Origin of the sequence: Mesorhizobium sp. M1227 (genome assembly GCF_040318315.1) — a bacterium.
In the GTDB taxonomy this organism is placed as follows: domain Bacteria; phylum Pseudomonadota; class Alphaproteobacteria; order Rhizobiales; family Rhizobiaceae; genus Mesorhizobium.
This window is the reverse complement of record NZ_JAMYLZ010000004.1, coordinates 55,699-171,041: the sequence shown is the minus strand read 5'-3', so window position 1 is coordinate 171,041 and position 115,343 is coordinate 55,699. Positions and strand designations below refer to the sequence as shown.

At 62.5% G+C, this 115,343-nt stretch carries 107 protein-coding genes (2 of these 107 only partly in view); 29 read left to right on the top strand and 78 right to left on the bottom strand.

The window, feature by feature from the left end:
• Positions 1 to 1,270, top strand: partial view of a sarcosine oxidase subunit alpha family protein gene (locus tag NKH28_RS08420; protein ID WP_352612526.1) — the 3' end only. The gene continues 1,685 nt to the left of window position 1, outside the view; the window shows 1,270 of its 2,955 coding nt (coding positions 1,686-2,955); its start codon lies beyond the left edge, outside the window; its stop codon occupies positions 1,268 to 1,270.
• The gene (locus NKH28_RS08415) at positions 1,263 to 1,766 is read left to right on the top strand and encodes a sarcosine oxidase subunit gamma (RefSeq protein WP_352612524.1); all 504 of its coding nucleotides are present in this window, start codon (positions 1,263 to 1,265) and stop codon (positions 1,764 to 1,766) included. The genes NKH28_RS08420 and NKH28_RS08415 overlap by 8 nt, the downstream gene beginning before the upstream one ends.
• Positions 1,767 to 1,831: 65 nt before the next feature.
• Here the strand turns inward: NKH28_RS08415 and NKH28_RS08410 are convergent, their stop codons facing one another.
• From NKH28_RS08410 to NKH28_RS08310, 21 genes are all read right to left on the bottom strand, one after another.
• Positions 1,832 to 2,296, bottom strand: coding sequence for a cupin domain-containing protein (locus NKH28_RS08410; RefSeq protein WP_352612522.1), 465 nt, complete (start codon positions 2,294 to 2,296; stop codon positions 1,832 to 1,834).
• A 203-nt stretch (positions 2,297 to 2,499) separates the two neighbouring features.
• A complete protein-coding gene (locus tag NKH28_RS08405; protein ID WP_352612520.1) occupies positions 2,500 to 3,375 on the bottom strand; it encodes an aldose 1-epimerase in 876 nt (291 codons plus the stop codon).
• Positions 3,376 to 3,380: 5 nt separating this feature from the next.
• Entirely contained in the window at positions 3,381 to 4,181 is an 801-nt protein-coding gene (locus NKH28_RS08400; RefSeq protein WP_352470576.1) for a FadR/GntR family transcriptional regulator, read from the bottom strand.
• Positions 4,182 to 4,183: 2 nt separating this feature from the next.
• Entirely contained in the window at positions 4,184 to 5,128 is a 945-nt protein-coding gene (locus NKH28_RS08395) for an ABC transporter permease (RefSeq protein WP_352612518.1), read from the bottom strand.
• Between the two features lie 53 nt (positions 5,129 to 5,181).
• Positions 5,182 to 6,705, bottom strand: a complete 1,524-nt coding sequence (locus tag NKH28_RS08390) for a sugar ABC transporter ATP-binding protein (protein WP_352612516.1) — start codon at positions 6,703 to 6,705, stop codon at positions 5,182 to 5,184.
• Between the two features lie 94 nt (positions 6,706 to 6,799).
• Entirely contained in the window at positions 6,800 to 7,783 is a 984-nt protein-coding gene (locus tag NKH28_RS08385) for a substrate-binding domain-containing protein (RefSeq protein WP_352612514.1), read from the bottom strand.
• 30 nt (positions 7,784 to 7,813) lie between these two features.
• Entirely contained in the window at positions 7,814 to 8,590 is a 777-nt protein-coding gene (locus NKH28_RS08380) for an SDR family oxidoreductase (protein ID WP_352470580.1), read from the bottom strand.
• Positions 8,591 to 8,595: 5 nt separating this feature from the next.
• Positions 8,596 to 9,768: a galactonate dehydratase gene (gene dgoD, locus NKH28_RS08375; protein WP_352470581.1), complete on the bottom strand. Its 1,173-nt coding sequence runs from the start codon at positions 9,766 to 9,768 to the stop codon at positions 8,596 to 8,598.
• A gap of 208 nt (positions 9,769 to 9,976) precedes the next feature.
• Positions 9,977 to 11,482 (bottom strand): aldehyde dehydrogenase family protein, encoded by a 1,506-nt coding sequence (locus NKH28_RS08370; protein WP_352612512.1) that lies wholly within the window; start codon positions 11,480 to 11,482, stop codon positions 9,977 to 9,979.
• Positions 11,479 to 11,967 (bottom strand): (2Fe-2S)-binding protein, encoded by a 489-nt coding sequence (locus tag NKH28_RS08365; RefSeq protein WP_352612510.1) that lies wholly within the window; start codon positions 11,965 to 11,967, stop codon positions 11,479 to 11,481. Before NKH28_RS08365 ends, NKH28_RS08370 begins: the two co-directional genes overlap by 4 nt.
• Complete coding sequence (locus tag NKH28_RS08360; protein WP_352870975.1) at positions 11,964 to 15,110, bottom strand: molybdopterin cofactor-binding domain-containing protein; 3,147 nt, start codon at positions 15,108 to 15,110, stop codon at positions 11,964 to 11,966. The genes NKH28_RS08365 and NKH28_RS08360 overlap by 4 nt, the downstream gene beginning before the upstream one ends.
• Complete coding sequence (locus NKH28_RS08355) at positions 15,107 to 15,973, bottom strand: aromatic ring-hydroxylating dioxygenase subunit alpha (protein ID WP_352612505.1); 867 nt, start codon at positions 15,971 to 15,973, stop codon at positions 15,107 to 15,109. The genes NKH28_RS08360 and NKH28_RS08355 overlap by 4 nt, the downstream gene beginning before the upstream one ends.
• Positions 15,974 to 15,987: 14 nt before the next feature.
• A complete protein-coding gene (locus NKH28_RS08350) occupies positions 15,988 to 17,361 on the bottom strand; it encodes an amidohydrolase family protein (RefSeq protein WP_352502552.1) in 1,374 nt (457 codons plus the stop codon).
• 39 nt (positions 17,362 to 17,400) lie between these two features.
• Positions 17,401 to 18,969: a GMC family oxidoreductase gene (locus NKH28_RS08345; protein WP_352612503.1), complete on the bottom strand. Its 1,569-nt coding sequence runs from the start codon at positions 18,967 to 18,969 to the stop codon at positions 17,401 to 17,403.
• Between the two features lie 7 nt (positions 18,970 to 18,976).
• Positions 18,977 to 19,585 carry a thiamine pyrophosphate-dependent enzyme gene (locus NKH28_RS08340; RefSeq protein ID WP_352612501.1) on the bottom strand — a complete coding sequence of 203 codons (609 nt, stop codon included), beginning with the start codon at positions 19,583 to 19,585 and terminating at the stop codon, positions 18,977 to 18,979.
• Complete coding sequence (locus NKH28_RS08335; RefSeq protein WP_352612499.1) at positions 19,582 to 20,082, bottom strand: thiamine pyrophosphate-binding protein; 501 nt, start codon at positions 20,080 to 20,082, stop codon at positions 19,582 to 19,584. Before NKH28_RS08335 ends, NKH28_RS08340 begins: the two co-directional genes overlap by 4 nt.
• Positions 20,083 to 20,172: 90 nt before the next feature.
• Entirely contained in the window at positions 20,173 to 21,093 is a 921-nt protein-coding gene (locus NKH28_RS08330; protein ID WP_352470590.1) for a LysR family transcriptional regulator, read from the bottom strand.
• Positions 21,094 to 22,896, bottom strand: a complete 1,803-nt coding sequence (locus NKH28_RS08325) for an adenine deaminase (RefSeq protein ID WP_352470591.1) — start codon at positions 22,894 to 22,896, stop codon at positions 21,094 to 21,096.
• Positions 22,897 to 22,932: 36 nt separating this feature from the next.
• Positions 22,933 to 23,568, bottom strand: a complete 636-nt coding sequence (locus NKH28_RS08320; protein WP_352612496.1) for a glutathione S-transferase family protein — start codon at positions 23,566 to 23,568, stop codon at positions 22,933 to 22,935.
• Positions 23,565 to 24,287: a Rieske 2Fe-2S domain-containing protein gene (locus NKH28_RS08315; protein ID WP_352470593.1), complete on the bottom strand. Its 723-nt coding sequence runs from the start codon at positions 24,285 to 24,287 to the stop codon at positions 23,565 to 23,567. Before NKH28_RS08315 ends, NKH28_RS08320 begins: the two co-directional genes overlap by 4 nt.
• Positions 24,284 to 24,610 carry a hypothetical protein gene (locus NKH28_RS08310; protein ID WP_352684650.1) on the bottom strand — a complete coding sequence of 109 codons (327 nt, stop codon included), beginning with the start codon at positions 24,608 to 24,610 and terminating at the stop codon, positions 24,284 to 24,286. The genes NKH28_RS08315 and NKH28_RS08310 overlap by 4 nt, the downstream gene beginning before the upstream one ends.
• A gap of 199 nt (positions 24,611 to 24,809) precedes the next feature.
• Between NKH28_RS08310 and add the strand changes: the two genes are divergently transcribed.
• From add to guaD, 8 genes are all read left to right on the top strand, one after another.
• Entirely contained in the window at positions 24,810 to 25,850 is a 1,041-nt protein-coding gene (add, locus tag NKH28_RS08305) for an adenosine deaminase (RefSeq protein WP_352612493.1), read from the top strand.
• 27 nt (positions 25,851 to 25,877) lie between these two features.
• Positions 25,878 to 26,999, top strand: a complete 1,122-nt coding sequence (locus NKH28_RS08300) for a BMP family ABC transporter substrate-binding protein (RefSeq protein ID WP_352612491.1) — start codon at positions 25,878 to 25,880, stop codon at positions 26,997 to 26,999.
• 115 nt (positions 27,000 to 27,114) lie between these two features.
• Positions 27,115 to 28,719, top strand: coding sequence for an ABC transporter ATP-binding protein (locus tag NKH28_RS08295; protein ID WP_352612729.1), 1,605 nt, complete (start codon positions 27,115 to 27,117; stop codon positions 28,717 to 28,719).
• 2 nt (positions 28,720 to 28,721) lie between these two features.
• Entirely contained in the window at positions 28,722 to 29,774 is a 1,053-nt protein-coding gene (locus NKH28_RS08290) for an ABC transporter permease (RefSeq protein WP_502906610.1), read from the top strand.
• 10 nt (positions 29,775 to 29,784) lie between these two features.
• A complete protein-coding gene (locus NKH28_RS08285) occupies positions 29,785 to 30,720 on the top strand; it encodes an ABC transporter permease (protein ID WP_352849850.1) in 936 nt (311 codons plus the stop codon).
• A gap of 7 nt (positions 30,721 to 30,727) precedes the next feature.
• Entirely contained in the window at positions 30,728 to 32,128 is a 1,401-nt protein-coding gene (locus NKH28_RS08280) for an 8-oxoguanine deaminase (RefSeq protein WP_352978454.1), read from the top strand.
• 23 nt (positions 32,129 to 32,151) lie between these two features.
• Positions 32,152 to 33,015, top strand: coding sequence for an aromatic ring-hydroxylating dioxygenase subunit alpha (locus NKH28_RS08275; RefSeq protein WP_352470599.1), 864 nt, complete (start codon positions 32,152 to 32,154; stop codon positions 33,013 to 33,015).
• Positions 33,016 to 33,115: 100 nt separating this feature from the next.
• Entirely contained in the window at positions 33,116 to 34,483 is a 1,368-nt protein-coding gene (gene guaD, locus NKH28_RS08270; RefSeq protein WP_352612484.1) for a guanine deaminase, read from the top strand.
• Between the two features lie 78 nt (positions 34,484 to 34,561).
• Here guaD and NKH28_RS08265 read toward each other — a convergent pair whose 3' ends face one another.
• The 4 genes from NKH28_RS08265 to NKH28_RS08250 all read right to left on the bottom strand — a co-directional run bounded on the left by NKH28_RS08265 (position 34,562) and on the right by NKH28_RS08250 (position 37,003).
• Positions 34,562 to 35,617 carry an alpha/beta fold hydrolase gene (locus NKH28_RS08265; protein ID WP_352612482.1) on the bottom strand — a complete coding sequence of 352 codons (1,056 nt, stop codon included), beginning with the start codon at positions 35,615 to 35,617 and terminating at the stop codon, positions 34,562 to 34,564.
• 345 nt (positions 35,618 to 35,962) lie between these two features.
• Complete coding sequence (locus tag NKH28_RS08260) at positions 35,963 to 36,223, bottom strand: glutathione S-transferase C-terminal domain-containing protein (protein WP_352612480.1); 261 nt, start codon at positions 36,221 to 36,223, stop codon at positions 35,963 to 35,965.
• Positions 36,224 to 36,245: 22 nt separating this feature from the next.
• Complete coding sequence (locus NKH28_RS08255; protein WP_352612478.1) at positions 36,246 to 36,539, bottom strand: glutathione S-transferase N-terminal domain-containing protein; 294 nt, start codon at positions 36,537 to 36,539, stop codon at positions 36,246 to 36,248.
• 335 nt (positions 36,540 to 36,874) lie between these two features.
• Positions 36,875 to 37,003, bottom strand: coding sequence for a hypothetical protein (locus tag NKH28_RS08250; protein WP_352978452.1), 129 nt, complete (start codon positions 37,001 to 37,003; stop codon positions 36,875 to 36,877).
• Between NKH28_RS08250 and petA the strand changes: the two genes are divergently transcribed.
• From petA to NKH28_RS08230, 4 genes are read left to right on the top strand one after another with little or no spacing between them, the layout of a single operon-like run.
• Positions 37,002 to 37,478, top strand: coding sequence for a ubiquinol-cytochrome c reductase iron-sulfur subunit (petA, locus tag NKH28_RS08245; RefSeq protein ID WP_352849854.1), 477 nt, complete (start codon positions 37,002 to 37,004; stop codon positions 37,476 to 37,478). The genes NKH28_RS08250 and petA overlap by 2 nt on opposite strands.
• A gap of 16 nt (positions 37,479 to 37,494) precedes the next feature.
• Positions 37,495 to 38,790, top strand: a complete 1,296-nt coding sequence (locus NKH28_RS08240) for a cytochrome b (protein ID WP_352612474.1) — start codon at positions 37,495 to 37,497, stop codon at positions 38,788 to 38,790.
• Positions 38,791 to 38,813: 23 nt separating this feature from the next.
• The gene (locus tag NKH28_RS08235) at positions 38,814 to 40,331 is read left to right on the top strand and encodes a mechanosensitive ion channel family protein (protein WP_352978450.1); all 1,518 of its coding nucleotides are present in this window, start codon (positions 38,814 to 38,816) and stop codon (positions 40,329 to 40,331) included.
• Positions 40,332 to 40,357: 26 nt separating this feature from the next.
• Complete coding sequence (locus NKH28_RS08230) at positions 40,358 to 41,269, top strand: pirin family protein (protein WP_352612471.1); 912 nt, start codon at positions 40,358 to 40,360, stop codon at positions 41,267 to 41,269.
• A 67-nt stretch (positions 41,270 to 41,336) separates the two neighbouring features.
• Here NKH28_RS08230 and NKH28_RS08225 read toward each other — a convergent pair whose 3' ends face one another.
• From NKH28_RS08225 to NKH28_RS08185, 9 genes are all read right to left on the bottom strand, one after another.
• Complete coding sequence (locus NKH28_RS08225; RefSeq protein ID WP_352612469.1) at positions 41,337 to 41,768, bottom strand: DUF1810 domain-containing protein; 432 nt, start codon at positions 41,766 to 41,768, stop codon at positions 41,337 to 41,339.
• Between the two features lie 42 nt (positions 41,769 to 41,810).
• Positions 41,811 to 42,092: a GNAT family N-acetyltransferase gene (locus NKH28_RS08220; protein ID WP_352449832.1), complete on the bottom strand. Its 282-nt coding sequence runs from the start codon at positions 42,090 to 42,092 to the stop codon at positions 41,811 to 41,813.
• Positions 42,093 to 42,146: 54 nt separating this feature from the next.
• A complete protein-coding gene (locus NKH28_RS08215; RefSeq protein ID WP_352612467.1) occupies positions 42,147 to 42,881 on the bottom strand; it encodes a sensor histidine kinase in 735 nt (244 codons plus the stop codon).
• 127 nt (positions 42,882 to 43,008) lie between these two features.
• Positions 43,009 to 43,446 (bottom strand): CBS domain-containing protein, encoded by a 438-nt coding sequence (locus NKH28_RS08210; protein WP_352612465.1) that lies wholly within the window; start codon positions 43,444 to 43,446, stop codon positions 43,009 to 43,011.
• Positions 43,447 to 43,583: 137 nt separating this feature from the next.
• A complete protein-coding gene (locus NKH28_RS08205) occupies positions 43,584 to 44,105 on the bottom strand; it encodes a carboxymuconolactone decarboxylase family protein (protein ID WP_352449835.1) in 522 nt (173 codons plus the stop codon).
• 266 nt (positions 44,106 to 44,371) lie between these two features.
• A complete protein-coding gene (locus NKH28_RS08200; RefSeq protein WP_352681194.1) occupies positions 44,372 to 45,019 on the bottom strand; it encodes an HD domain-containing protein in 648 nt (215 codons plus the stop codon).
• Positions 45,020 to 45,070: 51 nt separating this feature from the next.
• Positions 45,071 to 45,472, bottom strand: coding sequence for a cupin domain-containing protein (locus NKH28_RS08195; protein ID WP_352470610.1), 402 nt, complete (start codon positions 45,470 to 45,472; stop codon positions 45,071 to 45,073).
• A 46-nt stretch (positions 45,473 to 45,518) separates the two neighbouring features.
• The gene (locus NKH28_RS08190; protein WP_352470611.1) at positions 45,519 to 46,277 is read right to left on the bottom strand and encodes an SDR family oxidoreductase; all 759 of its coding nucleotides are present in this window, start codon (positions 46,275 to 46,277) and stop codon (positions 45,519 to 45,521) included.
• Between the two features lie 66 nt (positions 46,278 to 46,343).
• The gene (locus NKH28_RS08185; protein ID WP_352612461.1) at positions 46,344 to 47,135 is read right to left on the bottom strand and encodes an alpha/beta fold hydrolase; all 792 of its coding nucleotides are present in this window, start codon (positions 47,133 to 47,135) and stop codon (positions 46,344 to 46,346) included.
• A 370-nt stretch (positions 47,136 to 47,505) separates the two neighbouring features.
• Here NKH28_RS08185 and NKH28_RS08180 point away from each other — a divergent pair, with 370 nt between their 5' ends.
• On the top strand, positions 47,506 to 47,733 hold the full coding sequence (locus NKH28_RS08180) for a DUF680 domain-containing protein (protein WP_352612459.1): 228 nt from the start codon (positions 47,506 to 47,508) through the stop codon (positions 47,731 to 47,733).
• A 266-nt stretch (positions 47,734 to 47,999) separates the two neighbouring features.
• Here the strand turns inward: NKH28_RS08180 and NKH28_RS08175 are convergent, their stop codons facing one another.
• The 10 genes from NKH28_RS08175 to NKH28_RS08130 form a co-directional block, all read right to left on the bottom strand.
• Positions 48,000 to 48,749, bottom strand: coding sequence for a glucose 1-dehydrogenase (locus NKH28_RS08175; protein ID WP_352612457.1), 750 nt, complete (start codon positions 48,747 to 48,749; stop codon positions 48,000 to 48,002).
• A 113-nt stretch (positions 48,750 to 48,862) separates the two neighbouring features.
• Entirely contained in the window at positions 48,863 to 49,108 is a 246-nt protein-coding gene (locus NKH28_RS08170) for a hypothetical protein (RefSeq protein WP_352470615.1), read from the bottom strand.
• Positions 49,109 to 49,121: 13 nt separating this feature from the next.
• Positions 49,122 to 50,102: an alpha/beta fold hydrolase gene (locus NKH28_RS08165; RefSeq protein WP_502893737.1), complete on the bottom strand. Its 981-nt coding sequence runs from the start codon at positions 50,100 to 50,102 to the stop codon at positions 49,122 to 49,124.
• A 560-nt stretch (positions 50,103 to 50,662) separates the two neighbouring features.
• The gene (locus NKH28_RS08160; RefSeq protein ID WP_031211078.1) at positions 50,663 to 51,346 is read right to left on the bottom strand and encodes a response regulator transcription factor; all 684 of its coding nucleotides are present in this window, start codon (positions 51,344 to 51,346) and stop codon (positions 50,663 to 50,665) included.
• A complete protein-coding gene (locus tag NKH28_RS08155) occupies positions 51,336 to 51,725 on the bottom strand; it encodes a response regulator (protein WP_352470617.1) in 390 nt (129 codons plus the stop codon). Before NKH28_RS08155 ends, NKH28_RS08160 begins: the two co-directional genes overlap by 11 nt.
• A gap of 2 nt (positions 51,726 to 51,727) precedes the next feature.
• Positions 51,728 to 52,369 (bottom strand): response regulator transcription factor, encoded by a 642-nt coding sequence (locus NKH28_RS08150; protein ID WP_352470618.1) that lies wholly within the window; start codon positions 52,367 to 52,369, stop codon positions 51,728 to 51,730.
• Positions 52,366 to 55,203, bottom strand: coding sequence for a sensor histidine kinase (locus NKH28_RS08145; protein ID WP_352612726.1), 2,838 nt, complete (start codon positions 55,201 to 55,203; stop codon positions 52,366 to 52,368). Before NKH28_RS08145 ends, NKH28_RS08150 begins: the two co-directional genes overlap by 4 nt.
• Positions 55,204 to 55,575: 372 nt before the next feature.
• A complete protein-coding gene (locus NKH28_RS08140; protein WP_352612455.1) occupies positions 55,576 to 58,704 on the bottom strand; it encodes a PAS domain-containing protein in 3,129 nt (1,042 codons plus the stop codon).
• 403 nt (positions 58,705 to 59,107) lie between these two features.
• Positions 59,108 to 60,688: an MFS transporter gene (locus NKH28_RS08135; protein ID WP_352612454.1), complete on the bottom strand. Its 1,581-nt coding sequence runs from the start codon at positions 60,686 to 60,688 to the stop codon at positions 59,108 to 59,110.
• On the bottom strand, positions 60,685 to 61,779 hold the full coding sequence (locus NKH28_RS08130) for an HlyD family secretion protein (RefSeq protein ID WP_352470621.1): 1,095 nt from the start codon (positions 61,777 to 61,779) through the stop codon (positions 60,685 to 60,687). Before NKH28_RS08130 ends, NKH28_RS08135 begins: the two co-directional genes overlap by 4 nt.
• A 304-nt stretch (positions 61,780 to 62,083) precedes the next feature.
• Between NKH28_RS08130 and NKH28_RS08125 the strand changes: the two genes are divergently transcribed.
• Positions 62,084 to 62,479, top strand: coding sequence for a hypothetical protein (locus NKH28_RS08125; protein WP_352612452.1), 396 nt, complete (start codon positions 62,084 to 62,086; stop codon positions 62,477 to 62,479).
• Positions 62,480 to 62,617: 138 nt separating this feature from the next.
• Here the strand turns inward: NKH28_RS08125 and NKH28_RS08120 are convergent, their stop codons facing one another.
• The 13 genes from NKH28_RS08120 to NKH28_RS08060 all read right to left on the bottom strand — a co-directional run bounded on the left by NKH28_RS08120 (position 62,618) and on the right by NKH28_RS08060 (position 76,596).
• Positions 62,618 to 63,676, bottom strand: coding sequence for an ABC transporter ATP-binding protein (locus tag NKH28_RS08120; protein WP_352771655.1), 1,059 nt, complete (start codon positions 63,674 to 63,676; stop codon positions 62,618 to 62,620).
• A 40-nt stretch (positions 63,677 to 63,716) separates the two neighbouring features.
• On the bottom strand, positions 63,717 to 64,538 hold the full coding sequence (locus tag NKH28_RS08115; protein ID WP_023674179.1) for a carbohydrate ABC transporter permease: 822 nt from the start codon (positions 64,536 to 64,538) through the stop codon (positions 63,717 to 63,719).
• Positions 64,539 to 65,441, bottom strand: coding sequence for a carbohydrate ABC transporter permease (locus NKH28_RS08110; protein WP_352476784.1), 903 nt, complete (start codon positions 65,439 to 65,441; stop codon positions 64,539 to 64,541).
• A 35-nt stretch (positions 65,442 to 65,476) separates the two neighbouring features.
• Positions 65,477 to 66,814, bottom strand: coding sequence for an extracellular solute-binding protein (locus NKH28_RS08105; protein ID WP_352470624.1), 1,338 nt, complete (start codon positions 66,812 to 66,814; stop codon positions 65,477 to 65,479).
• Positions 66,815 to 66,875: 61 nt separating this feature from the next.
• Complete coding sequence (locus tag NKH28_RS08100; RefSeq protein ID WP_352470625.1) at positions 66,876 to 67,535, bottom strand: GntR family transcriptional regulator; 660 nt, start codon at positions 67,533 to 67,535, stop codon at positions 66,876 to 66,878.
• A gap of 39 nt (positions 67,536 to 67,574) precedes the next feature.
• Positions 67,575 to 68,459, bottom strand: a complete 885-nt coding sequence (locus NKH28_RS08095) for a dihydrodipicolinate synthase family protein (RefSeq protein ID WP_352612447.1) — start codon at positions 68,457 to 68,459, stop codon at positions 67,575 to 67,577.
• Positions 68,460 to 68,663: 204 nt separating this feature from the next.
• A complete protein-coding gene (locus tag NKH28_RS08090) occupies positions 68,664 to 70,460 on the bottom strand; it encodes an ABC transporter ATP-binding protein (protein WP_352978447.1) in 1,797 nt (598 codons plus the stop codon).
• On the bottom strand, positions 70,457 to 71,401 hold the full coding sequence (locus tag NKH28_RS08085) for an acetamidase/formamidase family protein (RefSeq protein ID WP_352978445.1): 945 nt from the start codon (positions 71,399 to 71,401) through the stop codon (positions 70,457 to 70,459). Before NKH28_RS08085 ends, NKH28_RS08090 begins: the two co-directional genes overlap by 4 nt.
• A complete protein-coding gene (locus tag NKH28_RS08080; RefSeq protein WP_352978443.1) occupies positions 71,391 to 73,034 on the bottom strand; it encodes an ABC transporter substrate-binding protein in 1,644 nt (547 codons plus the stop codon). Before NKH28_RS08080 ends, NKH28_RS08085 begins: the two co-directional genes overlap by 11 nt.
• Positions 73,035 to 73,066: 32 nt before the next feature.
• The gene (locus NKH28_RS08075; RefSeq protein WP_352470630.1) at positions 73,067 to 73,987 is read right to left on the bottom strand and encodes an ABC transporter permease; all 921 of its coding nucleotides are present in this window, start codon (positions 73,985 to 73,987) and stop codon (positions 73,067 to 73,069) included.
• Positions 73,984 to 74,850 carry an ABC transporter permease gene (locus NKH28_RS08070; RefSeq protein ID WP_352470704.1) on the bottom strand — a complete coding sequence of 289 codons (867 nt, stop codon included), beginning with the start codon at positions 74,848 to 74,850 and terminating at the stop codon, positions 73,984 to 73,986. The genes NKH28_RS08075 and NKH28_RS08070 overlap by 4 nt, the downstream gene beginning before the upstream one ends.
• Positions 74,851 to 74,869: 19 nt before the next feature.
• On the bottom strand, positions 74,870 to 75,472 hold the full coding sequence (locus NKH28_RS08065; protein WP_352455770.1) for an ANTAR domain-containing response regulator: 603 nt from the start codon (positions 75,470 to 75,472) through the stop codon (positions 74,870 to 74,872).
• Positions 75,469 to 76,596, bottom strand: a complete 1,128-nt coding sequence (locus tag NKH28_RS08060) for a transporter substrate-binding protein (protein WP_352470631.1) — start codon at positions 76,594 to 76,596, stop codon at positions 75,469 to 75,471. Before NKH28_RS08060 ends, NKH28_RS08065 begins: the two co-directional genes overlap by 4 nt.
• A 521-nt stretch (positions 76,597 to 77,117) precedes the next feature.
• Between NKH28_RS08060 and NKH28_RS08055 the strand changes: the two genes are divergently transcribed.
• The 3 genes from NKH28_RS08055 (at position 77,118) to NKH28_RS08045 (ending at position 82,256) form a co-directional block, all read left to right on the top strand.
• Positions 77,118 to 78,233 carry a hypothetical protein gene (locus NKH28_RS08055; protein ID WP_352612440.1) on the top strand — a complete coding sequence of 372 codons (1,116 nt, stop codon included), beginning with the start codon at positions 77,118 to 77,120 and terminating at the stop codon, positions 78,231 to 78,233.
• A gap of 378 nt (positions 78,234 to 78,611) precedes the next feature.
• Positions 78,612 to 79,706 (top strand): branched-chain amino acid ABC transporter substrate-binding protein, encoded by a 1,095-nt coding sequence (locus tag NKH28_RS08050; RefSeq protein ID WP_352470633.1) that lies wholly within the window; start codon positions 78,612 to 78,614, stop codon positions 79,704 to 79,706.
• 81 nt (positions 79,707 to 79,787) lie between these two features.
• Positions 79,788 to 82,256 (top strand): adenylate/guanylate cyclase domain-containing protein, encoded by a 2,469-nt coding sequence (locus tag NKH28_RS08045; RefSeq protein ID WP_352470705.1) that lies wholly within the window; start codon positions 79,788 to 79,790, stop codon positions 82,254 to 82,256.
• A 280-nt stretch (positions 82,257 to 82,536) separates the two neighbouring features.
• Here the strand turns inward: NKH28_RS08045 and nadE are convergent, their stop codons facing one another.
• The 8 genes from nadE to NKH28_RS08005 all read right to left on the bottom strand — a co-directional run bounded on the left by nadE (position 82,537) and on the right by NKH28_RS08005 (position 93,544).
• Complete coding sequence (nadE, locus tag NKH28_RS08040) at positions 82,537 to 83,544, bottom strand: NAD(+) synthase (protein ID WP_352470634.1); 1,008 nt, start codon at positions 83,542 to 83,544, stop codon at positions 82,537 to 82,539.
• Entirely contained in the window at positions 83,541 to 85,103 is a 1,563-nt protein-coding gene (locus tag NKH28_RS08035) for a class I adenylate-forming enzyme family protein (protein ID WP_352470635.1), read from the bottom strand. Before NKH28_RS08035 ends, nadE begins: the two co-directional genes overlap by 4 nt.
• Positions 85,104 to 85,125: 22 nt before the next feature.
• The gene (locus NKH28_RS08030) at positions 85,126 to 85,389 is read right to left on the bottom strand and encodes an acyl carrier protein (RefSeq protein WP_352470706.1); all 264 of its coding nucleotides are present in this window, start codon (positions 85,387 to 85,389) and stop codon (positions 85,126 to 85,128) included.
• Between the two features lie 19 nt (positions 85,390 to 85,408).
• On the bottom strand, positions 85,409 to 87,346 hold the full coding sequence (gene asnB, locus NKH28_RS08025) for an asparagine synthase (glutamine-hydrolyzing) (protein WP_352470636.1): 1,938 nt from the start codon (positions 87,344 to 87,346) through the stop codon (positions 85,409 to 85,411).
• Between the two features lie 185 nt (positions 87,347 to 87,531).
• Complete coding sequence (locus tag NKH28_RS08020; protein ID WP_352612436.1) at positions 87,532 to 88,503, bottom strand: NAD-dependent epimerase/dehydratase family protein; 972 nt, start codon at positions 88,501 to 88,503, stop codon at positions 87,532 to 87,534.
• Positions 88,504 to 88,612: 109 nt separating this feature from the next.
• Complete coding sequence (smc, locus tag NKH28_RS08015; RefSeq protein WP_352470638.1) at positions 88,613 to 92,071, bottom strand: chromosome segregation protein SMC; 3,459 nt, start codon at positions 92,069 to 92,071, stop codon at positions 88,613 to 88,615.
• Positions 92,072 to 92,188: 117 nt separating this feature from the next.
• The gene (locus NKH28_RS08010) at positions 92,189 to 92,914 is read right to left on the bottom strand and encodes a DsbA family protein (protein WP_023674158.1); all 726 of its coding nucleotides are present in this window, start codon (positions 92,912 to 92,914) and stop codon (positions 92,189 to 92,191) included.
• A 129-nt stretch (positions 92,915 to 93,043) separates the two neighbouring features.
• On the bottom strand, positions 93,044 to 93,544 hold the full coding sequence (locus NKH28_RS08005; RefSeq protein WP_352612433.1) for a DUF721 domain-containing protein: 501 nt from the start codon (positions 93,542 to 93,544) through the stop codon (positions 93,044 to 93,046).
• A gap of 49 nt (positions 93,545 to 93,593) precedes the next feature.
• Between NKH28_RS08005 and mutY the strand changes: the two genes are divergently transcribed.
• Entirely contained in the window at positions 93,594 to 94,706 is a 1,113-nt protein-coding gene (mutY, locus tag NKH28_RS08000) for an A/G-specific adenine glycosylase (RefSeq protein ID WP_352612431.1), read from the top strand.
• Positions 94,707 to 94,717: 11 nt separating this feature from the next.
• Positions 94,718 to 95,329, top strand: a complete 612-nt coding sequence (locus NKH28_RS07995; protein ID WP_352470642.1) for an HAD family hydrolase — start codon at positions 94,718 to 94,720, stop codon at positions 95,327 to 95,329.
• A 65-nt stretch (positions 95,330 to 95,394) separates the two neighbouring features.
• Here the strand turns inward: NKH28_RS07995 and NKH28_RS07990 are convergent, their stop codons facing one another.
• Positions 95,395 to 96,528 carry a site-specific DNA-methyltransferase gene (locus tag NKH28_RS07990; protein ID WP_352470643.1) on the bottom strand — a complete coding sequence of 378 codons (1,134 nt, stop codon included), beginning with the start codon at positions 96,526 to 96,528 and terminating at the stop codon, positions 95,395 to 95,397.
• Positions 96,529 to 96,708: 180 nt separating this feature from the next.
• On the opposite strand from NKH28_RS07990, the gene NKH28_RS07985 reads away from it, so the two are divergent.
• Entirely contained in the window at positions 96,709 to 97,398 is a 690-nt protein-coding gene (locus tag NKH28_RS07985; protein ID WP_023674153.1) for an HAD family hydrolase, read from the top strand.
• Positions 97,399 to 97,436: 38 nt separating this feature from the next.
• Here NKH28_RS07985 and NKH28_RS07980 read toward each other — a convergent pair whose 3' ends face one another.
• Positions 97,437 to 98,135 (bottom strand): hypothetical protein, encoded by a 699-nt coding sequence (locus NKH28_RS07980; RefSeq protein ID WP_352612429.1) that lies wholly within the window; start codon positions 98,133 to 98,135, stop codon positions 97,437 to 97,439.
• Positions 98,136 to 98,263: 128 nt separating this feature from the next.
• Here NKH28_RS07980 and thrC point away from each other — a divergent pair, with 128 nt between their 5' ends.
• Genes thrC through NKH28_RS07960 form a run of 4 tightly spaced genes read left to right on the top strand, consistent with a single transcriptional unit; the run spans position 98,264 to position 104,471 of the window.
• Positions 98,264 to 99,661 carry a threonine synthase gene (gene thrC, locus NKH28_RS07975; protein ID WP_352501950.1) on the top strand — a complete coding sequence of 466 codons (1,398 nt, stop codon included), beginning with the start codon at positions 98,264 to 98,266 and terminating at the stop codon, positions 99,659 to 99,661.
• A gap of 14 nt (positions 99,662 to 99,675) precedes the next feature.
• Positions 99,676 to 100,968, top strand: a complete 1,293-nt coding sequence (locus tag NKH28_RS07970; protein ID WP_352612426.1) for a M16 family metallopeptidase — start codon at positions 99,676 to 99,678, stop codon at positions 100,966 to 100,968.
• Positions 100,969 to 100,983: 15 nt separating this feature from the next.
• Complete coding sequence (locus tag NKH28_RS07965) at positions 100,984 to 101,580, top strand: GNAT family N-acetyltransferase (RefSeq protein WP_352470647.1); 597 nt, start codon at positions 100,984 to 100,986, stop codon at positions 101,578 to 101,580.
• Positions 101,581 to 101,582: 2 nt separating this feature from the next.
• Positions 101,583 to 104,471: an EAL domain-containing protein gene (locus NKH28_RS07960; RefSeq protein WP_352612424.1), complete on the top strand. Its 2,889-nt coding sequence runs from the start codon at positions 101,583 to 101,585 to the stop codon at positions 104,469 to 104,471.
• A 23-nt stretch (positions 104,472 to 104,494) separates the two neighbouring features.
• Here the strand turns inward: NKH28_RS07960 and NKH28_RS07955 are convergent, their stop codons facing one another.
• Complete coding sequence (locus NKH28_RS07955; RefSeq protein ID WP_031211061.1) at positions 104,495 to 105,103, bottom strand: YqgE/AlgH family protein; 609 nt, start codon at positions 105,101 to 105,103, stop codon at positions 104,495 to 104,497.
• Between the two features lie 147 nt (positions 105,104 to 105,250).
• On the opposite strand from NKH28_RS07955, the gene NKH28_RS07950 reads away from it, so the two are divergent.
• The 3 genes from NKH28_RS07950 (at position 105,251) to NKH28_RS07940 (ending at position 107,267) form a co-directional block, all read left to right on the top strand.
• Complete coding sequence (locus NKH28_RS07950; protein WP_352612422.1) at positions 105,251 to 106,057, top strand: protein-disulfide reductase DsbD domain-containing protein; 807 nt, start codon at positions 105,251 to 105,253, stop codon at positions 106,055 to 106,057.
• A gap of 82 nt (positions 106,058 to 106,139) precedes the next feature.
• Positions 106,140 to 106,640 carry a peroxiredoxin gene (locus NKH28_RS07945; RefSeq protein ID WP_352612420.1) on the top strand — a complete coding sequence of 167 codons (501 nt, stop codon included), beginning with the start codon at positions 106,140 to 106,142 and terminating at the stop codon, positions 106,638 to 106,640.
• A 147-nt stretch (positions 106,641 to 106,787) separates the two neighbouring features.
• Positions 106,788 to 107,267 (top strand): DUF2938 domain-containing protein, encoded by a 480-nt coding sequence (locus NKH28_RS07940; RefSeq protein ID WP_352612418.1) that lies wholly within the window; start codon positions 106,788 to 106,790, stop codon positions 107,265 to 107,267.
• Positions 107,268 to 107,285: 18 nt separating this feature from the next.
• On the opposite strand, the gene rnhA is transcribed toward NKH28_RS07940, so the two are convergent.
• From rnhA to ctaD, 10 genes are all read right to left on the bottom strand, one after another.
• A complete protein-coding gene (gene rnhA, locus NKH28_RS07935) occupies positions 107,286 to 107,825 on the bottom strand; it encodes a ribonuclease HI (protein WP_352501954.1) in 540 nt (179 codons plus the stop codon).
• Complete coding sequence (locus NKH28_RS07930; RefSeq protein WP_352612415.1) at positions 107,822 to 108,784, bottom strand: homoserine kinase; 963 nt, start codon at positions 108,782 to 108,784, stop codon at positions 107,822 to 107,824. The genes rnhA and NKH28_RS07930 overlap by 4 nt, the downstream gene beginning before the upstream one ends.
• Before the next feature lie 5 nt (positions 108,785 to 108,789).
• On the bottom strand, positions 108,790 to 109,794 hold the full coding sequence (gene ispH, locus NKH28_RS07925; RefSeq protein WP_254818458.1) for a 4-hydroxy-3-methylbut-2-enyl diphosphate reductase: 1,005 nt from the start codon (positions 109,792 to 109,794) through the stop codon (positions 108,790 to 108,792).
• A gap of 107 nt (positions 109,795 to 109,901) precedes the next feature.
• Entirely contained in the window at positions 109,902 to 110,657 is a 756-nt protein-coding gene (locus NKH28_RS07920; protein ID WP_352612413.1) for an SURF1 family protein, read from the bottom strand.
• The gene (locus tag NKH28_RS07915; RefSeq protein WP_352470653.1) at positions 110,654 to 111,040 is read right to left on the bottom strand and encodes a DUF983 domain-containing protein; all 387 of its coding nucleotides are present in this window, start codon (positions 111,038 to 111,040) and stop codon (positions 110,654 to 110,656) included. Before NKH28_RS07915 ends, NKH28_RS07920 begins: the two co-directional genes overlap by 4 nt.
• 82 nt (positions 111,041 to 111,122) lie before the next feature.
• Positions 111,123 to 112,004, bottom strand: a complete 882-nt coding sequence (locus NKH28_RS07910) for a cytochrome c oxidase subunit 3 (RefSeq protein WP_352449883.1) — start codon at positions 112,002 to 112,004, stop codon at positions 111,123 to 111,125.
• A gap of 1 nt (position 112,005) precedes the next feature.
• On the bottom strand, positions 112,006 to 112,638 hold the full coding sequence (locus NKH28_RS07905) for a cytochrome c oxidase assembly protein (RefSeq protein WP_352612410.1): 633 nt from the start codon (positions 112,636 to 112,638) through the stop codon (positions 112,006 to 112,008).
• Between the two features lie 7 nt (positions 112,639 to 112,645).
• A complete protein-coding gene (locus tag NKH28_RS07900; RefSeq protein ID WP_023674135.1) occupies positions 112,646 to 112,813 on the bottom strand; it encodes a cytochrome c oxidase system small membrane protein in 168 nt (55 codons plus the stop codon).
• Entirely contained in the window at positions 112,810 to 113,754 is a 945-nt protein-coding gene (locus NKH28_RS07895) for a heme o synthase (protein WP_352612408.1), read from the bottom strand. Before NKH28_RS07895 ends, NKH28_RS07900 begins: the two co-directional genes overlap by 4 nt.
• A 76-nt stretch (positions 113,755 to 113,830) precedes the next feature.
• Positions 113,831 to 115,343, bottom strand: the 3' portion of a protein-coding gene (gene ctaD, locus NKH28_RS07890) for a cytochrome c oxidase subunit I (RefSeq protein WP_352470655.1). It continues 140 nt past the right edge of the window; only the last 1,513 of its 1,653 coding nucleotides appear in the window; its start codon lies off the right edge, out of view — the gene reads right to left on this strand; it ends in the stop codon at positions 113,831 to 113,833.

Below are 115,343 nucleotides of genomic sequence, written 5' to 3'. Positions count from 1 at the left end.
AACGATTCCCGAGACCGGCACCACGACCTTCCGCCCGCCCTATACGCCGGTGGCGATCGGCGCGCTTGCCGGACGCGCCGTCGGCCATCATTTCAAGCCGATCCGCCGCACGCCGATGCACGACTGGCACATGGCGAATGGCGCCGAGATGCTCGAGGTCGGGCTCTGGATGCGGCCCTATTTCTACCGGCAGTCGGGCCGCGACGTGAACGAAGCCTATGTTGCCGAAATGCGTACCGTGCGTCAGACCGCGGGGCTGATGGACATCTCCACGCTCGGCAAGATCGATGTCCAGGGCCCGGATGCGGCAATCTTCCTCGACCGCGTCTATGCCAACGGCTTTGCCAAACTGGCGATAGGCCGCGCCCGCTACGGCGTCATGCTGCGCGACGACGGCATCGTCTTCGACGACGGCACCACGACGCGGCTAGCGGAAAACCGGTTCTTCATGACCACGTCGACCGCCAAGGCCGCCGATGTGCTGTCGCGTCTCGAATTCCTGCTCGACACGGCCTGGCCGGATTTGCGCGTGGCCGTTACCTCGGTCAGCGATGAATGGGCGGCGATGTCGGTTGCCGGGCCTAACAGCCGCGCAATCCTCGGTGCTGCTTTTCCTGGTCTCGACGTTTCCGACGCGGCGCTTCCGCATATGGGGCTACTCGAAAGCGAGTGGCAGGGCCGTGGGCTCCGCATCCTGCGCCTCAGTTATTCCGGCGAGCGCGCTTACGAAGTCTATGTCGGCGCCACTGCCGGTGAACAGCTCTGGAGCCTCTTGCTCGAAGCCGGCACACCCTTCGACCTGAAGCCTTACGGTGTCGAGGCGCTCGGCGCGCTGCGGGTCGAAAAGGGCCATGTCGCCGGACCGGAGATCGATGGGCGCACGACGCTCGACGATCTCGGCCTCGGCCGCATGGCCGGCAAGCGCAGCGGCTTCGTCGGCGATGTACTGCGCCGCCGCCAGGCCTATCAGGCGCCTGAGCGCCAGCGGCTGGTCGGACTGGAATGCGCCGAAGACGGCAAGCGCCTCCGCGGCGGGGCGATCCTGTTCCTGCCGGACGACAAGATCGAGGGCCATGGCCGCGGCCGGGTGACCTCGATCACCTTTAGCCCAGAACTCGACCGCTATGTCGGATTGGCCCTGCTTGCCGGTGATGTCGCGGCAGAAGGAAGCGAGGTCGTGGCGGTCTATCCGATGAAGGCCGAAACGGTTCGCGCCCGCGTTGTCTCGCCGGTATTCATCGATCCGCAGGGAGAACGGCTGCATGGCTAGCTTGACCTCTTCTCGGGATTTCAGTCTGTCCGTGGCGGATTGTCCGCTTATCCAGATCGAGGGCTGGGACGCGACACTGAGACAATTCGAAAAGAGCGTCTCGGCGTCGCTCAACACGAAACTTCCCGCTTCGGTGGGAGAGACGGTTCGCCACAAGGGCCTTTTGACCATCCGCGTTGCACCTCGCCGCCTTTGGCTGGCTCTCGACGAAGGCACAGAGGCGCCAGCCCTTGTCGTCGACCCCGATCTCGGCTGTTCCGTGCCCCTCGGGGAAGGTCGTGTTCGTTTGAAAATGGCCGGCCCTGGTATCGCAAGGCTTCTGTCCGGCTGCATTGCCGTCAACTGGCACGCGCCGACCGCCGCTCCGGGCCGCGCCGTGCAAACATCCCTCCATCACGTGCCCGTGCTCTTCCTGCGCACCGGCGAGACCGCGTGCGAGCTCATCGTGCCGCGAAGTTTTTCGCGAAGCCTCTCGGATTGGATTGCCGACGGCTAGCCAATACCGGTTCCTCGGGCAAGGGCCGGCTTTAGCGGCGATCCAAGCCGCCATCACGAAGTCATCTACTCTCTTGCCGGCCAGTCCTGCAGGAGCGTAACCCCAAACTTCGGCGCGGCTACTTTGAGCCGCTCGATATCGGCAGGCGTTGGCGGCCCGACCACCTCTCCCTTGCTGCGTTCATGGCCACCTTCGGCGAGAAACTGCTCGAACACACTTGGCGTGTCTATCAGGATATAGCGAACGAGCTGATTGCCGGGATTCATAAGCTGGTGCGGGATGCCCCGCTTCAAAAACATGCTCTCGCCGGGCGAGAGCGTTCGGACCACACCGTCCACAATTGCGGTCAAGTGCCCTTCGATGACGTAGACCGTCTCGTCGTCATTCGCATGAACATGGATTGGCGTTTTGGTGTGCCCGTCGCTTCTGTTTTCGAACAGACTCAACAAGCCTCCCGTCTGTTCGCCGGAGACCAGTCGCTTCATGACGATGCCCGCGAGCACGAATTCTTTTGGTTCAACATCCGTCATTGATCCAATCCTGCCAGGCACATTTGGTGGCCCGTCAAGCAGACGAGCTGCGCAGCGACATCCGGCAAACGTCGAACTGGCTCGCGGGTTCCCGGTCGCCGGAGTTCCCTCTTCTCAAGCTCCGTTTGGACGAAAAGACGGCTTCGTTGTCACCGGACATGCAGGCCGACATCCGCCAATTCGAGGGCGCCGCAGAGGTCCGCCTAACTGACGGCAAAGCTGCAACGTGCTGCCAGGCTCTCGCCGGGCCCAAGCACCGACAGTCCATTCCATTTGTCGATCGAACCCCGATTATGAGCATCGACAACATGACTGACCGGTTCAAAACAGAAGAAGTCGCTCTCGTCCGATGGCGAATAGACCAGGTACAAATTCAAGGGCGATGAAGCTTCAATCCGCAGGCTGCAACTGTGCTCTGGCCAAGATATGGAGGCGACACCATCCCAGCCAGCGAACACATTGTTTATCCATCCGCTCGGCAAGGCGGCCGGGGCGCCGAAATTCCAATCGGGATGGGTTTTGATATCCACAAACCGTTCAGGGAGGTGGTTGGGCCGTTCGATGCAAACCTGTGATGCCGCGGCGTGAAGCGTGGTCAACGCTGTTCTCGGGAACCATGGATGGATGCCAAGCCCGAACGGCAATCTGATCGATGCCCGATTGACGATGCGAAGTTTCAGCTCGAGCCCCTGTCCGGCCAGCGCGTAGCTCACCTCGGCGCGATATCGGTATGGGCCAGGCCCGTTGCTGATGAGCGACAGCTTTGCGTTGTCCTGCGTTATGCTGTCGACGTCCCACTCGCTCGAAAATCCATTGCCGTGAATGGGAAAGGGCTCGCGTGCAACATTGGCAGGCAGTTCGTGGAATTTGCAGTCGAATGTGAACCCGCCGCCCGAGATGCGATTTGACCATGGCAAAAGCAGGTTGCAGGCAAGGTCGAACGGGTTGCTGCTCCCGCCGTTCGGCCAAGGCCTGAAGAGCGGCACGCGTCCATGGTCCAGTCTCGCAAGACCTGCCCCAAGCGATGGGACGATTTCAGCAGACAGGTCTCCGCTTCTGATCTTGATCGTCCCGACCATCCGCTTCAGACGGTATTGGCCTTGGCAGCGGCGATCGGCTGTTGATGGCGGCCTTTGCGAGCCACTGCAAGAAGGTCGTTCGACGCGATCCCGATGAGCGCCTTCATCTGATCGTGTGCATCGTCGGCCCTCCGCATCCTGATTGCCTCCAGCACGTCGCCATGCGCGCTCAGCGTCTGCTGGTAATTAGCGGTGGCCGATGTGGTCAAGCGGAAGGAGAAGCTGAGGGCGGCCGCAAGCATATTGCCGAGATTGGCGAACACCGGGTTGCGGCTGGCACGCAGGATGGCCGTATGAAACCTGACGTCGGCATCGAGACACGCAGCGAGATCATCCTGCGGAGCAATGCGCATGGCTTCATAGGCCGCTTCGATGACCGCGAGATCGCCTGACGTCGCCATCTTGGCCGCAAGTTGGGCGGCAGCGGGTTCAATGACCAGCCGCGCCTCGATCAATCCTCGGACGAAATCGAGATCGGGCTCGATATCGCGCATCCATTCCAAAACCTGTGCATCCAGCCTGTTCCATTCGCTCGACACGCGCACACGCGTCCCGGCCCGCTTGCGCGCCTCGATCAATCCTTTCGCCGAAAGCGTCAGAAGAGCATCGCGAAGCGCGGTGCGGCTCGCCCCGTAGATAACGCAAAGCTCGGCTTCCGTCGGCAGGACGGAGTGCTGGGCGTAGGAGCCGGCGAGGATGCGCTGTCCGAGATCGCGTGCGATGCGATCCTTGAGCGATGACGTGGTGCCATCTGCGGCAGGAATGTCCTGCTTGCCTTGGCCAGTCGAAGCGATCGCCGCGTCCATCGTCATGTCCTGTTCAAGTGGTACTCGGCAATTACCACAGCAAGTATCAGCAGCGAGCCCTTGGCAAGCAACTGATAGAAGGTTGGCACGGACGTCAGTATCATTCCGTTGTTGAGGACGCCAATGATGGCGACGCCCAGCAGTGCGCCGACGATCGTGCCCTTGCCGCCCTGCAAGGCGCAGCCACCAAGAACGGCCGCTGTGATGGCCTCGAGTTCCAGGCCTTGGGATCCGGATACGGGCTGCCCGGAGCCGGTACGGGCAGCCAACAGAATCCCGGCCAAGCCGGCCGCCACTCCACTCATGATGTAGATGCCGACGCGGTAGCGGTTGATGTTGATGCCGGAGAAGCGTGCGACAACGGGATTGCCGCCCAGGGCATAGATGTTGCGGCCAACGATCGAGCGGGCAAGGAAGAGATGGAACACGATCGCGGTCAGCAAGAGAATCCAGATCAGCAGAGGCAGGCCGAGGATTCGTCCGATCCCGATGAAGCGGAAAGTCTCGCTGAAAATCGCGATCGATTGCCCGTCGGACATGATGAACGCGATGCCGCGGAAGATCGCCATCGTACCGAGAGTCGCGATGACAGCGTTGACCCGCCCATAGGTGATGATGATGCCGTTCACGAGGCCGGCAAGACCGCCCAGGACCAGGCCGGCAAGAATGCCCGCGGCGGGTGATCCGGTGGCCTGGATGGCCATTGCCGTCGATACTGTGGTCAGACCGACAATTGCGCCGACGGCAATATCGAGCCCTCCGGCGACAATAACCACGGTCTGGCTCATCGCCAGAACGCCCAGGATGGTAATGCCTAGACCGATGTTCAGCAGGTTTCGGCTGGAGAAGAACACGTCGCCTCTCAGGGTGCCGAAAATGAGCACGAGAATGGCGAGAGCAACAAGAAGGCTTATGTTGTGAATGCCGATGCGCTCTGCGATGCGCAAGGAAGCGCGCCTTTTGCCGGTTTGCGTTGTTGCTGTCCTGAGCTCAAGGCTGTTCACTGAATTTGTCCTCCAAGCGATGCTGCAGATTGAGGCATGGCATGTCTCAGGATCGTGGCCTCGTCGATGTCAGGGCGGGAAAGTTCGGCCGTGATCCGGCCTCCAGCCATAACAAGCACCCTGTCGGCCAGCCCGATCAGTTCCGGCATTTCCGAGGAAATCAGGATTATGCCGATGCCGCTGGCGGCGAGTTCGTCGATCAGGCGATAGATTTCCGCCTTGGCGCCGATGTCGATGCCGCGGGTCGGCTCGTCGAGGATGAGAAGCATCGGCTGCCGCGCAAGCCAGCGCGCGAGAACGACCTTCTGTTGGTTGCCACCCGATAATTTCGAAACCTGTTCGTCGAGGTTAGGCGCCTTGATCGACATCTTTGCTGCAAGCGGTGAGACGATCTCCAGTGCCTTGCGCCGGTTGAAGAAGCCGAAGGTCGACGTTCTGTCGGGCACGCAAAGCGAGGCGTTATCAAGAATGCTTCGGAACAACAGCAGCGCCTCGTGCTTGCGGTCTTCTGGGGCAAAGCCGATGCCCGCCACGATCGCTGCATGCGGACTGTTGGGGCCAACGGGCACACCATTCATCGTTATGGTTCCGTCGAGGCGCCGATCATAGCCGACAATCGCCTTTGCCAGTTCGGATCGACCCGCACCCATAAGGCCGGCAATGCCGAGCACCTCGCCGCGGCGGACCTTGAGGCTCACATCGGTGACGTGGTCGGTGATCAGGCCCGTCACCTCCAGCAACGGTTGCCCCGATTGCCACGTCTCGCGCGTAAACAGATCGGCTATGTCGCGGCCCACCATGAGCTTGGCTATGGTCTGCTCGCTGGCACCGGCAGCGGGGGAATCATCGACCAGCCGGCCGTCCCGCAACACGACAATGCGATCCGCAAGGTCGATGACCTCGTTCAGCCTGTGAGAGATGTAGACGATCGAAGTGCCCTCGCCGCGCAGCCGGCGAATTACTGAAAACAGACGGCGCGCTTCGTCGTCGGTCAGTGACGAGGTCGGCTCATCGAATGCGATCAGCCGGCCGCCGGCACGTATGGCGCGCATGATTTCGATCATCTGGCGCTGTGCCGGACCGAGTGTGCTGCAGAGTTGACGCGGCAGCATATCCTGCTGCATGCCGAAGGTCGCAAGCACTTTATCGGTCTGGTCCTCGAGCCTGTGCCAGTCGAGCAGGACGCCTGCCAACCGCGGCAATTCGCCGACGAAAATGTTCTCGGCCACGGTCAGGTTCGGAACGATCTCCGGCTCCTGATGGATGACGCGTATTCCGGCTCTGTGGCTGTCGCGCGGTTCGCTGAAAACGATCGGCGTGGAGCCATGCAGCACGGTGCCGGTGTCCGGTGCGAACACGCCCTCGAGAATTCGCATCATTGTCGACTTGCCGGCGCCATTCTCGCCAACCAGGGCAAGCACCTCTCCTGGCCGAAAGGCAATCGAGACATTGTCGAGCGCCTGCACGACGCCGAAGCGCTTCGATATCCTGTCGAGCGAGAAGAAATCCGATTGCGTCAAAAGCTCACTCCCGAGGATCGATCCCGTGTGCCCGTCGACGAACTGCCGGCCCAAAGAGGGTCATGCGCACTGCGGCGCATGACGCATATCTGGTTCAGTGGCAGAGCTTGGCTTTGTAGTCCGACGCAAAATTGTCGGCGGTGATGTATTCCGGGTCAGTGAAGGATTGAACGGGAAGCTTGGTTCCGTCCTTGATGGAGGCCAAGAGAATCTTCACCGCCAGCGCGCCATGATTTTCCGAATTGAGCCACATCGTACCACGGAACGCCGAGGGCTTTCCGGATCCGAAGGCATCGCAGGCGCGGCTCCCGTCGATGCCGATCCCCATGCCCTGGTCTGCGGAATAGCCAGCATTCTCCAGTGCTCGCGCACCACCCAGCACGCCGTCATCGTTGCATGAATAGAATATCCAGTTCGTGACGCTGGGATTGGCCGTCAGTGTGGTGGTCATCACGTCGATGGCGTTGACCATCGTGTTGTCGTAGGGGACGCGAACGATGTTGCCCGGCTTGAAATCGGGCACCGCCTTCAGGAACGCTTCTTCCGCGCCCTTGTTGCGCTGCATGCAGGTATCGGCCTTGCGGTCCTCGATCGAGGCGATGCGCACTTCTTTGCCCGCCCAGCCTTCAGCCTTGTAGAGCTTGGCAAGCTCTTCGCCCACCCGCGCACCGATATTGTAAGCATTCATGCCGACATAGGGGACCTGGGTGCCATCCTGGTAGTAGATATCGTCGTCCACCGCCACCAAGGGAATTTTTGCGGCCTTTGCTTTCTCCGCGATGACCGGTCCCAGTGCCTTGTCGGGGACAACGATGGCGATGCCTTTCACGCCATCGCCGACCATCGTATCGAAGGTCGTGATCGTCAAATTGGCGTCGAACTGAACGTCCTGCGACACGAACGCGGCCCCTGCCGCCTCAGCCGCTTTCTTGGCGCCGCCGACTTCGGCGACGAACCATGGGTGGTCTCCCATCTTGTTGATGTAGCCGATCTTGATGTCGTCTGCGCTTGCTGTGCCACTCATCAGTCCGGCAGCCAGTACCGCAAATGTCGCCAAAGCCTTTGTTGTGGTTTTCATGAAGATCCTCCCTGAGCTCAATGGTGGTTGCTAGTCGTGGTAGAGAACCGAGCGCCCACCATCGATGGTGATCGTCTCGGCATTTATGAACGGCGCTTCGTCCGAAGCTAGGAAAACCGCCGTCATTGCAACCTCGTCCGGCCGGCCAATTCGCTTGGGCGGATGGAGGTCGTAGGCTCGCCGCTTCTCCTCGGCGGGGTTCGGGAATGTGTTCCAGTAGGCTTCCGCGATCGGCGTCTCGATATAGCCGGGTGCTATCGCGTTCACCCGGATACCGCGTGCGGCATATTCGATGGCCAGCGAACGGGTCAGGCCCAAAAGTGCATGCTTGGCGACCGGATACGGGAACGTATGGGGAATGATCTGGAAGGCGTGACAGCTCGCTATGTTGACGATGGACCCCGAGCCCTTCGCCAGCATCGTCGGCAAAACCGCCTTGGCGCAGAACCACGCGGCCTGGAGGTCGAGCTTGAGGCAGCGCTCCCATTCCTCATCCGGCATCAGCAATGGTTCGTAGAACACGTTGGCACCGGCATTGTTGACCAGAATGTCGACGCCGCCATAGGCCGTGATCGTGCCGGCGACCATGTCCGCGACCGCGGATGTGTCCGTGACATCCGTCTCGACGAACAATACGTCGGCGCCTCCGGCACGCAATTCGTCGGCGACCGCTTTGCCGCTTGCCGCATTCAGTTCGGCAATGACGGTCTTTGCCCTATGTGTTGCAAAAGCCCGGGCGGTGGCGGCACCTATGCCTTGGCCGGCGCCCGTGATGATTGCGATCTTTCCTTGCAGCCGGCCTGCCATTGCATTCACCAGTCGACCACGGTGCCGTCCGGCATGACGGCATTGCGGGCATGCAGCACTTCCTGCTTGAAGGGGTGACGCGCGATGACGTCCTCATTGACGGTGACGCCAAGGCCCGGCAGATCGGGCAGGTCCCAGCGGCCTGGTTTACGCCGAATTGGCCAGGTAACGACGTCGTCGTACCAGGCGACGGCACCGGACATCTCCTCCTGAATGACGACGTTTGGCGTCGATATGCCGAAGTGAAGAGCAGCGACGCCAGCGATCGGACCGAGCGGGTTGTGCGGCGCAAGGCCGATGCCTGCCGTTTCCGCCATGGCCGCGATCTTCTTTGTCTCCAGCAGACCGCCAGTGTGGCAAATATCAGGCTGGGCAATGTTGAAGGCACGGGCTGCGATCGAGTGCGTGAATTCGCGACGCCCGATCAGCCGCTCGCCGGAAGCGATCGGCACGGCCGATCGCGCCGTGATATGCGCCAGTCCGGCAACATCTTCGGGCGGCACGGGTTCTTCCGCGAACATGATGCGGGCCGGCTCGATTGCTCTGAGGTAGTCCATCGCAGCGTTAACGGATGCAGGGCGTCCATGGAAATCGACCATGATGTCGATGTCCGGACCTATGGCCTCGCGAAGTGAGCCAACCATGTTGGCGACAGAATCAACGGCTTTCGCAGGCGATGCGTAGTGGGTGTAGGGAATGCAGACGACCTTGACCGCATCGTAGCCTGCCTGCGTCACGATGCGTCCGCGTTCCACGATCGCGTCCGCGGATCCGGTCTCATAGACCGCCTTCATGTCTCCGAGGCCGAGATGCGTATAGGTGCGCAGATAGTCGCGAACCTGTCCGCCCAGAAGGCGCCAGACGGGGACGCCCAATGACTTGCCCAGGATGTCCCAGAGCGCGATCTCGATGCCGCTGACGGCAGACATTCCCTCGACGCCAAGACGCCAAAATCCGTGGCGCGTAAGTATCTGGTAGCACTGCTCCACGTTGCGCGGATCCTGCCCGATGAGCAGGGCCTCAAGGTCCTGAAGCGCCCCAACGACGGCTCGCGTCTTCCATTCCAGCGTTGCCTCACCCCAGCCAAACAGCCCGGGCTCGTCGGTTTCGACCCGGACGAAGACCCAGTTGCGCATTTCCGCATTGCAGACGCGCGCCTTGATGGCCGTGATTTTCATCGGTCCTCCCAGACCTGCCGCCTTTTTTCGATGGCAATATGTATGATTTATTACGGATAATATGGACGAGTCAAGTGCAACGTCGATGTGGACCAAGGCCGCCAAGGAACTGGTCCTCAGGAGGATCCGAGCAATTTTCGATCAATCCTTGTCCGCCGATGGAAGGGCTGTCAGCCTCCGATCCGCGAACATCGCGGAAAAGGCGCGGCTAAATCACCGCGCAGACCGTTTTCGTCTCGAGATAGTTCTCCAGACCCGGTGCGCCGTTCTCATAGCCCCAACCGGATTGCTTGTGGCCGCCCTTCGGCAGTTCCGGCGAGAAGTAGGAATGGCAATTGATCCAGACGGTGCCCGACCGGATACGTGCGGCAAGGCGATGCGCAGTGGATAGGTCGCGGGTCCAGACGCTTGCGGCGAGGCCGTAGGGCGAGTCGTTCGCAAGGCTTATCGCCTCCGCGACATCGTCGAACGGTGTCACGGCAACGACCGGGCCGAAGATTTCCTCGCGCATCATGCGCATGTCCGGGCGCACGCCGGTAACCACGGTCGGCTCGAAGAAGTTGTCGAAGCGCCGGCCGCCGGCGATGATCTCGGCGCCGCTGGAAGCACCATCGCCGACGTAGAAGGCGACGCGCGCAGCCTGGGTTCCGTTGACCAGCGGACCAAGGTCGGTATCCGGGCCAAGCCCGTGTCCGAGACGCAGCTTTCGCGCCTCTTCCGCCAGCCCCTCCGCCAGACGGTCGTAGATCGAGCGATGCGCATAGACACGCGAGCCGGCGACGCAGACCTGGCCGGCATTGGCGAAGATCCCCCGAGCCACTCCGGGGATTGCGAGCCCCATGTCCGCATCGGGCATGATGATGGCCGGCGACTTGCCGCCCAGCTCGAGCGTCAGCTTCTTCAGATTGCCGCGCGCTGCGGAGACGATCATCTTTCCGACTTCCGTCGAGCCGGTGAAGGCGACCTTATCGACATCGGGATCTGCAGCCAATGCTGCGCCCACGGTTTCACCGAGACCGGTCACGATATTGACGACGCCGTCAGGCAAGCCGGCTTCGATCATCAGTTCGCCGAGCCTGAGCGCGGTGAGCGACGTTTCCTCAGCTGGCTTGAGCACGATCGTACAGCCGGCGGCAAGCGCCGGGGCGAGCTTCATCGAGGCCATAAGCAGCGGCGAATTCCATGGCGTTATGGCAGCCACGACACCGATCGGCTCTCGCACCGTGTAGGCGAAAATCTTGCTGCCCACCGGTTGGTAGCTGATGGAGGTGGGGATGGTCGTGCCGAGGATTTTCGTGGCAAAACCGGCAAAATAGCGGAACTGCTCGGCCGAGGCGGGAATCTCGGCGAAGCGCGAGGTCTTCAGCGACTTTCCTTGGTCAAGCGTCTCGAGTTCTGCAAGCTCATCGGCATGGCGTTCAATCAGGTCGGCGATGCGCCATAGCAGCTTGCCGCGTGCCGACGGTGTCATGTCGCGCCAGCTCTCGCCTTCGAAAGCAGCACGCGCCGCAGCAACGGCGCGCCCGGCGTCATCGGCTGTGCCTTGCGCCAGCAGCGCGAGCGTGTCGCCATTCGCAGGATCGGTCGCGGGCAAGGTTGCGCCATCGCTGGCGTCGCACCAGCCGCCGCCGATCAGGTGCCGCATTCTGGGTTTGGCCAGGAACGCCTCGACGCCTGCGTGCCTGGCTGCACCGTTTCGAATGATGACCGTCATGTCCGTACCCCGCAAGCGAACGCCTCGACCGCCGCGAGGGCACCGCGGATGATGGAATGATAGCCGGTACAGCGGCAGATATTGCCTTCGAGCGCAGTGCGGATCTGAGACTCGTCTGGAGCCGGATTCTCCAGCAGCAGAGCGGTCAGCGCAACAGTGATGCCGGGTGCGCAGTAGCCGCACTGGAAAGCGTTTTCGGCCGCCAGAGCCTGGCGCAGGACAATGGCTTCGGGAAGGTCGTCGAAACCCTCCGGCGTGATGATGGTGGCCCCGTCGAGTTGCCACGACATGAGCAGACAGCCATTGACCGCGCGATCGTCCATCAGCACGGAACAAGCGCCGCAGCGGCCGATGCCGCAAGCCATCTTGGCGGCAGTCATGCCGAAATGATCGCGCAGCAGGTCGATCAGGCGCAACTCGGCGGGCACGGCCAGCGCCTGGCGGCAGCCGTTTAGGTTAAAGGTAATCGCGATCTCGGCACTCACGCTGCACTCCTCTGCAGCGCGTCGAGTACCCATTCAGGATCGACCGGGAGGCGCTCGGGCCAAGCCCCTGTGGCGTCCGCAATCGCGTTGACGACGGCTGGCGTCACGGCACCAATGCCAAGCTCACCAACTCCGCGCGGGCCGAACGGGTCGTCCTCGTCCAGATCCTCCAACGCGAAGGTCGCGAAGCTTTCCGGCGTGTCGGCAATGCCTGGCAGCATGTAGAAATCGAGGTTGCCGGCAAGATCCCGGCCATCCCGCATAGCCGCGTCCTCAGTGAGGGTGAAGCCCAGCCCCTGGACGCCGCCGCCTTCGATCTGGCCAAGATAGGCGGCAGCATCGAGCATCGGTCCGGCCGCGGTATGCTGATGGAGCTCGAGCACGCGTATCTGCCCAGTGATGCGGCTCACGGCAACGCGCGCCAGTGTCGCGCCGAAGGCGAAGATCAGGCGTGCATTGCCTTCCAGATAGTCCGATTTCGGAAACTCGAAGCTGACGGCAGCAGCTGGCAGCCGGTCGGGAGGCAACGCCTCGGCAAGTTCGGCGAAACTCAAGAGCAGTGACCCGCTGTTGGAATGTCGCTCGACGATACCGCCGGGTGCCAGCGCCAGCGTCCCGGCTTCGCGGCAAAGCAGCTGGCCCGCTGCTGCCAGGAGGTCGCGCGTAAAAGGTGGTGCGGCGACTGCTGCGACCCGCCAAACCACGTGAGTGCCGCGCGAGGCGGTGGAGGAGCCGGATTCGGGCGTCGCCGCCGTATCACCGGTGACCGGCCGGACATCGTCGCGGCCGCAGCCGAGCGCTCCGGCGACCGCGGCCTTCACCGAGGTGAGCAGGCCTTGTCCCATCTCGTCCAGGCCATAGAGCGCTTCGATCATGCCATCCGGAGCCAAGCGCAACGCGCCTCCGGCCGGGTCCGGCGGCAGCGTGCCTAGTCCATTGCCTTGATAGTTCATCGCCATCCCGACGCCGATAGTCTCAGAGCCGTCGAACGACGGACCACGCGGCTTGGCCCAGATCGGGTCAGCAGCGGCGGCTTGCAGCATCTCGGCCAGACGTTCGGACGGCGCGACCTGCTGGCCGAGATGGCCTCGCGTGCCAGGCTCGCGCAAATTGCGGCGCCGTATCTCGATAATGTCGATGTCGGCGGCTTCGCCCAGCCGGTCCAGCTGGCACTCTACCGCGAAGGCCATCTGGTTGGCACCGAAGCCACGAAACGCGCCGCAGACGCCGTTATTGGTATAGGCGAGCCTGCCCGAGCTGAGGACGTTGGGAACGACATATGGCCCGCAGGCGTGTTCGAGCGCCGTCTCAAGCACGCCCGGACCGAGCGACGCGTAGGCGCCGGCATCCGCGATCACATCCACCTGTTGGGCGAGCAGACGACCCTCGGCGTCGCAGGCGGTGCGCATATGGATGTGCATGGCATTGCGCTTGGTACCCGCGATGACGGATTCCGCCCGCTCGAGATGCAGCCGCACGGCGCGTCCGGTCTTCAGCGCCAGCAGGGCCAGGGCCGGCTGCACGGTCAGCTCGTCCTTGCCGCCGAAAGCGCCGCCAGTCGGGCTGGTGACCACCCGTATCCGCTCTTGCGGCATACCGAGGATGCGCGAGAGCTGCATGCGGTCGCGGCGGCCATGCTGCCCACCGGCAAAGACGTTCAGGGTACCATCCGTGCCGACGAAAGCGTAGCCGCCCTCCGTCTCCATAAAGCCGTGCATCTGGCTCGGCGTTTCGTAGACAGCCTCGACGATATGAGCTGCCTTGGCAAAAGCCGCGGCGGCATCGCCACGCGTGAACTCGAAGCTGCACTGCAGATTGCCTGAGGCGTGGACCGGCTCGGCCCCAGCGGCGAGTGCCTGTTGGGGATCGCTCACAATTGGCAGCGGCTCGTATTCGACGCTGACGAGAGCAAGCGCGCGTTCGGCCGTCCGTGTGTCAACAGCGGCAACGGCAGCAACAGCGTCGCCGAAATAGCGGACCTTGTCGAAGCACAGTGCCGGCTGATCCTGCACGACAATGCCGAAGGCATTGCTGCCGGCAATGTCGCGGTGCGTTACAACCGCCGCGACTCCTGGCAGCGCCTCGGCCGCGCTCGTATCGATGGAAACGATCCTTGCATGGGGAATGCCGGCACGCCGAATGCGCCCGACCAGCATGGCGGGCTCGCGACGGTCGGTCAGGTATTCGAGCCTGCCTGCGATTTTCGGTGCAACGTCCGGCCGCTGGTGCCAGCGTGCGCCGATCTCCGATCGCGACACGAGAATTTCGGCAGGTGGATTTCCGTACGGCACGGTCCGCCGGCGCGGCGAATGTGCTCCTTGGGACAACTTTCCGCCGAGCCCGAAGACCAGCGCATTCGCCACGACACTGCGCCGATAGCGGTCGGACCGCCATGCATCATCGATCGCCGGCGCCTCTTCGAGAATTGCGGCGTGCAGCTCGGCCCAATCGATCTCTTGGAGGCGCCGGCCGATGAGCAGCGCTTCGGCGTGACCGAGACGGGCTGCTTCCCCGCCGCCGCTGGCCGCGAGCCGCGCGATCGTGACACGATCGTCCGCCGTTTCGATCAACCCGGCGACACCGGCCACGCTTGGGGTGAAGGCGGCGCGCAGGCCGACTTTGCGATGGGTCCAGCGAGCGGCAGGCTGCGGTGGAACGATGACCGTCTCAATGAGGCCCGCTGACGGTGCGTCGGCCAACCATTGCGCGAGCGGCACGACGGCGCGCCCAGCCGGTGAGACGATCTCCAGCTTCGCATCGATCGCGAGCAGGGCCGGCAGAAGGCAACCCGTGCCCCCCGCGACGTTGCCGCCCAGCGTTGCGAGATTGCGGACGGCGGGTCCCGCCGTGGCGCGGACTGCGGCTGCGAGCAGAGGCAAAGTCTCGCCTATCGCCCGGTCACGCTCCAAGGCACCCAGGGTCGTCAGTGCGCCGATCCGAAACCCGTCGCCGGCCAGTTGGATGCCCTTCAGGCAGGCGATACGGCCGATGTCGATGAGGCGCCGCGGCTTTGGCAGGCCCTTCGCCCAGCCGAGCTGCAGCGCCGTGCCCCCGGCGACCAGTTGCGACGCGCCCTCGCCTGCCAATGACAGCGCCTCGGCAACGGAGGTCGGGCGAAGCACCTGGAGACCCGACTCGGTCATGTGGCTCTCGCGGTCGTGCCGAAACGGATGCCTTTTTCCTTCAGCCAGCGGCGGTAGGCGATGGAGGCGCTGTCGGCGCGGGTCGGGATTTCCATCCGCGGCTCGAGCGGAAGGCGCAGCGGCCGCTGGTTCTCCACGATGATCCGGTCTTGCAGGAAGATGACCTGTTCGAAGTTGAGCAACGCCGTCTGCGTCGAAGCCGAGTCGACGAGATACATGACCGGCTGGGCGCGGCAGCGGTCTTCCTCGATGGGCTGGATGAACAGCGCGATTGCGTCGAGCCGGTCCGGCGCCACGGGGCACACGCGATAGAGCATCACCACGAATGGGCTCGGCACGCGATAGGTCAGATGCACGAACGCGCCGGAGCTTTCCGTGGCGGCAATGCGCGGCTGGAAAAACGTGCAGTTGGTCGCCCAGACCTCGTCTACTTCGCGACGTATCTCGCTCAGATAGGCGGGTACTTCCGTGTGCGGCTCCGAGCCGAGAATGTCGGTATGCACGAAGGGGAAATGCGCCATGTCGAGGAAGTTCTCCACGACACGCAAACCCGACGCCCGCATCGTCACCCAGCCGCAGGGCACGTAGCGGCGGTCGGGTTCCGATGCCTCGGCGATCTCGAAGATTTCCTTCCCGGGCAGGCCCAGCGTCGTCCAGACGCAGCCGTAGCGCTGCCGGACGGGCAGCGCGGGGCCGCGGTTGCCGTCGTCCAGGACCTCCCGAACCGTGATTTCGCCCGTGATGTCACGGACCAGTTCGATGTCTTGGCCGAGCAGCCGCGTATGGCTCGGCGCGCCATCCAGGTCGGCGACCGTCTCCACCGCGTACCAATCGTCCAGTGCCGCCCTGTCCGTCGTCTTCATGACCGGGGCTCGCCTTATTGAGTCCATTGCAGGCTGCCGCCGGAATTCTGGGCAAGGAAAGCGGCGCGCCGGGCGAACAGGCCAGGCGCGACGCGATGGATTTCGGCGATGATCTCGCGCAGGTCGCCGGTGCGCAGCGCGCCGTCCTCGGCCAGGATCTCGCCATCGACCATCGTCAAAGACACGTCGCTGCCGCGCACGGCGTGGACAAGATTGTGATGGAAGTTGAAATAGGGTCCGTCGCGGAAGACCGGCGTCATGCGCGGCGTATCGGTGCGGACCGCGATGATGTCGGCGCGCTTGCCGACTTCAATCGAGCCGATCTCGTGGTCGAGACCGATCGCCCTGGCGCCGAGAATGGTGGCCATGCGCAGCACCTGCCAGCTATCCATGGCGGCGGCGTCGAGGTCCTTGAGCTTGCCCAGCAGCGAAGTCACCTTCATCTCTTCGAACATATCGAAATTGTTGTTCTCCTTCTCGCCGTCGGTGCCGATCCCGACAGGCACGCCGGCCTTCAGCATCTCAGCCACCAACGCGATGCCGCTTGCCAGCTTCATGTTGGAAACAGGATTGTGGGCCACCGAAACGCGGCGCTTGGAAATAAGCTCGATCTCTTCTCGATCGAGCCAGACGGCGTGGGCGATCATGGCGCGCGGCGTTTCGAAGAAGCCAAGGTCGTCCAGCGCGAACATCGGGCGTTTGCCGTAGCGCCGCTTAAATTCCGCGATCTCGATCTCGGCCTCGCTGCAATGCGTGTGGAAGCCGGTGTCGTGTTTCCTTGCGAGTTCGATCGCCCGGCGCTGGCCGGCCCCGTCGGCATAAAACAGATGCTCCAGCCCGACCCACACATTGATACGGCCGCCCGCCTTGCGATGCCAGCCCTCGATCATCGCCTCGTTCATGTCGAGTGTGTCGAAGTAGTTGTAGTCGGGATGCTCGCCGACGTAAGGCACGGCGACCAGGCGGTTGCCGATCGCCTCGGCCGCCCTGGCGCTGCCTTCCATGAACCGCCACATGTCGACGACGGTGGTCGTGCCGCCGAGCACGGATTCCGCGTAGCAGAGCCACGATGCCGCCTCGGCCTCGTGCGGCTGCAGCACGCGATGCATCGGATTGATATGGAGCGTCAGCCAGTCCCAAACCGGCAGGTGCTCCGCCGTGCCGCGCAAAAAACCGGAATGCGCATGGGCATTGACCAGCCCAGGCAAAAGCACCGCATTGTCGAGTTTCTTCACGGCCACGGCCGGATACGCAGCGCGCAATGCTGCGAGTGCGCTGACCGCGGCGATACGACCATCCTCGACCAGCACGGCGCCATCAGGCAACACGTGGTTATCTTCATCCATGGTGAGCAGCGTGTCGGCAGCGAGGATGAGACCTTGGGTCATCGCGGGTACTCCGTGTGCGGTCCGTCGGTCATGACATCCTCAAGCTGCCGCCGCGAGCAGGAAATCGGCGGCGCGCTCGCCGATCATCGTGGCGGGCGCGTGGGTGTTGCAGGTCGGGATCGTTGGGATCACCGAGGCATCGGCAACGTGCAGGCCGTCCAGCCCGTGCACGGCGAGACGGCTGTCGACGACGGCCATCGCGTCCTCGCCCATCTTGGCTGTTCCGCAGGTGTGGAAGAACGTCGTGCACGCCTCGCGGATGAAGGCGATTGTCTCGGTGCGGGTCAGTCGGCGGTCAGGTGCGGCAAAGTTGCGGAAGACACCGGCGTTCGCCTTTGCAGCCGCCATCTCCATCACCATCTCGACCGCAGTGACCATGGCGTCGAGATCTTCCGGTTCCGCCAGAAAGTTCGGTTGGATTTCGAGCGGTCCGCCGGGCTTGCCGTCGAGCAACTTCAAGTGCCCGACGCTCTTCGAGCGCATCAGGCCCGCACCGAAGGAAAAGACATCGCCGGATAGATCGTAGCGCGCGCGGATCGCCGGTTCGGCGCTGTTGCCCTGGACGGGGAAGGCATGCAGGTCGGGCTGCGGCAGGTCCGGCCGCGACTTCCAGTTGACCATCGAGCCACCGCCATTGCCCACTATCGGTCCGATCGGTCGTTTCGCGCGGAAGACGCAGGCCTGCGCCAGCGGATGGTCCTGAAGATTCCTGCCGACACCCGGCAGGGCGCGAACGAGCGCAATGCCAAGGCGCTGCAGTTCGATCGGATCGCCGATGCCCGACAGCATCAGCAGGCGCGGCGTGTCGATGGCCCCGGCCGCGAGCACGATGCTCTCTTGCGCGCGCGTTTCGCAGATTTCGCCGCCGACGAGGTGCTTGACCGCGACGCATCGGCTGCCTTCGACCGTCAGGCCGATGGCCGCGGATCCGGTCAGCACCGTCAGCATCGGGTGATCCAGGATCGGCACGAGATAGCCCGTCGCCGAACTCCAGCGCTTGCCGTCGCAGATGTTGAAATTCGCGGCCGCCGCCCCCTCGTTGCCGGGGCCGTTCGGATCGTCGATTACGGGGATGCCGATTTCGGCCGCGCCATCGATCAGCGCCTGCGCGACCGGGTGCAGTGCCGCCGGCCGCTCGATATGGAGCGGACCGCCCGCTCCGCGAAACTCGCTTGCACCGTCGCGCCAGTCCTCGCAGCGCCGGAAATAGGGCAGCACGTCGGCGAAGCTCCAGCCCTTGGCGCCGCCAGCCTCCCAGGCATCGTAATCTTGCGGATGGCCGCGATACCACATCATCGCGTTGATGGCGCTTGAGCCGCCAAGCAGGCGCCCGCGCGGGATGCCGATGGTACGCCCATTCACCCTCAGTGTCGGAGCATAATCATAGCCCCAGTCATAGGTGCTGCGGCCAAGCGGCACCCACTTGCCGGGGTCCTCGATCTCTTCGAACCCAAGACCCGTCGGGCCGGCCTCGATCAGGAGGACGTCGGCGCCGGCATCGACCAGTCGCCGCGTCACCGCACAGCCACCGGAACCCGAGCCGACCACCACGTAATCGTAGCTGCGTTTCAGTGCGCGTCGGGGGACGACAGGTCCGAGGGTGCCCATGATCTCGTCAGTTGTGCTCGCTCGGGCCCATGATGACGATGCCTTCGCTCGCCTCGACATGGCGGACGAAGATATACTTGTCCTCGCGGCCGTCGCTGTGTTTGCGCTTGATGTCCGGCTGGACCGTTCCCGAGACCTTGGCGACCACTATATAGGGTGCCTCCATGGCGAGCCCCCTTGCGCAATGTGCGTCGAACTCCTCCACCGTGCGCGCCGTATGGGCGTTCTCGACGCCGGCGCCGCGCGCGATCGCGGCAAGGTCGACGCGGCCCAGCGCCGTATGGGTCGGCGGGCCGCCGATCGACTGGTAGCACTCATTGTCCCAGACCACGACGAAGAGGTTCTTCGGCTGCTCGTTTCCGAGCGTGGCCAGAATGCCCAGGTTGAAGAGCAGGCCGCCATCCGTATCGAGCGAAATGACGCGGCGGTGCGGCAGGCCGGCGGCGAGCCCGAAGGCCTGCGGCGTGACGCAGCCGAGTTGCTGCTGGAACAGACTCGCCTCGCGCATATGCGGCGCGGCGTTGTACCACTCGTCGACGCTGCCGCCGAGCGAAAGGATCACCAGCTCATCCTTCAGCCGCGCGGCGAGCGCCTTCATGCAGTCGAAGCGTTTCACCGCACCACCTCGCCGCCGAGCGCCACAGCCGAATGGTAATAGGACGCATAGGACCAGGAATAGGCGTCAAGGATGGCGCGCTCGATCTTCGCCTCCTCTGTGACGATCCGGTATGGCACGCGCAGCGCGTTCAGCACCGGCTCCATGGTGATGCCATGCGGGACTGCCCACCAGTTGTTCTCGCCGAGCTCGCCGCGATAGCTCATCAGCATCACGACCGGGATGCCGGCTCCAAGGCCCATGCGGGCCAGCGGCTCGACCGAGGCGCGCAAGCCGGAATTTTCCATGACCAGCGCCGCGCGCTTGCCCGACAGGAAGACCCCGCCACATATCGCCGCGCCCTCACCCTCGTTGGTGACGCGGATCGTGCGGATATCCGGATCGGCATCAAGGGCCGGATAGAGCTCCTTGAACAACGAATCGGGCAGATAGCAGACGATGCTCACTCCCGCCCGCTTAAGCCCCCGAATGACCGCGTCGACCGCACTCTGCTTCATGACATCCCCTTCGGCCGGGAAGTCTCGCAAAGCTCAGTTGTTCGAGATAGGGACAAATTACTCTCTTTATCGATGCGCAAAATGCAACAACTAATCATGCAACGCCTCGACCATGCGGGCCAGCAGCGCCGCGAATGCGGAGGCCGCATCCGACATTTCGCGTTCAAGCCGGGCGAGCAGCATCAGCCGGTGCGGGTTCATGCGAGAATCGCGCAACGGCACGAAAACGAGCGATCCGTCAGCCACTTCCGGCTCGATGCCGAGCTTGGTGCGAAGCACCACGCCGAGGTTGAGGCGCACCATCTCGGTCATCAGTCCGATCGAGTTGGTCCGTGACCGTCGCGTGATGTCGATCATGGAGCGCCCGATCGCATCGTCGATCGAAATGCCCAAAGCAAGGCTGTTGTCCGAGACGATGACCTGTTCGCCGGCAAGATCGAACAGCTTCACTTCCTTGCGGCCGGCAAGGCGGCTGCCCGGATGAGCGACGACGCCCAGCGGCAGAGGCGTGCTCGCGATCTTGCGCACGTTGCGCGGCACGCGCACGTCGAAAGCAAGCGCCAGATCGCATTCGCCGTCGGCAACCGCATCGCAGGCGCGCTGCGACCCGGCGACATGCACATCGACCGATATCTGCGGGTGGCGCTTCCAGAATTCCTTAAGCGCGTTCGGCACCAGCCCGCGCGCCGCGCTCTCCACGATCGCCACGGACAACGAGCCGCGGTTGAGGCCACTGAGATCATTGATCTCGGACGAGGCGCGCGCCAACTCGGTGATGCTCTGACGCGCGTGGTAGAGCAGAAGCTCGCCTGCGCTGGTCAGTTTCAGTCGCTGGCGCACACGCTCGAAGAGCGGCGTGCCCAGTTCGTCCTCCAGGCCCTTGATGACGCGGCTGATGGAGGATGGCGCCACGTTGAGCGCCTGCGCGGTCTGGCGAACCGAGCCCAGCCGCGCGACCATTTGGAAATAATGGATGCGCGGTGAGACCAGCCCAAGTCGGAAGGGATCCACTCAGGCGGCCTCAAAGGCGGGGACGATCTCCATTTCCGGCACCAGCACGAGACCTTTGTCGGTGATACGGATTTCGGGGATGACCGAGAGCGGGATGAGGTTGAAGCCCATATAGGGAATGCAGCAGCCGGCCGCCTCCCATTCCCGTTTGAGGATCTTCACCTCCTCCGCGACCTCAGTGACGCGCTTGTCGGACAAAAGGCCGGCGATCGGCAGTTCAACCATGGCAGTCACTTTGCCGTCGACGACGACACAGACGCCGCCTTGCGTTTCCTCGATCGCCCGCAGCGCCACCTGCATGTCGGCCTCGTTGAGGCCGGCGATGATGATGTTGTGGCTGTCGTGACCGACAGACGATGCGACGGCGCCGCGTCGCAGCGTGAAATTGCTGAGCAGCCCGTAGGCGACGTTGCCGTCCGACTTGCCATGGCGCTCGACCACAGTGACGAAGCACAGGCCGTGGCGGTCGAAATGGTTCTGCCAATCGTTGGACGGATCGAGCGTGATCTTCTGGTGGCCGAGCGTGATCCCCGGCAGTTCGGTGCGGATGGTATGCGCCACCACCTTGCCGGTTGGCAGCTCCGGCGTCAGCTTGATCTGCTTCGGCAGCTTCACTGTGTGGTAGGCCGTGTCCGGATAGCGGTAGCGGGTCGAGAGGGCCTGGTCGAGCAGCGGCATGATCTTGCCGTCATCGACGACGAGTTCGCCGCCATACCACGTGCTAACGGGATCGAAGCCGTCGTCGAGCAGCACCAGGTCGGCACGGCGGCCACCACCGAGGCCTCCGATTTCGCCTTCCATTGCAAAGCGCGTCGCGCCATGCAGCGAGCCCATCGACCAGGCCTGCTCCGGCGTCATGCCGGCCTTCATCGCCTCGCGCGTCACCCAGTCCAGGCCGAAGAGCATCAGGTCGTCAGCATCGCGGTCGTCGGTGCAGACCGCGATGCGCTTATGCGAGGCTCCGAGTTCCGTAATCGTCTTGATCGCTGCGGGCAGGCTGTGCCACGGTGTCGTCGGCGGGCCGCCACGCAGGAACAGCCAGATGCCGGCCTCGAGCATGTCGTCGGCGATCTCGCGGTCGATCGCCTCATGGGTATCGGTGACGCCGGAGGCCGCATAGGCCGACACGAATTCGCGTCCATAGACGTGTCCCGACACCGGGCGGCCGCGTCTCAGCGCCGCAGCGAGGATGGCATGGCTGCGTTCATCGCCCATAGCCACTGGCACGAAATCCATCTTCTCGCCTAGCGCCACGGCTTCCGGCCATTTGTCGAACAATGCGCCGATCTTCTCGGCTGTCAGGTCGCCACCGGCCGTTTCCAGCAACGGCGAAGTTGCCGGGACGGTGCTCGGAACCGTCAGGAAAATGGACAACGGCGCCAGGCGCGCGTCCTCCAGCATCGCCTCGATGCCAGCAACGTCCATGACGTTGCCGATCTCGTGGCTGTCGCAGAAGAGGGTCGTGGTGCCGTTGAGCAGCGCCGCCTCGGCGTAGGCGCAGGCCGTCACCATCGAGGATTCGATGTGGATGTGCGGATCGACCAGGCCGGGGGCGACGATGCCGCCCCTGGCGTCATATATCCTGGCGCTGCCACCCTTATAAGTGCCGGCCGGCTTCACAGCGGCGATCCGCCCTCCCGACAACCAGATCTCGCGGCCTGGAAGCACGCGCTCCGAATAGGTCGACAACACGCGTGCGCCGGCAATGACCAGATCGGGATCGGCTCGCCCGGAAGCGACGCCGGCCAGCCGCCGGGTCATGGACGAGAGCGGCTGGACGGAAAAGCGCGTGAGAGAGGTCATTCTGTTGCTTGCCTCGTTCTCGTCGAATGTTGGGCGTCAATGGTAATCGGGGATGCCCGGCATGGTCGTGAAGCCCGGAAGCGCGCGGAAGCGACGCACCCAGCGGCGCAGCGCCGGATACTCGTCATGGTCGACGCCGAAATCGCGGCTCAGCGCAAACGCCGGAAAAAGCGCGATGTCGGCGATGGTCGGGCGGTCCGCAGCGAACCATTCTTTCTTGTCGAAACCCCGCGCGGTCATATGGTCGTCCATGGCGCGGAGTGCGTGCGCGGCACCGGCCCGCAGCGCAGCCTCGTCGCCGCCGGCGCCGAACATGGCATGGCGGCGCGCGGCGCCGGCAACGCCGAGATCGCCGGCCGCGAAGAAAAGCCACTGCATCACCTTGGCGAAATCCGAACCATCCGCCGGCAGCCATGCACCCGTTGAATCGTGGCTGCGCGCCAGATGGACGATGATGGACTCGGCGCCGAACATCGTCACCTCGTCGTCGCGGAGAATGGGCAGGCTGCCCGCCGGGTTCATGGCCAGGAATGGCGGCGTCTTCTGCTCCGCCCCCGGAAATGCATCGACTGCAACGGTCTGCCATTCCAGGCCGAGCATGGAAAGCGCCAGCCGCACCTTGTAGCAGTTTTCGTCCAGCTCGTAGTTGTAGAGCGTGATCCTCGCCATCATGCAGCCCGCGTCGTCGAGGTCGCGCCGGTACGCCCGGTCTCGAGATGATGACGCAGCTCGCTCGTCCAAGCGAAGAAATGCTTCTGCCCCTTGCCGGCATACTTGGCTGCCGGTCCGTCAATCACGATGTGTAGGGCCGATCGTTTGTCGGTCAGTTCCTGCAGGCCAAGAAGCAGCGTGTCTTCGCCGACCGTCAGGCTGAACAGCATCCCGCTCAGCGCCTTCAGCTCAGCGAGCCCGGATCCGCGGGAGAAGGGCCTGGGCGGCATGGCCCTCACGACATCGATCACCATTGCGGCGGGACTGTCGAGATGCAGGCTGCGGACCGGCACCACCTCCTCTGCCAAGGCAGGCAATTCGGGCAATGCTGCTGCCGGATCCAGTGCCGTCCAGACTATCCCAGCCGCCTCGGCCGATCTGTGGGCAGACACGGTAATGGACGCCGGCACCCTGAGATCGGGGTGGGCCGGAATGTATCGGCACTGGCCGGCCGCATCGTACTGCCAGCCGTGATAAAGACAGGCAATATGATCGCCGCGGACAAAACCGAAGCTCAGCTTCATACCGCGATGCGGGCAGCGATCCTCCCACACATGCGCTGCGCCACTGTTGTCGCGCCAGACCACCAGCTCGTTTCCGCCAAGGCGGATTCCGGCCGAACTGCCCGGCTCGATCGATCCCGACAGCGCCACTGGGTGCCATCCAGCCTGTATCGTCATTCTGCGTCTTTCCCTCTGGAATATTCCCAAATTTCGGCCCGTTCGCAGTCCATCACCAGACAGTCGATTGGCCCCAAGCTACATGCCATCTCGAAGGCATCGATGAGATCGGGCTGGCCCGAAACCTGGACGACAAAAAAATCGTCCGCGGCTTCGTGCACCAGCAGATCGAGATTGAGCCGAGCGGCACGCCTGTCGGCGAACTCGCCAAAGCTCGACGACACCAGTCGGCCGATGAAGCGCAGGCGCGTTGTTTGAGGCGGAGGCGCAGGGTTCTGCGCTTCCCGTAGGTGCTTCATGCCTATATTTCTCCCGGCCTGCACATTTTTTAAGCAGTTTTAGAATGTGTCTAGTTAGGCATCATTTTTTGGCTTGTGCAAGCCCCGTTTCCCTGACATCTGTTGCGTATCAGGTGATCGGACAGTTGGAAAAAGCCGCGATTATCGAACAACTCGGCAGCCGTCCGTCGCCCAAGAAAACCAGGTGCGGCTTGGGATTGCCAATCCGGGCGAGTGAGCGTCGATGTCGTTGTCAAGTTTCATTCAGCTCATGCCGAAGGTCGAGTTGCACTTGCACCTCGAGGGCGCCGTATCCACAGAGACATTCGCCGAGCTGGCGGCGCTGAACGCGGTGCCGCTGCCGGACGGCAGACCGACATCGGAGCTCTACAGCTACGGCAACCTGCTGGATTTCCTGAAGATTTACGATCTGGTTTGCGCCTCGATCAGGACTGCGGACGATTTCTCTCGCATCACCTTCGAGGCACTGGAGCGCTGCGCTAAAGCCGGTGCGCGCTACGTCGAACTGTTCTTCAGCCCGCATGCGCATCTGGCTCATGGCGTGGCCTATTCGACTATGCTCGAAGGCATCCTCGACGGCTTTCACCGCGCAAAGGAGCGCTATGGGCTTATGGCAAAGCTGATACCGGCGCATGCGAAGCCGCTCGGCGCGGCAGGTGGCGAGCGCTTCCTGGACATGGTTCTGGCCGAGCGCCCGGCTGAGGTGATCGGCATCGGCTTCGATTACGACGAACGCCCGAACCCACCGCCGATGTTTGCGCGCATCGTCGAGCGAGCGCGGGCTGCCGGGCTCAATGTCACCAACCATGCAGGCGAGGATGGCCCGGCGGACTATGTCCGCGATACCGTCGACGTCCTCGGCCTGAGACGGGTCGACCACGGCTACCATGTCGTCGACGATCCGGCGCTGATGGAGCAGTGCAAGGAGATGGGCATCGTCTTCACCTGCTGTCCGAGCACGACGCTGGCCACCACCGTCTGGCGTGACCTCGCCGCGCCCGACCACGCGATCCGCCGCATGATCGAGGCCGGGCTTACCGTGACGATCCACTCCGACGATCCGCCCATGTTCGCCACGACGCTCGACCGCGAATACGCGCTGATCGCCGAAAATTTTGCGCTCGGGCCGCCGGCACTGAAGCGGATCGCGCTGGCTGGCCTGTCCGCAGCATGGCTCGACGACGACATCAAGCAGGCATGGCTGGCCGACTGGTCGGCAGAAATCGACCGCCTCATGGAAACCGAACTGTCTCTCCCGAACTGAACACGACACGGAACAAAGGACCGAAGCATGATCGACCTGCGCAATCTCTCCCGCCGAGGCTTCCTCAACATGGGCGCCGCGGCCGGCGCCTCGCTGCTCCTGCCGAAATCCGGCCTTATCACGCCCGCCCATGCACAGACGCCGCTCGCCGCCGTCGCCGAGGAAAACGCGGTCATCGCCTTCGGCCACACCGGTCCGGTGACCGATGAAGGCTGGACCTGGAGCCACGACCAGGGCATGAAGGCCGTGCAGGAAGCGTTCCCGAAGCTGAAGACGCTGTTCGTCGAAAGCATCCCCTATTCGGCCGACGCGACCCGCACCTTCCGCCAGTTCGTCTCGGAAGGTGCCAACATGGTGTTTGCCACCTCCAACTATGGCGACTTCCTCTACGACGTGGCCAAGCGTTCGCCGGACGTCGCCTTCTATGAATGCGATGGCCGCAACCCGCTCGAAAATCTCTCGACCTACTATCTCGCCCACTGGTACCCGACCTACGTCACCGGTGTCGCCGCGGGCCTGATGAGCAAGAGCGGCAAGCTCGGCTACGTCGCCTCCTTCCCTGTTCCGTCGGTCTTTTCCGGCACCAATGCCTTCCTGATGGGCGCCCGTTCGGTCAATCCCAACGCCACGATGCAGACCATCGTCATCAACTCGTGGTTCGATCCGCAGGCTGCCACCCAGGCCGGCACCGCGCTCATCGACAACGGCGCCGACCTTCTGTTCGGCATCATGGACGAAGCAGGCTATCTACAGGTGGCCGAGCAGCGCGGCGCGAAGGCCGTGATGTGGAATACCGACATCCGCCGCTACGGGCCGAAGGCCTACGTCTCCTCGATCGCCATCGACTTCAAGAAATTCTATGTCGAGCAGGTGCGCCTGCGCCTCGAAGGCAAGTGGACGCCCTCGCAGACCATCCTGCCGATGGGCGGCGGTATCGACCGCGATGCCTGGGGCGAGACGGTGCCCACCGAGGTCGCAAAGCAGGCCGATGCCGTGCGCGACAAGATTCTCGGCGGCTGGAGCCCGTTCGAGGGCGAGATCAAGGACACCAAGGGCAACGTCAAGGTGGCTGCCGGCCATCGCATGACCGAAGAGGAACTCTACAACTGGGATTGGTCGATCGAAGGCGTCAGCGGCCTCCAAGCGTAATCCCGAAAGATTGCAGAGTTTTCGGATAGACTATGCGGCAGAAGGCAAAGAGCTAAGCGGGATGAATGATTTTGTTCCAGTTCATCATGCTTCGAGCGAGCACCGCTACGGCGGCATGGAGGTGCCGTCCACCTCCCCGGGACGTTACGAGCCTGGCTCCGGCGCGCCGCCGCTCGTGCTGCTCAAGGGCATCAGCAAATATTTCCCCGGCGTCGTTGCTAACCAGGACGTCGACCTGGACGTGATGCCGGGGGAGATCCACGCCTTGCTCGGCGAGAATGGCGCCGGCAAATCGACCTTGATGAACATCCTCACCGGCATCTATCAGCCGGATGCCGGTGAGATCGTCGTCGACGGCTATGCCAAGCGTTTCGCATCTCCCGTCGATGCAATCTCCGCCGGTATTGGCATGGTCCACCAGCATTTCAAGCTGGTGACCGCCTTCACGGTCGCCGAGAATATTCATCTCGGCTGGTCCGAAACGCCCAAGCGTGTTGGCTCGTCGGTGCTCGAGGCGCGGACTGCCGCACTGGCCGAGAAGCTGAACCTCGCGGTACGGCCATCCGCGCGCGTCGCCGATCTTTCGACCGGCGAGCAGCAGCGCGTGGAAATCCTACGCGTGCTCGCGCGCAATGCCCGTGTTCTGATCCTCGACGAGCCGACTGCAGTGCTTACTCCGGCGGAAGCGCGCGAGCTCTTCAAGGCGCTCAAGCAGTTCGTGTCCCGGGGCAATGCGGTGATCTTCATCAGCCACAAGCTCGACGAGGTCCTGGAAATATCAGACCGCATCACTGTGCTGCGCGGCGGCCGCAAGGTGGCCACCGAAAATACCGCGGACTGCGGCGAGAAGATGCTGGCGCGCCTGATGGTTGGCCGTGAGATCGTGCTCAGCAATCTGCGTGCCAGGCAGCCAGGCGCGGCCGGCATCTCCGCCGAGCCGGTGCTCAGCCTCAAATCCGTCGTCGCGCGTGACGACGTGGGCGGCATCCTTCTCGACGAGGTTTCGCTCGACATCCATGCCGGCGAGATTCTCGGCATCGCCGGTGTGGCCGGCAACGGCCAGAAGGAGCTGACCCAGGTCGTCACCGGCTTGCGGCCGATCCACTCGGGCCAGATACTGCTCGGCGGAAAGGACGTCACGACCGCCGGCGCGGTCGATTACGCCAAGTTCGGCGTCGGCCACATTCCCGAAGACCGGCTGCACAGCGGCCTGGCGCCGGCGCTTTCAATCACCGACAACGCCATAATCCGCGAATATGCGTCGGCGCCTGTTTCAAAGGGCTTCGCGTTTCGACCGCGCCTAGCGGCTGCTCTCGCGCGCACGATCGCCGAAGCGGCATCCGTTGCGGTGCCCAATTTCGGCATGCCCATGCGCAACCTTTCCGGCGGTAATCAGCAGCGCCTCGTCGCACGCCGCGAGATGCGCATCGCAAGTAAGGTTCTGATCGCCGCCTATCCGAGCCGTGGCCTCGATGTCGGCGCGATCAACACGATGATGCACTATCTCGTCGAATTGCGCGATGCCGGCGTCGGTGTGCTCTTCATTTCCGAGGAGCTGGAAGAGCTGTTCAACCTGTCGGATCGCATCGCCGTGATGTTCCATGGCAGGATCATGGGCGCGGTGGAGACTGCCTCCACCGACATCGAGGAAATCGGCCTGATGATGGGCGGGCAGATGCGGTCCAGTGCTGGCGCCCAGGCCGCTGCCGGGAAGCACTGACCTTGGCGATCAAGCTCCAGCGCGTTCCATCCGCGCAGCCCTCCGTTGCCTTTGCGGCACGTGCCCTGGCGATCGTGCTGGCGCTGGGGGTCGCCGGCCTGGTTCTGGCCGCTCGCGGCAATGCTCCCGTCGAACTCGCCTGGGAGGTGCTCAACTCGACTTTTGGCTCGAGCTTCGGGCTGGAAGACGTCGGACTTCTGGTCACTCCCCTGATCCTGACCGGCCTGTCGGTCTGGGTAGCGCTGAGAATCGGCGCCTGGAACATCGGCGCGGAGGGCCAATTCTATGCCGGCGCCTTCAGCGCCACGGCGGTCGCGCTGTTCATTCCCGGCCCGACCTGGCTGATCCTGCCTGTTATGTTCATCGCTGGCGCGCTCGGCGGGCTGCTCTGGATACTGGTGCCGACGCTGGCGCGCGCCTACGCCGATGTCAGCGAACTCATCACCACCCTGCTTCTGAATTTCGTGGCGACGCTGATGGTCTATTACGTCGCCACCGGACCATGGCTCGACCCGAGCGGCCATGCGCTCGCGACCACTGCACGTCTGCCGCATGACGTGCCTGAATTCTGGGGTATCGTACACTACGGTTTCCCGCTGGCGATCCTGCTCACCTTTGTCATCGCAGGACTGCTCAACTACACGCGCTGGGGCTACGAGGTAAGGATCGCTGGGTCGAATCCAAGCGCGGCGCTTTATGCGGGCATGCCGTTCCGCCGCCGCCTGATCGTCGTCCTGCTGATGTCGGGAGCGATCGCCGGCATCGCCGGTATGCTGGAAGTAGCTGGCACGGTGCATCGCCTGCAGGGCGGCATCTCCAACAATTTCGGCTATCTCGGCATCATGGTCGCGGTGCTGGCGCGCGGTTCCTCACTTGGCGTGCTCGCAGGCGCGGCTTTGATGGGCGTCATCCTGAATTCGGGCATCATCCTGCAGACGCAAGGCATCACCGTATCGGCCGTGCTCGCCATCACCGGACTGATCCTGTTCTTCACGGCGATCGGCAACGAACTCGCTCACTACCGCATCACGCGGACCGAACCGGTCGCGAGCTGAGGAAACACCCATGGACATGATCGCCGGACTGATCCAGACCTCCATTCTCGCCGGCGGCGTGCTGGCGCTGGCGGCGCTGGGCGAGACGCTCTCCGAGCGCGCCGGCGTCGTCAATCTCGGCGTCGAAGGGCTTATGGCGCTCGGTGCAATCACTGGCATCGCGGTCGTCGTCGCCACGCCGCACCCTATGCTCGGCTTCGTCCTTGCGCTTGTCGTCGGTTTCCTCGTTGGCTGCGTCTTCGCTCTTGGCACCGTCGTCGTCAAAGCGAACCAGGTGTTGTGCGGCCTGGCGCTGACGCTGATGGGCACAGGCATGGCCGCAACGATCGGTCGCGCCTATTCCGGCATGCCGGCGCCGGCGACCTTCGCGCCGATTGCTGTTCCCTATCTTCGCGACATCCCGCTGCTCGGTCGCGCGATCTTCACGCAGAACATCCTTGTCTACCTGATCTACATCGTCCTGCCGGTTGTGCTGCACTACATCATGTTCCGCACGCGCCACGGGCTGAACATGCGCGCGGCGGGCGAAAACCCCGCGGCAGCCGACGCCGCCGGCATTTCGGTGCAAAGCATCCGCTTCTGGTATGTCGCCGCGGGCTCGGCGCTGGCGGCCGGCGCCGGCGCTTACCTCACGCTTGCCTTCGTTCCCTCCTGGTCGGAAGGCGTCGTGGCCGGCCGCGGCTGGATTGCCGTCTCTCTCGTCATCTTCGCAGGCTACCGGCCCCTCAACGCCGTGCTGGCCGCTCTGCTGTTCGGTCTCATCACCTCTCTCGGCTTCGTCGGCCAAGCACGCAACTGGCCGATCGCGGCGCCGATCCTGTCGATGCTTCCCTATCTCGGCACGATCGCCCTGATCATCGTGCCGGTGCTTGCCTGGCAGCGCATGCGCCGGGTAATGGCCGCGCCGGCTGCTCTCGGCGAACCCTATTTCCGCGACATGCGTTGAGACCGTCATGCCCCGCCTGCTTGTCAAGAACATCGATCTGCTCGCCACCTTCGACGGTACGCGCCGCGAGATTTCCGACGGCGCCTTGTTGATCGACGACAACGTCATCGAAGCGGTCGGCACCACCGCGGAACTCAGTGCCTCCAGTGCCGACGAGGTGCTCGACCTATCGGGCCATGTCGTCATGCCGGGCATGGTGAACACGCATCATCATATGTACCAGAACCTCACCCGTGTGATGGCTCAGAACGACGAGCTGCTTGTCTGGCTGAAGACGCTCTATCCGATCTGGGCCGAGCTCGACGACGATGCGATAAGCGTCTCGGCGCGCGTAGCGATGGCCGAGCTCATCCATTCGGGCTGCACGACCAGCTCCGATCACCTCTACATCTTGCCCAACAACTGCACGCTCGACGCGACGATCGGTGCGGCCCGCGATATCGGTCTGCGTTTCCACGCTGCGCGTGGAGCCATGTCGCGCGGCGAAAGCCAGGGCGGCTTGCCGCCGGATCGCTGCGTCGAAAAGGAAGAGGATATCCTGAAGGATGCCGAACGGCTGATCGGCGGCTATCACGACGCGTCGCGGCATTCGATGAGCCGAATCATCCTGGCTCCTTGCTCGCCTTTCTCGGTGACTCCGGAGTTGATGCGCGATGCGGCATCGCTGGCGCGCAGCCACAAGGGCGTGAACCTGCATTCGCACCTTGCCGAAGAGCTTTTCGAGGAGAAGTACTGCCTCGAAATCTATGGCAAACGGCCGGTCGAGTTCGCCGAATCCGTCGGCTGGCTCGGTGACGACGTCTGGTTCGCCCACTCGATTTTCATGACCAGCGACCAGATCGACCGCTTCGCCGAAACCGGCACCGGGGTCGCCCATTGCCCGTCGGCTAACATGCGCTGCGGCCAGGGCATCGCGAAAATCCGCGAGATGCTCGACAAGGGCGTGAAGGTCGGCCTTGGCGTCGACGGCTCGGCCTCGAACGACACGTCGAACCTGTTCATGGAAGCGCGGCTGGCGCTGATGCTTCAGCGTGTCGCGCCGCACCACTACCTCTCCGAAAAGCCCGGCGGCCGCGGCGGTTTCGGCGGCACGCCGACGGCGCTGTCCGCGCGCGAGGCCCTCGAAATGGCGACGCGCGGTGGCGCTGCCCTGCTCGGCCGCAATGACATCGGCCATCTCGCGCCCGGCATGTGCGCCGACTTCATCGCGGTCAAACGCAGCCAACTCGGCCTTTCCGGCACCGAGCGCGACCCGCTCGCCGCGCTGGTGCTTTGCGGACCCTTCAAGGTCGACTATTCCTACATCAACGGCCGGCAGATTATCGCGAGAGGCGACTTCGCCTCTTTCGATGTCGAGGCGGCGATGGCCGACCACCGGGCCGTGATGGACCGCATCTATCGGCAGTGAGATAGCACAGGAAGGACGCAACAATGACCATTAAGCGAGCTGCGGAGCAGGCGGCCCTCGACCAATGGTATTGCATTGACGCGCTGAACGAGATTCCGGTCGGCACGATGCCGAACCGGCTTCTGGGCGTCGATCTGTTGGTAGCCCGCGATACGGCAGGCCCGGTCAATGTGTCGCGTGCCGGCGACGGCAGCCAAGTCCCGGCCAAGGAACGCTACGGCTATCTATGGATCACGCTCGGCATGCCGGCCGGCGATGTGCTGTCGATCCCGGAGGCCTATGAGGACGATCGCCGGCCTGTCGTTTGCGGAGCGATCGCGGTAAAGGCGTCCGGCCTGCGCATCGTCGAGAATTTCCTCGACATGGCGCATTTCCCCTTCGTCCATACCGACATATTGGGCGCCGAGCCGCACACGGAAGTGCGGCATTACACAACCGAAATCCGCCGCGACGTGGACGAGGTGTGGGCGACCAACTGCGAATTCTTCCAGCCGCAGGCAGCACTCTCGGCGACCGGCGGCATCATGACCCAATACATGTACCGGGTCGCCAATCCTTTCGCGGTGATGCTCTACAAGACCTGCCCCAACTCGGCTACCCGGTGGGACGTGATCTGTCTGTTCGTGCAGCCCCTCGATCCGGACCGCTGCCGCGCGCACCCCGTCATGTTCCTGATCGACGACGTATCGACCACGACCGAACTTGTGCAGTTCCAGCAGCTTATCTTCCTGCAGGACCGCATCATCCTGGAGAACCAGCGGCCACTTCTTTTGCCGCTCGAGCCGCGCGCGGAAATCCCGACGCGGGCCGACGGCTCGTCGATCGCCTATCGCCGCTGGCTGAAGGAGAAGGGCATCACCTACGGCACGACGGCGCAAGCCGCATGAGCGGCAGCCCTTCCGATATTGTCATCGGCATCGACGGACGGGCAATCGCGCTCTGGCGCTTCGCGACGGCAGTGCGTAGCTGTTCTTCGGCGGAGGACAGGTGAGCGACCTGAGCGGCAAGACGCTTCTGGCCAGCGGCTTTCACGCGCCGGAGCGCGGGCTCGTGGAAGAGTTGCTCCATGCCCTGATCGCAATCGATCAATCAGGCATCATCGCCTCGGTGCTGCATCCGCATGATGCCGGCTATGGCGAGGCGCTGGAGGCCGCGCGCCGGACCGGTTCGCTGGCGACCTTGCCGGCGCAGAGTTATCTGCTGCCCGGCTTCGTCGATCTTCACGTGCACGCGCCGCAATATCCGCAGCTCGGCAGGGCGCTGGACGTGCCGCTCGAGGCCTGGCTCCACAAACACACGTTTCCCCTGGAGGCGCGCTACGCCGATCTCGCCTTCGCGCGGCGCAGCTACGGCCTGCTGGTCGACGACCTGATCGCTAATGGCACGACCACAGCGCTCTACTTCGCAACCATCCACCAGGACGCGACAAGGCTGCTCGTCGACATTTGCCTCGAACGGGGGCAACGTGCGCTGGTCGGCAAAGTGGCGATGGACAATCCCGACGAGTGCCCGGCCTACTATCGCGATACCTCGGCGGACGCGGCCATCGATGGCACGCGCGCTCTGATCGACTACGTGCATGGGCATCCGGACAATGCCACGGGACGGGTAAAGCCGGTCATTACGCCGCGCTTCATCCCCTCCTGTACCGACGCCGCCCTCAAAGGGCTCGGCACGCTTGCGCAGGAATGCGGCTGCCATGTGCAGACGCATTGCTCGGAGAGCGACTGGGCGCATGGCTACGTGCTGCAGCGCCACGGGATCAGCGACACGTCTAGCCTTGATCGCTTTGGCCTGCTGCGCGCCGGCAGCGTGCTCGCGCACGCCAATTTCATTACGCTTGCCGACATGGAGACGATCCGCGTGCGCAAGGCGGCCGTGGCGCACTGCGCCGTCTCCAACGCCTACTTCGCAGGCGCCGTGTTCCCGTTGAGGGCGGCCCTCGAGAAGGGTGTCAAGGTCGGGCTCGGCACCGACATTTCCGGGGGACCGAGCGCCTCGATGTTCGATGCGATGCGCGCGACGGTCATGTCGTCGCGCATGCTGGAAACCGGCACCGACCCGGCGCTAGCGGCCGAGACGCGCGGCACGGCCGGAACAGCACGCGTCGACTTTCGCGAGTCCTTCCACCTGGCGACGGCAGGCGGTGGCGTGGCACTCGGCTTGCCTGTGGGGCGATTCTCGCCTGGCTACCATTTCGATGCGATCCTGGTCGACACCGCCGCGCCCAGAGGCACAATTCACCTGTGGGACGAACTCGACGACGGCGACGGCATCCTTCAGAAGATCGTCTACTCCGCTTCCAGGGCCAACATCGCGTCGGTCTGGGTCGGCGGGAGAGCTGTTCTCGCCTAAGCGGACCGGAGGCTGTGCCGAGAACCAGGACTCTTCCCGTTTTATTCCTTACGGTCGGGGGCACGTCATGGATTTTGATCAGTATTCGCCGACGTCGATGACAGCCTGGGCAAAGGCTTGCGGGGCTTCTTGAGGCAAGTTGTGGCCGATACCGCCGGTGATGATCCGGTGCGTGTATCTGCCCGAGAATTTCTTGGCGTAGGAACTGCTGTCGGGATGGGGTGCGCCATTGGCATCGCCCTCAAGGGTAATGGTCGGCACTGTGATCACGGGAGCTTCGGCCAGCCGGTTTTCCAGAACGTCATATTCCGGCTCGCCCTGTGCCAGGCCGAGCCTCCAGCGGTAATTGTGAATGACGATGCTGACGTGATCCGGGTTGTCCAGTGCTGCGGCGCTGCGCTGGAAGATGTCATCGTCGAAATTCCACTGCGGCGAAGCGAGTTGCCAGATGAGTTTGGCGAAATCGCGCGTGTATTTCTCGTAGCCGGCGCGGCCGCGATCCGTGGCGAAGTAATACTGATACCACCATTGAAGCTCCGCCTCCGGTGCCAGCGGCACCATGCCGACCTGCTGATTTCCGATGAGATAGCCGCTCACCGAGACGATCGCGTTGCAACGCTCAGGCCAGAGCGCGGCAACGACATTGGCCGTTCGAGCGCCCCAGTCGCAGCCGGCGATCGTGGCCTTTTCGATCCCCAGCGCATCCATCAGGGCCATCGTATCCGCGGCGAGCGCCGACTGCTGGCCGTTGCGCATCGTCTCGTCCGACAGGAAGCGCGTAGTGCCGTAGCCGCGCAGGTAGGGCACAATCACGCGGTACCCCTTTGCGGCAAGCAGGGGAGCGACATCGGCGTAGGTGTGAATGTCATAAGGCCAGCCATGAAGCAGGATCACTGGGGCACCTTCGGCGGGCCCCAGCTCCGCATATCCGACGCTCAGATTTCCGGCATTGACCTGCCCGAGCGAGCCGAATGATTTCTGCGTGGCTTGCGTAGCAGATGCCCTCGCCTCGACCGTCCAAGTGGCCGCCGGCTCGCTCAAGCCGAGTTCGGTGGCGGCGAACGTCATTGCTGCAGCACCAACAATGCGCCGGCGGCGATGATCGACCGTGTCGCGAGCCTTACTCGCATTCATGATGAAGCCTCTGTAATGACCAACAAGCAGGAACGACCGGACCGCCCGCCTCATCGGCCGACAGGAAATGTTGCCTATTTCGATGGTGACTGCGGGCGGCGGACCAACCACTGTAACACTCGGCCAGGAGGCAGTGCGGCGAACTCTGAGTGAATGCCGGTCAGGTCAAGCGTTTCCTCGATTTCCCTCCTCAGAAATTCGAGACCTAGGCCGTCCCCGCGCTTGGAAGCGGCTGGATGTAGATGTAGCATCCGCAGGAACGGCAGCATGAGAATGACTCCTGATCTTCTGTTTGGGCGAGAGGACATGTTGCATCTGGTCTTATGCTCGAAGTCGCCCTCGGCTTCAGACGAGGCCCTCACGATCCATTGCGATGCGCACGGCCGGTCGGGCAGCCATTCGGACGCGAAGGGCTTGCAAAGGCGCGGGAACAGGGACTTGGAAGCGGGCCGCCCAAAGCAGCATCACGAAAAGATAAAAATCCGCGACGCTGGGCTTGTCGCCGAACAGATAGTCGGTCTCGAGCCCGTCAGCGACGAACTCGAGTTGGCTCGTAATCGTCGCGCTCGCCCTGGCCTTTTCGGCATCGCTGCTTTGGTGCCACATCGGCTTGAAGCTTCGGTGTATTTCAGTTGAGACGTAGGTCAGCGCTTCGAGAAGGCGGGTACGGCCCCGCCACTGCCAGTGGCGGGTATTGCGACGCAATCCAGTCGAGGACGGCGATATTTTCCGTCAGCGTTTCGCCGCTATCCAGCACGAGGGCTGGAACATAGCCCTTGCGCGTGACGGTAGTGAAATCATCCCCGGAGCCTGTCCGTTTGGTCTTGAGGTTCACACTTTCGCGCTCGAAGGAAACACCGGCCTCTTCCAGAGCGATGTGGTCCGCCAGGCTGCAGGCGAGAGGGCTGTAGTAGAGTTTCACCGCTTTTCCCTTTCTGAACCCGATTGAATCCCGCAATTGGTCGTCGCCGAGCGGAAAACCTGCCCCGCGCCACGCGAGACAACCGCTCCAGAAACTCGCACTTGGCGGAGACGACGACTACGACACCGACAGCTAGACGTGCCTATGCCGAGGTATGGTCGGGTGAAGTTCGGGATCGCTGTGCGCAATGCCGGGACGTATGCCAGCTCAGCGGCCAACGGTTATCTGGAGGAATCCAGAACCTTCCATGATGGCATCATCGCCAGCCCGGCCAGTCCTTCGCTCAGGAAATCCTAAACGAAAGTATTGGACGCACGTGCCGTTGGCACGATGGCTCACACCCGGCCACGGCCGGCATATTCCGCGCGGCACGAGCAGACTGGAAACGCGAAAGCCGTGGTCTGCTTTTGCTCGATTGCCACCAACGCGATGACGCAGCTTCCGACAATAGGAGTCGCCATCATGGCCGACCTTTCCGAAACCTCCACAGCCGAGCACACATTGCGCGTCGAGGCGCCCGCCGCGATCGAGGTCGACGTCTCCTCGCTGACGCCGGGAACGTCGCTGATCATCGACTGGCACGGCAAACCGGTTGTCGTGCGCAACCGCACCGAAAAAGAGAGGAAGGACGGCCAGGCAGTCAGTCTCGCCGAGCTCAAGGATCCAATTGCCCGCAACGCCAACCTGCCGGCCGATGCGCCGGCAACCGACGCCAATCGAACTATGCCGGGCAAGGAAGCCTGGGTGGTGATGATCCAGGTCTGCACCCATCTTGGCTGCATCCCGCATGGTCAGGAAGGCGATTTCGACGGCTGGTTCTGCCCCTGCCATGGTTCGCAATACGACACCGCCGGCCGCGTCCGGAAGGGGCCGGCACCCGAGAACATGGCGGTGCCGGTGTTCCAATTCGTTTCCGACACCAAGATCCGTATCGGCTGAGGCAGGGGGCATTTCGATGAGCGGCGGCAAACACTCGACCTATACGCCCAAAACCAGAATCGAACGTTGGTTCGACGCCCGCCTGCCGCTGCCGCGGCTGGTCTATGACAGCTTCATCGTCTATCCCGTCCCGCGCAACCTGAACTATGCCTATACGTTCGGCGGTATTCTCACGATCATGCTGGTTTCACAGATCCTGACCGGCATCGTGCTTGCGATGCATTACGCCCCTGATACGGGGCTGGCCTTCAACTCGGTCGAGCAGATCATGCGCGACGTGAATTCGGGCTGGCTGCTGCGCTATCTCCATTCCAACGGCGCGTCGTTCTTCTTCATTGCCGTCTACATCCACATCTGCCGCGGGCTTTACTACGGCTCCTACAAGGCGCCGCGTGAGCTGCTGTGGGTGCTCGGTTGCACCAACCTCCTGCTGATGATGGCGACGGCCTTCATGGGCTACGTGCTGCCTTGGGGACAGATGTCGTTCTGGGGCGCTACTGTCATCACCAGCTTCTTCACCGCCGTCCCACTGATCGGCGACTGGCTCCAGCAGCTTTTGCTCGGCGGCTTCGCGGTCGATAATCCGACGCTGAACCGTTTCTTTGCGCTGCATTACCTGCTGCCATTTGTGCTTGTGGGCGTGGTGACCTTGCATATCTGGGCGCTTCACGTCGTCGGCCAGAACAATCCGACCGGCATCGAAGTCAAATCGAAAACCGATGTCGTGGACTTCACGCCTTATGCCACCGTCAAAGATGCCTTCGGCATCCTCGTGTTCCTGTTCTTCTTCGCCTATTTCGTCTTCTACCTGCCGAACTACCTCGGCCATCCCGACAACAACAGCATCGCCAATCCGCTGAAGACGCCGGCCCACATCGTGCCGGAATGGTACTTCCTGCCGTTTTACGCGATCCTGCGGGCCATCACCTTCAATATCGGGCCGATCGATTCCAAGCTCGGCGGCGTGCTCGCGATGTTCGGCTCGATCGCCGTGCTGTTCCTGGTGCCGTGGCTCGACACCTCGAAGGTGCGCTCGGCGGTCTATCGGCCCTGGTACAGGGTGCTCTTCTGGCTGTTCGTTGCCAATGCCCTCTTTCTCGGCTGGCTCGGCTCCCGGCCGGCGGAAGGCGCATACGTCGTCATGTCCCAACTGGCGACGCTTTACTATTTTGCGTTCTTCATCATCGCCATGCCGGTGCTCGGGCTGATCGAAAAGCCGCGACGGCTGCCGAATTCGATCACCGAAGCAGTTCTCGAAAAAGACAAGGCCAGCGCCAGAGGCCCGATCGCCGGGCCGGAGACCAAACGTTGAACCGGGCATCGCGGTGATCGTTCATGAACTGGTGGAACTCTCCTCTGGTCTACATCGTGTTGCTCGGCCTCGCCGGGATCGTCGTTTGGTCTCTCATCCCCAGACGCTTCGCCAATGCGAAGCTGGTCGTCCAACTCGCCTTTTTCGTCGCGATGTCGGCCATGGTTCTCCACCTGCGCGTCGTGCCGTACGAGGCCGCAGGGGACAACGAGACAACCGGAGGAGCGATCCTCATCGGCTCGGTCAAGCTGCTCTGGTGGGTTCACCTTGCCTGGGCGCTGATCGGATTTGTCCGTATCTATCTCGTCTTCGAGCGAAAGCCGCGCGAGGCACGTCTCCTGCAGGACGTCGTGGTCGGTGTCGTCTACGCTGGAATGTTCCTGTCGATCCTGGCGTTTGTCTTTGCAGTGCCGGTCGGAACGCTCATTGCCACGTCGGGCGTGTTTGCCGTCATCCTGGGACTGGCGCTCCAGAATACGCTTGGTGACGTATTTTCGGCGATCGCGCTTAACCTCGGCCGCCCTTACGTGCTTGGAAACTGGATCATTCTGGGCGACGGAACCGAAGGCCGCGTTATCGAGACCAATTGGCGGTCGACCCAACTTCTGACCCCGACACACAATGTCGTGGCGCTGCCAAACAGCCTTCTCGCCAAGATCGGGGTAACAAATCTAAGCGGTCCGGACGAGAGCCATGGACTTGCCGTAACCGTCAAGGTGGCGCCAACGAAGACGCCGGCGATCATCGTAGACCTCATGCGCACTGTCTTGCTGAGCTGCAATTCGATCCTCCAGGACCCTTCGCCTTCGGTCACCATCAGAAGCCTGGATGCCACAGCTATCGAGATCGAGTTGTTTTTTCGCGTCGCAAGTATCGACCAGCGAAGTGCCGCTCGGAACGAAATCTTCGATCTCATTTATCGCCATTCAAAGTCGACCGGCATGCTGCTGGCGGAGCCATTTTCAGGCTCGATTGCCATGACCAACCGGCCGGGCCACGAGACGGCGGCCTCCCAAGGCTTCACCCCGATCGAACTCATCAATTCCATACCGGTATTCTCGGCGCTAACGGATACCGAGCAGGGTTCGCTCGCCAAAGCGGCCTCGGTTCGCAGCTACCATAAGGGCGAAATCATCGCACGACAGGGAGAGATGCTGCCGTCGCTCATGATCGTTCGGACGGGCGTCATCGTCCGGCAAATTGGCGAGGACGATGATCAACTGCAGGAGATCTCCCGGCTTGCACCTGGCGATTTCTTCGGCGAGACCGGCTTGCTCGCCGGTATTGGCGAGATGTCGAGTTTGCGGGCAATGACCCCTGTCACGGTTTACGACATAGACCAGGAAAGCTTTGCGCCGCTGCTGCACGACAGGCCCGAAATGGCCGAAGATCTTGCCGCGATCCTGTCGATGAGGGTGTCGGCTTTTAATGAAAGCGGCATCGCCGGACAGCACCACGCGAGCTCCAAATTCGCGCTCCTCAAAGCCATTCAGACAGTCTTTCGAGCCGCTTCGTTCAAGCGCGTTCGAGCACCTGGCTGACAAGGCATGCAGAAGGACAGAGATCCATGACCATCCGCCAAAGCGGTATCACAGGCATCGATACACTCATCCAGCCAGCTATCCGTGATTTTGCGGACGGACTGAAGATAAGGCGCGTATTGCCGTCCTCGGATCGCCTGATGATCGGGCCCTTCATCCTGTTCGACCATTTCGGCCCCGCTATATTCGACGCAGGTCACGGTTTCGATATGGGACCGCATCCGCATATCGGCGTTGCGGCCGTGACCTACCTGATCGATGGCGAGATCGTCCATCGCGACAATTTGGGAAAAGTGCAGACCATCCGTCCTGGCGAGGTCAACTGGATGACGGCCGGGTCGGGCATCGTCCATTCCGAGCGCACGCCACCGGAAGTCCGGGCGTCGGCAAGCAATCTCTTCGGCGCTCAGGCTTGGATCGCCCTCCCCTCCCGCTATGAAGAAATTGCCGCCGACGTCGCACATTTTGGCGCTCCCGAAATACCGAGGATCTGTGCCGACGGCGTCGAGTTTACGTTGATCGCCGGCGCGTCCGACGGGTTGGTCTCGCCGGTAAGGACGTTCTCCGACATGGTCTATGCCGAAATTGTGCTCACGAGCGGTGCGCGCTACCAGGTGAAACCCGAACACCGTGAGCGTGCGATCTACATCGTCGCCGGTGAGGTTGGAATTGTCGGCCAACTCGGTACGTTTCATGAGGCCGAATTAGTAGCTCTGGCGCCCGGCGCTGAGATTGTGCTGCAGGCGCCTGCCTTCCATGCGGCGAGACTGATGTTGATAGGAGGTGAGCCCCTGGCCGAGCCACGTCGTATCTATTGGAACTTCGTCTCCTCTTCAGCCGAACGGATCGAGCAGGCAAAGGCGGATTGGCGCGAACGCCGCTTCCCCGGCGTGCCGGGAGAGCACGAGCTCATGCCTCTACCAGATGGCAGCGTGTGAGGGATAAGGCAGCGGATGGTGACCTCAGCGCCGCGACAGCTTTACGCCGGGTGGCGCAGGCAGACCACTACGACATCAAGTAGAGATCGTTCATCGTTTCCTCATCGAGCAAACCGTCGAACCAGACGTCGAAGATTGTCTCGAGCAGGAACTCGTCGTTGCTTGCTTCGGAAAACAGCGTGAGGGACGCGTGCAACTTCTTCGCATCAACGTCACCGAAGACAGCGCGAGCGCTTAGGCCGGAGAGCCGTTGCAGGGTGCCAACGCATTCCCGATAACGGCCTCCGAGGATCGGAAACGAGAGATAGGCGCTGGCTTCGTCGAGCGATGTGATTGCATATGGCTCAGGCGCTGTACCACTTCGCCTTGTGGCCAACCTTGGGCAGATGAACTCCATGTAGGGAGTGCACATCATCCCTCGACGTAGAATGGCCAGCGCGTCGTCGTAGACCGGATCCTGTGCGCTGACGAATCTCTGCAAATCATACTCGTCAGGCATTTGGATAGATCCTTGGGAAACCCTCAACATTCGTGCCCATGACTAGCCGCCGACGACATCTGCATAGTCCGGGTGCTTGGCGAAAAAGCGGCTCATGAAGGGACATTTCAAGATCGCTTTACGGCCGGTCTTGCGGAGCAGTTCGAAGGTTCCTTGGGCCAATTGCGACGCGATCCCTTGTCCGGAAAATTCCGACGGGACTTCGGTGTGTATCAGCGCAACCTTCCCGCCCTCGAGCCGATAATAGGCCGCCGCAAACATATCGCCGGCGATCGGCAGCTCGAAACGGTGCTGTTGGACGTTTTCGACGACTTGTGCATCCATCTTTATCTCTCGATTGTATGTCACGTTTGTCACCGGAGGCAGATTGGCGGGCCGCTATCGCATCGCAGGCAACCGCAGAGTGACGGTCGTGCCTGCCCCAAGTGTGCTCTGAATATCGATGCTTCCGCCTGATTGCTCGGCAAAGTGCTTCACCATCGGCAAACCGACGCCGCCGAGGCCTTCGCTTTTGGTGGTGAAGAACGGATCGAAGGCGCAGACCATCGTCTCGCTGGTCATCCCGATACCGTTGTCCGCGACGCGGATGTCTACCTGACCGGCGGCAGAGTTTTCAGAGGCCAAGCCGGCATCGATCGAGATGAAACCGCCGTCAGGCATTGCATCGCGCGCGTTGAACAGAAGATTCAGAACCGCATTTTGCAATCCAAAGCGATCGCATCTCACCAAAGGCAGGTCGGACCCAACCCGAAGCTCAAGACCGAAATTGGCATCCAAGGCGCTCCGTACGAGGGTTTCGATCTCAGCCAGGCAAGCACCTACGTTTGTGTATTCGATTTCCGCGTGGCTCTCTCGGGCCAGGCTGATGGTTTGCCGGACAAGGCCACCAGCCCGCTCCAAAGCCGTCTTGGCGCCGGCTATTACAGGCCCGAGCGCCGGAGCCGCTTGGATGCTCGGATCGCGGGCCAGGTGGTTCAACGCCGACGAGGCGACCTGAATGAGATTGCCCAGGTCATGGACGATGCCGGCCGTCGACATTTGCACGGACATACCACTTCCAGGGCCATCGGGCGGGCCGTCGAAGACATCTTCTTTTATGTCCGGACGAAACATTTCGTTCCCCGCTGGCTAAGTCGGCACCTATTGGCTTCAACACGCTATAATTTATGGCTTTTATTTTCCATTATATCTAAGAAGACGCCGATACATACTTCCGTATATTCAATCGCGAGACGATGCTCTATTGATAGCCGATCCCGCTGATGTAGTTGGCAAGCAGCCGTTCCTGCAGTTCCTCTTGTTTGAAGAGCGCCTTCATCGCATCACGGATATCGAGGACGCCTAGCGGTTTCGAGTCGGCCCCGAGCACCGGCACATTCTGCAGGCCTTGCGCGGCCATGGTCTGCCAGACTGAATGAAGATCATCATCGGGACCACAGGACACGATGGACCTGCTCATCAAAGCCGCAATCGGCGCTTCTGTTGGCCCTGAATTCGCCAGATGGCGGACAAGGTCGGACTTGCTCAGCACGCCTGCCGCCTCCCCACTGCCGTGGCACACCACGACCAGGCCTATTGCGGGCCTGGAAAGTGAGAGTGCCGCACTGCGGAGTGGAGCGTCGACATCGACCACCATGAGACGGGCCGATATTACTGGATGCAGATTGTCAATTCGCATGACGCCCTCCTGAGAGCGCCTCGCGGCCGCGGCCGCGGGGCTGGGATCGGTTCCAGTGTTGGTTGCCGAGCTCGGCGCCTTCGTCCGGCCGGTCAGAATGGCGCGCAAACAAGCGCCATTCTGACCCATTCCAAAGATTAGCTCAGTGCTGCTTTGCTCAGGCCAAACTTCGCATCGCCCGAGCCCGGGACGGGTTTGAAGCCGATATTCAGACGGTTCCAAGAGTTGACCGCCATGACAACGAAGGTCAGATCGGAGATTTCCTTCTCGGAAAGCTGCGACCTGACTCGATCGTAGATCTCGTCGGGGACACCCTGCTCGGGCAGCTTGGTCAAGACTTCCGTCCATGCCAAGGCTGCGCGCTCGCGAGGAACGAACAAGGTCGAATCCCGCCAGGCTGCCAGGTGGTAAAGGCGCAGTTCGCGCTCGCCATGGATCTTCGCCTGTTTGACGTGCATATCGAGGCAGAAGGTGCACCCGTTCAGCTGCGCGGCTCGGACTGCAACAAGGTCGCGGATTGGCTCTTCGATCGACCCCTCTCGCGTCGCACCAAGAAATTCAATAAATTTCTTTAGAAGTTCCGGCGACTGCTCCGCATAACTCGCGCGTTGGGCGACGGCTTTTCCTTTCGGAGCGACCGGTGGCGCTGCAATATTCATTACTTATCTCCTTGAGGTGTTTGCAATCCATTGCAGCGTAAGGATGACCGATGAGAGGAACTGTTGCTATCGTGCCGATGATATGTATTGCCACTCGATTGGGCTGGGGCGCCTAAACCGAAGTATAGGAGGTGGAAATTGGCACCTGACCGCTGCCCTCGGCAATTCGCTTTGCCGCATGCATCCGACAGACGCACAGCGTTTGGGTCACTTGAAGGGCAAGGCTGAACCGACCGGTGTCGATAGAACCTGGATCGAAACTGCGTTCACTCTTCAAAGGGAGCGTTCATCACAAGATCAACTGCCGAAGTCGCCTTGTAGCCTGAAACAAAGCGCTCGCCGAAGTCCCGGGCAAAGTTGTCGTAGGTGGTTTCGGGCCTGATCTCGGCGATATGGCAAAAGCATCGCGTCATCCGCCGCTTCATCCCGAGGCGCGGAAATTCGCCAACGATCTTTGCAATCTCGGCTGACGAAACGAGGCTGTATTGCAAGCCGACGACATCGAGGCAGATGCCGGCTGTGCACAGCGCCACCTCAGCCTCCTTGTAGAGGCCAATCGACGGCGTCGAGTTGAGGGCGACGCTGTCCCAGATCAATTGGGCGCGCCGCTCGTCGAAGCCGCCCTCCCGAACGAAGGCGCGGGCGAGATCGGCGCCTTCCACTTCGAAACGGCGCGGCCCGGCGAAGTCCTCATTGAGCGTGACGTCATGCAACAGGGTTGCAACCGCAACAACCTCCGCGTCGTGCTGGATATTCTGAATCTGTCCGATCCGGGCCGCGAAAAGCCAGGATCGGACCACGTGGTTGAACAGGTAGGGTTCACATCGAGCGCGGGCATGTTCGATCGCTCGGCCAACAAGCGGAGTATCGGGGACCAAAATCCCCGCAAGTGTGCGGATGGCGATCGAATTCATGTCACTGACCGTCCCTTCGCGTACGCCCCGATGGTCCTGGGGGCTACGATTTCATTTCGCGTTCGTCGTCAGTTCCGTCTCGCTGGTGTCGACGACGAAAATAGCAAGCAGACGAGCGCCTTCCGTCTTGCTGGCGTTTTCGCTGACGGCATGACGGTCGCCAGGGAATTCCGAGAAACTCTCGCCGGCGCGATAAGTCTTCACCGGCCCGTCATTGACCTGGCTTCGGATCGCCCCCTGCAGGACCGTGGCATAGATGAACGCGGATTTGGGATGGGTATGAGCCGGCGACGTACCCCCAGGCGCGTACTCGACGAGCACGGCTTTCATGCTCTTGCCGGGCACGTTTGGCAGAGCCTGGTCGTAGACAAGCTTCACGCTGGCGGCGTCATTGGCCATTGCTGCGGTGACGGAAGCGGCGGTGAGCGCGGCGCAGAGAAGTGTTTTGATCATGTCTGGTCTCCTTGTTGTGCGAATGGCGGGCCTATCCGATGATTACTTACTTCGGTGGTGTGTATCGGCTGAGCCAATCATCGAAACGCACGGCGCCGATGCGCGCGTTCTCGCCGGGCACCAGCGTTCGATCGTCGATTGCCACTTGGCCGTAGTAGAGCGCGCCGGGATCCGGGACGACTTTGCGCGGGTCCTTGGTGGCCTTCAGGAAGCGCTCGACAAGTTCGCTCATGCGAACACGCTCCGGGCCGGCAATTTCGATCATGCCGTTCAACGGCGCGGCAAGCGCGACGTCCGCCATCGCATCGGCAACATTATCAGCCGCCATGGGTTGGAAGTAGGCCGGCGACATATGAATGGTATCCCCGACGGCGCCCGTGTTTGCGATGGCGGCGGTGAATTCGAAGAATTGAGTGGCGTGAACGATGGTGTAGGGAATTCCGGACTCCCTGATCAGCTTTTCCTGAAGCAACTTGCCGCGGAAATAGCCCATGCCCTGCAGCCGGTCGGTACCGACGACCGACAGCGCCACGTGATGACGGACGCCGGCGGCCGTTTCGGCGGCAAAAAGATTACGCCCGGATGCCGAGAAGAACTCCAGGGCAGCCTTTTCCTCGAACGACGGCGAGTTCGCGAGGTCGATGACGACCTGCGCACCGGCAAGCGCGGCCGCCAGACCCTCTCCCGTAACGGTGTTGACGCCCGAATTCGGCGACGCCGCAAGTACGTCGTGGCCTTTGTTTCGCAGTCTCTCCACGGTCTTTGAACCGATCAGCCCGGTTCCGCCGATGACGACGATCTTCATGTCTGGTCTCCTGGTGTTGCGTGTCTATTTTCGTTGCTCGATCGGATGCTGGGCGTTTCCGGCCTGCTACTGACTGACCGATGCAGCAGCATCCTCGATGAGTGACGTGACCTCGTCGGGATGCGAAACCATGAGCGCGTGGGACGCACCCTCGATGACGACGGTCTTTACCGCGTGCGCACGCTTGGCCATGAAGCTCATGACGGCTGCCGGGATGTTGCGGTCATCCGAGCCGTAGATCATGTAGGACGGCAGCGTCTTCCATGAGGCGACGCCCGAGGCTTCAGCCAGAGCCGCCTGCGCAACAGGGCGTTGAGTGGCAGCCATCAGCAAAGTCTGCTCTTGCGGAACGTCGGCGGCGAACTGCGCGCGGAACTTGGCCGGCTCGATGAAGAGGTCTTGTCCGCCGTCCGGCAACACGACTGGAGCAAGCGCGCTCCCCAAGGTGCTACCGGGAAACATGCTGGACAACGTAAGGCTCGATTCGCCCGTATCGGGCGCGAAACCCGCCACGTAGACCAACGCCTTCACATTGGGATTGCCATTGGCGGCCTCGGTGATGACGGGCCCGCCATAGGAATGCCCCACCAGCACGACCGGCCCGGAAACCGACCGGACGATGGCTGAGACTGCTTTCGCATCGCTGGCAACGCCGCGGAGCGGATTAGCTGCGGCTATCGCCACATAACCGTCTTTGCTGAGCTTGGTGATGACTGCATCCCAGCTCGACGATTCCGCGAAGGCGCCGTGCACCAGTACGATCGTCGGCTTGGGCTGAGAATTCGCGGCCTGCGCCATCCCGCCGCCCCACGCGGCAAGCGCTGCGGTGAGGGCCAGGACTCGAGTTATGTTTCGCATTTGCTTTCTCCCGTGTCGCCTGTGGTGACCAATGCTCAGGAGAATGCGCCGACGCGGCCCGCCAACCTATTGTGCGGAAGGGTCTGTCATACAATGCCAAGGTGCAGGGTAGGTCACCGGGGAGATCAGGTGCCCTGCAGCAAATTGAGGTATCTATGCCGGGTGTGCATTGTCGGCGGTCGCCGGAACAGACACTGAGGGCGCGCCGCAAAGCCTCCTCTCGTCAACGACATAGTCCCTGGCCTTCGGCCTGAATCGCCCAATGCCTTCGTATGGATCAAACAGCCGGACCGTCTGATCGTGTCGCTGCGTCACGACATTTATATTTGTATGGGTGAATACCATCCAAGACATCAATGGAGTTACTGAAATGAAAATGACAGTCCTTGCTGTCGCCGTGCTTGTTATTACAGCAGGAAGCGCCACTGCCGGAAGCGACCACTATGGATCAAACGGATCCCAGCAGCCTGCGACTGCGTCTTACAACATGTATACATCCTCGATCAAAAAAATGAACAATGATATCGGGGTGCCGAAAACCGTACGCAAGCCGACTGTTCCCAACGATGAATATGGCCAGGGCATCTGGGGTCACTGATCCCGACCTACAGAAAATTGAAGGACCGGGGCGAGACCTCGGTCCTTCCGCCGTATCGGCGAGCCGACTTCTCTCTTGCGCGTCGATCCCTGTAATGCGACTTGCTGCTTACGTGGCTCAATTTGCGGCACGTCGACAAAACGTCTCGCCTCCGACCTATTTGGCGCGACTCGTGCGGCAGCTTCCCGGAAAATCGTCTTGAGGATGACCGATTGCTCAGCCATTTATTCGGAAGTCTATTGGCGCGACGACATCGCAGTCGTGGCTCAGAGCACTGCCATCCCGCCGTCGACCCGCAGATTGATGCCCGTTACGAAACTGCTCGCGTCCGAGGCAAGGAACAGGGCGGCTTTTGCCAGCTCTTCCGGCTGCCCCATCCGGCCCAGGGGTATTGCCTCTGCCATCGCCTTTTCAAACAGCCCGCGCTGCTCAAACGGTATGCCTAGCTTATCGAGAATAGCCGTATCCACCGGACCTGGGCTGAGCACGTTGACCCGGATGCCGCGAGACTTCAGTTCGATCGCCCAAGCGCGCGCAAAGGCATTTATGGCCGCCTTCGAGCCCGCGTAAACAGCATGACCGTCCAGAACCTTCTCGCTGGCCAGCGAGCCTGTGAGGATGATTGCGCCGCCATTCCGCATGATCGGAATCAGCTTCTGGACGCCGAAGAAGACGCCTCGCGTATTGACGGCAAATTGCGCATCATATTCCGCCTCGGAGACGTCGGCCGAGTGCGTGATGGTGTTTATGCCGGCGTTCGCCATATAGATGTCGAGCGCCCCGAACCTCTGACGGATCTGTTGCGCTACCTCGTCATGGTGCGACACCTCGGCCACATTTCCCTGAATGCCCAGCGCGCCTGCCCCGATCTGTGCGACCGCTTCCTCGACCGCCTGCCGCCGGCGGCCGGTAATGACGACTTGCGCGCCCTCGGCCGCAAAGATTTTTGCAGCCGATAGTCCGATCCCGCTGTTCCCGCCGGTGACCACCGCGATCTTGCCCAAGAGTACGCCCATTTCGTTCCTGCCTCCGAAAAATAGCGCCGGTGCTGCTGCGATAGTCGCAACTGCTGGCCAAGAAAATTTCACGCCTAATTGAGACCGCCAAAATGAGCGGCAATCGCAAACGGCTAGCGATTGATAAACTCCCGGTGCTTAGCCAGTTTGACGTCTTGGAGAGCGCTTTGGCCATCAAGGCAGAACAAGCGCGCGGCGGCGACCCCCGACAGCGCGACGTAGTGTCGAACGCCGGCGATCGCCTCCGGGCTGCACAGGCGCAGTTGCCCGAGTGGCAGCCGTGGCGCAGCATATGTTTCGCGCCCCTGCCAGCGCTCCAGCTCGATGGCGCAGTGGTTCGGTTCCACAATCCGGGACATGAGCCGACAGAAGCTATCCTTTGATGAAGGCGAGCAGGTCAGCATTGACCTGATCTTGGTGCGTGGCCGTGATCCCGTGGGGCGCGCCGGGGTAATAGATATCCTTTGCGCCTTTGATCAATCGGGCCGACTTGACTGCCGAGTCCTTGACGGGGACGATCTGGTCGTCTTCGCCATGCAGGACGAGGGTTGGTACGTCGAATTTCTTGAGGTCCTCGGTAAAATCGGTCTCGGAGAACGCCTTGACGCTTTCGTACGCGTTCACGAGACCCGCCTGCATGCTCCAGAGCCAGAACTGATCCAGAGTCCCCTGGGAAACCTTGGCGCCTGGCCTGTTCGCGCCATAAAACAACGGTGCGAGGTCCCGGTAGTACTGCGACCGATCCTTGACGAGGCCAGCCCTTATGCCGTCGAATACCTCGATCGGCAGGCCTTCCGGATTGGCCGGCGTCTTCACCATGATCGGCGGAACAGCGGCGATAAGAACAGCCTTGGCCACCCGCTTCGTCCCGTGCCGTCCGATATAGCGAGCAACCTCGCCTCCTCCGGTCGAATGGCCGACCAGCGTGGCGTTCCGGAGATCCAGCGCCTCGATCACGGCTGCAAGATCGTCCGCATAGCCGTTCATGTCGTTGCCGGACGTGGCCTGGCTCGATCGGCCATGGCCGCGCCGGTCATGCGCAACGACGCGAAAGCCGTTATGGGCAAGAAAGAGCATCTGGCCGTCCCAGGCGTCGGAATTCAGCGGCCAGCCGTGCGAAAACGTGACGACAGGACCCTTGCCCCAATCCTTGTAGTAGATTTCGGTGCCATCCTTGGTCGTGATGGTGCTCATCGTCTTGGTTCCTTTGATTGAGGGGGAAGAGGGAAGGTTTTGTTTTCGGCTCGTTGCCGAAGCAGCGCGGGGCAGTCCGGCGGCTGCCGTAGAGATCAGGCCTGCCAACATGACATCGCGGCGAGATCCGCCGACGGAGAAAAGTCCGTCTTTGTTCATCGTGTCCATCCATGTGCTTTGAACGTCCTGCTCACCATCACGACCGTCGAGTCGGCCTGAGCGGTCGCGTTCGGGGAGGAGCGAGCGAGGAGCGGTAGAAACGCGACGGTCGTGATGGCTTGCGAGGAACAGGATGCACCGATCCGGGCCGCGAACCTACTCTACGGAGGCATCTGTCATACGATGCCAAGGTGCAGGGCAGGCACGCCGAAGATAGGGCCGGGCTAAGGCAAGCTCTTATAGACACACGTCAATTAGGCTTGGGTAGCGGCGCGGGGACCGACGCGGCATGGCCGGCGTCAGTTGCTGTTGCATGAAATGTTGCGCGTTTTTCGGTCAGGCTGGCGCTGCCAAAGAGCGCCGCTCAGTAGTAACCGATGTTTGGCGCGGGCCTTGCCGCGAAACACCAAACAGGACCACCGATGTACATCAGGATCACCCGCAGCAGGACGAGCGTATCAACAGGCAGGAAGGCCTGGGCGCGCTGAGAAAGCACCTGAAATGGCCCGGCGCGCCGGGCGATCCTATTGGATGGGGCATGGATCGGCTTGTGCCAAATTCTAGACCTCGCGCATCGGCGCGGGCAGCGTTTCCCACGCCCGGATCAGCTCACCGATGGAAGCGGCTTCCATCTTGCGCATGACATTGCCGCGGTGAAGCTTGACCGTCACTTCACTGATGCCGAGGTCGAAGGCGATCTGCTTGTTGAGGCGCCCGCGCGCCACTTCACGCAGGACCTCGCGCTCGCGCGGCGTCAGCGTCTCGACGCGCTCGATGTTGCGCTTGACGATCACGGCATCCGCCCGCCGCTTGGCATCCACCGCAATGCCGGCGATCACAGCGTCAAGCAGCGTCTGATCCCGCACCGGTTTGGTGAGAAAGTCCACGGCGCCGGCCTTCATCGCCTGGACAGTCATCGGGATGTCGCCATGCCCGGTCAGGAAGATGATGGGTTTGGGGTTGCCGTTTTTCGCAAGATGGTGCTGCAGATCGAGACCGCTCGTCCCTGGCATGCGCACGTCGAGGATCAAGCAGCCGGGGCTCTCCAACACGTCGGCGTCAAGCAATTCACGGGTTGAGGTAAAGCACACCGGCAGGAAACCCGCCGACAGGATCAATTCAGACAGCGCCTCCCGAACAGAGGCATCATCATCGACAATAATGACCAGCGGCTGCTCGGCTTCAGCCCTTCGCTGCTGTGATGACGGCGTCGATCTCGGTAAGGGCAATTGGTCAACTCTCATGTTTAGCCTCCGTTTCTGGGTTGCGCAAAGCGTCGCCGATCGCCGCAAGCAGTGCCTGGCCATCGAACGGCTTGCGGAAAAGCCTGCCAATGCCCTTGGCGCGGTGCTGATCCACTATCTCGTGGCGGCCGGTGATCAGGAACACAGGCAGATCCGGACGCGCCTTCTTGACCAAGTCGCGAAGTTCAAAGCCGTCCATGCCGGGCATCCCGATGTCGGTGATAAGCATGTCCAATCCAGACAGGCCGCTGACCAGTAACGACCCTGCCGACGAGAAGCTGCGGGCCACATAGCCGGCGGACTCCAGAAGGTCCTCCAGCGACTCGAGCAGCCTTGGGTCATCGTCGACAATCGCCACGACAGGCCTCCGCTTGCTCACCCTCAGTTCCCCCCTGCCCGGCGCGAGTGCGTGATCGGTATTCCCAATCGCTCGGCGATGCGAACGAGGTCGGCGAGCGACGCCGCGACCATCTTCTGCATGACGTTCCTTCTATGAATTTCCAGCGTAACTTCGCTGATCCCCAGTTCAGCGGCCGCCTGCTTGTTGAGCAGACCGCTGACCACCAGCGGCAGCACCTCACGTTCGCGCGGCGTCAGCTCGAGATAACGTTGCTTCAACACGCCCAGCTCGGCGCGCTCCGATCGCTGTACCCGATCCTGGGCAATCGCCGCATGGATTGCGGCCATGAGGTCTGCATCGCTGAAGGGCTTAGTCAGGAAATCCACGGCGCCGTGCTTGATCGCACGCACCGAGGACGGGATATCGCCATGTCCCGTCAGGAAAACGATCGGTGGATGATCGCCCTCGGCAATCTGCCGCTGCAGATCGAGGCCGTTAATATCCGGCAACTCGATATCGAGGATGAGGCAGGCAGGGACGTCCGGCTTGTCAGCGCGGATATAATCGCCCGCCGATCCGAACGCTACGGCACACATGCCGTGTGCAGCCAGCAGCTCGCTGAGCGCCTCCCGAATGCGTTCATCGTCATCTACGATGAAGACAATTTGGCCGTCCGTCGTCATGACGCCGCTTTCGCTTCAATCGGCAACGTGAAGATAAACGTCGCTCCACGTGGTTCGTTCTTCTCGACCCATAAACGCCCGCTGTGCGACTCGATGATCGAACGGCAGATCGCTAGTCCCATGCCCATCCCTTGCTCTTTCGTGGTAAAGAACGGTTCGAATATCCGGTCGGGAAACTCGATGCCCCGGCCGCGATCTCTGACTTCGGTCTGGACAACATCCCCGATATGGCGCACGCGGATGCTGATAACTCCGTCATCCGCACCAGAGTCCATCGCCTCCATGCCGTTGCGGATGAGATTGACCAGAACCTGCTGGATTTGGACGCGATCGAACGCGACTAGCGGACTGTCGCGTCCGACATCAACGCTGGTGCGAACGCCCCGCCGCATCGCTTCCTCGGCCACGAGGTCGCGTGCCTCTGTGATGACACTGCTGAGCGTCGCATTGGTCCTCGTCTCGGTGGATTGCTTGAACAGCGCGCGGATGCGGCCGACGACGTCCGCCGCCGAATTGGCGTCCCGGATTATGCGCTCGGCCGTAATCTTCGCGCGTTCGACGTTCGGAGGGGCGGCGGACAGCCAACGGTGGCATGCATGGGAATTGGCGACGATCGCGGCCAGCGGCTGATTCACCTCGTGCGCGATCGAAGCGGAAAGCTCGGCGAGACTTGCAGCCTGAGTGGCTTGCGCGAGTTTGTCGGAGGCTTGTCGCAGCGCTTCCTGGGCGCGCACCTCTTCGTCGATGTCGAGGGAAACCCCGTACCATTGCACAACCGCCCCGTCTTCATCACGCCGCGGCTCCACCCTGCACTCCGCCCAGCGATAGCCATCTGTTTCGCGCCAGCGAAACCGCATCGCGGAACCGCCGCCTGTTTCGAAACAGCTCAGCAACGTGCGCAGCACCTCGGGAGCATCTTCGGGATGAACCAGTTCTTGCAGCAATTCCTCGATGCGCGGCTCTCCGAGTGTTTCGAAATTGGCGATGACGGCGCGGAAATGGTCCTGGTATCGCTTGTTGAAGTAGACCGGCCCGCCGGTCGGCACCGCGCTCCAAATGCGGACCGGCACAGCGTCGATCATCTGCTGAAGCTGCAATTCGCTCCGCCGCAGGGCCTCTTCGGCTTGCATCTGATCGTCTATGTCGTGACAGAGGCCGTACCACTGCGCGATCAGGCCAGCGTGATCGCGCATCGGCTCCGCCCGGCTCGACATCCAGTGATAGATGCCATCGGCGCGGCGCAAGCGATACCTCATGGAGAAGCGCTCACCGGTGGCGAGGCAGTGACTGAGCGTATCGCCGAATGCTGCTGCGTCGTCCGGATGGACGATGGCCGTTATCATCGCCGCCAGCCGGCTGATGCCCTGTTTGTCCAAATCCGTTACGTCAAGGCCGAGAAAGTCGACCATTCGCTTGTTGAAAAAGGTCGGCTCGCCGTCCGGCGTCAGGCGCCAAACGTGGCTCGGAACCATGTCGACAAGCTGTGAGAGCTCCCGCTCCCGGTCGCGCAATGCCTCCTGCGCGCGCACCTCATCGTCGATGTCGATGCTGGCCGTGTACCATTGCACGATCGTCCCACTCTGGTTCCGCAGCGGCTCGGCGCGGCCCTCCCTCCAGCGGTACACGCCGTCCGCGCGACGCAGGCGATACCTTATGGGATAGGGTTCGCCGGTGGCGAGCGAGCGGCTGAGCCATTCTCTCATCCTGGGTCCATCGTCGGGATGGACGGCTGCCGCGACCAAGGTCGCCAGGCGGCTCGTGCCCGGCTCGTCCCAGTCCGCGATGTCGTTGAGGCCGATATAGTCTGTCGTGCGCTTGCTGAAGAAGGTTGGTTCGCCGTTGGGCGCCATGCGGGCGATGTGAGCGGGGATCATTTCGACCAGCAACGAGAGTTCTCGCTCCCGCTCCCGCAAGGTCTCCACACTTTGGCGCAAAGTGAGCACCGCCGCCTGATGCTGCCTGGAAATGGCGGCCACGACGAGCGCCGAAAATGCAGAGATGGCCAGAAAAAGCTGCAGCATGATCTGGTTGTGCTTCTGGGACTCGGGATCGCCGGCAAATTGGCTGGCGCCGGATATCGTGAATACCGCCGTGATCAGAGCGAGGACGGTCAATGCTACGGCGGCGCCTCTGAACTCAAAACGCACCGCGGCCCAAAGAAGAGGCGGCATGATGATGTAGGCGAAGGGCAGATAGCCGCTCAAGGAAAGGGCGGCGATACCAAGAAAGATCAGCCCCAGGACGCAAGCTTCCATCCATCGCGCTGCCGAGAGCTGCGCTTTGCCGCGCCAGTTCTGGAACACGACCAGCGCCAGTGGCGCTACGATCAGGACTCCCGTCGCGTCTCCGATCCACCACAGCGGCCAAGCCGTCACAAAGGTTTGCGATTGTATGCCAAACCAAGCAAGCGCCGCACTTCCCACCGTTGCGCTTGCAACTGGCGCAATTCCAGCGGCCAGTACGACGAATGCGAGAACGTCCCGCAACGTTTCCAGCCGAACTGGGCGCTTGCAGGTCTGGTTCACAAGCCATGCGCCGGATACCGCTTCAAGAGCGTTGCCGGCAAAGATCAGGAAGGCTGCGGGCAGCGGAGTGTGGAACCACAAGAAGTTGCTGAACAGTTCTGCCACACAGGCCCCCAGCACCCACCACGGCCAGCTATACCTGGAGGCGAAGACAAGAGTAGCGATGAAAAGCCCGCTCGGAGGCCAAATGGAAATCCCTGTTCCAGGTATGATTGCGAGCGACTGGGCGAAGCCGCAGCCCAGGACATAGGCCGTAATAAAAAGCCCCAGATGCAGGAATTGGGGACGGTGCGACCAGACGCGCGACAACCTGCCTCTTCCAAGATCGCTGATCATGTTGCCGCGAATCAGGCCCGGTTCATTCGTCGCGAAAGGTCGGCCACTTCCCGGTCCGGATCGGTTCAAGTCATGCGCTAACGCGAGCGTTGCGCTGGAATCGGTCTCGCCAAGTGAGTTGGGCGCTATCGTCATCGGGTGCCCCTAACGGACAAACAAACTCTGGAGATTGTCGGCGCTTCGTGTAGCACTTGCTCTTGATAGCTGGACTGGGCTGACGGACTCACGTCGCCACCCTAATCCCGCCACGCCCCAACCGCACCTCATGGAAATCCATGCATTGCACGGGGCGGCGGCGCCCCTTCACCGAGAGCCAAAAACCAAGCGCTTACTGAGCGCCGCCAGTTATTGCGCAGCTTTCGCTTCAACCGGGAGGGTGAAGATGAATGTCGCCCCACGCGGCATGCTATTCTCCGCCCAAAGGCGTCCGCCGTGAGACTCGATGATCGAACGGGAGATCGCGAGCCCCATGCCCATTCCGTTCCCTTTCGTTGTAAAGAACGGCTCGAATATCTTGTTGGGACGTTCGATACCCGGGCCTCGGTCGCGGACCTCGGTCTGGATCGTGTCCTCTATCCGGCGCACGCGCATTGCAAGAACCTTGTCGCCCGCCGTGGTGTCCATCGCCTCCATGCCGTTGCGAATGAGGTTGACCAGGACCTGCTGGATCTGGACGCGATCGAACGCAACGAGCGGAAGGTTGCTTTCGACGTCGATGTCCATGCGAACGCGACGCCGCATGGCTTCCTCGGCCATAAGGTCACGTGCTTCGGCAACGACGCTGGGGATCGGCGTGCTGGTTCTCATTTCAAGCGAAGGTCTGAACAAGGCACGGATGCGGCTGACGACATCCGCCGCCGAGTTGGCATCGCGGATGATACGCTCGGCCGTGATCTTCGCGCGCTCGACGTTCGGGGGCTCGGCGGACAGCCAACGGTGGCATGCGTTGGAGTTGGCGACGATGGCGGCCAGCGGCTGGTTCACCTCATGAGCGATGGATGCGGAGAGTTCGGCAAGGCTCGCCGCCTGGCTCGCACGCGCAAGTCTCTCTTGTGCCAGCCGAAGCTCCTCTTGTGTCCGCACCTCATTTTCGATGTCGAGGCAGATAACGTTCCACTGCACTATGGCGCCTTCAGCGTTGCGCATCGGCGCGGCGCGCGTCTCGACCCAGCGATATTCACCATCGAAGCGCCGCAGACGGTGCCGTCGCGCATACGGCTCGCCTGTGGACAGACAATCGGCATATCTCTCTTTGACACCTGTCAGGTCGTCGGGATGAACACCGGCGTCGAGTGTGCCAGCCAGCCGGGACTTTCCCGCTTCGTCCAATTCCTCAAGATTGTATCCGAGGAATTCGCGGAGCTGCTGGCTGCGATATATCGGTTCGCCATCCGGCGCGGCGCAATCGATCATTGCCGGCAGCGTTTCAACGAGCTGCCAGAGAGCCCGTTCTCTCTCGCGCAGCGCCTCTTCGACGCGCAGCTGATCGTCGATGTCGTGCGTAAGGCCGTACCATTGGACGATGCGTCCACCCTGGTCCCGCAGCGGCTCCGCGCGGCCCTCCATCCAACGATAAACGCCATCGGCACGGCGCAGGCGATACTTCATGAAGAATCGCTCGCCGGTGGCAAAGCAGCTGTCGAGTGCTTCCCTCAGGCTGGCTGCATCGTCGGGATGGACGACGGTGGCAATGAAGGCCGCCAGCCGGCTCGTGTCCGGCTTTTCCGCGTCCGCTATGTCCAGGCCGAGAAAATCTATCAGGCGCTTGTTGAAGAAGCTCGGCTCACCGTTGGGAGACAGCCGCCAGAGGTAGCTCGGAACCATGTTGACGAGTTGCGAGAGCTCTCGTTCCCGGTCGTGCAACGCGGCTTGCGTGGTCACCAGGTCATGGATGTCGACGCTCACGCCGTACCATTGGAGAATGCTGCCATCTTCGTCGCGCAGCGGCTCGGCGCGAGTCTCGGTCCAGCGATAGCGGCCGTCGGCCCGCCTCTGGCGATATCTCTGAACGTAAGGCACGCCCGTTGCGAATGAATGGCGGATCGCCTGCCGTGCGGTGTCGATATCGTCTGGATGGATCACGCTCAGCGACGGCGAGCCGTCCGGGGCGGTGATGTCGTGGAGCGTGGCCCCGGTTACATCGGTGAACCGTTTGTTGACGTAGGAAGGCGTCCCTTCCCGTGTCGTACTCCAGATCAAAGCGGGCACGGTGTCGATCAGCTGCTGAAGGCGCCGCTCACTTTTGCGCAACGCCGCCTGCGCGCGCACCTCATCGTCGATGTCGAGAGAAACCCCGTACCACTGCACGACCGTTCCGTCGTCATCGCGTCGCGGCTCGACCCTGCACTCAGCCCAGCGATAGGTGCCGTCTTTTTCGCGCCAGCGAAACCGCATCGCGGAGCCGCCGCCAGTTTCGAAACACCTCAGCAACGTGCGCTGCACCTCGGGCGCATCTTCGGGATGAATCACCTCGTGCAGCAACGTTTCGATTCCCGGCTCGCCGAGCGCGTCAAAGTTCGCGATAACGGAGCGGAAATGGTCCTGGTATCGCTTGTTGAAGTAGACCGGCCCGCCGGTCGGCATCACACTCCAGATGCGGACCGGCACGGCGTCGATCATGTGCTGAAGTTGCTGCTCGCTCTGCCGCAACGCCGCTTCGGCGTGCATCTGATCGTCTATGTCGTGACAGAGGCCGTACCACTGGACGATGCGGCCAGCGCCATCGCCCATCGGCTCCGCCCGGCTCGACATCCAGCGATAGACGCCATCGGCACGGCGCAGGCGATAGCGCATGGCGAAGCTCGCACCGGTAGCGAAGCAACCACGAAGTGCATCGCCGAATGCTGCCGCGTCGTCCGGATGAACGGCGGCCTGTATCATCACCGCCAGCCGGCTCATGCCCGGTCGGTCCAGATCCGCTACATCGAGGCCGAGAAAGTCGACCATGCGCCCATTGAAGAAGATCGGCTCGCCGTCTGGATCGAGCCGCCAGATGTGACTCGGGACCATGTCCACGAACTGCGAAAGTTCCCGCTCCCGGTCACGCAATGCTGACTCGGCCCGTTTCTGGTCCTCAATGTCTATTGTCGTGCCGTACCATTGAACGATGCGCCCCTGACTATCGCGAAATGGTCGTCCTGAGCTTCGAAACCAGCGATAGACGCCATCGGCGCGCCGCAGGCGATGCTCGGTATCATAGGGATCGCCGGTTTCGAGGCAATGCCGCCATCTGGCGGCTACGGGATCATAATCGTCGGGATGGACGGCTCGACGCCAGCCGAAATCATCGTCGTCTTCGGAAGTGTTGAGATCCTCATGCATGTTGCCGAGGAACGTCAGCGTGTTTGGGCTGACATAGGTGAATCTTCCGGCGGCATCGGCTGCCCACGCGTGGCCGGGCATGCTCTCGATGATTTGCAGCGCTAGCGTTGCTTCGGGCTCGATTTCGTCAAGTGAGTTGGACGCTGCTGTCATTGGCTTCTCCTGTCGGACAAAAAAGCCTTGGGACGGTCAGCGCTTGATATAGCACTTGTTTTCAATATCTGGACAGGCGAACTCACCGCCTAAATCTAGTTCCGCCATGCCTCGGCTGCATCTCATGGAAATCCATGCATTGCGCGGAGTTATCGCGCTGCGGGGGCCCCAACGATGGCCTCGCGCGAGGAGCGACGCGGATCGATGCATCAACACCTACCACTGGGAATACGAGCCGGACAGGTAAGACGCTCGGCTGCCTCTTCGTCGGCTGCAGAGTGAAACCGGAAAAACCTCTGCATTCGTCATCCCTGTCTCGTCCGGTTAACACGGCTCATGAGATAATCTGGAAGCCTCTCCCGACCAATACATCTGTTCCAAAGTACAGGGCGTGGACGCGGTTTTAGTTCTGCGGAGCGGCTTGGCGGCCGAGCAATTGTTTGGCGACAATGAGACAGGGCGCAGCGACCGCGAACAGCAGGACGAGCGCGAAGAAAGCTTCGTCGAACGAGATCGTGGCGACCTGCTTCTCAAGCGCGCGCTGCAGCAGCGGCAGGGCGGCCTTTGTCGCCGCAGTGCTGTCGACACTGTTCGCCAGAGCGTTCGCAGTTGCTCTCAAGCGCTGGTCTACGGCTGGATCGCCATTGACGAGGTGGGACGCCAGTATCGTCCGGTTGTGGACATTCTGGTGATCAATATACGTTTGCAAGAGGGCTGTGCCGGTCAGACCGCCCACCTGCTTGCCGAAGTTGAACAGCCCGATGCCAAACGGCAACGCATTGGCGGCAAGGCCCTGCAGCGTAACCAGCGTCAGTGCCACGAACAGAAGGCCGAGGCCGAATCCTCGCAGCAGCAGAGCAAGGGTCAGGTCCGGTGATCCGCTACCGCTCGTCGAAGCGGACAGCAGCCACATGGCACCTGCGAAGAGCAGAATGCCAAATGGCGCAAGCGTGATCGGGCGCATCCCGGTCCTTTGGATGACGAAGCCGGACAACAGAAGTCCAAGCGCGAGCATGGCTCCGCTGGGCAGCAGAAGCACTCCTGCGCCCGTCGCGGTAAAATCGAGCACGTTGAGGGCAAAAGCCGGAATAAGATAGGCGCTGCCTGAAAGGGCAGAGCCGGCGACGAAGCTGACGAGAAGGCCAAAGCGAAAGTCCGGATTGCCAAGGGGCGAGATGGCCAGCAGTGAGCCTTCTGAACGAAAGCGGGTCTCCCAGACGGCCAGGAGGCCGGCAGCCGTCATACCGGTTGCGGCAAGGAAGGTGATGTCGGTGTCGTCGAACCAGTTGAACCTGCTGCCTTGCAGCAGGACGTAGGTCAAAAGCGCGGCGCTGATGCCGAGCAACAATATCCTGACGGCAGGAAACCTGGTTTTCCGCCAAAAGGTCCGATCGCCGTCCGCCGCCAACAGGACAAGGGAGACGATGCCGAGCGGAATGATGCTCAGGAATATCCACTCCCAGGTCAGATGGTCGACAAGCCAGCCCTGCAGGGCCGGCGTGACGGTCGTCGGAGCCATGACGGCGCCTACGGCAAAAACCGCCTGAACGACCGGCTGATGCCGGTGCGGTAACCGAAAGAACAGCAGTGTCTGGCTGGCGACGAGAACTGTGCCGCCAGCCAGCCCTTGGACAATGCGGCAGATGCAAATCCAGGTGAGGTCCACCGACAACGTCAAGGCCGCGGATGCCAGCAGAAGGGTGACAACCGCCGCGCGCAGGCAGGCGGTCGGCCTGGCTGCCGTCACAAGTAGCGGAGCGACAAGGAACGCCGTCAGCTTGGCGGCGATGAAAACAACGTCGATCATCGCCAGTTCGTCCAACGTTGCGTAGGTGTCGCCGAGCATGTCGATCCGGCCGATGGACAGTGCAGTGGATGCGACCGCGTCCATGAAGGCGGCCAGCACGACGCCGGTTGCTATCAAGCAAGCGCGCAATGTACCGGGATGGCGCTGCACAGCCGCCGTTTCGGCGAGGTGCATCATTGTGCTGAGCGCCCGTCCGCAATCCCGCCTGTCTGCATTTCCTGCGCTACAGCCGGAGCATCCCTGGTGCCGACGGTGATGGCAACACGAGCCGAGAGTCCCGGAACCAGGCGGCCGGGCAACGGATTGCGCGTCATCCTGATCTTGACCGGCACACGTTGGACGACGCGGATGAAGTTTCCGGTGGCGTTGTCCGGCGGCAGCAGGCTGAATGCCGCGCCGCTACCGGGAGCGAAGCTGTCGACAAGGCCGTCGATTTGCAGATCTGGATATTCATCAACCATGACGCGGACCCGTTGGCCGATCTCAACCTGCTTCAGCTGTGTTTCCTTGAAGTTGGCAACGATCCAGACATCGTTAACCGGAACGATGTCCAAGGCTGCTGTCCCTGGCGTGACATAGCGGCCGACACGGATCTGGCGATTACCGACGATGCCGCCGACCGGGGCCCTCACGACGGTGTTGGCCAGGTCGAGCATTGCCAGGTCGAGCGCTGCCTGTGCCTGGGACAGGGCTGCCTGCGCACCGGACAACTGTGCATCCAGGACACCGAGCTTCAATTTTTGAGCCAGCAGATTGGCCTCTGCACCGTCCAGCGATGCCTTTGCCTTGTCATGGCCGGCCTGCGCATCCTGCAGCTTCTGATCGCTTGCGGTCCCGTTCTTCTGCAGCGTGACGTAGCGGTTCAGGTTGGCTCGGGCGAATTGCAGGTCGGCTGCGGCAGATTGCTTCTGCGCCTCAGCCTGCGCGATCAATGCGTCCTGCAGTTCACGGGTCGCCTTGATGTTGGCGATTTCCGCCTGCCGGGCGGCGACGTTGGCTTTCGCCTGCTCTGCCTTGGCCTTGTAGTCGCTGTCGTCGATGCGAAACAGGACAGCACCCTTTGACACACTGGCATTGTCGTCTATGTCGACTTCGACGACGTAACCGGCGAGCTTCGGCGCGATGCTGGTAATGTCTCCGCGGAGATAGGCGTTATCGGTCGTTTCCTCGAACCGGCCCCGCGTGAACCATTGCCAGCTCCAAATAGCTGCCATTGGAATCACCATGAGGGCGACGATAGCGATTGCGATCTTGCGGGCTCGGCTCATGATTGCCTCGACACCCGGTCGATGCGCTCGCTATCGAAGGAGGTATCCGCCTCCCGAAGAGCGAGATGTTCGGCAAGGCTGCAAACGCACGGTGCGCAGTACAGGTTCACGAGAACGTCTCCGTCGAGCTGCGGCTCTGCAGCAAAGCAGAACTGCAGAACGATCGCGGATTTCACGCCTCGCCGCTATCACGCGGACGAACATCCCATCTGCCCTGATCGGTAGTTCGTACTGAACCTCAGCACAGGTCGTATTGTCGGTCAGCCGGATTCAGGCGCGCGAACATCCGGCGCGGATCTCCGTAGTGCCGAAGACCGCCCACGAGAAAATTCACTTTGAAGCGTTTCCGGATCATCCTGTGGCAGCAATGATCGCAGAGAGCGCCCTCGCGGCGCGCGCGCCATGCTGGAAACTCTGCATGTTTGCCGAGGGCAGCCGCTACCAGGAGCAACTCTGCGCTGTCGGCGGCGACGGAAAGATCGAATGTCTGGTTCCCGGACCAGGCCGTTTCTGGCCGACCCAGCTTGGCCCTGCGCCAGTGCCCCAGTTGATCGTCAGTCCGCGCAATCCGCCTGGACCACGCCTGCTGGAGATTCCCGTCGACCCCCGGCTGATCGAGGCAGGCGACCCTAGCGGTTCGACTATTTCGAGCACGCCCGCTTCACCGCTGCGGTGCGCGAACAAGGCAAAGTGGAAGTGACCTTGCAAGACGGCTGGTGGGCCGTCGTCATGGGTCTCGCCCGCCCAGAGATCGGCCCGCGAAGGCCGCGCCATCGAAGTCGCCGGTGAATTCGCGTTGCCGACCTAAGGCCGACCACGCATTCACCAGACCATTGGGTCAGATACGCCGACCGGTTGCTGCGTCGAACAGATGCGCACATGCGCGGTCGATCTCGATCCGCACCCCTTCGCCCTGCCTGAGCGCAAGCCTTTCTCGGAAAAGGCAGGAAATTTCTTCACCGGAGCAGTCGACCCTGGCGAAGATTTCCGAGCCTGTCGCCTCGAGAAGCGTGATCGTACCCGGCACGCCTTGCCCCGTCGCCCGGATATGTTCCGGTCGAATGCCGTAGACGAGTTCGCGTCCTGCGGCATCCGCGGGCTGGGCGCCTTCCGGCAACGGCAGGACCAACCCGCCGGCGCTGCGGAACACGCCCTCCTCGATGCGGCCGGCAATGAAGTTCATGGCGGGCGAGCCGATGAAACCGGCAACGAAGAGGTTGGCCGGATGGTCGTAGAGGTCCAGCGGCGCGCCGATCTGCTCGACCAGGCCGTCATGCAGCACGACGATCTTGTCGGCCATCGTCATGGCCTCGATCTGGTCGTGCGTGACATAGATCGTCGTGGTACCCAGCCGCTGGTGCAGGGCCTTGATCTCGCCGCGCATCTGGACGCGCAACTTGGCGTCGAGGTTGGAGAGCGGCTCGTCGAACAGAAAGACCTGCGGGTCACGTACGATCGCGCGGCCCATGGCGACGCGCTGGCGCTGGCCGCCCGAAAGCTGGCGCGGATAGCGGTCAAGCAGCTTTTCCAGGCCGAGGATGCCGGCTGCCTTCCGGACCCGGCCAGCGGTGTCGGCCGGGTCGGCTTTCTTGATCTTGAGGGCAAAGCCCATGTTGTCGGCAACGGTCATATGCGGATAGAGCGCATAATTCTGGAACACCATGGCGATGTTCCGGTCCCGCGCGCGCAGATTGTTGACCATGCGTTCGCCGATGGCGATCTTCCCGCCGGAGATCGTCTCAAGGCCTGCGATCATGCGCAGCAGCGTCGATTTTCCGCATCCCGACGGGCCGACCAGGATGACGAATTCGCCGTCGGCGATGTCGACGCTGACGTCGTGAATGATCTTGGTGGCCCCGAAGGCCTTCTGCACGTTGTTGATCGTTACCGATGCCATTGGATCTTTCCTGGAAAAAGAGTGATGTCCGGGCGCGCGCTCAACCGCCCTTGACGGCGCCGGCGGTCAGCCCCGCCACGATCTGCCTTTGCGCGAACATGGTCAGGATCAGCACCGGCAACGTCACCACCAGCGCCGCCGCGGCGAGCGGCCCCCAGCTCACCTGCTCGTAGGACAGCATGTTGTAGACGGCGACCGGCAGTGTGCGCGTCTCACGGCTGGCGAGCACCACGCCGAAGACGAAATTGTTCCACGAGAAGATCACGGACAGGATGAAGGCGACGACGATGCCCGGCTTGGCGATGGGCAGGGCAACCAGCCGGAAAACCTGCCAGGAGCTGGCGCCGTCGATGTTGGCCGCCTCTTCCAGTTCCATCGGCGTGGTCTCGAAATAACCGATCATCACCCACACCACGATCGGCACCGTCACCACCAGATGGATGATGATCTGCGGCCACAGCGTGCCGAGTATCCCGATCCATTGGAACAGCAGAAACAGCGGGATGAGATAGGATAGCCCAGGCGTCATGCGGGCGATCATGATGACGACGGCGGATCTCTCGGCCTTGAGCCGCGCGATGCCGTAACCGGCCGGTACGCCGATCAACAGTGCCAGTAAGGTCGCCGTACCGGTCACCAGAACCGAATTCCAGAGATAGAGCAGGAAATTGTTCTCCTCGAACACCTTTACATAGTTCGACCAGGCGAAACGTTCGGGGATCAGGATCGGCGGATAGGCACCGTTGTCGATTTCGAACTTCAGCGACAGAGAGATCATCCAGAGGAAGAACAGGATCGCCGGCGAGACGAAAACCAAGGCAGCGAAAAACAGACCGATCTGGTTGAGCAGCCGTGAACTCATCTATTTGCCCTCCGTGTCAATCCACTGCGAGCGTTGGCGCAGCATCAGCAGGACAAAAGACAGGGCCACGATGACGACGAAGAACACCACGGCCATGGCCGAACCGTAGCCGATATCGTAGTAGGAGAAGGCGGTGTTGTAGAGATAGATGTTGATGGTCTCCGACGCCGTTCCCGGCCCGCCCTGGGTCATCGCGTAGATGATGTCGAAGCTCTTCAGCGCATCGATGGTGCGAATGATGACCGCGATCATCAGGAACGGCGCGATCATCGGCAGAGTGAGATAGCGGAATTGCTGCCAGGCATTGGCGCCGTCGATCTCGGCGCTTTCGAAGGGCTCGCGCGGCACCGAGGCCAGCCCGCCAAGCACGATCAGCATGACGAGCGGCGTCCACTGCCAGGTCTCGACCGCAACCAGCGACGGGATGACCGTGTTGGCGTTGAATATCCATTCCTGGGCCGGGATGCCGACCAGCGACAGCAGGTAGTTGAGCACGCCAAGCTGAGGATGGAACATCATTGTCCAAACCAGTGCGACGGCAACGGGTGTCGCCATCATCGGCATGACGAAGACGCCGCGCAGCAAGCCGCGCAGCGGAAACCTGGCATCGAAGATCAGGGCGGCCAGGGTGCCCAGCAGCATCGGCGCTGCAACCGAGAGGAAGGTGTAGGTCAACGTATGAACAAGGGATTCCCAGAAACGTGGGTCGCTGGCCAGGCGGAGATAGTTTTCCATCCCGGCAAAACTCCGCGACTGGCCGAGCGTCCAGCGATTGACGCTCATCCACAGGGTGAAAGCCCAGGGGAAAACGATGACGGCGCCGACGACGACGAGTGCGGGGACGACGAATGGCCAGTAGTTGGGAGCCAGCCGGATCGTCTGGCTCCCGTCGATAACCGGCATCGTCACCCCGGTCTGTTCTGGGGTGGTGGCCGACATCAGCCCTGCTCGCTCCTGTCGAGAACCGGCTGGAACTGTTCGGTGGCCTTCTTCAGCTCCGCGGCGGGATCGGCGCCGGCAATCATGTTGGTCAGCGCCACGCCATAGATGTCGCGGAATTCCGTGACCGGGATGATGACCGGCAGTGCCAGCCGACTGATATTGCCCGAGCCGACCACGGCATCAAGCCAGCTTGCCGGCATGGTGACGCCTTCACGCACCTTGGGATCCTCCAGCACGGATTTGCGGAACGGAACACCGGCGCCGGCCTGCAACAGCCGCGCGCCCATGGTTGGCGATACCGCCCACTGGCAGAACAGATAGGCAGCCTCCTTCTTCTCGCTGGCGGCGGTAACGCCAATCCCGTCGCCGAAGGTGCCCGAGGCATGCGCCTTGGGACCCTTGGGCATCACGCCGTAACCGACCTTGCCGACCACCCTCGATTTTTCCGGATTTTCCATCGGCGGGGCAAAACCCACGCCGTCGAGCCACATGCCGATCTTGCCCTGCAGGAAGGCCGACTGTGCTTCGGCCCAGTTGAACCCGGTAACGCCCGGAGGGGCGGACTTGGTCATTAATCTTTGATAGAGCGCGGCAGCCTCGATCGCCTCGGGAGCCTCGGTGCGCAGCTTGCCCTTGTCATCTAGCGGCGTCATGTCGTAGCCGAGCATCAGCGACGTCCACACCGGCGTGTTTGCGTTCTTGAGCCCGCGGGCGACGAAGCCGTATGTATTGGTCGAGTGGTCGGTCAGCGCTTCGGCGGCTGCCACAAGTTGCTCGAAGGTCTCTGGGTATTTGAGGGCCTTGGCCTCGAACAGCTCCTTGTTCCAATACAGGATCCAGTAGTCCACCGAGAACGGTAGCGAGCGCAGCACGCCCTGGCCGTCCTTGGCAAACAGCATGCCGGCTTCGGCGAAGTCGCTTTCGACCAGCGCCGGGTCGGTGAGCGACGGATCGGCGAGATAGCCGGCGATGTCGGCCAGCCAGCCACCCTTCTCGAACTGGCGCTTCTGCACGTGGTAGCTCAGATGCACGACGTCGAAGCTCGGCTTGCCCGAGCTCAACTCGATCACCGTCTTCTGGCGCTGCTGCTGCTCGGGCGTTGCCTCGGCATTGACCTTGATGCCGGTCAGTTCCTCGAACTCGGCGAGATATTTCAGGATGGTGTCGCTGCGCGGGCTTTTCACCAGATTGACGTCAAGCGTCGTCCCGGCAAAGCGTTTCCAGTCAACGCCTGCGGCAAAGCCGGGGCGAAGCCCCACAAGGCCGGCAGCGGTTAGCGCCGCGGTTCCGGCAAGGAGTTGCCTCCTGGTTGGGTTGAACAGATTGGACGACATTTCTTCCTCCCGGTTGCTGTCGTTGTGGATGCGCCGCAAACCGCGGCGCGGCTATATTTCCTCAGATCTGGAGCGCCAGCCGGCGCGCATTGTCGATATGCAGACTGATCGCTTCAACCGCTCTTTGCGGATTGCGGCTCTCCATGGCTTCGATGACCGCCAAATGTTCGCGCATCACCGGCACCACACGACCGTCGATGCGGAAACGCTCCTGGTGGATCAGCCGGATTTTCACCGAGTTGACCAGATAGGCCTTGGCGATAATCTCGTTGCCGAGCGCATTGATGAAGGTGTCGTGCATCGCCCAGTCGATGTTCTGGGCCTTGGCTTCCATTTCCGGCGTCGGTGCCTGCCCGAGAGCTTGGGCCAGCATCTCTTCATGTTCGCGCCGCATGCGGGCAAGTTCGGCATCAGAAGCGCTGGTCGTGAATAGCGCCACTGCCTCGCGTTCCATGAACAACCGAAACTGAAACGCCTCGCGGATCAGATTGATATCGATATGCGCGATCTGCATGCCGCGCTGCGGGATGGTGGTCAGCAGTCCCTCGGCCTCGAGACGCGGGACGATCTCGCGAATGGCACCCAGCGGCAGCCCGGTGAAAGCGACCAGTTCGCGCTGTGACACGAACTGCCCCGGCCGCAGATCGCGGGCCAGCAAATGCCGCGTGAAGCTGGCATAGGCCTTCTCCCGGAGAGTGATCGGTTCGCTGCCGTCTTCCACTTCAGCTCGCTTCCTTGTCGGTCAGCCCGGCCTTGTCGGTCAGGCTGCCTCTGTCGCAAACAGCCTGTCGAAGGCAGCGGCAAGCTGCCGCTGTCCCTGCGGATCGATCGGCTCCAGGGGCGGGCGGACCGCCAGCCAGCGCTCGTCGCCGGTCTTGCGCGCGACCATGACCTTCACCGCCGGCGTGACCGGGTATTTGAGCAATTCGAGCACGAAGTCTTCGACGCGTGGGTCGTCGCCCCCGTTTTCGACCATTGCCCGGATTTCGCCGGTAACAAAATTAGCCATGCCGGAAATCGCGCCCTGTCCGCCGCGGCGCACGCTTCTCGCGAGATGCCGTTCGTCGCCGATGAGGATCACCAGATCGCCGTGCGCCTCAAGCAGCGCCTCACTGTAGCTCCAGTCCCCGCCGGAATCCTTCACCCCGGCCACCACAGCGGGAAAGGCGGCGCGCAGCCGGCCGATCAGCCCAAGCGGGAGCGGCACCATGGTGACTGAGGGGATGTTATAGAGCAGCACGTCGCGCGCCAGCGGACCGAGTGCGGCGAAGACGGCGGAAAACCATCCGAACAGCCCGTCCTCGCCGACATTCTTGAAGTAGCTCGGCGGAGCGAGCAGAATGTTGCGAACGCCGCGCTGCAAAGCGTGCCGGGCCTGATCGGCGGCATCTTCGGCTGCATCGACCAGCACTGCGGCGACGAGCTGATGTGGCGGAATACCGGCCGCCAGCATGGCCTCGGTGACGATCCGTCGCTCGTCGGTGCCGACCGAGGCTCCTTCGCCGGTGGTGCCGAACAGCGTCGCGCTGCTGCAGCCGGCGCCAAGGCAGGCTCGGGCATGCGCGATCATCGGCGCGAGCGCTATCTGCCCCGACGGGTCGAAGGGTGTGGTCAGGGCAACCGAAAGACCAAAGCGGGAAGCCAATACGATCTCCGTTGAAATCAATGTGGATGTAGCGTTAGCACGCTAACATGTCAGGTGTAAACGGGTGATGTTGCCAACTCGGCATCGCCGAACGGCGCTGCCGCGGCAGCGCCATCGCCGATCATTTTCCTCCGCTCGAACATCACATATGCAGCTGTCCCCGAGCCTCTGCGGGATTGGCTGCACGAGGCAGCCTAAGCTCGATCAAGTGGCGACGAGGTGGCCGTCGCCAACATCTTCGAGCTTGAGTTTCCGGGGCTCGTCACCGATGCGCCGCACAGCGCTTGGAATTTCGCTGTCCAAACGGGCGAACCGGGCGCGGCGCCGGCCTGGATCGGGAACCGGAACGGCTTCGATCAGCCGCTTTGTGTAAGGATGGCGCGGGTTGGAGAAGATCTGGTCGCGGGTGCCCATCTCGACGATCTGCCCCAGATACATTACCGCCACGCGATCGGAGATGTTCTCGACCACCGCCATGTCGTGCGAGATGAAGAGATATGCGACGCCGAATTCGCGCTGCAGCTCCTTCAGCAATCTTAACACGCGCGCCTGCACCGACACGTCGAGAGCAGAGACGCTTTCGTCGGCAATGATCAGCTTTGGTCGCAGCGCCAGCGCCCGCGCAATGCAGATTCGCTGGCGCTGCCCGCCGGAGAATTCGTGGGGATAGCGCTCCATCTGGTCAGCCGAGAGGCCGACACGTTCGAACAGGGCGGCGATCTGGGCATGCCGTTGCTCTCTGTCGCCGAGGCCGTGGATCAGCAGAGGCTCGGCGACGAGGTCGCCTACCCGCATGCGCGGGTCGAGGGACGCGAAGGGATCCTGAAAGATCATCTGCACATTGCGGCGGATAGCCTTGCGCTCCTTGCGGCTGAGCGCCGACAGGTCGTGGCCGCCGATTGAAATGCTGCCGGTGAAGGGCACCAGTCCGGCGATCGCCTTGGCCGTCGTCGACTTGCCGCAGCCCGATTCGCCGACCAGCGACAGGGTTTCGTGCGGCGCGATCGAGAAACTGACGCCTTCGACCGCGTGCACCTTGCGGTCAACGCGGCCGAAGAAGCCGCCGTGCAGGTCGAAGCGGACGTGAAGATCGCTGACAGATACAAGCTCGGCCGGCATGTTGGCGGCGTCTTGTCGTTCTTCGACGGTCCGTCCGCCGCCAATGCGCGGCACGGCGGCCAGAAGCTCGCGTGTATAGTCGGCCTGCGGGCGATTGAAGATGTCAGCCGCCCTGCCCTGCTCGACCATCCGGCCGTCGCGCATGATGATGACGCGGTCCGCCATCTCGGCGACGACGCCCATGTCGTGCGTGATCAGGATAACACTGGTGCCGTGCTCGCGCTGCAGGTCGCGCAGCAGCTCCAGCACCTCGCCCTGAACCGTAACATCGAGGGCGGTCGTCGGCTCATCGGCGATCAGCACGTCCGGGTTCAGGGCCAGAGCCATGGCAATCATCACGCGCTGGCGCATGCCGCCTGAGAGTTCGTGCGGATAGTGCTCGAGCCGCCGTTCGGCATCCGGAATTCGGACTGCCTTCAGCGCCTCGAGCGCCCTCAGCCGCGAGTTGGAGCGCGACATCGAGGTGTGTGCCTCGATCGCCTCCGTGAGCTGACGGCCGACGGACAGAACCGGATTGAGCGATGTCATCGGTTCCTGAAAGATCATGGCAATACGGTTGCCGCGGATGCGGCGCATGCCGCTCTCGCTGAGAGCGGCGAGATCCTGATCGCCGAGCCGGATGGAGCCTGATCCGATGCGTGCCGCCGGCTGCGGCAGCAAGCCCATGATGGCCAGCGCCGTCATCGACTTGCCGGAACCGGACTCGCCGGCGATGCAAAGCGTTTCGCCGCGCATCAGGCCGAATGTCAGGTCGGAAACGACGTCGCGCTCGCCCTCCTCGCCGCGCACGGCGACGCTCAGACCTGAGACGCTGAGTACCGGCCTGACAGAGCCACTCTCCGCGGCGGCCTGCCCGGATCGTTTGATGTCCTCCACCTTCATTCAAAGACGCAGCGGGGGAAGTAGAACGAAACCACCCAGTTGGGCATGTCGACGATCTCGCTGATGCGCAGGTCACCGCAAACCGAGACGAGCATATAGGCATCTACCGGATCCATGCGGTAGCGGCCGGAGAGCAGGTCGATCATCTGGGAAACGGCGCTCCTGGCGCCGTCCATCAGATCCGGCCCGATACCGGTTGTCACCTCGTAGCCCTTGGCGTCGAGATGCCGCGACACCGGACCGGGCGTTGTGAAACGCGGCGTCCGCAGCCGGGCATCCTTGACCAGATCGAGCGTCAGCACGGCGTTCATGGGGCTCTCGATCGCCGTGCCGCAGACCTCGCCGTCACCCTGCGCGGCGTGCGTGTCGCCGACCGAGAACAACGCTCCCGCGACCTCCACAGGGAGGTAGAGAACCGTGCCGGCGGCGAGATCACGGATGTCCAGATTGCCGCCCACGCGCCGCGGCGGGACCACCGAATGCAGACCCGGCTCAGCCGGGGCATTGCCGATGGTGCCGGCGAAGGGCTTGAGCGGCACCCGGCCGCTCTTGCCGAACAGCGCCGGTTCGAGCGAGGCGGCGTCGTACTTCCAGATATTCAGTGCCGGTTGGGAGAAGTCATCCGCCAGCAGACCGAATCCCGGGATATTCGCCGTCCAGCCGAAGCCGGACGGCTTGAACGCCTCGATGGTGATTTTCAGGGCATCGCCCGGCTCTGCCCCTTCGACATAGATTGGCCCAGTGACCGGGTTCACCTTGGCAAAATCGAGCAAAGCAACGTCGTCGACGGTGCTCTCCATCGTCAGCTGCCCGCCGGACGAGTCCAGGCACTGGAACTCGATCGTCGCCCCTGGCGCCACCCGTTCGGCCGGGACAAAGGAATTGTCCCAGCCGAAATGATGGTGGCGCCCGTGGATGGTGTAGTCGCAGTTATTGCACATCGGTCACATACACATTGTCGTAGTTGATCGGGATGTGGACCGGGTCGACATAGAGGTTGTCGGCACCACCCATGCGGGTTGATTTCATGGTGAAACGCTGCTCGTTGAAGACCGGTGCCCAAGGCGCGTCTTCCATGATCTTGCCGTAGATCTCGCTCCACATCTTGGCGCGTTCGCCAGCCTTGGCCGGGTCAACGATGGAGTCGGCTTCGGCAGCCTTGGCGTCGAGCTCCTTGTTGCAATACCACGACCAGTTCCAGCCGCCCGGGACGGCACCAGCGCAGCCGAGGATCGGGCCGTAGAAGTTCGACGGATCGGGGAAGTCGGCGATCCAGGCCATGCCGCCGGACCAGATCATCGGCGCACCGGCCTTGTCACCGCCGGCGGCGATGACGTTGGCCTGCGCGAGCGACTGGATGCTGGCCTTGATGCCGACCGCCGCCAGATCCTGCTGAATGGCCTGCGCGATGCGCGGGTTGGGATCGGTGTTCATGGCAAACAGCTGCGTGTCAAATCCGTCGGGATGCCCGGCCTCGGCAAGCAAGGCCTTGGCCTTGGCCACGTCATAGGGATAGCCCTTGAATGCCTTGTCATAGCCAGGCATCGACGGCGGCAACGGCTGATTGGCCGGCACCGCACGGTTGTTGATCAGCTGGACGATGCGGTCCTTGTTGATAGCCATGTTGACCGCCTGCCGCACCTTCACGTTGTCGAAGGGCGCCATGGTGGTATTCATGGTGATATAGCCGGTGTGCAACTGGCCGCCCTCGACGACACGGGCCTTCTGCTCGGGATCGGCCATCACCTCCTGGAATTTCGCCGGCGGAATGCCGTCGCCGGGAACGTCGATCTCGCCTTTCTGGAGCCGCAGCAGCGCCACGATCGGCTCCTGGCCGATCTCAAAGGTGATCTTGTCGAGATGCGGCAGACCCTTGTGCCAGTAATCCGGGTTGCGCTCGAAGACCACGCGCTGGCCGAGCGTCCATTCGGCGAGCTTGAAGGCGCCGGTTCCGACCGGATGTTTGCCGAAGTCTGCGCCGTATTTTTCGACTTCTTCCTTCGGCACCACATGCGAGAAGTTGATCGCCATGACATGCAGGAAGGTGGCGTCGGGCCGGGTCAGCTCGAACTTGATCGTGTAGGGATCGACGACGGTTATGCCCGCCAGGCTCTCCGCCTTGCCGGCAGCGACGTTGTCATAGCCTTTGATCGAGCGGAAGAAACCGGCACCCGGGCTCTGTGTCTTTGGATTGGTGACCCGGTCGAGCGAATATTTCACGTCGTCGGCGGTCATCTCGCGGCCATTGTGGAACTTCACTCCGTGGCGCAGCTTGAAGGTGAAGGTCTTGCCGTCGGGCGCAATCTCGTAGCTCTCGGCAAGGTCGGGCCGCAGGTTGGTGGTGCCCGGCTCGTAGTCCATCAGCCCGTCGAACAGGCTCTTGATCATCGACCAGTTCTGCCAGTCATAGCCGATGGCCGGATCGAGCGTGGCGACGTCGTCCTTGTAGGTGATGGTGATCGCGCCGCCCTGCTTGGCATTCGGATCGACGGCGTCTTCGGCACGTACGCTTGTCATGCCAAGCACCAGCGCAAGCGCCGATGCCGCCACGGTCGATATTAGATATTTTCTCATGTCATGTTCCCTTTCTCTGGTTTTCTTGGTTTTCATCTGAGCTTGATGCGTGGATCGATGAACGGTGCGACAGTGTCGGCCAGGAGATTGCCGAGCACGATGGCAAAGGCCGAAACCAGGGTGACCCCCATGATGATCGGAATGTCGATGCGCTGAATGGCCTGCCAGGCTAGCTGGCCGATGCCTGGCCAGCCGAACACGCTTTCGACAACCACGATGCCGCCCATGAAGATGCCGATATCGATGCCGATCATGGCGATGACCGGCAGGATGGCGTTGGGCAGCGCGTGCCGGAGGATAATGGCGCTGCGTGCAAGACCCTTGGCACGCGCGGTACGCACGTAGTCCTGGCGCAGCACGTCGATCATCGACGAGCGCATCATGCGGGCGTACCAGCCGGCGCCGAGAATTCCCATGGTCAGCGACGGCAGCACCAGATGACGCCAGGTGCCGTAACCGCCGATCGGGAACCAGCCGAGCCGCACCGCGAACACATAAAGCAGCATCAGGCCGACGACGAATTGCGGCGCCGAGACGCCAACGAAGGAGGCGACCATCAGCGACTGGTCGGTGGCGGTGCCACGCTTGACGGCGGCGATGAGGCCCATCGTCAGCCCGATCACGACTTCGCAGGCAATGGCGCCGACCATCAGCAGCAGGCTTGCCGGCAGCCGCGAGACGATAAGCTCCGTGACCTCCGAGCGCTGAATGTAGGAGCGCCCCAGATCGCCGCTGAGAAGGCTGGTCAGATAGTGCCAATACTGGACGACGAAGGGCTGGTCGAGGCCGAGCTGCCGGCGGATGTTTTCGACCGTCTCGGGTGTGGCGCTGCGGCCGGCGATCTGGCGGACGGGATCGGCGGGCAGCAGGTAGAGCAGCGCAAAGGTGATCAGAGAGACGCCGAGCAAGATGAGCACCGACTGGACAACGCGGCGGCCGAGATAGGCGATCATGCCCGCCCCCTTTGCGTCGGATCGAGGATGTCGCGCAGTGCGTCACCGATCAGGTTGAAGGCCAGCGCCAGTGCCAGGATCGCCGCACCGGGAAAGAAGACCAGCCAGGGCGCGGCCTGGAAATAGGTCTGGTTCTCGAAGATGATGTTGCCCCATGACGCGGTCGGCGGTTGCACGCCGATGCCGAGATAGCTGAGCGTCGCTTCGAGCAGCACCGTGGTCGAAATACCGAGCGTGCCCCAGACGATGATCGTCGGCAAAAGATGTGGCAGGATATGGCGGAACAGGATGCGTGGAGCGCTAGCGCCGATGGTGCGCTCGGCATCGATGAACTCGCGTTCGGAGAGCGAACTTGTCTCGGTGTAGATGACGCGGGCGGTCTGCACCCAGTTCACCAATGCGATCACCATGGCGACGATCCACAGGCTCGGCTGGAGCACCGCCGCCAGGCAGATGGCGAGCAGCAGCGCCGGGAAAGCCATCATCAAATCGGTGAAGCGCATAAGCGCGCTGCCGATCCAGCCGCGGAAATAGCCGGCGGTGATGCCGACCAGCGTGCCGATCAGAAGCGCCACGCCATTGGCGACGATGCCGATGATCAGCGACGTGCGCGCGCCGAATAGGAGACGGGTCAGCAGGTCGCGGCCAAGCAGGTCGGTGCCCAGCCAGAACTGGGCTCCCGGCGGCAGTGGCGCGCCTTCAAGCGTGAGCCCGTCGAACATCTGCTCGTTTGGATCGTAGCCTGTCAGCCACGGTGCAAGAATGGCGCCGGCCAAGACAACGGCAATAATCCCGAGGCCGAGCAAAGCGAGAGGCCGTTTTAGCAGACGTCGCCAGACGCCGGCGCGAGGCTTGGCTGGCATACGCCCGGCGGCCGAAAGCTCAGGCGCGATCGGATTGGTCATCGTCGCCTTCTTCTTGTGTCATCGCCACGATCCTGCGCGCGGCTTCCTCGACACTGATTTGCCAGCTCATCGCCAGCGAGCGGAGCTGCGCATAGGCACGGCCGTCCTCGGCGCCCTTCGACAAGACCTCTACCGCGCGTACGATGGTCTGGCGCTCCGCGACCCGCTGACGAAGCGAGGCAATCTCGCTGGCCAGAAGCTTGCGCGCCTCGAAACTCTGCCTTGCGATTAAAAGTGCGCTATAGACGCCGGCATTGCCGACCGGTTTCAGCAACTGCGCATCGGCCTTGTGCGACAATGCCCATTCGACGCGCCCCGGCGCCTCGGAGCCGATCAGTGCTATCAGCGGCATCGGCGCCTCGCCCGGCTTCCACGGAAATTGCTCGTCAAAGCCGAGATCGACGTCGAAGAAGACGAAGTCCGCCGCCAAGGCTTCGGCCGGCAGTTCCGGCCAGAAGCCAATCGCCTCAAGGCCGATGGCCGACAATTGCCTTGTGATCGCCTGCACGGTCGGATGTGGACGATGCAGGACAAAAGCCCTGGCGCCTCCAAGGTTCGGGATACGCGCCATCTTGCTCACGACACCACCCGCAGGCGTGGCCGCCCGAACGTCTCCGTCCGGTCATAGCGGGAAAGGTAGGGATCGGGTGCCACGCCCTTCGTCAGTGTGACCGTTTTGAACGATGTTCCATCGATACGTCCGATTAGCACCGGCAAGGTAGCATGCTGGGTTTGCTGGTCGATGGCGATGTCGCCCAGCGGCGTTCGAAATGATGTTTCGGAAAAGACCTTGGGAAGGTCCGTCCATTGTGCACCGGGGTTAAGGGTGAGGATCTCGGCGAGCATGCGCACCGAGGCATAAGCCGCCGCCTCGAAGGATGAGGCCGGCATGACGGAAGGCACTGGAACCGCACCGCGATCCGCCCCCGAGATGTCGTGAAAATAGGGCCCAACGGAAAGGTGGCCATCGCCTGCCCCGTTGAGCGCCGGCAATTCGCATTCCGTGAGATTGCAGGACAGGATCGGGCAACGCTCCGGCCTGAAATGCGGGTCGCGCCGGCCAAGCTCCGCATAGGCAGCGATGAAGGCATAAGAAGAAGGGCCGATGAGATTGTTCAGAATGAAATCAGGTCTCGTCGCCTGTATCTCCGCGATCAGCCGCGCAACATCGACCTCGCCGAGCGGCAGATAGCGTTCGCCCAGCACCTTGCCGCCAGCGTCCGCAATCAGGTCGCGCGCCACGCGGTTGGTCTCCCAGCCCCAGATGTAGTTGGAACCGAGCAGGAAGCCATCGGCGCCGAAACGAGGCACGACATAGGCGAGCAGCGGTACGAGATGCTGATTGGGGCAGGCGTGTGTGTAGACGACATGCTCGTTGGCTTCGAAGCCCTCGTACGGGCAGGCGTACCACAGCGTGCCGCCTGCCCTTTCCAGGATTGGAATGACCTCCTTGCGGCTCCACGAGGTGACGCAGCCAATGATGTGACGCGCGCCGCTGTTGGCGAGAATGTCCGCGCAGCCGCTTGCATAGCGATCGATGTTGCCCTGCGGGTCGCGCTCGATCGGGATGAATTCGAATGGGATAGCGAGATCGCCGTTGACGTCGGCGATGGCGTTCATCGCACCCGCACGGCAGGATTCGGACACCAGCCGGTAGTTGCCGGACCGCGAATAGAGAATGCCGATGTCGATATGCCGTTTCAAGCAATGCCTCAAAAATGACAATGCCCCGCAGCCACCGCCGCAGGGCGAGGCATACGAGGCATTCTTGCCGCCCGGCGGTCGGAGCCGGTATTTGTCCTCACCGTATTACGCCCGCGCTCCCAGTCAAGAGCCGCCACGCGAAACTTTGGCCAGCCGAAACGGTTCGGCGCGCAGCACGCAACTCATGCCGCTGGTTGTGCAGAGTCCGCCAGGAACCAAAATTGCTGATGTCCAGGTATGGGGCCGGACAAACCCGGTTCGCTACCATTCAAAGCAACGACTTTAATATCGGTTTACCTGAATCTGCTAGCAGCAATGACGCCGGTTTTCGTCGGTCAAGCAAAGGGTTCCACCTTGCCGCAGCAATTCAGCACTCCGTTCGGTCACCGGGGCGATGCCAACTGGCCGAGGTTGCACGGCTTCATGGGCGTCGAGTTGGAACGCGCGCCCGATGTTCTCGTGCCTCGCGTCGCCTTGGCCCGGAAGCTCGGTGGATGGGACTTTGGTGGCGGGAGCCGGGCTTGAGCGTCATTCGCGCCTTGCAAGGCGCCGACCTCCCGGCAGTTGCGAACATGTTTCAGCGCGTGCTGTTGAAGGAGAGGACCGAAGCGCCGGCCTCTCTCGTGGAATACATGCAACGGTTTTATCTGGATGCGCCCGGTTGCGCAGACAACCTCCGGTCGCTTGTCCATGTCAACGACGCCGGTCGCGTCTCCGGATTTGTCGGCGTCCACGTCCTGCCGATGACGTTCAACGGCCGACAACTACGCGCGGCCATCTGTAGCTCGCTCATGGTCGAGGACCATGAGCACGACCCGCTGGCCGGCGCCCGCTTGCTGAAAGCTTACCTGGATGGTCCGCAGGACATCTCCTTCAGCGAGACGGCCAACGATATTTCCGTGAAATTGTGGACCCGGCTGCGCGGCGTGGTCCTGCCGCAATACAGCCTTGACTGGGTCCGTGTGATGCGCCCCGCGGCCTTCATGCTCAGCCTTTCCGCCAATCGCATGGCGCTTGCGCGAATGCTCAATCCGCTGGCGCGTGCAGTCGACCGATTTTACTGCAGAAGGATGACGTCCAGCGAACGACGTTGGTCGGGTGTGGCGGTGGACGGGGCAGGCCACGGAGCATTTCGTACATCCGAAATCGACAGCCATGCATTTGCCAGGCTCATCGAACCGTTTACCGCTCAATTCGCCCTGCGGCCTGACTGGACGGAAGATCAACTCGACCACATCCTGACAGATGCGGCACAAAAGCCGGATCTGGGGGAGCTTGTCTACGTTTGTGTGACGTCGCCAGTCGGCACCAATGTCGGCGCTTTCGCCTACTACGCACGGAAGTATGAAATTGGTCGCGTGCTGCAGATCTTCGCCCTCCCCGGCCAGGCGGGCCCGGTGATTGACTGCCTGATCGATCACGCCGCCACGCGCGGCGTCAGCGGCCTGCGCGGACGTATTCAACCTGCACTTCTGGAGGCGATGCTTGGACGACGCATTGCTTTCCTGACCGTTGCCTCAACGGTGGTACATTCACGCGATCCAGAGCTTTTGGACGCGATGAAGAACTCGCAAGTCTTCCTGAACGGCCTTGCGGGCGAGCAGTGGAGCCGGCTTATCGGGAGCCGCTTCAGCTAGAGCGGGATGCGTTCAAGTTGAAGCGGGCATCCCGCTCTAACTATTTATTTTAGGCGCGTTTCCACTTGGCTGCAGAGTGCTTGGGTCAAAACCCAATCACTCTGAACGACCGAGTTCGACCCTTTGCCGTCATCCAGTTGGGAGCGTCGCATGACGCTCCGTGACCCAATCACGACGCTCACTCCGGTCAGTGGTAACGTCCGGATTTGGCGCGCGATTCCGACCTCAGCGAACGAAGTTATGACACGCCATTCCAGTGTATGCTTGCTTCGCCAAATTGGGTGTGCGCTGCAATAGCAGCCCGAGACAGTCGCGCTTGCCGAAGGGGCTGTCGGCTTTGACGGGATTGGCGTAAGCTACAGTTAAGGGGGTGCACACATGCACCGCATCATCGCCATACTGATCTTGGTTCTCGCGGCCGTGTTCAGCTCCGCACGGGCGGAGGTGCTGATCGGCGTCTCGGCTGCGATGACGGGACGGCTCGCCTGGATCGGCGAGCAGGGACAGCGCGGCGCGGAGATGGCAGTGGCCGACGTCAACACGGCGGGCGGCGTGCTCGGCCAGAAGGTGAGGCTCATCTCGGTCGACGACTTCTGCGATCCCGAGCAAGCTGTGGCGGCCGCCAAGAAGCTGGTGGCTGACGGGGTCGTGCTCGTCGTCGGGCATTATTGCTCCGGGGCCTCGATCCCCGCATCAAAAGTGTACGAGGAGGCGGGCGTCGTTGAGATATCCCCAGGCTCGACCAATCCGCAGCTGACCGAACAGGGCCGTGCCAATGTCTTTCGCACCATTGGCCGCGACGACGCGCAAGGTTTCATCGCTGGCAACTACCTTGCCGATCGCTGGGGCAACAAGAAGATTGCGATCCTCCACGACAACTCGACCTATGGGAAGGGTCTCGCCGACGAGACCAGGAAGCAGCTGCACAAGCGGGGCGTGACTGAGGCCGTTTACGACGCATACATTCCCGGGAAGGACGACTATTCGGCCGAGGTCGCTACGTTGCGGACCGCCGGCGTCTCCGCCTTATATGTGGGTGGGTATCATGCCGAGGTTGCGCTGATTGCTCGCGCTGCACACGACAGTGGCTACACGGTTCAGCTCATATCCGGAGATGCTTTGGCGACCGAGGAATTTGCCCTGATCGCCGGCCCCGCGGCGGAGGGGACCCTCTTCACGTTCCCGGCGGACGCGAGGCGAAGCCCCGAAGCGGCCGCGGTCGTTGAGCAGTTCCGTGCGGAGAATTTCGAACCCGCGGGCTACACGCTGTTGAGCTACTGCGCGGTCCAGGTTTGGGCCCAGGCGGTCTCGAAGGCAGGTTCGCTGGAGCCGAAGGCCGTCATTGCGGCACTGCACGAACAGGAATTCGACACCGTGATCGGCCGGGTCGATTTCGACGACAAGGGCGACCTCACGAAGCAGAGCTGGGTTTGGTACGTCTGGCGCGGCGGAGAGTACGTGCCGGTTGAATAGGGTTCGCTGATCGCCGGCGTGCCGGCTGAGATGTCTAGTCTGATGCAGACCAGTGTGGCCGGACTGTTCCGACTCGCCGAGATGCTTGAACGCCTCGGCATACGTGGCCGGCTGTTGCTCGCCTTTTTCGGGATCAGCGCCCTTGCGGTGCTGGCAACGGCTGCGGCGCTTTATGCCTTCCTCCAGGTTGGCGACGTCGTGGACCGAATTACCACGGATCGAGTGCCGTCGGCGCTCGCCTCCCTCCAGCTGTCGCGCCAGGCCGAACGGGTCGCTGCTGCCGCGCCATCGGTGCTGGCAGCGACAAGCAGGGCTCAGCACAGCGAGGTCTCGGCTGCCGTCGCGCTCGAGATGTCCCGCCTCGAGGCCCTGCGCACGGACCTCCGGGATGCCACGTTGGGCACAGTGCCTTTGGCCGAGATTGAGGAAGCCGCGATTGTTCTGAGGCGCAACCTGAAGGAGCTCGACTCTCTTGTTGTCGCCCGGCTCGACGTGGTCGCCCGCAAGGAGGAGCTCCTGAACCGCCTCGCCGCGACGACAACCGGAAGCCAGCGCCTTGTCGCCACCGGCATCCTAGTGATGGATTCCAGGCTGCCGCAATGGCGGGCGGTCGCGGCCGACACGTCGCTGTCGCCCGATCGACGCGCAGCGGCGATGGCCGACCTGGTCCAGGCGATTGCGGCCTACATCCCCCAGCAGAAGGCGCAGCTGGAGATCTCGGCAGTCAACGACGCGCTGGTGAAGGTCGCGAACGCGCCGACGCCGGGCGACCTGGCGTTGATCCTTTTTCCGCTACGCCGTTCGCTCACTGCTCTTGAAAAGGTCTCCACGGAGATCGACGAAAAGCTGCGGACCCGCTTTCGGCAGCGTGTCGATGAGTTCAAGGGCTTGACCGACGGCGAGGACAGCATCCCCAAGGCGCGGGAGGACGAGTTTGCTGTCCTGGCACAGGGCGAAAGGCTTCTGGCCGAGAACAATCGACTGTCGCGCAATCTCACCGCTGGCGTCGATCGCCTGGTCGCCACGGCAGACCAGGAGATCGCTGCGTCCGGTCGCGAAGCCGCGCTCGTCCAGCGCTACGGCACCGCGGTTGTGCTCGGCTCCGCCTTCCTCAGCCTCCTGAGTTCGGTTCTGGTTGTCTGGCTCTATGTCGACCGCAGCCTCCTCGCCCGACTGGGGGCCGTGAGCCAGGGCATGCTCGCGATTGCGGGGGGCAACCTTCGTGCGCCGCTGCCAGCCGCGGGCAGCGACGAAATCGGGCGCATGGCCGAAGCGCTGAGACTTTTCCGGGATACTGCCGTCGAGGTCGAGGAAAAGAACCTGCGCGACGTTGCGGAAGCTCGTCAGCGGCTCATCGATGCCATCGAAAGCATCTCCGAAGGATTCGCTCTGTACGACGGGGAGGACCGGCTCGTCCTCAGCAACAGCCGCTACCGCGAATTGCTCTACGCCGGTCTGGAGACCGAACTGACGCCCGGCACGATATTCGAGCAAATCATTCGCCGATCCGCTGAGCGCGGCTACATCAGGGACGCCGAGGGGCGGGTCGAGGAGTGGGTCGCCGAGCGCCTCTCGCGGCACCGCAACCCTGGCGAACCTTGGGTGCAGCGGCGAGGCGACGGGCGATGGGTCATGATCAGCGAGCGGCGGATCAGCGCCGGCGGCACGGTCGCCGTCTATTCGGATATCACTGAGCTGAAGCAAAGGGAGGAGAACCTCGCCGAGAAATCCGTGGTTCTGGAGGCGCTTTCCAGCAAGCTGGCGAAGTATCTGGCGCCCCAAGTGTATCGCTCGATATTCACCGGCCGCCAGGAGGTCAGGATCGCCAGCCAGCGGAAGAAACTGACAATATGCTTCTCCGATATCGCGGGCTTTACCGAGACCACTGACAAAATGGAATCCGAGGATCTCACCCAACTCCTCAATCACTATCTGACGGAAATGTCGAAAATTGCTTCGGATCACGGCGCTACGATCGACAAATATGTCGGCGACGCGATCCTGATGTTTTTCGGCGATCCCGAGACTCGCGGCGTCAAGGAGGACGCGCTGGCTTGCGCGCAGATGGCACTTGCAATGCAAAAGCGGATTAGCGAGCTTGCCGAAGTCTGGCGGGACATGGGGATCGAAACACCGCTGCGCTGTCGCATCGGCATCCATACCGACTACTGCACCGTCGGTAACTTCGGCAGCGAGGACCGGATGGACTACACGATAATCGGCGGCGCCGTGAATCTCGCCTCGCGCCTGGAGCAGGAGGCGCCGCCGGGGACAATCCTCATTTCCTACGAGACGTTTGCGCAAGTGAAGGACGCAATCGACTGTGAAGAACTGGGGCAAGTCCAGGTCAAGGGGATCGCCTATCCCGTCGCCACCTACCGCGTCATCGATCTGAAGGCCAATTTGGCGGCCGCTCGTCGTGCTGTTCGGACCGAGCTGCCGCACTTCAGGTTGGAACTTGAACCGGAGCTGATGTCCCCTGACGAGCGTGGCGATGCCGCCAATGCACTTCGAGACGCGCTGGATCGGCTTCGTCACAAGCCTGGGTAGTAGGGCTTGGTCCACAACGACCCCTCCCAATGGACACAAGGAGTGGGATGTGGGACGCCGCTCATTGGCGCTGTCGATGCGAAGGCCGCAGAACGGTCGCGGTCAGTCTTCGAACTCGGGCGGAACGTCGGCATCGGAGCCGAGACTTAACATTCACGGCATCACTGGCATGGGTCCGGATATGGCGCAACGTGCTCGTTCTCGCAGATGAGACGAACGGCAACTTCCCGCCCATCTCGGCCATGACGGCGGCCTGGGACGTGGCCGGTCTCGAAGCAGGTCAGGTACCGAGTTCTTCGACTTCCTCGACGAGTTGCGGACGCATGTGCAGATAACGCGTCGCCTTGCGTTTGGCGATGATATCGGCCCAGACGTGTTCCACTTGTGAGGCGGCCAACCCCGCCGCCTGCCCCACCACCTCAGCCGCCACGCCGTTGTTGAGACCGTAAAGGCAAAGATCCATACGGTCATAGGGAAGCGAGAAGTAGAACTCCTCCTGGGTCTGCGCCAGCGAGTAGGTATCGGTGGTCGGAGGCCGGTTGCGGATTTCTTCCGGAATACCGAGATGGGCCGCAAGCGCATAGACCTGTGTTTTATAGAGGTGGGCAATCGGCTTGACGTCCGCGGCGCCGTCACCGTTCTTCACGAAGAAACCCTGATCGTATTCCAGCCGGTTCGGGGTTCCAAGAACGGCGAAGTTCAGGCGATCCGCATGATAGTATTCAATCTGCTTGCGGGTGCGCTGCTTCATATTGGTAGCGGCGACGACGCCGAGATAGACAGGCAGCGGCATTCTCCGTTTCGTCTGCTTGCCCTCCGGGTCTTGCACCACCAGGGACGAGATATTGTAGCCCCCGCCCTCAAGGGCGTTCGCGATCACGATCTTCGAAGCCCAGCCTTCGCCGTATTCCGGGACCAATTCGCGGATGAAGGCGTCGCGACGCCTGTAGCAGCCCATTGCGCGCAGGATCGGCCCGATATCCTCCGTCACAGCCTCGACACCGAAAGTTTCGGCGACGAGGCGGCCGAGCCGCAGACTTTCAGGATCGGAATCGCTTTCCGGCATGAACAGGCAAAGCACATTCTTGGGGCCAACGGCTCGTACCGCCAACGCGACCGACACGCTCGAATCGATCCCGCCCGAAAGACCGAGCACAAGGCCCCGCTTGCGAAGCCCGCGCAACTGCTGGCGCAAGGCCGTTACGATACGGTCCGTTTCGGTGATCAGGTCGATTGCCAGAGCCTGCGCCAGAAAGGTCCGCGCATCCTCGGTCGGGCGAACATTCATTGCGCGGCCTCCATGGTTTCTGCCGCAAGCCGACGGCTGACCTTGCCGGTATCGGTCTTCGGCAGCTCGCGGCGGAACTCGACGACCTTGGGGACCATGAAGTCCTCAAGGTGGCGTGCACAGTGACGTATGATATCCTTTTCGGTAAGCGCCGGGTCGGACCGTACTATAACTGCGCCGATCGCATGCCCGAGCACGGGATCCGGCACACCGACAACCACCGCTTCCGCGATGCCCGGATGAGCGTGAAGCACGGCTTCCACTTCCTTGGGCGCCACCTTCTCTCCCCGCGACTTTATGATGTCGTCCTTGCGGCCGACGAAATAAAGAAAGCCTTCCTCATCGGCCCTGAAAAGATCGCCGGTGTAGAGAACCTTCTCCCAAGGGTTCGGACCCCGGCGCAGGGCTCGTGCCGTCGCAGCTTCGTTTCGCCAATAACCCTGCATGACGTGCGGCCCGCGAATGACCAGCTCACCCGCTACGCCCGGCGGCACCCGTTGCCCCTCGTCGTCGACGACAAAGGCTTCGGTGTTCGGAATGGCTATTCCGACCGAGCCCGGCCGGCGGTCGAGCTCCTCGGGCGGCAGATAGGTGCAGCGCTTGCATTCCGTCAGGCCATACATCGAATAGAGCCTGACACCGGGGAAAAGGAACCGAAGGCGTTCGATGTGAGGCGGCGGCAAGGCAGCCGCCGTGTTGGAAATATAGCGAAGGCTGGGCAGGAAGCCCGGCGCCAGGTCCCTCAACTGCAGGATCATCGCTGCCATCGTGGGCACGAGCGGAAGCCCGGTGACGCCTTCCTGGCGGATGCGTTCAAAGACCGCCTGGGGAAAAGCGAAGGACTTCTCGAGCACGAGCGTGGCGCCGAGCCTGACGGCCATCAGCAATTGATAGAGGCCGTAGTCGAAAGCGAGGGGCAGAACATTCAAGATGATGTCGTCGGGCGAGTTGCGCAGGTAGTTGGTGATGGAGTCGGCCGCCGCGTCGCAATTGCGGTGCGTCATCATCACACCCTTGGGCCGGCCGGTCGAGCCCGAGGTGTAGATCAACATCGCAAGATCGACGTCAACGCCGCGATGGTCAATCTCCCTGACTTGGACCGTCAAGCACTCCGCCAGGGATGTGGCCCCTGCCGGGCATTGGCTATCGGCAGCAACGGTGGAAGCCACGAAGATGCCGGTCTTGCCGGAGGACGTCTCGCCGGAGGATCCGGACGCCTCGGCGACCACGGGCATCAGTCTTGCTTGCGTGAGGATCGCGGCGGCATCGCAATCGGCGATGATGTAGGCTAGCTTTTCGGCCTTGGTGGATGCGTTGATCGGACTGAAAGTCGCGCCTGCTTTAAGAACTGCGAAAATCGAAACCGCAGCCTCCCAGCAATTGTCCATGAAGATCAGCACCCGGTCGTCGCGCCTGACGCCATTCAAAAAAAGGGCGGCGGCCAAGCGGCTCGAGAGATCGTCCAGCTCTTTGTAGCACAGCCTTTTGTGCTCGGTGATCAATGCCGTTTTGGCTGGATGGGCAGCGGCCTTCGCCGTCAGAAAATGTTCGATCCGCACGGACGCTCCTCACCGATGGCGCCTATGCTGCCAGCGCTTCTGCTTTTGCCTTGACGAAGGCTGAGATACGGTCAATCGAATCCAGATTGGCCGGTACGATGTCGGCATCGACCATCGCTATGCCAAAATCATCCTCTATGAATGCCACTAGCTCCAACACGGCCGTCGAGTCGATGATGCCGTTCTCGATCAGTGATGCGGTGTCTGCAAGCTCGTAGGACGTGTCGCCGAACAGGAAGTTGTCGACGATAAAGGTTTTGACCTTGTCCTTGATTGCTACCATGATTTTTCATTCCCTCGATTTCTCAGGCCGCTCGTGCTTCACCGACCTTTTCGCCGGTGAAAATCTTCTGCCACAGTTGCGCCGACAAAATGCCGACGAAAGCCGCATTGTCGCGGAATCCGGACGCTGGCTGCAAGCGGCATTTCTCGTGCAGGTTCGCCACCGCCTTGGCGTTGAATAGTCCTCCGGAGGCGATACTCGCCTCGCTCAGCGAGTCGCGTACGTAGTCCAATTCTCCGGCTCCCACGAAGGAGCGGGCTTCCGGCGCCCGGTAAGGCTGTTTGGTGCGCTCGCGGATGGCCGTCGGAAGCAGGTGCTTGGCAGCTTTGCGCAATATGTGTTTTTCCACCAGTCCCTTCAGCTTCATCTCCGGCGGAAGTCTTGCCGCAAACTCCACCAAGCGATGGTCAAGGAAGGGGAACCGCCCTTCGATACCGTGCGCCATGGCCATGCGATCGCCCTGGCTGGAGAGGATGTAGCCCGGCAGGAGGAAGCGGGTTTCTAGATATTGCGCCTGATGCAGCGGATGCCACCGGGAAAACGCCTCAGGCAACCGGCTGGCCAGGTCCTCGGCTGCGTCATACCCCTTCAATGTCGCGCGCAGGTCACCGGAAAAGAACATCTTCGCCGCTGATGTGGTCTTGAAACGCGGCCGATGCGAGAACAGCGGATCGTCCAGGGCAGCGCTGCCGGTTCCGAAGAACGCAGCCAGGTACTCCACGGACTGCTGTTGCAGGCCCGGCAGATAGGGATAAAGCTTGCGGAACAGTTGTGGCCTTATGCGCGATGCCGGCTGTCGCGCGCAGAAACGGCGAACCCGCGCTTCCTTGAAGACATCATAGCCGGCAAAGACCTCGTCGGCGCCTTCGCCTGTCAGCACTACTTTCAAACCGGCCTGGCGAACGAGGCCGGACAGTTGATAGAGGGGGGCTGGGGCCGTGCGGATGATCGGCCGCTCGGTAAAGCGGATGACTTCGGGAAACGCACCGGCGATATCGCCGGCACGACACGCAATGGTTCGATGGCGTGTGCCAAGTGCTGACGCCATTTCGGTCTGGAAGGCGCTTTCGTCATGCTCGCCGCTGTCGAACGTCACGGAAAATGTCTGCAGCTTAAGAGGAGTCATGCCGGCCGCGAGTGCCGAAACGAGGGATGAATCGAGCCCGCCCGAAAGGTAAGAACCGACCGGCACGTCGGCGCGCATCCGAAGCCTCACCGCGTCGGTCAACAGGGCCTGCAGTTCCTCGGCCGCGTCGTCCTCATTGGTGATCTTCGATGGCCTATCCGGATACGGGTAGTCTAGGTGCCAATATGGTTTGACCGTGACTTGCCCCTGTGTCGCGATCATCACGCTTGCCGGCTCCAGCTCGTGGATGTTGCGGAAAGCCGTGCGTGGAGCGATCGGCGCCCACAGCGTAAAGATCTGGTCGAGTGCAATTGGATCGATTTCGGCCGAGACGCCGGGTACCGTCAGCAGGGCCTTTATCTCCGACGCAAAGTAGAGCACCCCGTCCTTGCTGGTGTAGAACAGCGGCCGAACACCCATGCGGTCTCTTGCAAGCACCATCCGCCGCCGCCGGTTATCCCAAATCGCGAAGGCGAAATCACCGTTCAGGAGCGACAGACAGTCTTCGCCCATCTCGTCATACAGCTGCAGGAGAACCTCTGTGTCGCTCGACGTGCGGAAGCGTCGGCCCTTGGCCAGCAGCCCTTCGCGCAATTCCACGTAGTTGAAGATCTCGCCGTTGAACGCAACCGTCAAATCGCCGGTTTCGTCGGACATCGGCTGCTGGCCATCACCAATCCCAATCACCGACAGCCGCGCATGCCCAAGTCCAGCCTCGGGCGCTACGAATTTCCCTTGTTCATCCGGCCCGCGATGGGCGATCGCAGACGTCATGCGCGCAAGCAAAGCTTCCGCATCCCGGACTGAACCGAAATAGCCCCCGAATCCGCACATCCACACAGCTCATACTGAACAGCAAGCCACGAAACATAGCGGTCATAAGCGCCTCAAAGGTTAATCGGATACGTTTCAGCGAGCATGTGGTTAACAGGATGTTAGGACAAAATGATGCTTTTTGCGGACCGACTTGCGCCCCACTTCAGATGTCAGCTTGAAGGCATCACGGCGAGCGGTGCAAATCACTGCTTCGAGTACGGCCGGTACCAGTCGACAAACTTCTTCAGCCCGTCCTCTATCGAAACGCTAGGCCTGAAGCCGAAATCCCGCTCCAGCGCGGTCATGTCGGCGTAGGTCTTCTCGACGTCGCTCGCCTGCATCGGCTCGTTGTGGCGGATTGCCTTGACCTTGAGCAGCCTTTCCAGAATGTCGATGAAGTCGCCCAGACGCACCGGCCGGTTGTTGCCGACATTGTAGAGCCTGTTCGGCGGAACGTCAGCCGCCGGCGGCTTGTCGAGCACGGCGACAACCGCCTTCACAACATCGTCTATGTAGGTGAAATCGCGCCACATTTCGCCATTGTTGAAGACCCGGATCGGCTTGCCCTTGAGCATCGCCTGGGTGAACATCCAATAGGCCATGTCGGGACGGCCCCAGGGACCGTAGACCGTGAAAAACCGCAGGCCGGTCTGCGGTATGCCGAACAGATGGGCGTAGGTGTGGCTCATCAACTCATCGGCTTTCTTGGTGGCGGCGTAAAGCGAAACGGGCTTGTCGACCTGATCGGCTTCGCTGAACGGCACGCTGCGGTTGCCGCCATACACCGAGCTCGACGAGGCATAGACCAGATGCTCGAATGCCGGTTCGGCGCGACAGAATTCGAGCACTTCGAGGTGGCCCATGACATTGGAGCGGATATAGAGCCGCGGATTGTCGAGTGAGTGGCGCACGCCCGCCTGCGCGGCAAGGTGCACGATCCTAACGATGCCTTGCCCGGCCAAAGCGGCTGCAAGCGCGCCCTGTTCGGCAATATCGATCTGGTGGAACGAAAAATCCTTATGGGGCAGAAGGCCGGCAAGCCGCCCCTTTTTGAGCGCCAGGTCGTAATAGTCGTTCATGTTGTCGACGCCGACGACCGCTTCTCCCCGGTCGAGCAGATGGTGGCAAACGTGGCTGCCAATGAACCCCGCGGCTCCGGTGACAAGTATAGGCAACAAGCTTCTCCACGCGCATAGCCGGGCCGGTATCTGGAGCGGCAGATCCGGCCCATTTTGTCGTGCTATAGTCGAAAGCCGAGGTGGAGACCACCATTAAGCTGATGCGTCAGCTTGCCTCGCGCATGGCTTCGGCCGCCTGCAGGTCAACCGACACCAGTTGGCTGACGCCTTGCTCGGCCATGGTCACCCCAAACAGCCGGTCCATGCGCGCCATGGTGATCGGGTTGTGTGTGATGATGACGAAGCGCGTTTCGGTGGTTGCGGCCATTTCGTCCATCAGATTGCAGAAACGCTCGACATTGTGGTCATCGAGCGGCGCGTCGACTTCGTCGAGCACGCAGATCGGCGCCGGGTTGGTCAGGAACACGGCGAAGATCAGCGACATCGCCGTCAACGCCTGCTCGCCGCCGGACAGCAGCGTCATCGTCTGCGGCTTCTTGCCGGGCGGACGCGCCAGGATCTCGAGCCCCGCTTCGAGCGGATCGTCGGACTCGATCAGTTGCAGCTCGGCGGTGCCGCCGCCGAACAGATGCGAAAACAGCCGTTGAAAATGGCCGTTGACCACCTCGAAGGCGGCGAGCAGCCGCTCGCGGCCTTCGCGGTTCAGGCTATGAATCGCCTGCCGCAGCTTGCGGATCGCCTCGATGATGTCGTCGCGCTCGGAGACGATGGTCTCCAGCCGGTCCGACAGTTCCTTCTGCTCCTCCTCGGCGCGCAGATTGACGGCACCGAGCCGTTCGCGTTCGACCTTCAGCCGGTCGAGCTGACGCTCGATCTCGGCCATTTCGGGCATCGGGCTGTCGGGTTCGAGGCCGGTGTGGCGGATCACCAGATGCGGCGGCGTGTTCAGCGTTTCCTGGATGCGCGCCTCGACTTCCAGCCGACGCTCGTCGGCGGCGGTCAGCCGCTCTTCGGCGCGAACGCGGGATTCGCGCGCCTCGGCCAGCGACTGGATGGCAGCAGTCGCAGCCTTGTCCAGCTCGGACTGGCGGTTCTCCGCTTCCTGCAAGCGGTCGCCCGCCGCCTTGCGCAGGCTTTCGGCCTCGGCGAGTTGCGACAGCAGGGCGCGCCGCTTGGCGTCGATCTCGTCGGGGGCGTCGGCCAGTTGCTCGCGCTCGGCCTCGGCCTCCGCCTTGCGTTCGCCGAGCGCCGCGATCTGTGTCGAGGCGTTTTCGGCTCGCTCCACCCAGTTGCACCGTTCCGCGCCGATGGCATCGAGCCGACGCGCACGTGCCTCGGCTTCCCGCCTCAGGCCCTCGTGAACGGCACGCGCATCGGCAAGGGCGGCGCGGTCGCGGGCGACGTTGGCCGCCGACTGCTCGAGCTGCAATTGCAGATCGCCGAGATCGGGCGCGTCCTGCAGCAGCATTTCCGCCTCGACGAATGCCGCCGCCGTTTCCTCATGGCTGTCGACAATGCGTGCGCGCGCCTCGTCAAGTGCTGCACGCCGGCTCGACAGCTCGCCGCCGGCTCTTTCGGCCTCGGCCAGCGTATTGCGGGCAGCATCGAGCCCGTGCTGGGCATCGCGTCCGGCCTGTCGGGCGTTGCGTTCGGCCTCGCTCGCCTGGGCACGCGCCTGTTCGGCCCGGGCAAGGGCTTGTTCAGCTTCGCGCAGGGCGCGCGTGGCATGGACTACTTCGGCATCGAGCTCGGCCAGCCGGTTTTTCTGCGCCAGCCGCTGCGCGGCGGCGGTCGGGGCATCGGCGCTGGCGGTGAAGCCGTCCCAACGCCAGAGCGCGCCTTCGCGGCTGACCAGCCGTTGACCGGGAGCAAGCAACGTCTGCAGCCGTCTTCCGTCGGCGGCTTCGACAATGCCGATCTGGGCCAGCCTGCGGGCCAGCTGTGCCGGCGCACGCACAACGCTGGCGAGGCTCCTTATGCCTTCGGGCAATGCGGCGTCGGCAGGCTGGATTTCGCTCTGGCCCCAATGCACCGGCGCACTGCGGTCGAGCGGCACGTCGAGATCTTCGCCAAGCGCGGCACCCAGCGCCGTCTCGTAGCCACGCTCGACGCTGATCTGCTCCAGCACCGAGGGAAATAGATCGCCGCTGGCGGCGTTGAGGATCTTGGCCAGCGTGCGGGCCTCGGTTTCGATCCGCGCCAGCTCGGCCTTTGTGTCCTGAACCGGTGGGCGGGCAGCACTTTCGTCTGCACGCGCCTCGGCGACCGCCTGTTCGGCGGCAATGGCGGCTGCCTCGGCCTTTTCGAGCAGCGCCAGCGCCTGATCGACCAGTAGCCGCTTCTCGGCGGGATCGGGCAGGCCGGCGACCCTGGAGACGATCTCCGACAGTTCGCGGTCGACATCGGCAAGCTGGCGGGCAAAGCGGTCGCGGCGCTCAGCGGTGTCGCGCAGCGTCCGTTCGATCTGGTTGCGCGAGGCGGCAGCCTCCGCCCGTTCGGCGGTCAGCGCGGCGAGCCTGACCTCGCTCGAGGCAAGCGTCGATGCCGCCTGCTCGAAAGCCGCGCGGGTGCTGGCCTCGCGCTCGGCGGCGCCGGCGTTTTCGGCATTGAGCGCGGCTTCTTCGGCGGCGAGGCGTTCGAGGATATCCGCATTATCGCGGACCATGCGCTCCTCACGGGCAAGGTCGCCATCGAGCTGTTGCAGTCGGCGGTCGAGCTCTGCCTGGCGGGCGCGGATGCGGCCCGCCTCTTCCTCGATCTGCGCCTTGGCGATCGACAGACGCTGGAAGGCGGCGGCGGCAGCGGCTTCCGCATCGCGCAAGTCCGGCAGCCGGTGGGCGTTGATACCTTGTTCCCTGGCGGCAGCCATCTGGGCGGCGGCACGGTCGCCGACCAGCGCGGTGGCAATTGCCAGCGCCGAACGCGCTTCCCCTTCCTGCGTCTTGGCCAGCGTCCAGCGCAGATGCAGCAGCGTCGCTTCGGCCTTGCGGATGTCGGCCGACAGGTTCTTGAAGCGCGAGGCCTGGCGGGCCTGGCGTTTCAGGCTTTCAATCTGGCTTTCCAGCTCGCCGACGACGTCGTCCAGCCTTTCGAGGTTCTGTTCCGCCGCCTTCAGCCGCAGCTCGGCTTCGTGGCGGCGCGTATGCAGGCCGGAAATTCCGGCCGCCTCTTCCAGCAGCGCGCGGCGCGCCTGCGGCTTTGCCTGGATCAGCTCGCCTATGCGGCCTTGGCCGACCATCGAGGGCGAGCGGGCGCCGGTCGACTGGTCGGCGAACAGCAGCTGAACGTCCTTGGCGCGAGCCTCCTTGCCGTTGATGCGGTAGAGCGAGCCGGCCTCGCGCTCGATGCGGCGCGAGACCTGCAACTCATCGGCGTCGTTGAAGGCGGACGGCGCGGTGCGGTCGCTATTGTCGAGGAACAGCGTGACTTCGGCGGTGTTGCGGGCCGGACGCGTTCCCGAGCCGGAAAAGATGACGTCGTCCATGCCGGACGCACGCATGTTCTTGTAGGAGCTTTCGCCCATAACCCAGCGCAGCGCCTCGACCAGGTTCGACTTGCCGCAGCCGTTCGGCCCGACTATGCCGGTCAGGCCGCGTTCGATGACGAACTCGCCGGGTTCGACGAAGGATTTGAAGCCGAGCAGGCGAAGGCGCGAGAACTTCATTCGCGCCGGCCCATAGCCAAGTTTCGCAACGCTGTTCCGCGGTTTTGCAAGGAGACCCCGCGGCAAGACAAAGAAGTGCGCACGCCGAAGCGACGCCGCTTCGGCGCTGCCGAAACGTCAGAGCAGAGGGTCGATGATGGCCGACATTTCCGCAATCGACATCGCCCCTTTGTAGGTCTTTCCGTTGATGAAAAAGGTCGGTGTGGAATCGACCTTGAATTCGTCGGCGCCGCGCTTCTGGACGGATCTCACATCGTCCAGAAGTTTCTGGTCCGTCAAGCAGGCCTCGAAGGACTCCTGTGTAAAACCGGCAAGCTTGGCGATTTGCAGCAGTGCGTCCTTGGTATTGTTCACACCAACCCAGTTCGCCTGCTGCCTGAACAGCACGTCGACCATCGGGAAATAGTTGTCCTTGGAGCAGCGCGCCAGCATGAAACCGGCCTCGGCGCTGGGATCGAACGGAAACTCGCGCAGTATGTAACGGGCCTTGCCGGTGTCGATATATTTCGTCTTCAGCTCCGGAAAAGTGGTCTCGGCGAAATGCGCGCAATGCGGGCAGGTCATCGATGCATATTCGACTATGGTGACCTTTGCATCGTCCTTGCCGAGTTGCATGTCGGGCAATGCGCCGGGCTTCAGCAGTGCCGCCATATCGACCGTGCCCTGAGCCTCCGGCGCCGCCGCGGCGGCCGGAGCGGCCGGCTTCGCAGGTTCCGGAGCCGCAGGCTTCACATCCTGCGCCTCGGCTTTCTCGCCCGAGTCGCTGCAGGCGGCAAGCAGCGCCACCGCTGGTATTGCGGCCAGCGAAGTCAAAAGGTTTCTGCGGGACAAGGAACGGATCATACGAATCACCTGGCAATAGTTGGATTTTGCAATGCAAAGTCTACAAAAAGCGAGAGTTGGCGCGAATTAAGGCATTACCGCCCCTATTCCAATCGCCAAATCCGGGCATACCATCACGATAGCGCGAGATCACGGTTTCTTTTGACCGAGAATGGTGGCGCCAAGCCGCTCTAACGAGGCGCGCAGCCCGCCGTCCTCGATCAAACCAACGGTGCCCGACAGCTTCGCTTTCTCGGCCGCAGTCAATGGCCGCAAACTGGGTTTCGGCTTGTCCTTGCCCGCCATTACCGGCTTCTGCACGATCCTGATCCGACCGATCGCATTGAAACCGAGGAAGGCGTTGACCCGGTTGATGATCTGGCCGGTCTCGTGCTGCAGATGCAGCGCCGCCACACCCTCGCAGGCAATCACCAGCACCGCCGGTTCGAAAGGATCGTCCTCATGTATGCGGCGCGGCCACTGGATCTTTTCCGGGCGCGAGCGGCCGGCAAGCCGCGGCCCGGCAATTTCTTCCCATGACTGGACCAGTCCGATCGACATACCGGCCCGTTTGCGCAGCACTGGGTCGAGGATCTCGGTTGCGAGATCGCTCACCGGAACGGGATTGCCGAAGGGCCTTTTCCCTGCCATGTGCGTTCTCCAGCTTCAGCACCAGTGGATTAGGGCCGACCCTCGATCAATGGCACTGCACGACCAGACCCGCAAGGCCGTATCCGGAGACAATGTCGAGATCGCCTCCCGGCTGCTTGCCTGGTACGACACGCATCACCGCGACTTGCCCTGGCGCGTTTCGCCGCGCGCGCTGGCGGGCGGAGCGCGGCCCGATCCCTATCTGGTCTGGCTTTCCGAGGTGATGCTGCAGCAAACCACGGTCGAGGCGGTAAAATCCTATTTTCGGGCGTTCGCAGAGAAATGGCCAACGGTCCAGGCGCTGGCGGCGGCACCGACCGAAGACGTCATGAAGGCCTGGGCCGGGCTCGGCTATTATTCCCGCGCTCGTAACCTCAAAGCCTGTGCCGATCTCGTCGCGCGGCAAGGCGGCCGCTTTCCTGACAGCGAGTCCGGCTTGAAGGAACTGCCCGGCATCGGCGCCTATACGGCGGCGGCGATCGCAGCGATCGCCTTCGACCGACCAGCCGCGGTCGTCGACGGCAATGTCGAACGGGTCGTCTCACGGCTGTTTTCGATCGCCACGCCGCTGGGCGAAGCCAAGGGCGAGATACGCGGCCAGGTCGAACGCATGGTTCCCCCGACAAGGCCCGGCGACTTCGCGCAGGCGATGATGGACCTGGGCGCGACGATCTGCACGCCGCGCCGGCCCCGCTGCATTCTGTGCCCTGTTCGGGTGGACTGCAGCGCCACGATTTCGGGCGACCCCGAACGCTTTCCGGTCCGCCTGCCCAAGGCCGAAAGACCCTTACGCCGCGGTGCCGCCTTCGTTGCCGTCAGGTGCGACGGCGCCATCCTTCTGCGCAAGCGCGCGGACAAAGGCCTGCTCGGCGGCATGACTGAGGTGCCGACGACCGGCTGGACGGCGCGCATAGACGGCGCTACCACGGAAGCGGCGGCCCCGCTCCCCGGCAACTGGCAGCAGGCCGGACGCATCGGCCATATCTTTACCCATTTTGCGCTTGAACTCGACGTGTTCAAGGCGGAGACCGACGTTGCCGCCCCGGTCGGGCATTTCTGGTCGCTGGCCCATGAAATTTCCGGGGAAGCGCTGCCGAGCGTCATGAAAAAGGTAATCGAAGCGGCGATACCGGGCGCGACGAAAAAGCAGCGGCCGCGTTGAAAGAGAGAAGAATGACTGAAATCCGCCACATCGTTTTCGACATCGGCAAAGTGCTGATCCACTATGATCCGGACCTGCCCTTCAGTCGCTTGATCCCCGATCCCGACGAACGGAAATGGTTCTTCGACAATGTCTGCACGCATGATTGGAACATCGAGCAGGATCGCGGCCGCAGTTGGGAAGAGGCCGAAGCGCTGGCGATCGCGCAATATCCCGAGCACGCCGAAAATATCCGCAATTTCCGCCGGCACTGGCACGAGATGGTGCCTCACGCCTATGAGGACAGCGTCGCCATCATGATCGGCCTGATCGACAGCGGCCATGACGTGACGATGCTCACCAATTTCGCTGCAGATACGCTCGCCGAGGCCCGCGAGCGCTTCGATTTCCTCAATCGGCCGCGCGGCGTCACCGTTTCCGGCGACATCCGCCAGATCAAGCCGGATCGCGCCATCTATGACCACCACGTCGCCGCGTTCAGCCTCGAGCCGTCAGCGACGCTGTTCATCGACGACAGCCAGAAGAACGTCGACGGCGCCAAGGCGGCGGGCTGGCAGTCGGTGCTGTTCACCGATGCAAAGACGCTCAGGGCGGACCTTGAGAGTCTTGGGATCAAAGTGTGATTTGAATCGGTTCCAGGAGTTGGTTGAGCCTTCGCATTAACCGATCTGCCGCAACTCGGAAGCCGTCAGGCGCCCGCCCGCTCCATGCCTAGCCGAGCAATGCGGCGAAGCTCGTCGATCGGGGTCAGGCCGCCGCTGCGCTCATAATGCCAGAAGGTCCATCCGTTGCAGGCGTCCAGCCCCTGGACCTCGGCGCCGATCTTGTGGATCGACCCGGCACTGTCGCCGATGGCCAGCGTGCCGTCGGCGCGCACTTTTGCCGCCCAGCGCTTCTTGGCGTCGTAGAGCGTGGCGCCTGGCGCCACCAGGCCATTGTCGAGAAGGGTGACGAAGGCGACGCGCGGCTCGGCGCGCTTGCCGGTCAGTACCGTCAAATTGGCGCCTTCCAGCGGCCGGACCGCATCGATACGTTCCATGGCGGCATCGATATAGGTTTGTTCGCGCTCGATGCCGACGAAGTGGCGGCCAAGCCGCTTGGCCACAGCCCCGGTGGTGCCTGAACCGAAGAACGGGTCGAGCACGATGTCGCCCGGCCTGGTCGATGCCGTCATGACGCGGGCAAGCAACGCTTCCGGCTTCTGCGTCGGATGCAATTTGTCACCATTGTCGTTCTTCAGGCGCTCGCCGCCGGTGCAGATCGGAAACAGCCAGTCCGAGCGCATCTGGACGTCGTCGTTCGACGCCTTCAGCGCCTCGTAGTTGAATGTGTAACCCTTGCCCTTCTGGTCGCGCGATGCCCAGATCATCGTCTCATGCGCGTTCTGGAAACGGCGGCCACGGAAATTCGGCATTGGATTGGTCTTGCGCCAGACGACGTCGTTGAGGATCCAGAAGCCCAGGTCCTGCATCTTGGCGCCGACCCTGAAAATATTGTGGTAGGAGCCGATAACCCAGATCGTGCCGTTGGGCTTCAACACACGGCGCGCCGCCAGCAGCCAGGCGCGGGTGAAGGCGTCGTAGGCCTCAAAACTGTCGAACTGGTCCCAATGGTCGTCGACGGCATCGACCTTGGATTGATCGGGCCGGTGCAGATCGCCATCGAGCTGCAAATTATAGGGCGGATCGGCGAAGATCACGTCGATCGACTTTTCCGGCAGCCGTTCGAGCGCGGCGACGCAGTCGCCCTTCAGGATCGTATCCAGCCACTCGGATTGCTGGGGAACATCGGAAAGCTCGTCGAGAAGACGCACGGCAGACATTGTGACACCCAAGGCACGCGTTACTGTTTACTGTCCGTTATGGTTACCGATCAGCGTAAATATTCAGTGAAGCAGCCCGCCGAATTTGCGAAGCCCGGCCTGTTGGTGTATGCCGCGCCGCCTGAGCCGTTTGGACCAAAAAGCCCTCGGCATTCCCTTCATCCCGCTTTCCGGATCACCATGCCCCAGCCAGACCTTGTCATCTTCGATTGCGACGGCGTGCTCGTCGATTCCGAAATCATCGCCGCGCGGATCGATGCCGAGCTGTTGACCTCGGCCGGCTACGAGATATCGGCCGAGGAGATTTCCGAGGTCTATGCCGGGTTGACTTTCAAGGACATCATGATGCGGGTCGAGGAAAAGTCCCGGATCCCGTTCCAGGCCTCGCTGATCGACAAGGAGGAACAGCTGGTCGATCGTAGGCTGCGCAGCGACGTGCGTGCCATCGACGGGGCGCACGAGGCTGTCGCCGCGGTAGCAGTGCCGCGCTGCGTCTGTTCGAATTCGCGCTCGGAGCGGATCGAATTCATGCTGGAGAAGGTGCAGCTTTTGCCGTTCTTTGCCGGCCGTATCTTTTCCTCGCTGGAAACCCCGACCGGGAAATCCAAGCCGGCGCCGGACGTGTTTCGGTTCGCCGCGGAAAAGCTCAAGGCCGATCCTGCGAACACCTTTGTCATCGAGGATTCGGTGCATGGCGTCACCGGCGCCAAGACGGCGGGAATGCGCGTCATCGGCTTCACCGGCGCGGCGCACAGCTATCCCGGCCACGCCGATGCGCTGACCGAGGCCGGCGCGGAAACGGTCATCCGCCGCTGGGCGGAGCTGAAAAGCGTGATCGCCGCGCTGTCGGAATGGTCGGCGGACGCCTGAGAGGCCGCCTCCAACCGCCGTGGCACGAATGCAGCGGCTTAGTTGGTCGCGGCGGCTTTCTTCTTCCTCGGCTTGTCTGTCGCTACTTTCGAAGCGCCCTCGTCATACCCGGCATATGCCTGGTAGTCCTTCGCCGTCGGCTCCGGAACGACGACGTTGGAATCGGTGAAGACGAACTGCGTGGCACTCGAAGGATCGGTAACCTGGACCTGATAGGAGTGAAGCTGCGAATAGAGAACTTCGGTGCCGTGCATCACCGCGATGCGGATCGGCATGGTGATGGTCCCGGGGGTGAACATCGGGCCAGGCACGACCTTGCCGGCGACGGCTATCTTCATCGACAAGGAGCCGTTGGCGCGGCTGCAGTCGCGGGTCACATCGGTGATCGAAGCCTGATAGATGATCTTGGCGGAATCGTCCGGCTGATCGACGCCTGCCGCATCCACTGCCGGCTGGGCGGCTTCCTCGGCGGCAACATCGGGTTTTTTCTTCGGCTTCGGACCGCTCTTGGCGTAGGTATTGAAGAAGGCGGTGCCGTCACGCAACGTCACTTTCGGGCAATAGGCCTGCAACTGGCTGGAAAGCACCTTTGGATCGGGTGGCGGTGGCGGCGTCGCATCCTTTTTGCCGAAGCCGAGAATTCCATTGTCGCTCGATTGGCAACCTGCGGCGGCAAGCATAAAGCCGGTGAGCGCCACACCCGCGACAAAACGACCGTTGAATGAATGAAACGCCATGAACTGCACTTCCCTCTCGCAAAGCCGGTGACGTATATCAACCGCGCGGCAAAAATGCGACTGATCCAGCGCAGAAATCCACCACCTCGCGGCGGGCGAAAATTCCCGGCAGCAATGGAAACGTGACGATGCAATATGTGAGTACCCGCGGGGAAGCGCCCGCGCTTGGATTTTCCGACGCGGTGCTGGCCGGACTGGCGCGCGACGGCGGGCTCTACCTGCCGAGCGCCTGGCCGCATTTTTCCGCAGCCGAGATCCGCGCCATGCGCGGCCTTGCCTATCCCGATCTTGCCATCCGCGTGCTGTCGCCGTTCCTCGGCGGCGAGATCGCGGCGCCGGTGTTCGAACGGCTGGTGCGCGAAGCCTATGCAACCTTCCGCCATGAGGCCGTCTGCCCGCTGGTGCAGACCGGGCCGAACAGCTTCGTGCTCGAGCTCTTCCACGGCCCGACGCTCGCTTTCAAGGACGTGGCGATGCAGCTTCTTGCACGGCTGATGGACCATGTGCTGGCCGAGCGTGACCAGCGCGCCACCATTGTCGGCGCCACCTCCGGCGACACCGGAGGGGCCGCCATCGATGCCTTTGCCGGGCGCAACCGCACCGACATCTTCGTGCTTTTCCCGCACGGCCGCGTCTCGCCGGTACAGCAGCGGCAGATGACGACCTCGACCGCCGCAAACGTCCATGCGTTGGCGATCGAAGGCAATTTCGACGACTGCCAGAGCCTGGTAAAGGACATGTTCAACGACCACGGTTTTCGTGACCGGGTATCGCTGTCCGGCGTCAACTCGATCAACTGGGCCCGCATCATGGCCCAGATCGTCTATTATTTCTCCTCCGCGCTGTCGCTCGGCGCGCCCGACAGGCCGGTTTCCTTCACCGTGCCGACCGGCAATTTCGGCGACATCTTCGCCGGCTATGCCGCCAAGAAGATGGGGCTGCCGATCGAACGGCTGATCATCGCCACCAACGACAACGATATTCTGGCGCGCACGCTGGCAACCGGCGAATACCGCATGAAGGGGGTCTTTTCGACCACGTCCCCCTCGATGGACATCCAGGTGTCTTCGAACTTCGAACGCTTGCTGTTCGAAGCGTCCGGCCGCGATGCCTCGGCCGTGCGGCGCTACATGAACGGGCTCAAGCAGTCCGGCGCCTTCACCATCGAGGCCGGCGAAATCGCCAAGATCCGGTCCGAATTCGACGCCGGCCGCGCCACCATGGACGAGGTCGCCGCCACCATCCGCACCACACTTGCGGCGAGCGGCTATCTGCTCGACCCGCATACCGCCGCGGCCGTGCATGTGGCCGCCGGCAAGGCTGCGGGTGAGGTGCCGATGGTGGTGCTGGGCACTGCGCACCCGGCAAAGTTTCCCGCCGCCGTCGAAGCCGCCAGCGGCGTGTCGCCTGCCCTGCCTGCATGGCTAGGCGGGTTGATGAGTGCCGAGGAAAAATACACGGTACTTCCATCCGACCTGAAAATGGTGGAAGATTATGTCGGCCGCCACACGCGGGCGGCGCGTTAGGGAGTAATTGCCATATGGGTGTTGAGGTAAGCCGTCTGTCGAACGGCCTGACAGTCGCCACCGAAACCCTTCCAAGCCTCGAATCTGTTGCCCTTGGCGCCTGGGTCAAGTCGGGCGCACGCAACGAGCGTGACGAAGAGCACGGAATGGCGCACTTGCTCGAGCACATGGCTTTCAAGGGCACCAGTCGGCGAAGCGCCTTCGAGATCGCCTCGGAGATCGAGGACGTCGGCGGCGAGATCAATGCCGCCACCAGCGTCGAGACGACCTCCTATTATGCAAGGGTTCTGAGCGACGACGTGCCGCTGGCCGTCGATATCCTTTCCGACATCCTGCAGGAATCCGAATTCGATCCGCAGGAGTTGGAACGAGAGCAGCATGTGATTCTGCAGGAGATCGGCGCCGCGCACGATACGCCCGACGACGTCGTTTTCGATCACTTTACCGAGACCGCCTTCCGCCACCAGACTATCGGCCGCTCGATTCTTGGCACGCCGGAAACCGTCAAATCCTTCACTTCGAAGCAGCTGCACGACTTCATCGAACGACAGTACGGCGCCGAGAACATGGTGATGGTGGCGGCCGGCGATATCAAGCACGACGATTTCGTGCGGGAGGTCGAAAAGCGTCTCGGCAGCTTCCGCGGCAAGGCCGACGGCACCATCCCGCAATATGCGCAGTATGTCGGCGGCGATTTTCGCGAGGACCGCGACCTGATGGACGCGCAGATCGTGCTGGGTTTCGAGGGCCGCGCCTATCACGTCCGCGATTTCTACGCCTCCCAGGTCCTGTCGATGATCCTGGGCGGCGGCATGTCGTCGCGGCTTTTCCAGGAAATCCGCGAGAAACGCGGCCTGTGCTATTCGGTCTACGCCTTCCATTGGGGTTTTTCCGACACGGGCGTCTTCGGGGTCCATGCGGCGACCGGACAAAGCGATATTGCCGAGCTGGTGCCTGTGATCATCGACGAGCTGCAAAAGGCCGGTGAAAACATCCTGCAGGAGGAGCTCGACCGGGCGCGTGCGCAGTACCGCGCCGGGCTGATCATGTCGGCCGAGAGCCCGGCCAGCCGCGCCTCGCAGATCGCCAGGCAGTTGCTTCTGTTCGGCAGGCCGATAGCCAAGGAAGAGTTGATGGAGCGGCTGTCGGCGCTGACGGTCGAGCGGCTGACGGACCTGTCGTCGCGGCTTTTTTCGACCAAGCCGACGCTTACAGCCGTCGGGCCGGTGGGTACGCTCGCGCCCTATGAGGCGATCCTCGATTCGCTTTCGGGCACGCAGACCACTGCCCGCAAGCTCGCCGTCTAAGCCTACTCGAGCGTCGTGTTCGCGCTCCCTTTCTTTCGCCGCGACCTGCCGGCACTGAAGGGCGAGCTTGTCACGCTGCGCGTACCGCTGACCAACGACTATCGCGAGTGGTCGGTGCTGCGCAGTGAAAGCCGCGCCTTCCTTGAGCCGTGGGAGCCGCGATGGACCCCTGACGAACTCGACCGCACGGCGTGGCGGCATCGTATCGGGCGCTACCGCGAGGACTACGCGCAGGGGACGGCGATCGCCTTCTTCATCTTCGAGAAAAGCAGCGGCAAGCTGGCCGGCGGTATCACCCTCGGCAATATCCGCCACGGGGTCGCCCAAAGCGGCCATATCGGCTACTGGATCGGCGAGCGCTTCAGCGGACGCGGCCTGATGACCGATGCCGTAAGAGTGGTGACGCGTTTCGCCTTCGAAACGCTGCGATTGCACCGGATCGAAGCTGCCTGTATTCCCGACAACGCCCGGTCGATCCGCGTGCTTGAAAAAGCCGGATTCCGGCGCGAAGGACTGCTACGATCCTATCTCAGGATCAACGGCATCTGGCAGGACCATTACCTATACGCCCGAATCGCGGACGATCCGCCGGGCGTTGGAACAAAGGGCTGATTTTGACGAATTTTCTGCGCAAGGGGTCGCTGCTTGCCTTTATGCTGGCGGCAATCGTCACGCTCTGCGCGGCGTCCTCGGCCTTTGCCGTAGAACCGATCAAGATCGCCCGCGACGACGTTGCGCTCGATCTTTCGGGGGCCGTCTTGATCTACCGGAACCAGGGCGAGAATTTTCAGGTGTCGACCGCGCCAGGCCCGGACGGCATCGTGCGGCGCATCGAGGTCGAGGCAAATGATGCGCGCTCGAGCGGTGACTGGGCGGTGTTCGCGCTGGCCAATACCACCGACCAGCAGCTCGACAGGCTGATTGTCGCACCGCATTTCCGGCTGGTGAATTCCGGCCTGTTCTGGCCGGATCTCGGCTCGACCCGTATCGCCGCGATCACGCCCAGCGAAGGCTTTGCGCTCGACCGCCAGACCAGCCCCGACGCCGACGTGTTCCGGGTGACGTTGAACCCCGGAACGGTGATTACCTTCATCGCCGAGCTCGCCTCGCCCAAGCTGCCGCAGGTCTATCTGTGGGACCCTGAATCCTACAAGGACTCGGTCAATTCCTACACGCTGTTTCGTGGCATCGTCATCGGCATTGCCGGCCTGCTGGCGCTGTTCCTGACCATTCTTTTCGTCGTCAAGGGGACCTCGATGTTCCCGGCAACGGCGGCCCTAGCCTGGGCGGTGCTTGCCTATATCTGCGTCGATTTCGGCTTTCTCAACAAGATCATAGAGATCTCACCCGGCAATGAGCAGATGTGGCGCGCCGGAACGGAGGTGGCGCTCGCGGCGACCTTCGTGGTGTTCCTGTTTGCCTATCTCAACCTCAACCGGTGGCACGGCCATTTCAGCTACGGCGCGCTGGTCTGGATTCTCGGGCTGGTGCTGATCGCCGGTGTCGCCATCATCGATCCGGCGGTCGCCGCCGGCATTGCCAGGCTGTCCTTCGCCGCCACCGCGCTGACCGGGCTCGGCCTGATCATCTTCCTCGGTATCCGCGGTTACGACCGCGCCATCATGCTGGTGCCCAGTTGGGTGATGGTTCTGCTGTGGCTATGCGGATCGTGGATGGCAATCACCGGCATGCTGGACAACGATATCGCCCAGCCGGCGCTGGGCGGCGGGCTGATCCTCATCATCCTGCTGATCGGCTTCACGGTGATGCAGCACGCTTTTGCCGGCGGCGCCCTGCATCAGGGCCTGTTCTCCGATCTCGAGCGGCAGGCGCTGGCGGTTGCCGGATCGGGCGATACCGTGTGGGACTGGGACGTGCTGCGCGACCGCGTCGTCACTCGTCCCGACGTCAGCAGTCAGCTCGGCCTTGCCCCCAACAGTCTCGGCGGGCCCGCCCGCAACTGGCTGCCGGTGCTGCATGCCGACGACCGCGACACGTTTCGCACGACACTCGACGTGGTGCTCGAGCACCGGCGCGGCCGGGTGTCGCAAAACTTCCGCCTGCGCGGCGCCGACGGGCACTATCACTGGTTTTCGCTGCGCGCCCGGCCGGTGATCGGCTCGGACGGCGAGGTCATCCGCTGCGTCGGCACCATGGTCGACGTGACGGAGCAGAAGAAGTCCGAGGAACGGCTGCTGCATGACGCCGTGCACGACAATCTGACCGGCCTGCCCAACCGCGAGTTGTTCATGAACCGGCTGGAGGCGATCATTTCGATCGCCCGCACCGAAGAGAAGGTGCGCCCGACCGTCTTCGTCATCGACATAGACCGCTTCAAGCAGGTCAATGACGGGCTCGGCATCTCGGCCGGCGATACCATCCTTTTGACTATCGCGCGGCGGCTGCACCGACTGCTCAAGCCGAAGGATTCGCTGTCGCGCTTTGCCGGCGACCAGTTCGCGCTGATGCTTTTGTCGGAGCAGGATCCGGCCCGCATCGCGGCCATTGCCGATGCCATCAAGCACGCCATCAACAACCCGATCACCTTCGCCAAGCGCGAGATCGTGCTGACGGCCTCGATCGGGCTGATCACCTGGACCGCCACGCAGACCTCGGCCGAGGACATGGTCAAGGATGCCGAGCTTGCCATGCATCAGGCCAAGCGCTTCGGCGGCGACCGGATCGAGCCGTTCCGTCCCGCCTTCCGCACCGTCGGCACCGACCGGCTGCAGTTCGAGTCCGATCTGCGCCGCGCCATCGAACGACGCGAATTCACGCTTGCCTACCAGCCGATCGTGCGGCTGGAGGACGGCAGCGTCGCAGGCTTCGAAGCGCTGCTGCGCTGGGACCATCCGCGTCGCGGCATGATCCCGCCGGCTGATTTCATTCCGGTCGCCGAAAACTGCGGCCTGATCGTGCAGCTTGGGCTGTTCGCCATGCAACAGGCTGCCGAAGACCTGGCGGGATGGCAAAAGCAGATCGGCGATGCGCCGCTGTCGGTCTCGGTCAATCTGTCCAGCCGTCAGCTCATCCGCCGCGACCTGGTCAGCGACGTCCGCTCGGTGATCGCGCGAGCCAACCTGAAACCGCGCTGCTTCCGGCTCGAACTCACCGAATCGCTGGTGATGGACAATCCCGAGCAGACCGCCCATGTGCTGACCAAGCTGAAGCAGCTTGGCATCGGCCTGTCGCTGGATGATTTCGGCACCGGCTATTCATCGCTGGCCTATCTGACGCGCTTTCCATTCGACACCATCAAGATCGACAAGAGCTTCGTCGACGACGCGACGCCGAAACGTGCGGTGCTGCTCAAATCCATGGTCAATATGGCGCATGAACTCGGCCTGTCGGTTGTCGCCGAAGGCATTTCGGACGAGAGCGATGCGCTGGAGTTGCGGCAGATGGGCTGCGAGTACGTGCAGAGCTTCATGTTCGGCGCGCCGATGCCGGGCGACCAGGTGCTGAAGACGCTGAAGGAACAGTATCCGTTGACCCAAGCGTGACAAGTTTCAGGACGTAATGAGGTTCAGGCGTGACCGGCAGCCAGGCTGAGATGCGCGAGATCAATGCCGATCGAGGCGAGGATCCGGTCATATTTGCGATCGATGTCGGCGTCGAACAGAAGCTCGGCACTTGCCGGGCAAGTCAGCCAGCCATTCTCGACGATCTCGTTTTCAAGCTGGCCCGCACCCCAGCCGGCATAGCCAAGCGCCATCAGAGCCCGCCGGGGTCCGCGGCCGGAGGAGATGGCGCGCAATATGTCGACGGTCGCGGTCAGACAGACATCGTCGGACACGGCGAGCGAGGATTCCACCCGGTAGTCGCCCGAATGCAGAACGAAGCCGCGGCTACGATCCACCGGTCCGCCATTGCGCACGACGAAGTCGCGCGCCGGTGGCGGCAGGCGAATTGCCTCCAGCTCGTTCATGATGCCGAGTTGCACGAGCAGGTCCGGAAACAGCATCTGCTGCGTCTGGTTGATGATCAGCCCCATCGCGCCTTCGTCGCTGTGCGCGCAAATGTAGATGACAGAGCGCGTGAAGCGGTCATCCTTCATGCCGGGCATGGCAATCAGGAACTGATCGTCGAGAAAGCCGGGTCCTGCGGCCGTCCTTTTATGGCGCAACAAATCCATGGCCACAGCGTAACGCGTTTCCGGGGCGTCGAAAAGATGGGCGGCGCCCGATTTGATCAGGCTCGTAAATCGAAGGTCACGCAAATATGATGCCGGCGGCGTCATGAAATCATTGTGCGGCCATCAACAGACGATCAAATCATTGCCATGCAAAGCTTGAAAATCCTGCTGCTTGGCGTAGCCATTGGATCGGCGACCGGCCTCCCCGCCTCAGCCTCCTCATCGGCCTGGTACAACAGCGAAGGCGGCAGGGTGCGGCTGGTGACGAGCGGCAAGGCCGATGAGGCCGGGCGTCTCCAGGGCGTCCTCGACATTGCGCTGAAGCCCGGCTGGAAGACCTATTGGCGCGATCCGGGCGATGCGGGCGTGCCGCCACAGATCGACGTCTCGGCCAGCACCAACATTGCCGACGCGACGCTTTCGTTTCCGCCGCCGCAGCGCCACGACGACGGCTACGGCAAATGGGCCGGCTACGACCACCCCGTTTCGTTGCCGGTGACGTTCACGCTTGCCGCGCCCGGCCAGCCGGCCGTCATCGATGCGGACATTTTCCTCGGCATCTGCGAAACCATCTGCATCCCGGTGCAGACAAGGCTGACCGTCGATCCCGGCGCCGATCCGGACAACGCCGGGGACGCGGCACTGGTCAAGGCAGGCCTTGCCACCCTGCCTGCCACGGCAACGCCCGATTTCGGCATAAACGTACTGCCGGGCGACCACGAAACGCTGATTGTCGAAGCGAGCTTTCCGGGCAGCCCCGAGGGCGCCGACTTCTTCGTTGCCGGCGAACGCGACTACATGTTCGGTGCCCCGGCACGCAGCGAAAAGGATGGCAAGCTGATCTTTACTGTGCCGATCCTCGACAGGCCGTCGACAACGCCAACCGATGGCGGCCTGCACTACACACTGACAAGTGCCGCAGGCGCGGTCGAAGGCCTGTTGCCATTCCCGTGATGCCAACGTCTGGACGGTTGCCGGGCGCGCCTTAATTCGCTATCGCAAGGACACTCCCTTCCATTTCCAAGCGAGGACCATCATGACGATCTCCGTTGGCGACAAACTGCCCGATGCGACCTTCAAGACAATGACCGCCGACGGTGCAAAGCCGATAACGACGGGCGAGATATTCTCAGGAAAGAAGGTCGTGCTGTTTGGCGTTCCAGGCGCCTTCACGCCGACCTGCAGCAACAATCATCTGCCCGGCTACCTGGACAATTACGACGCCATCCTGGCGCGCGGCGTCGACACTATCGCCGTTGTCTCGGTCAACGATGTTCACGTTATGGGGGCCTGGGCCCGCTTCAGCGGCGGTGAAGGCAAAATCCTTTATCTTGCCGATGGCAATGGCGATTTCGCCAAATCCGTCGGCCTCGACGCCGACCTCTCCAGCGGCGGCATGGGGCTACGCTCGAAGCGTTTTTCGATGATCGTCGATGACGGCAAGGTCACCGCACTCAATGTCGAGACAAAGCCCGGCGTCGACGAATCCGGTGCGGCTCACATTCTCGGACAGCTTTCCGTCCTGGCGACAGCCTAGGCCAGGCACGGCAAAGGGCGCCTTCGAGCGCTCAACGTCCAAAGGACGCTGACTTTGCATCGGCGCATGATCCTTCCGAAAGCCGACCCGGTTTTTCGGGACCATGCGTCGGCCCTTCGGGACTGCTTGCTTCTGGGGACCTCGATTATGTCTGACATCGTCTGGCGCAGCGTCGCGATCGGCATCGGCGCAACCGCGCTTATGGATGTCTGGGCGATTTTCCTGAACAAGGCGTTTGCTCAGCCGCGGCCGAACTGGGGGCTGGTCGGCCGCTGGGTCTGGCATCTCAGGGAAGGCAAGGTCTTCCATGACGACATTGGCGAGGCCTCGCCCTACCCGCATGAATCAGTACTTGGCTGGGCCTTTCATTATGCTGTCGGCATCGTCTACGGCGTCATACTGGTCGTGCTGGCCGGAACGGCCTGGCTCACCGCGCCGACCTTCCTGCCGGCTTTTATGCTCGGCATCGTCACCGTCGGCGCCGGGTGGTTTCTGCTGGCGCCCGGCCTGGGCGCCGGCTGGGCCGCTTCGAAGCGGCCCAATCCGATGCAGGTCCGCGCCCTCAATCTTGTGTCGCATACGGTGTTTGCCATCGGACTGTTCGGCACCGCCCTTCTGATCCGCTGACACGCCAGTTCAACCGGATCAATAACTCTGGGTCGAGCGCCGAACCTTCTTGGCCGCCGATTGCCTGGACTGGGTGCCTTCCTCCGGCGGCACGGACGCGAGCACGGGTTTCGCCGACTTCGTCTTGAATGGCGCCATGCCGAGCCGCGCCAATTCGTCGGCGCGCTCGTTCTCGGGATGGCCGGCATGGCCCTTGACCCAATGCCAGGTGACCTGGTGGCGGTTGCGCGCAGCGTCGAGCTGCTGCCACAGCTCGGCATTCTTCACCGGCTGCCTGGCGGCGGTCTTCCAGCCGTTGCGCTTCCAGCCGTCGATCCAGCCGAAAATACCGTCCTTGACGTAGTTGCTGTCGGTATAAAGATCGACGACGCAAGGCTCCTTGAGCGCATTGAGCGCCGAGATGGCCGCCAACAACTCCATGCGGTTGTTGGTGGTCAGAGCCTCGCCACCATGGAGCTCCTTGATTGCGCCGTTGAAGCGCAGGATTGCGCCCCAGCCGCCAGGCCCGGGATTGCCCGAACAGGCACCATCGGTGAAGATTTCAACGCGCTTGGTCATGTCAGTCCATATTCGGAAGGAGAGTTGATCGCCCGGTGGAAGCGCATCCGGCGGATATACTCGGTCGGGTCGCGTTTCATCACCAGGCCGCCGTCCGGGACCGTCAGCCAGTCGTAGAGCCGGGTCAGCATGAAGCGCAGCGCCGAACCGCGCGCCAGCATCGGCAGCGCAGCTTTCTCGTCACTGCTCAACGGCCGCACGCTTTGGTAGCCGGCAAGCAGCGCCGTGCCCTTGGTCAGATTGAAGGAAAAATCCTTCTCGAAGCACCAGGCGTTCAGGCACGTGGCAACGTCATAGGCATAGAGGTCGTTGCAGGCGAAATAGAAGTCGATCAGCCCGGACAGTTTCTCGCCGAGGAAAAACACATTGTCCGGGAAAAGATCAGCATGGATGATGCCTTGCGGCAGACCGTTCGGCCAGTTCCGCTCGAAATCGGCGAAATCGGCATCGACCTCGGCCGCCAGTCCCGGCTCGACCTCGTCGGCGCGGGCGCGGGCGGCATTCCACAGCTTGCGCCAGCCATCGATGGCAAGGGCGTTGGGGCGGGTCATCGGAAAATCCGCGCCGGCGAGATGCAGTGCCGCCAGCGCCTTGCCGACCTCGCCGCAATGTGCAGCCGTCGGCCCCCGCAGCGACAGGCCTTCGAGAAAGGTGATGATGACCGCCGGCCGGCCGGCAAGTGTTCCGATCACACCGCCATCATGTGCGGTGACCGGGAGCGGGCACGAAATGCCCTTTCTGGCGAGGTGGGCCATGAGGCCGAGAAAGAACGGCAGGTCAGCCTTGTCGACGCGCTTCTCGTAAAGCGTCAGGATGTAGGAGCCGCTGCTGGTGTGCAGCAGAAAATTCGAGTTTTCGGTGCCTTCGGCGATGCCCTTGTAGGACAAGAGGTCGCCGACCGGATAGTTCCTGAGGAATGCGCCGAGCTCGCCCTCGTTGACGTCGGTGTAAACCGCCATCGTTGCTACGCGGCCCCGTTGACGAAGGCCATGTCGGCAGCCGTCAGTTCGACATCGCGCAACACCCGCATCACCGGAAAGTCCTCCGTCTCCGTCGCCGTCACGGCCAGCTCGATGGTCACGTCGAAGCGCTGCCTGAACGCATCGACGATCTCGTCGACGATGATCTCCGGCGCCGAGGCGCCCGCCGACAGGCCGAGCGTCGAAATGCCGGCAATCTCATTCCACGGAATTTCGGAGGCGCGCTGCACGAGAAGCGACATCGAGGCGCCGGCGCGCTCGGCCACTTCGACCAGGCGCCGCGAGTTGGACGAGTTAGGTGCGCCGACAACCAGGAAGAGATCGGCGCCGGCCGCTGTTTCCTTGACCGCTTCCTGGCGATTGGTGGTGGCATAACAGATCGATTCCGCCGCCGGCGCGTGCAGCTCGGGAAAACGCTGCTGCAGGGCGCGGATGATACCGGCGGTATCCTCGACCGACAGCGTCGTCTGGGTGACGAAGCCGAGCGCTTGTGGGTCTGCGGGCACGAAGCTTGCGGCGTCGGCCTCGGTCTCGATCAGAGTTACCGCGCCGTCCGGCAACTGGCCCATTGTGCCGATCACCTCCGGATGCCCGGCATGGCCGATCAAGAGCACGTGGCGGCCAAGCCGCTGATGGCGCATCGCCTGCTTGTGGACTTTCGAGACCAGCGGGCAAGTCGCGTCGAGATAGAACAGGTTGCGGGACTGGGCGTCGGCCGGCACAGATTTCGGCACGCCATGCGCCGAAAAGACGACCGGGCTCTGGCGATGCTCGGGCGGGATCTCGGAGAGCTCCTCGATGAACACCGCGCCGAGGCTTTGCAGCCCTTCGACGACGTAGCGGTTGTGCACGATCTCGTGGCGGACATAGACCGGCGCGCCGTATTTCTTCAGCGCCAGCACGACGATCTGGATGGCACGGTCAACGCCCGCACAGAAACCGCGGGGCTGGCAGAGCCGGATGGTCAGCGGCGGCTTTGTGTGAAGCATGATTGCATCTTACGCTGATTGTAGGCCGGTTGATCGGACTATAACTTCTGAGCTCAAGGCGCGAAATGAGGTGCGCGGCCCTGCCCTGTCAAGGGTAATGGCGGCGATCATTGGTCTTTCGCCGGGCGGCGGAGCCAGGAGATCAGGACGCCGGCAAGGGCGGCGGCAAGGCCGTACCAGGTTATCGCATATTGCAGATGGCTGTTCGGCAGGTCGATGACGGTGACACCGCCAACCGGCAGCCCGCCGGGGTTGGGCGTGGCGTTCGCATCGATGAAGATCGGCACCAGCGCCGCACCTGTCGGCAGGCCGGCGCTCGAGGCCATCGCGTCACGATCTTTCCAGTAGAAGATATTCTTCTGCGGATCATTGTCGGGAAGCATCATCGAGGGCTTGGCCGGCAGCGGGTTACGGGCGAGCCCCGTCACCGTCACTTTGCCCGTTACCTGTTCCTGCGGCCGCTTGGCTGGATCCTTGAAATCGTAAGGCACGAAGCCGCGGTTGATCAGCACGAAACGGCCATCGTCGAGCTGTAGCGGCGTGAAGACGTCGAAACCGGACTGGCCTTCCCAGGTGGCGAGGAAATGCCGCTCGTCTTGATGCAGGAAAGTGCCGGTCACTATCACCGGCGTGTAGTCCACGTCGCCGGCGGCAGCAAACCGCTTTTCGACCTCGGCCAATGGTACAGGCGCCGAATGCGTACGCTGGTCGATCGTCTGGAGAAGGCCCTCTTTCCAGTGCAGGCGCTGAACCTGCCAGGTGCCGAGCGCCAGCAGGATCAAAAACACGACGATACCCAGGCCGAGCGCCAATGCGCGCTTGGGCCGCGACCGGCCGGCCACCGAACCTGATGCCTCGCTCATTCGCCGCGGTCCAGCCGGCCCTCGGCCGCCTTGTTGCGGTATTGCAGCGTCAGCAGCACGCCCTTGATCAGCCGGAGCGCCGCCAGGCAAAGCACCAGCGTCAGCGGAATCCACAGCAGCAGATGCAGCCAAAGCGGTGGATTGAGCGTCACCTCCATCCACAACGCCAGGCCGACGACGATGAAGCCGATGATCAGGATAACGAACACCGCCGGCCCGTCACCAGCATCGGCGAAAGAATAATCGAGGCCGCAATTGGTGCAGCGATTGCCGACCGTGAGGAACCCGGAGAACAGCTTGCCCTCGCCACAGCGGGGGCAGCGGCCATGCAAGCCGGCCGAGATCGGATCGATTGGTGGCCAGATCGCCTTGTCGTCGCTCATGGGATCATCCTAGGAGCATTTGCCGCAAAAGATAAGGCGGCCACGTCGCCGCAGCCGCCTTGTCGATTTCCTCAGTTCGATCTCAGTGCGGTTCGATCATCGCGCCGTTCGATGCCCAGACGTAGATCGAGGCAAACAGGAACAGCCACACCACGTCCACGAAGTGCCAGTACCAGGCGGCGGCCTCGAAGCCGAAATGCTGCTTGGGCGTGAAGTCGCCCTTTATGGCGCGGATCAGGCAGACCAACAGGAAGATCGTGCCGATGATGACGTGGAAACCATGGAAGCCGGTCGCCATGAAGAAGGTGGCGCCGTAGATCGAATCCCTGAAGCCGAACGGCGCGTGCATGTACTCGTAGGCCTGCACCATGGTGAACAGCATGCCGAGGCCGACGGTCAGCACCAACCCATTGATCAGGCCCTTGCGGTCGCCGTGGATGAGCGAGTGGTGCGCCCAGGTCACCGTGGTACCCGACAGAAGCAGGATGACGGTGTTGTAGAGCGGCAGATGGAAGGGGTCGAGAACTTCGAGGCCCTTGGGCGGCCAGACGCCGCCGGTGAAGGCGGTACGGGCGTATTGATGGACCTCGCCCGGAAACAGGCTGGCGTCGAAGAAGGCCCAGAACCAGGCGACGAAGAACATCACCTCGGAGGCGATGAACATGATCATGCCGTAGCGCAGATGCAGCGACACGACACGGGTGTGGTGTCCCTCATGCGCCTCCTTGATCGTATCCGACCACCAGGCGAACATCGTGTAGATGACGATCAGCAGGCCGATGAAGAACAGCCATGGATTGGCGACATTGAAACCGAAGATCGGGAAATCGCCGCCCTTGAGGTATTGCATGTAACAGACGCCGCCGAACGCGGTCACCAGCGCCCCGACGGAGCCCAGGAAAGGCCACGGGCTCGGGTCGACAAGGTGGTAGTCATGTTGTGGTTTTGCGTGTGCGTCTGCCATATCAACCCCCGAGGCTTGCTTCGGTATCTGAAATCTTGTTGCGGTGGCCGTCGGCCGGCACCGATGATGCGACCGGCTTGGTCTTGTCGACCGGGAACATCGTGTAGGACAGGGTAATCGTCGTCAGATCCTTCAATTCCGGCGCGTTGACGATGTCGGGATCGACATAGAAGACGACCGGCATGTCCAGTGTCTCGCCCGGCTTCAGCGTCGTGTCGGTGAAGCAGAAACACTCGACCTTGTTGAAGTAAGGTCCGGCCAGTTCCGGCTGCACGTTGAAGGTGGCGCGTCCAGTGATGGGACGGCTGAATTTGTTGGTCGCGCTGAAATGCGCCTCGGCGGTTTCGCCGATCTTGATGGTGATCGAGCGAGCGACCGGCTGGAATTGCCAGGGAACGCCGGCGGTGTTGGCGTCGAAGCGGATGGTGATGTCGCGATCGAGCACCCGATCGGCATATTGCTGGGTCGCCCGTTTGACGGTGCCGCCGTAGCCTGTCGCCTGGCAGAACATCGCGTAGAGCGGCACCGCGGCGTAGGCCATGCCGATCATGCCGCCGAAGAACGCGATGCAGACGCCGGCGACGACGCGGTTCGTATTCTTCTTCTTAGGATCGGTGACTGTTTGCCTGGTCATGTTAAGCTCACATCGAGCCGGGGAAACTGTGACCAAATTTCACGATGGTCGCGACGTAGAATATGACGACCAGCGCCGCCAGCGCGAAACCGATTGCGGCCGAGCGATTGCGGCGGGCCTTCTGCTGACGTTCGGTCAACGTGACCAGTTCAAGCTTCTTTTCGGCCATGCTCATGCTCCACCAATGGTCAGCGCGCGCGCGACGACACAATCGCCAAGGTAGGCGGCGAAGATGGCGAAGAGATAGAGCAGCGAATAGCCGAACAAGGCCTTGGCCGGCTTCATCGCCCGGTCGTCATCGGCCATTTGCAGCACCTTCCACGCATACCAGACGAAGCCGGCGCCGAGCAGCAATGCAACGACGCCATAGACCGGCGTGGTGAACCCGAGAACCCAGGGCAGCACGCCAACCGGCGCGAGGACCAGCGCATAGGCAAAGATCTGGCGTCTGGTCGAGGCCTGACCGGCGACATTCGGCATCATCGGAATGCCTGCCTTGGCGTAGTCCTCCGACTTGAACAGCGCGAGCGCCCAGAAATGTGGCGGCGTCCACAGGAAGATGACCAGGAACAGCACCAAGCTTTCGAGGCTGACCGATCCGGTTACCGCCGCCCAGCCTATGACCGGCGGAATGGCACCGGCAGCCCCGCCGATGACGATGTTCTGCGGCGTCCAGCGCTTCAGCCACATCGTATAGATGACGGCATAGAAAAAGATGGTGAAGGCCAGAAGCGATGCTGCCAACCAGTTGACCAGCACGCCGAGCGTCATCACCGACAGAACCGACAGCACCAGCCCGAAACTCAATGCCTCGCCTGGCCGGATACGGCCGGCCGGCACGGGACGGCCGGCGGTGCGCGTCATCACCGCATCGATGTCTGCGTCATACCACATGTTGAGCGCACCGGAGGCGCCGGCGCCGATGGCAATAGCCAGGATCGCGATCACCGCCAGCAGCGGATTGATGGTCACCGGAGCGGCGACCATGCCGACAAACGCAGTGAACACCACCAGCGACATGACGCGCGGCTTCAGCAGGGCGAAGAAATCGCCCGCCGTCGCTTCCGACATGCGGAAGCCCGGCTCGTCAATCAGTCTGTCTTCGGCAAGGGCCATGCGTACTTAAAGTCCATCATTCCGTTGGCCAAAACCGCCGGTCGGCCGGCGGCTCCGTATTAAAGGAGGCAACCGCCTACTTGATCTTCGGCAACTGTTCCCACTGGTGGAACGGCGGCGGCGAAGGCAGTTGCCATTCCAGCGTGGTCGCACCCTCGCCCCAAGGATTGGCGCCGGCGACCCGCTTCTTCTGGAACGCCTCGAAGACGCCGAACAGGAAGATGACGACGCCGATAGCCGAGATGTACGAGCCGTAGGACGACACCATGTTCCAGCCGGCGAAGGCATCCGGATAGTCGATATAGCGACGCGGCATACCGGAAAGGCCGAGGAAGTGCTGCGGGAAAAAGACTAGGTTGACGCCGACAAAAGTGACCCAGAAGTGGGTGTTCGCGATCACCGGCGAATACATGTAGCCGGTCATTTTCGGGAACCAGTAGTACCAGCCGGCGAAGATCGCGAAGACCGCGCCCAGCGACAGCACGTAATGGAAGTGCGCGACCACGAAATAGGTATCGTGCAGCGGGCGGTCGAGGCCGGCATTGGCCAACTGCACACCGGTGACGCCGCCAACAGTGAACAGGAAGATGAAGCCGATCGCCCACAGCATCGGGGTCTTGAGCGAAATCGACCCGCCCCACATAGTGGCGATCCACGAGAAGATCTTCACACCCGTCGGCACCGCGATGACCATGGTGGCGAAGACGAAATAGCGCTGGGTATCGAGCGACAGGCCCGTCGTGTACATGTGGTGGGCCCAGACGATGAAGCCCACCGCACCGATGGCAACCATCGCATAGGCCATGCCGAGATAGCCAAACACCGGTTTCCTCGAAAAGGTCGAGATGATATGGCTGATGATACCGAAACCCGGCAGGATCAGAATGTAGACCTCCGGATGGCCAAAGAACCAGAACAGGTGCTGGAACAGGATCGGATCGCCGCCGCCGTCCGGGGCGAAGAAGGTGGTGCCGAAATTGCGGTCGGTCAAAAGCATGGTGATGCCGCCGGCCAGCACCGGCAACGACAGAAGCAGCAGGAAGGCGGTAATCAGCACAGACCAGGCGAAAAGCGGCATCTTGTGCATGGTCATGCCGGGCGCGCGCATGTTGAAGATGGTGGTGATGAAGTTGATGGCGCCAAGAATCGAGGAGGCGCCGGCGATGTGGATTGACAGGATCGCCAGGTCCATGGCCGGTCCGGGCTGGCCCGATGTCGACAATGGCGGATAAAGCGTCCAGCCGCCGCCGACGCCGTAGGCGCCGGGCGCACTCGGGACGAAGGCCGAGAAAATCAGCAGGATGAAAGCCGGCGGCAGCAGCCAGAACGAGACGTTGTTCATGCGCGGGAAGGCCATATCCGGCGCGCCGATCATGATCGGCACCATCCAGTTGGCAAAGCCGCCGATCAGCGCCGGCATCACCATGAAGAAGATCATGATCAGCGCATGCGCGGTGGTGAAAGCATTGTACATGCTCTTGCCCCCGTCGATGGCGGCGTCGCCATTCATGCCGTAGACCATCTGCGCCAGGCCAGTGAATATCTGGATGCCCGGCTCCTGCAATTCCATGCGCATGACGACCGACAAG

Bases quoted from the DNA above. Each gene is read 5' to 3' on its own strand.
- NKH28_RS08415 (WP_352612524.1), top strand. From the start codon at position 1,263: ATGGCTAGCTTGACCTCTTCTCGGGATTTCAGTCTGTCCGTGGCGGAT.
- NKH28_RS08410 (WP_352612522.1), bottom strand. From the start codon at position 2,296: ATGACGGATGTTGAACCAAAAGAATTCGTGCTCGCGGGCATCGTCATG.
- NKH28_RS08405 (WP_352612520.1), bottom strand. From the start codon at position 3,375: ATGGTCGGGACGATCAAGATCAGAAGCGGAGACCTGTCTGCTGAAATC.
- NKH28_RS08400 (WP_352470576.1), bottom strand. From the start codon at position 4,181: ATGGACGCGGCGATCGCTTCGACTGGCCAAGGCAAGCAGGACATTCCT.
- NKH28_RS08385 (WP_352612514.1), bottom strand. From the start codon at position 7,783: ATGAAAACCACAACAAAGGCTTTGGCGACATTTGCGGTACTGGCTGCC.
- NKH28_RS08380 (WP_352470580.1), bottom strand. From the start codon at position 8,590: ATGGCAGGCCGGCTGCAAGGAAAGATCGCAATCATCACGGGCGCCGGC.
- dgoD (WP_352470581.1), bottom strand. From the start codon at position 9,768: ATGAAAATCACGGCCATCAAGGCGCGCGTCTGCAATGCGGAAATGCGC.
- NKH28_RS08370 (WP_352612512.1), bottom strand. From the start codon at position 11,482: ATGACGGTCATCATTCGAAACGGTGCAGCCAGGCACGCAGGCGTCGAG.
- NKH28_RS08360 (WP_352870975.1), bottom strand. From the start codon at position 15,110: ATGACCGAGTCGGGTCTCCAGGTGCTTCGCCCGACCTCCGTTGCCGAG.
- NKH28_RS08355 (WP_352612505.1), bottom strand. From the start codon at position 15,973: ATGAAGACGACGGACAGGGCGGCACTGGACGATTGGTACGCGGTGGAG.
- NKH28_RS08350 (WP_352502552.1), bottom strand. From the start codon at position 17,361: ATGACCCAAGGTCTCATCCTCGCTGCCGACACGCTGCTCACCATGGAT.
- NKH28_RS08345 (WP_352612503.1), bottom strand. From the start codon at position 18,969: ATGGGCACCCTCGGACCTGTCGTCCCCCGACGCGCACTGAAACGCAGC.
- NKH28_RS08335 (WP_352612499.1), bottom strand. From the start codon at position 20,082: ATGAAGCAGAGTGCGGTCGACGCGGTCATTCGGGGGCTTAAGCGGGCG.
- NKH28_RS08325 (WP_352470591.1), bottom strand. From the start codon at position 22,896: ATGACCTCTCTCACGCGCTTTTCCGTCCAGCCGCTCTCGTCCATGACC.
- NKH28_RS08320 (WP_352612496.1), bottom strand. From the start codon at position 23,568: ATGATGGCGAGGATCACGCTCTACAACTACGAGCTGGACGAAAACTGC.
- NKH28_RS08315 (WP_352470593.1), bottom strand. From the start codon at position 24,287: ATGACGATACAGGCTGGATGGCACCCAGTGGCGCTGTCGGGATCGATC.
- add (WP_352612493.1), top strand. From the start codon at position 24,810: ATGTCGTTGTCAAGTTTCATTCAGCTCATGCCGAAGGTCGAGTTGCAC.
- NKH28_RS08300 (WP_352612491.1), top strand. From the start codon at position 25,878: ATGATCGACCTGCGCAATCTCTCCCGCCGAGGCTTCCTCAACATGGGC.
- NKH28_RS08295 (WP_352612729.1), top strand. From the start codon at position 27,115: ATGGAGGTGCCGTCCACCTCCCCGGGACGTTACGAGCCTGGCTCCGGC.
- NKH28_RS08285 (WP_352849850.1), top strand. From the start codon at position 29,785: ATGGACATGATCGCCGGACTGATCCAGACCTCCATTCTCGCCGGCGGC.
- NKH28_RS08280 (WP_352978454.1), top strand. From the start codon at position 30,728: ATGCCCCGCCTGCTTGTCAAGAACATCGATCTGCTCGCCACCTTCGAC.
- NKH28_RS08275 (WP_352470599.1), top strand. From the start codon at position 32,152: ATGACCATTAAGCGAGCTGCGGAGCAGGCGGCCCTCGACCAATGGTAT.
- NKH28_RS08265 (WP_352612482.1), bottom strand. From the start codon at position 35,617: ATGAATGCGAGTAAGGCTCGCGACACGGTCGATCATCGCCGCCGGCGC.
- NKH28_RS08260 (WP_352612480.1), bottom strand. From the start codon at position 36,223: ATGTGGCACCAAAGCAGCGATGCCGAAAAGGCCAGGGCGAGCGCGACG.
- petA (WP_352849854.1), top strand. From the start codon at position 37,002: ATGGCCGACCTTTCCGAAACCTCCACAGCCGAGCACACATTGCGCGTC.
- NKH28_RS08250 (WP_352978452.1), bottom strand. From the start codon at position 37,003: ATGATGGCGACTCCTATTGTCGGAAGCTGCGTCATCGCGTTGGTGGCA.
- NKH28_RS08240 (WP_352612474.1), top strand. From the start codon at position 37,495: ATGAGCGGCGGCAAACACTCGACCTATACGCCCAAAACCAGAATCGAA.
- NKH28_RS08235 (WP_352978450.1), top strand. From the start codon at position 38,814: ATGAACTGGTGGAACTCTCCTCTGGTCTACATCGTGTTGCTCGGCCTC.
- NKH28_RS08230 (WP_352612471.1), top strand. From the start codon at position 40,358: ATGACCATCCGCCAAAGCGGTATCACAGGCATCGATACACTCATCCAG.
- NKH28_RS08225 (WP_352612469.1), bottom strand. From the start codon at position 41,768: ATGCCTGACGAGTATGATTTGCAGAGATTCGTCAGCGCACAGGATCCG.
- NKH28_RS08220 (WP_352449832.1), bottom strand. From the start codon at position 42,092: ATGGATGCACAAGTCGTCGAAAACGTCCAACAGCACCGTTTCGAGCTG.
- NKH28_RS08215 (WP_352612467.1), bottom strand. From the start codon at position 42,881: ATGTTTCGTCCGGACATAAAAGAAGATGTCTTCGACGGCCCGCCCGAT.
- NKH28_RS08210 (WP_352612465.1), bottom strand. From the start codon at position 43,446: ATGCGAATTGACAATCTGCATCCAGTAATATCGGCCCGTCTCATGGTG.
- NKH28_RS08205 (WP_352449835.1), bottom strand. From the start codon at position 44,105: ATGAATATTGCAGCGCCACCGGTCGCTCCGAAAGGAAAAGCCGTCGCC.
- NKH28_RS08200 (WP_352681194.1), bottom strand. From the start codon at position 45,019: ATGAATTCGATCGCCATCCGCACACTTGCGGGGATTTTGGTCCCCGAT.
- NKH28_RS08195 (WP_352470610.1), bottom strand. From the start codon at position 45,472: ATGATCAAAACACTTCTCTGCGCCGCGCTCACCGCCGCTTCCGTCACC.
- NKH28_RS08190 (WP_352470611.1), bottom strand. From the start codon at position 46,277: ATGAAGATCGTCGTCATCGGCGGAACCGGGCTGATCGGTTCAAAGACC.
- NKH28_RS08185 (WP_352612461.1), bottom strand. From the start codon at position 47,135: ATGCGAAACATAACTCGAGTCCTGGCCCTCACCGCAGCGCTTGCCGCG.
- NKH28_RS08180 (WP_352612459.1), top strand. From the start codon at position 47,506: ATGAAAATGACAGTCCTTGCTGTCGCCGTGCTTGTTATTACAGCAGGA.
- NKH28_RS08175 (WP_352612457.1), bottom strand. From the start codon at position 48,749: ATGGGCGTACTCTTGGGCAAGATCGCGGTGGTCACCGGCGGGAACAGC.
- NKH28_RS08170 (WP_352470615.1), bottom strand. From the start codon at position 49,108: ATGTCCCGGATTGTGGAACCGAACCACTGCGCCATCGAGCTGGAGCGC.
- NKH28_RS08165 (WP_502893737.1), bottom strand. From the start codon at position 50,102: ATGAACAAAGACGGACTTTTCTCCGTCGGCGGATCTCGCCGCGATGTC.
- NKH28_RS08160 (WP_031211078.1), bottom strand. From the start codon at position 51,346: ATGAGAGTTGACCAATTGCCCTTACCGAGATCGACGCCGTCATCACAG.
- NKH28_RS08150 (WP_352470618.1), bottom strand. From the start codon at position 52,369: ATGACGACGGACGGCCAAATTGTCTTCATCGTAGATGACGATGAACGC.
- NKH28_RS08140 (WP_352612455.1), bottom strand. From the start codon at position 58,704: ATGACAGCAGCGTCCAACTCACTTGACGAAATCGAGCCCGAAGCAACG.
- NKH28_RS08135 (WP_352612454.1), bottom strand. From the start codon at position 60,688: ATGATGCACCTCGCCGAAACGGCGGCTGTGCAGCGCCATCCCGGTACA.
- NKH28_RS08130 (WP_352470621.1), bottom strand. From the start codon at position 61,779: ATGAGCCGAGCCCGCAAGATCGCAATCGCTATCGTCGCCCTCATGGTG.
- NKH28_RS08120 (WP_352771655.1), bottom strand. From the start codon at position 63,676: ATGGCATCGGTAACGATCAACAACGTGCAGAAGGCCTTCGGGGCCACC.
- NKH28_RS08115 (WP_023674179.1), bottom strand. From the start codon at position 64,538: ATGAGTTCACGGCTGCTCAACCAGATCGGTCTGTTTTTCGCTGCCTTG.
- NKH28_RS08110 (WP_352476784.1), bottom strand. From the start codon at position 65,441: ATGCCGGTTATCGACGGGAGCCAGACGATCCGGCTGGCTCCCAACTAC.
- NKH28_RS08105 (WP_352470624.1), bottom strand. From the start codon at position 66,814: ATGTCGTCCAATCTGTTCAACCCAACCAGGAGGCAACTCCTTGCCGGA.
- NKH28_RS08090 (WP_352978447.1), bottom strand. From the start codon at position 70,460: ATGAAGGTGGAGGACATCAAACGATCCGGGCAGGCCGCCGCGGAGAGT.
- NKH28_RS08085 (WP_352978445.1), bottom strand. From the start codon at position 71,401: ATGTGCAATAACTGCGACTACACCATCCACGGGCGCCACCATCATTTC.
- NKH28_RS08080 (WP_352978443.1), bottom strand. From the start codon at position 73,034: ATGAGAAAATATCTAATATCGACCGTGGCGGCATCGGCGCTTGCGCTG.
- NKH28_RS08075 (WP_352470630.1), bottom strand. From the start codon at position 73,987: ATGATCGCCTATCTCGGCCGCCGCGTTGTCCAGTCGGTGCTCATCTTG.
- NKH28_RS08070 (WP_352470704.1), bottom strand. From the start codon at position 74,850: ATGCCAGCCAAGCCTCGCGCCGGCGTCTGGCGACGTCTGCTAAAACGG.
- NKH28_RS08050 (WP_352470633.1), top strand. From the start codon at position 78,612: ATGCACCGCATCATCGCCATACTGATCTTGGTTCTCGCGGCCGTGTTC.
- NKH28_RS08045 (WP_352470705.1), top strand. From the start codon at position 79,788: ATGCTTGAACGCCTCGGCATACGTGGCCGGCTGTTGCTCGCCTTTTTC.
- nadE (WP_352470634.1), bottom strand. From the start codon at position 83,544: ATGAATGTTCGCCCGACCGAGGATGCGCGGACCTTTCTGGCGCAGGCT.
- asnB (WP_352470636.1), bottom strand. From the start codon at position 87,346: ATGTGCGGATTCGGGGGCTATTTCGGTTCAGTCCGGGATGCGGAAGCT.
- smc (WP_352470638.1), bottom strand. From the start codon at position 92,071: ATGAAGTTCTCGCGCCTTCGCCTGCTCGGCTTCAAATCCTTCGTCGAA.
- NKH28_RS08010 (WP_023674158.1), bottom strand. From the start codon at position 92,914: ATGATCCGTTCCTTGTCCCGCAGAAACCTTTTGACTTCGCTGGCCGCA.
- NKH28_RS08005 (WP_352612433.1), bottom strand. From the start codon at position 93,544: ATGGCAGGGAAAAGGCCCTTCGGCAATCCCGTTCCGGTGAGCGATCTC.
- mutY (WP_352612431.1), top strand. From the start codon at position 93,594: ATGGCACTGCACGACCAGACCCGCAAGGCCGTATCCGGAGACAATGTC.
- NKH28_RS07995 (WP_352470642.1), top strand. From the start codon at position 94,718: ATGACTGAAATCCGCCACATCGTTTTCGACATCGGCAAAGTGCTGATC.
- NKH28_RS07990 (WP_352470643.1), bottom strand. From the start codon at position 96,528: ATGTCTGCCGTGCGTCTTCTCGACGAGCTTTCCGATGTTCCCCAGCAA.
- NKH28_RS07985 (WP_023674153.1), top strand. From the start codon at position 96,709: ATGCCCCAGCCAGACCTTGTCATCTTCGATTGCGACGGCGTGCTCGTC.
- NKH28_RS07980 (WP_352612429.1), bottom strand. From the start codon at position 98,135: ATGGCGTTTCATTCATTCAACGGTCGTTTTGTCGCGGGTGTGGCGCTC.
- thrC (WP_352501950.1), top strand. From the start codon at position 98,264: ATGCAATATGTGAGTACCCGCGGGGAAGCGCCCGCGCTTGGATTTTCC.
- NKH28_RS07970 (WP_352612426.1), top strand. From the start codon at position 99,676: ATGGGTGTTGAGGTAAGCCGTCTGTCGAACGGCCTGACAGTCGCCACC.
- NKH28_RS07955 (WP_031211061.1), bottom strand. From the start codon at position 105,103: ATGGATTTGTTGCGCCATAAAAGGACGGCCGCAGGACCCGGCTTTCTC.
- NKH28_RS07950 (WP_352612422.1), top strand. From the start codon at position 105,251: ATGCAAAGCTTGAAAATCCTGCTGCTTGGCGTAGCCATTGGATCGGCG.
- NKH28_RS07945 (WP_352612420.1), top strand. From the start codon at position 106,140: ATGACGATCTCCGTTGGCGACAAACTGCCCGATGCGACCTTCAAGACA.
- NKH28_RS07940 (WP_352612418.1), top strand. From the start codon at position 106,788: ATGTCTGACATCGTCTGGCGCAGCGTCGCGATCGGCATCGGCGCAACC.
- rnhA (WP_352501954.1), bottom strand. From the start codon at position 107,825: ATGACCAAGCGCGTTGAAATCTTCACCGATGGTGCCTGTTCGGGCAAT.
- NKH28_RS07930 (WP_352612415.1), bottom strand. From the start codon at position 108,784: ATGGCGGTTTACACCGACGTCAACGAGGGCGAGCTCGGCGCATTCCTC.
- ispH (WP_254818458.1), bottom strand. From the start codon at position 109,794: ATGCTTCACACAAAGCCGCCGCTGACCATCCGGCTCTGCCAGCCCCGC.
- NKH28_RS07920 (WP_352612413.1), bottom strand. From the start codon at position 110,657: ATGAGCGAGGCATCAGGTTCGGTGGCCGGCCGGTCGCGGCCCAAGCGC.
- NKH28_RS07915 (WP_352470653.1), bottom strand. From the start codon at position 111,040: ATGAGCGACGACAAGGCGATCTGGCCACCAATCGATCCGATCTCGGCC.
- NKH28_RS07910 (WP_352449883.1), bottom strand. From the start codon at position 112,004: ATGGCAGACGCACACGCAAAACCACAACATGACTACCACCTTGTCGAC.
- NKH28_RS07905 (WP_352612410.1), bottom strand. From the start codon at position 112,638: ATGACCAGGCAAACAGTCACCGATCCTAAGAAGAAGAATACGAACCGC.
- NKH28_RS07900 (WP_023674135.1), bottom strand. From the start codon at position 112,813: ATGAGCATGGCCGAAAAGAAGCTTGAACTGGTCACGTTGACCGAACGT.
- NKH28_RS07895 (WP_352612408.1), bottom strand. From the start codon at position 113,754: ATGGCCCTTGCCGAAGACAGACTGATTGACGAGCCGGGCTTCCGCATG.